This is a genomic window from Desulfovibrio sp. JY, from assembly GCA_021730285.1.
Classification (GTDB): Bacteria; Desulfobacterota; Desulfovibrionia; order Desulfovibrionales; family Desulfovibrionaceae; genus Solidesulfovibrio.
Map to the genome: position 1 here is coordinate 2,361,215 of CP082962.1, position 115,343 is coordinate 2,476,557.

Annotated in this window: 91 protein-coding genes and 4 pseudogenes (2 of these 95 running past the window's edge); 40 read left to right on the plus strand and 55 right to left on the minus strand. The window is 58.3% G+C overall.

The window, feature by feature from the left end:
- From K9F62_10625 to K9F62_10675, 11 genes and pseudogenes are all read right to left on the minus strand, one after another.
- A protein-coding gene (locus K9F62_10625) for a sigma-54-dependent Fis family transcriptional regulator (GenBank protein UJX39191.1) crosses the window boundary here: on the minus strand, positions 1-1,809 show its 5' portion. Its footprint begins 249 nt before the window's first position; only the first 1,809 of its 2,058 coding nucleotides appear in the window; its start codon is at positions 1,807-1,809; its stop codon lies beyond the left edge, outside the window.
- A 467-nt stretch (positions 1,810-2,276) separates the two neighbouring features.
- A pseudogene (locus K9F62_10630) lies at positions 2,277-2,471 on the minus strand (transporter).
- Between the two features lie 91 nt (positions 2,472-2,562).
- Positions 2,563-3,732, minus strand: coding sequence for an iron-containing alcohol dehydrogenase (locus tag K9F62_10635; GenBank protein UJX39192.1), 1,170 nt, complete (start codon positions 3,730-3,732; stop codon positions 2,563-2,565).
- A gap of 155 nt (positions 3,733-3,887) precedes the next feature.
- Entirely contained in the window at positions 3,888-6,632 is a 2,745-nt protein-coding gene (locus K9F62_10640) for a molybdopterin-dependent oxidoreductase (GenBank protein ID UJX39193.1), read from the minus strand.
- A gap of 400 nt (positions 6,633-7,032) precedes the next feature.
- Positions 7,033-7,833 (minus strand): DUF1980 domain-containing protein, encoded by an 801-nt coding sequence (locus tag K9F62_10645; GenBank protein ID UJX39194.1) that lies wholly within the window; start codon positions 7,831-7,833, stop codon positions 7,033-7,035.
- Entirely contained in the window at positions 7,830-8,843 is a 1,014-nt protein-coding gene (locus tag K9F62_10650; protein UJX39195.1) for a permease, read from the minus strand. The genes K9F62_10645 and K9F62_10650 overlap by 4 nt, the downstream gene beginning before the upstream one ends.
- Complete coding sequence (locus K9F62_10655) at positions 8,840-10,588, minus strand: ABC transporter ATP-binding protein/permease (protein ID UJX39196.1); 1,749 nt, start codon at positions 10,586-10,588, stop codon at positions 8,840-8,842. Before K9F62_10655 ends, K9F62_10650 begins: the two co-directional genes overlap by 4 nt.
- 326 nt (positions 10,589-10,914) lie before the next feature.
- Complete coding sequence (locus K9F62_10660; GenBank protein ID UJX39197.1) at positions 10,915-12,393, minus strand: outer membrane homotrimeric porin; 1,479 nt, start codon at positions 12,391-12,393, stop codon at positions 10,915-10,917.
- Between the two features lie 518 nt (positions 12,394-12,911).
- The gene (locus K9F62_10665; GenBank protein ID UJX39198.1) at positions 12,912-13,286 is read right to left on the minus strand and encodes an iron hydrogenase small subunit; all 375 of its coding nucleotides are present in this window, start codon (positions 13,284-13,286) and stop codon (positions 12,912-12,914) included.
- Between the two features lie 103 nt (positions 13,287-13,389).
- Positions 13,390-14,655, minus strand: a complete 1,266-nt coding sequence (locus tag K9F62_10670) for a [FeFe] hydrogenase, group A (protein UJX39199.1) — start codon at positions 14,653-14,655, stop codon at positions 13,390-13,392.
- 781 nt (positions 14,656-15,436) lie between these two features.
- Entirely contained in the window at positions 15,437-17,143 is a 1,707-nt protein-coding gene (locus K9F62_10675) for an FAD-dependent oxidoreductase (protein ID UJX39200.1), read from the minus strand.
- Positions 17,144-17,362: 219 nt separating this feature from the next.
- Between K9F62_10675 and rsmI the strand changes: the two genes are divergently transcribed.
- From rsmI to K9F62_10740, 13 genes are all read left to right on the plus strand, one after another.
- Complete coding sequence (gene rsmI, locus K9F62_10680) at positions 17,363-18,202, plus strand: 16S rRNA (cytidine(1402)-2'-O)-methyltransferase (GenBank protein ID UJX39201.1); 840 nt, start codon at positions 17,363-17,365, stop codon at positions 18,200-18,202.
- Between the two features lie 18 nt (positions 18,203-18,220).
- Positions 18,221-19,726, plus strand: a complete 1,506-nt coding sequence (locus K9F62_10685; protein ID UJX39202.1) for a PAS domain-containing protein — start codon at positions 18,221-18,223, stop codon at positions 19,724-19,726.
- 137 nt (positions 19,727-19,863) lie between these two features.
- Positions 19,864-20,220 (plus strand): Hpt domain-containing protein, encoded by a 357-nt coding sequence (locus tag K9F62_10690; protein ID UJX43188.1) that lies wholly within the window; start codon positions 19,864-19,866, stop codon positions 20,218-20,220.
- A gap of 174 nt (positions 20,221-20,394) precedes the next feature.
- Positions 20,395-21,645, plus strand: a complete 1,251-nt coding sequence (locus K9F62_10695; GenBank protein UJX39203.1) for a hypothetical protein — start codon at positions 20,395-20,397, stop codon at positions 21,643-21,645.
- A gap of 496 nt (positions 21,646-22,141) precedes the next feature.
- On the plus strand, positions 22,142-24,892 hold the full coding sequence (locus K9F62_10700) for a glycosyltransferase (GenBank protein ID UJX39204.1): 2,751 nt from the start codon (positions 22,142-22,144) through the stop codon (positions 24,890-24,892).
- Positions 24,893-25,077: 185 nt separating this feature from the next.
- Entirely contained in the window at positions 25,078-26,883 is a 1,806-nt protein-coding gene (locus K9F62_10705) for an ABC transporter ATP-binding protein/permease (GenBank protein ID UJX39205.1), read from the plus strand.
- A 247-nt stretch (positions 26,884-27,130) separates the two neighbouring features.
- Positions 27,131-28,792 (plus strand): SGNH/GDSL hydrolase family protein, encoded by a 1,662-nt coding sequence (locus K9F62_10710; protein UJX39206.1) that lies wholly within the window; start codon positions 27,131-27,133, stop codon positions 28,790-28,792.
- Positions 28,793-29,120: 328 nt separating this feature from the next.
- Positions 29,121-30,305, plus strand: a complete 1,185-nt coding sequence (locus K9F62_10715) for a glycosyltransferase family 1 protein (protein UJX39207.1) — start codon at positions 29,121-29,123, stop codon at positions 30,303-30,305.
- A gap of 75 nt (positions 30,306-30,380) precedes the next feature.
- Positions 30,381-30,653: a type II toxin-antitoxin system Phd/YefM family antitoxin gene (locus K9F62_10720; protein UJX39208.1), complete on the plus strand. Its 273-nt coding sequence runs from the start codon at positions 30,381-30,383 to the stop codon at positions 30,651-30,653.
- Between the two features lie 9 nt (positions 30,654-30,662).
- Positions 30,663-30,926, plus strand: a complete 264-nt coding sequence (locus K9F62_10725) for a type II toxin-antitoxin system RelE/ParE family toxin (GenBank protein ID UJX39209.1) — start codon at positions 30,663-30,665, stop codon at positions 30,924-30,926.
- A gap of 7 nt (positions 30,927-30,933) precedes the next feature.
- Positions 30,934-32,847, plus strand: a complete 1,914-nt coding sequence (locus tag K9F62_10730) for a hypothetical protein (GenBank protein ID UJX39210.1) — start codon at positions 30,934-30,936, stop codon at positions 32,845-32,847.
- A gap of 154 nt (positions 32,848-33,001) precedes the next feature.
- On the plus strand, positions 33,002-34,006 hold the full coding sequence (galE, locus tag K9F62_10735; GenBank protein ID UJX39211.1) for a UDP-glucose 4-epimerase GalE: 1,005 nt from the start codon (positions 33,002-33,004) through the stop codon (positions 34,004-34,006).
- A gap of 43 nt (positions 34,007-34,049) precedes the next feature.
- Positions 34,050-34,325, plus strand: coding sequence for a late competence development ComFB family protein (locus K9F62_10740; protein ID UJX39212.1), 276 nt, complete (start codon positions 34,050-34,052; stop codon positions 34,323-34,325).
- Between the two features lie 207 nt (positions 34,326-34,532).
- On the opposite strand, the gene K9F62_10745 is transcribed toward K9F62_10740, so the two are convergent.
- Genes K9F62_10745 through cbiE form a run of 3 tightly spaced genes read right to left on the minus strand, consistent with a single transcriptional unit; the run spans position 34,533 to position 36,950 of the window.
- Positions 34,533-34,928 (minus strand): secondary thiamine-phosphate synthase enzyme YjbQ, encoded by a 396-nt coding sequence (locus K9F62_10745; protein UJX39213.1) that lies wholly within the window; start codon positions 34,926-34,928, stop codon positions 34,533-34,535.
- A 14-nt stretch (positions 34,929-34,942) separates the two neighbouring features.
- Positions 34,943-35,728: a precorrin-4 C(11)-methyltransferase gene (gene cobM, locus K9F62_10750; GenBank protein ID UJX39214.1), complete on the minus strand. Its 786-nt coding sequence runs from the start codon at positions 35,726-35,728 to the stop codon at positions 34,943-34,945.
- Positions 35,721-36,950: a precorrin-6y C5,15-methyltransferase (decarboxylating) subunit CbiE gene (gene cbiE / locus K9F62_10755; GenBank protein UJX39215.1), complete on the minus strand. Its 1,230-nt coding sequence runs from the start codon at positions 36,948-36,950 to the stop codon at positions 35,721-35,723. Before cbiE ends, cobM begins: the two co-directional genes overlap by 8 nt.
- A gap of 121 nt (positions 36,951-37,071) precedes the next feature.
- On the opposite strand from cbiE, the gene K9F62_10760 reads away from it, so the two are divergent.
- Positions 37,072-37,776 (plus strand): hypothetical protein, encoded by a 705-nt coding sequence (locus tag K9F62_10760; protein UJX39216.1) that lies wholly within the window; start codon positions 37,072-37,074, stop codon positions 37,774-37,776.
- A gap of 7 nt (positions 37,777-37,783) precedes the next feature.
- Here the strand turns inward: K9F62_10760 and cbiD are convergent, their stop codons facing one another.
- From cbiD to K9F62_10775, 3 genes are all read right to left on the minus strand, one after another.
- On the minus strand, positions 37,784-38,884 hold the full coding sequence (gene cbiD / locus K9F62_10765; protein ID UJX39217.1) for a cobalt-precorrin-5B (C(1))-methyltransferase CbiD: 1,101 nt from the start codon (positions 38,882-38,884) through the stop codon (positions 37,784-37,786).
- A complete protein-coding gene (locus tag K9F62_10770) occupies positions 38,884-40,365 on the minus strand; it encodes a cobyrinate a,c-diamide synthase (protein UJX43189.1) in 1,482 nt (493 codons plus the stop codon). The genes cbiD and K9F62_10770 overlap by 1 nt, the downstream gene beginning before the upstream one ends.
- Before the next feature lie 290 nt (positions 40,366-40,655).
- Complete coding sequence (locus K9F62_10775; protein UJX39218.1) at positions 40,656-42,053, minus strand: succinylglutamate desuccinylase/aspartoacylase family protein; 1,398 nt, start codon at positions 42,051-42,053, stop codon at positions 40,656-40,658.
- A gap of 187 nt (positions 42,054-42,240) precedes the next feature.
- Here K9F62_10775 and K9F62_10780 point away from each other — a divergent pair, with 187 nt between their 5' ends.
- Both K9F62_10780 and K9F62_10785 read left to right on the plus strand, forming a co-directional pair.
- A complete protein-coding gene (locus tag K9F62_10780) occupies positions 42,241-42,519 on the plus strand; it encodes a hypothetical protein (protein UJX39219.1) in 279 nt (92 codons plus the stop codon).
- Positions 42,519-44,069: an AarF/ABC1/UbiB kinase family protein gene (locus K9F62_10785; protein ID UJX39220.1), complete on the plus strand. Its 1,551-nt coding sequence runs from the start codon at positions 42,519-42,521 to the stop codon at positions 44,067-44,069. The genes K9F62_10780 and K9F62_10785 overlap by 1 nt, the downstream gene beginning before the upstream one ends.
- A 12-nt stretch (positions 44,070-44,081) precedes the next feature.
- Here the strand turns inward: K9F62_10785 and K9F62_10790 are convergent, their stop codons facing one another.
- The 7 genes from K9F62_10790 to K9F62_10820 form a co-directional block, all read right to left on the minus strand.
- Positions 44,082-45,287, minus strand: a complete 1,206-nt coding sequence (locus K9F62_10790; GenBank protein ID UJX39221.1) for a hypothetical protein — start codon at positions 45,285-45,287, stop codon at positions 44,082-44,084.
- A 24-nt stretch (positions 45,288-45,311) separates the two neighbouring features.
- The gene (locus tag K9F62_10795) at positions 45,312-46,610 is read right to left on the minus strand and encodes a nitrogenase component 1 (protein UJX39222.1); all 1,299 of its coding nucleotides are present in this window, start codon (positions 46,608-46,610) and stop codon (positions 45,312-45,314) included.
- Between the two features lie 139 nt (positions 46,611-46,749).
- Entirely contained in the window at positions 46,750-47,496 is a 747-nt protein-coding gene (locus K9F62_10800) for an AAA family ATPase (GenBank protein ID UJX39223.1), read from the minus strand.
- On the minus strand, positions 47,489-48,502 hold the full coding sequence (gene hydE / locus K9F62_10805) for a [FeFe] hydrogenase H-cluster radical SAM maturase HydE (GenBank protein UJX39224.1): 1,014 nt from the start codon (positions 48,500-48,502) through the stop codon (positions 47,489-47,491). Before hydE ends, K9F62_10800 begins: the two co-directional genes overlap by 8 nt.
- Positions 48,503-48,524: 22 nt before the next feature.
- Positions 48,525-50,186, minus strand: coding sequence for a nickel-dependent hydrogenase large subunit (locus K9F62_10810; protein ID UJX39225.1), 1,662 nt, complete (start codon positions 50,184-50,186; stop codon positions 48,525-48,527).
- A 742-nt stretch (positions 50,187-50,928) separates the two neighbouring features.
- The gene (locus K9F62_10815) at positions 50,929-52,128 is read right to left on the minus strand and encodes an MFS transporter (protein ID UJX39226.1); all 1,200 of its coding nucleotides are present in this window, start codon (positions 52,126-52,128) and stop codon (positions 50,929-50,931) included.
- On the minus strand, positions 52,104-52,820 hold the full coding sequence (locus K9F62_10820; GenBank protein ID UJX39227.1) for a CerR family C-terminal domain-containing protein: 717 nt from the start codon (positions 52,818-52,820) through the stop codon (positions 52,104-52,106). The genes K9F62_10815 and K9F62_10820 overlap by 25 nt, the downstream gene beginning before the upstream one ends.
- A gap of 456 nt (positions 52,821-53,276) precedes the next feature.
- Between K9F62_10820 and K9F62_10825 the strand changes: the two genes are divergently transcribed.
- The 4 genes from K9F62_10825 to glpK are packed head-to-tail and all read left to right on the plus strand — an operon-like array spanning position 53,277 to position 58,270.
- Entirely contained in the window at positions 53,277-54,224 is a 948-nt protein-coding gene (locus K9F62_10825; GenBank protein UJX39228.1) for a sugar-binding transcriptional regulator, read from the plus strand.
- 15 nt (positions 54,225-54,239) lie between these two features.
- Positions 54,240-55,967 (plus strand): FAD-dependent oxidoreductase, encoded by a 1,728-nt coding sequence (locus tag K9F62_10830; GenBank protein ID UJX39229.1) that lies wholly within the window; start codon positions 54,240-54,242, stop codon positions 55,965-55,967.
- A 12-nt stretch (positions 55,968-55,979) separates the two neighbouring features.
- The gene (locus K9F62_10835) at positions 55,980-56,780 is read left to right on the plus strand and encodes an aquaporin family protein (GenBank protein ID UJX39230.1); all 801 of its coding nucleotides are present in this window, start codon (positions 55,980-55,982) and stop codon (positions 56,778-56,780) included.
- Positions 56,777-58,270 (plus strand): glycerol kinase GlpK, encoded by a 1,494-nt coding sequence (glpK, locus tag K9F62_10840; GenBank protein ID UJX39231.1) that lies wholly within the window; start codon positions 56,777-56,779, stop codon positions 58,268-58,270. Before K9F62_10835 ends, glpK begins: the two co-directional genes overlap by 4 nt.
- Positions 58,271-58,730: 460 nt before the next feature.
- Here glpK and K9F62_10845 read toward each other — a convergent pair whose 3' ends face one another.
- Positions 58,731-59,888 carry an iron-containing alcohol dehydrogenase gene (locus tag K9F62_10845; protein UJX39232.1) on the minus strand — a complete coding sequence of 386 codons (1,158 nt, stop codon included), beginning with the start codon at positions 59,886-59,888 and terminating at the stop codon, positions 58,731-58,733.
- 196 nt (positions 59,889-60,084) lie between these two features.
- Between K9F62_10845 and K9F62_10850 the strand changes: the two genes are divergently transcribed.
- Both K9F62_10850 and K9F62_10855 read left to right on the plus strand, forming a co-directional pair.
- A complete protein-coding gene (locus K9F62_10850; GenBank protein UJX39233.1) occupies positions 60,085-60,453 on the plus strand; it encodes a response regulator in 369 nt (122 codons plus the stop codon).
- A 183-nt stretch (positions 60,454-60,636) separates the two neighbouring features.
- The gene (locus K9F62_10855; protein UJX39234.1) at positions 60,637-61,626 is read left to right on the plus strand and encodes a response regulator; all 990 of its coding nucleotides are present in this window, start codon (positions 60,637-60,639) and stop codon (positions 61,624-61,626) included.
- 385 nt (positions 61,627-62,011) lie between these two features.
- On the opposite strand, the gene K9F62_10860 is transcribed toward K9F62_10855, so the two are convergent.
- The gene (locus tag K9F62_10860) at positions 62,012-62,902 is read right to left on the minus strand and encodes an AraC family transcriptional regulator (GenBank protein ID UJX43190.1); all 891 of its coding nucleotides are present in this window, start codon (positions 62,900-62,902) and stop codon (positions 62,012-62,014) included.
- Between the two features lie 287 nt (positions 62,903-63,189).
- Here K9F62_10860 and K9F62_10865 point away from each other — a divergent pair, with 287 nt between their 5' ends.
- Positions 63,190-64,095: an NAD(P)H-binding protein gene (locus K9F62_10865; protein ID UJX39235.1), complete on the plus strand. Its 906-nt coding sequence runs from the start codon at positions 63,190-63,192 to the stop codon at positions 64,093-64,095.
- 316 nt (positions 64,096-64,411) lie between these two features.
- Here K9F62_10865 and K9F62_10870 read toward each other — a convergent pair whose 3' ends face one another.
- The 8 genes from K9F62_10870 to K9F62_10905 all read right to left on the minus strand — a co-directional run bounded on the left by K9F62_10870 (position 64,412) and on the right by K9F62_10905 (position 70,972).
- Positions 64,412-65,806 (minus strand): radical SAM/SPASM family putative metalloenzyme maturase, encoded by a 1,395-nt coding sequence (locus K9F62_10870; GenBank protein ID UJX39236.1) that lies wholly within the window; start codon positions 65,804-65,806, stop codon positions 64,412-64,414.
- A gap of 414 nt (positions 65,807-66,220) precedes the next feature.
- The gene (gene arsB, locus K9F62_10875; protein UJX39237.1) at positions 66,221-67,333 is read right to left on the minus strand and encodes an ACR3 family arsenite efflux transporter; all 1,113 of its coding nucleotides are present in this window, start codon (positions 67,331-67,333) and stop codon (positions 66,221-66,223) included.
- Positions 67,334-67,409: 76 nt separating this feature from the next.
- Complete coding sequence (locus tag K9F62_10880) at positions 67,410-68,117, minus strand: sulfite exporter TauE/SafE family protein (GenBank protein ID UJX39238.1); 708 nt, start codon at positions 68,115-68,117, stop codon at positions 67,410-67,412.
- An 11-nt stretch (positions 68,118-68,128) separates the two neighbouring features.
- Positions 68,129-68,491 carry a thioredoxin family protein gene (locus K9F62_10885; protein UJX39239.1) on the minus strand — a complete coding sequence of 121 codons (363 nt, stop codon included), beginning with the start codon at positions 68,489-68,491 and terminating at the stop codon, positions 68,129-68,131.
- Positions 68,492-68,744: 253 nt separating this feature from the next.
- Positions 68,745-68,978 (minus strand): thioredoxin family protein, encoded by a 234-nt coding sequence (locus K9F62_10890; GenBank protein UJX39240.1) that lies wholly within the window; start codon positions 68,976-68,978, stop codon positions 68,745-68,747.
- 32 nt (positions 68,979-69,010) lie between these two features.
- Positions 69,011-70,099: a permease gene (locus K9F62_10895; GenBank protein ID UJX39241.1), complete on the minus strand. Its 1,089-nt coding sequence runs from the start codon at positions 70,097-70,099 to the stop codon at positions 69,011-69,013.
- 77 nt (positions 70,100-70,176) lie between these two features.
- The gene (locus K9F62_10900; protein UJX39242.1) at positions 70,177-70,563 is read right to left on the minus strand and encodes a putative zinc-binding protein; all 387 of its coding nucleotides are present in this window, start codon (positions 70,561-70,563) and stop codon (positions 70,177-70,179) included.
- Between the two features lie 97 nt (positions 70,564-70,660).
- Positions 70,661-70,972: a metalloregulator ArsR/SmtB family transcription factor gene (locus K9F62_10905; protein UJX39243.1), complete on the minus strand. Its 312-nt coding sequence runs from the start codon at positions 70,970-70,972 to the stop codon at positions 70,661-70,663.
- A gap of 106 nt (positions 70,973-71,078) precedes the next feature.
- On the opposite strand from K9F62_10905, the pseudogene K9F62_10910 reads away from it, so the two are divergent.
- The 4 genes and pseudogenes from K9F62_10910 to K9F62_10925 all read left to right on the plus strand — a co-directional run bounded on the left by K9F62_10910 (position 71,079) and on the right by K9F62_10925 (position 72,847).
- Positions 71,079-71,223 (plus strand): annotated as a pseudogene (locus tag K9F62_10910) (IS3 family transposase).
- A gap of 34 nt (positions 71,224-71,257) precedes the next feature.
- Positions 71,258-71,428: an integrase core domain-containing protein gene (locus tag K9F62_10915; protein UJX39244.1), complete on the plus strand. Its 171-nt coding sequence runs from the start codon at positions 71,258-71,260 to the stop codon at positions 71,426-71,428.
- A 445-nt stretch (positions 71,429-71,873) separates the two neighbouring features.
- The gene (locus K9F62_10920; GenBank protein UJX39245.1) at positions 71,874-72,191 is read left to right on the plus strand and encodes a helix-turn-helix domain-containing protein; all 318 of its coding nucleotides are present in this window, start codon (positions 71,874-71,876) and stop codon (positions 72,189-72,191) included.
- 101 nt (positions 72,192-72,292) lie between these two features.
- A complete protein-coding gene (locus K9F62_10925; protein UJX39246.1) occupies positions 72,293-72,847 on the plus strand; it encodes a DUF3795 domain-containing protein in 555 nt (184 codons plus the stop codon).
- A gap of 270 nt (positions 72,848-73,117) precedes the next feature.
- Here K9F62_10925 and K9F62_10930 read toward each other — a convergent pair.
- Both K9F62_10930 and K9F62_10935 read right to left on the minus strand, forming a co-directional pair.
- A pseudogene (locus tag K9F62_10930) lies at positions 73,118-73,333 on the minus strand (transposase).
- A 97-nt stretch (positions 73,334-73,430) separates the two neighbouring features.
- Positions 73,431-73,808: a helix-turn-helix domain-containing protein gene (locus K9F62_10935; protein UJX39247.1), complete on the minus strand. Its 378-nt coding sequence runs from the start codon at positions 73,806-73,808 to the stop codon at positions 73,431-73,433.
- A 300-nt stretch (positions 73,809-74,108) separates the two neighbouring features.
- Here K9F62_10935 and K9F62_10940 point away from each other — a divergent pair, with 300 nt between their 5' ends.
- The 3 genes from K9F62_10940 to K9F62_10950 all read left to right on the plus strand — a co-directional run bounded on the left by K9F62_10940 (position 74,109) and on the right by K9F62_10950 (position 78,702).
- Complete coding sequence (locus K9F62_10940; protein ID UJX39248.1) at positions 74,109-75,098, plus strand: MBL fold metallo-hydrolase; 990 nt, start codon at positions 74,109-74,111, stop codon at positions 75,096-75,098.
- Between the two features lie 414 nt (positions 75,099-75,512).
- Positions 75,513-76,169: an MEDS domain-containing protein gene (locus K9F62_10945; GenBank protein UJX39249.1), complete on the plus strand. Its 657-nt coding sequence runs from the start codon at positions 75,513-75,515 to the stop codon at positions 76,167-76,169.
- Positions 76,129-78,702: a response regulator gene (locus tag K9F62_10950; protein ID UJX39250.1), complete on the plus strand. Its 2,574-nt coding sequence runs from the start codon at positions 76,129-76,131 to the stop codon at positions 78,700-78,702. The genes K9F62_10945 and K9F62_10950 overlap by 41 nt, the downstream gene beginning before the upstream one ends.
- 216 nt (positions 78,703-78,918) lie before the next feature.
- Here the strand turns inward: K9F62_10950 and K9F62_10955 are convergent, their stop codons facing one another.
- From K9F62_10955 to K9F62_10975, 5 genes and pseudogenes are all read right to left on the minus strand, one after another.
- Positions 78,919-81,981: an efflux RND transporter permease subunit gene (locus tag K9F62_10955; GenBank protein ID UJX39251.1), complete on the minus strand. Its 3,063-nt coding sequence runs from the start codon at positions 81,979-81,981 to the stop codon at positions 78,919-78,921.
- Entirely contained in the window at positions 81,978-83,108 is a 1,131-nt protein-coding gene (locus K9F62_10960) for an efflux RND transporter periplasmic adaptor subunit (protein UJX39252.1), read from the minus strand. The genes K9F62_10955 and K9F62_10960 overlap by 4 nt, the downstream gene beginning before the upstream one ends.
- A gap of 38 nt (positions 83,109-83,146) precedes the next feature.
- Positions 83,147-83,779 carry a TetR/AcrR family transcriptional regulator gene (locus K9F62_10965; GenBank protein ID UJX39253.1) on the minus strand — a complete coding sequence of 211 codons (633 nt, stop codon included), beginning with the start codon at positions 83,777-83,779 and terminating at the stop codon, positions 83,147-83,149.
- 254 nt (positions 83,780-84,033) lie between these two features.
- A pseudogene (locus tag K9F62_10970) lies at positions 84,034-87,141 on the minus strand (multidrug efflux RND transporter permease subunit).
- A gap of 20 nt (positions 87,142-87,161) precedes the next feature.
- Positions 87,162-88,319, minus strand: coding sequence for an efflux RND transporter periplasmic adaptor subunit (locus tag K9F62_10975; GenBank protein ID UJX39254.1), 1,158 nt, complete (start codon positions 88,317-88,319; stop codon positions 87,162-87,164).
- A 118-nt stretch (positions 88,320-88,437) separates the two neighbouring features.
- On the opposite strand from K9F62_10975, the gene K9F62_10980 reads away from it, so the two are divergent.
- A complete protein-coding gene (locus K9F62_10980; protein UJX39255.1) occupies positions 88,438-89,175 on the plus strand; it encodes a response regulator in 738 nt (245 codons plus the stop codon).
- On the plus strand, positions 89,172-90,263 hold the full coding sequence (locus K9F62_10985; GenBank protein ID UJX39256.1) for a HAMP domain-containing protein: 1,092 nt from the start codon (positions 89,172-89,174) through the stop codon (positions 90,261-90,263). The genes K9F62_10980 and K9F62_10985 overlap by 4 nt, the downstream gene beginning before the upstream one ends.
- Positions 90,264-90,523: 260 nt before the next feature.
- Here K9F62_10985 and K9F62_10990 read toward each other — a convergent pair whose 3' ends face one another.
- Positions 90,524-90,706 carry a hypothetical protein gene (locus tag K9F62_10990; protein UJX39257.1) on the minus strand — a complete coding sequence of 61 codons (183 nt, stop codon included), beginning with the start codon at positions 90,704-90,706 and terminating at the stop codon, positions 90,524-90,526.
- A gap of 53 nt (positions 90,707-90,759) precedes the next feature.
- Here K9F62_10990 and K9F62_10995 point away from each other — a divergent pair, with 53 nt between their 5' ends.
- Positions 90,760-91,167, plus strand: a complete 408-nt coding sequence (locus tag K9F62_10995; protein UJX39258.1) for a flavodoxin family protein — start codon at positions 90,760-90,762, stop codon at positions 91,165-91,167.
- A gap of 383 nt (positions 91,168-91,550) precedes the next feature.
- On the opposite strand, the gene K9F62_11000 is transcribed toward K9F62_10995, so the two are convergent.
- Together K9F62_11000 and K9F62_11005 are read right to left on the minus strand one after the other, a co-directional pair.
- Positions 91,551-92,489 (minus strand): alpha/beta hydrolase, encoded by a 939-nt coding sequence (locus K9F62_11000; protein UJX39259.1) that lies wholly within the window; start codon positions 92,487-92,489, stop codon positions 91,551-91,553.
- A gap of 138 nt (positions 92,490-92,627) precedes the next feature.
- Positions 92,628-93,865, minus strand: a protein-coding gene (locus K9F62_11005) for an IS3 family transposase (GenBank protein UJX39260.1) whose coding sequence is annotated in 2 segments (ribosomal slippage) — positions 92,628-93,520 and positions 93,520-93,865 — 1,239 coding nt in all. Because the reading frame shifts where the segments join, the coding sequence is not laid out codon by codon here.
- Positions 93,866-93,945: 80 nt separating this feature from the next.
- Here K9F62_11005 and K9F62_11010 point away from each other — a divergent pair.
- From K9F62_11010 to K9F62_11030, 5 genes are all read left to right on the plus strand, one after another.
- Positions 93,946-94,338 carry a helix-turn-helix transcriptional regulator gene (locus tag K9F62_11010; GenBank protein UJX39261.1) on the plus strand — a complete coding sequence of 131 codons (393 nt, stop codon included), beginning with the start codon at positions 93,946-93,948 and terminating at the stop codon, positions 94,336-94,338.
- A 665-nt stretch (positions 94,339-95,003) separates the two neighbouring features.
- Positions 95,004-95,321: a helix-turn-helix domain-containing protein gene (locus K9F62_11015; protein UJX39262.1), complete on the plus strand. Its 318-nt coding sequence runs from the start codon at positions 95,004-95,006 to the stop codon at positions 95,319-95,321.
- Between the two features lie 214 nt (positions 95,322-95,535).
- Positions 95,536-96,012 carry a YkgJ family cysteine cluster protein gene (locus K9F62_11020; GenBank protein UJX39263.1) on the plus strand — a complete coding sequence of 159 codons (477 nt, stop codon included), beginning with the start codon at positions 95,536-95,538 and terminating at the stop codon, positions 96,010-96,012.
- 116 nt (positions 96,013-96,128) lie between these two features.
- The gene (locus K9F62_11025; protein ID UJX43277.1) at positions 96,129-97,058 is read left to right on the plus strand and encodes a hypothetical protein; all 930 of its coding nucleotides are present in this window, start codon (positions 96,129-96,131) and stop codon (positions 97,056-97,058) included.
- Positions 97,045-97,263: a hypothetical protein gene (locus tag K9F62_11030; protein UJX43278.1), complete on the plus strand. Its 219-nt coding sequence runs from the start codon at positions 97,045-97,047 to the stop codon at positions 97,261-97,263. The genes K9F62_11025 and K9F62_11030 overlap by 14 nt, the downstream gene beginning before the upstream one ends.
- A gap of 935 nt (positions 97,264-98,198) precedes the next feature.
- Here K9F62_11030 and K9F62_11035 read toward each other — a convergent pair.
- From K9F62_11035 to K9F62_11070, 8 genes are all read right to left on the minus strand, one after another.
- Entirely contained in the window at positions 98,199-99,338 is a 1,140-nt protein-coding gene (locus tag K9F62_11035) for a hypothetical protein (protein ID UJX39264.1), read from the minus strand.
- Between the two features lie 100 nt (positions 99,339-99,438).
- Positions 99,439-100,545 carry a hypothetical protein gene (locus tag K9F62_11040; protein UJX39265.1) on the minus strand — a complete coding sequence of 369 codons (1,107 nt, stop codon included), beginning with the start codon at positions 100,543-100,545 and terminating at the stop codon, positions 99,439-99,441.
- A 6-nt stretch (positions 100,546-100,551) separates the two neighbouring features.
- Positions 100,552-101,190, minus strand: coding sequence for a hypothetical protein (locus tag K9F62_11045; GenBank protein ID UJX39266.1), 639 nt, complete (start codon positions 101,188-101,190; stop codon positions 100,552-100,554).
- Positions 101,172-101,678: a hypothetical protein gene (locus tag K9F62_11050; GenBank protein ID UJX39267.1), complete on the minus strand. Its 507-nt coding sequence runs from the start codon at positions 101,676-101,678 to the stop codon at positions 101,172-101,174. Before K9F62_11050 ends, K9F62_11045 begins: the two co-directional genes overlap by 19 nt.
- A 1,436-nt stretch (positions 101,679-103,114) precedes the next feature.
- Positions 103,115-103,576, minus strand: a complete 462-nt coding sequence (locus tag K9F62_11055; GenBank protein ID UJX39268.1) for a hypothetical protein — start codon at positions 103,574-103,576, stop codon at positions 103,115-103,117.
- Between the two features lie 78 nt (positions 103,577-103,654).
- A complete protein-coding gene (locus tag K9F62_11060) occupies positions 103,655-104,779 on the minus strand; it encodes a site-specific integrase (protein ID UJX39269.1) in 1,125 nt (374 codons plus the stop codon).
- Positions 104,780-104,884: 105 nt separating this feature from the next.
- On the minus strand, positions 104,885-105,442 hold the full coding sequence (locus tag K9F62_11065) for a tyrosine-type recombinase/integrase (protein ID UJX39270.1): 558 nt from the start codon (positions 105,440-105,442) through the stop codon (positions 104,885-104,887).
- Between the two features lie 391 nt (positions 105,443-105,833).
- Complete coding sequence (locus K9F62_11070) at positions 105,834-106,211, minus strand: hypothetical protein (protein ID UJX39271.1); 378 nt, start codon at positions 106,209-106,211, stop codon at positions 105,834-105,836.
- A 1,284-nt stretch (positions 106,212-107,495) separates the two neighbouring features.
- On the opposite strand from K9F62_11070, the gene K9F62_11075 reads away from it, so the two are divergent.
- Positions 107,496-109,502 carry an AAA family ATPase gene (locus K9F62_11075; GenBank protein ID UJX39272.1) on the plus strand — a complete coding sequence of 669 codons (2,007 nt, stop codon included), beginning with the start codon at positions 107,496-107,498 and terminating at the stop codon, positions 109,500-109,502.
- Between the two features lie 1,131 nt (positions 109,503-110,633).
- On the opposite strand, the gene K9F62_11080 is transcribed toward K9F62_11075, so the two are convergent.
- Together K9F62_11080 and K9F62_11085 are read right to left on the minus strand one after the other, a co-directional pair.
- On the minus strand, positions 110,634-111,530 hold the full coding sequence (locus tag K9F62_11080; GenBank protein ID UJX39273.1) for a hypothetical protein: 897 nt from the start codon (positions 111,528-111,530) through the stop codon (positions 110,634-110,636).
- Between the two features lie 62 nt (positions 111,531-111,592).
- Positions 111,593-112,783: a hypothetical protein gene (locus K9F62_11085; GenBank protein UJX39274.1), complete on the minus strand. Its 1,191-nt coding sequence runs from the start codon at positions 112,781-112,783 to the stop codon at positions 111,593-111,595.
- 437 nt (positions 112,784-113,220) lie between these two features.
- Here K9F62_11085 and K9F62_11090 point away from each other — a divergent pair, with 437 nt between their 5' ends.
- Positions 113,221-114,975 (plus strand): sigma 54-interacting transcriptional regulator, encoded by a 1,755-nt coding sequence (locus K9F62_11090; protein ID UJX39275.1) that lies wholly within the window; start codon positions 113,221-113,223, stop codon positions 114,973-114,975.
- Positions 114,976-115,301: 326 nt separating this feature from the next.
- On the opposite strand, the gene K9F62_11095 is transcribed toward K9F62_11090, so the two are convergent.
- Positions 115,302-115,343: the 3' portion of a hypothetical protein gene (locus K9F62_11095; protein ID UJX39276.1), read on the minus strand. 282 nt of this gene lie beyond the right edge of the window; 42 of the gene's 324 nt are visible here — the last part of the coding sequence; its start codon lies beyond the right edge, outside the window; its stop codon occupies positions 115,302-115,304.

Below are 115,343 nucleotides of genomic sequence, written 5' to 3' on the forward strand. Positions count from 1 at the left end.
CTCGGCCACCACCGTCATGCGCTCCACCAGGTTTTCCAATTCCCGCACATTGCCGGGCCAGGAGTAGGACAGGAGCCATTCCATGGCCTCGGGGGCGAATTTGGTCACCTGCCTGTGCAGGCTCTTGGCGGTTTTTTGCAGGAAGAAGCGGGCCAGGGCGGCGATGTCTTCCTGGCGGCGACGCAGGGGCGGAACGGTGATGACCAGGATGTTGAGGCGGTAATAGAGATCCTGGCGGAAGGTGCCGTTCTTTACGGCGGCGGTCAGGTCGCGATGGGTGGCCGCCACGACCCGCACATCCACCCTTGTCGGGCGTTTCCCGCCGACACGGGTCACTTCGCCCTCCTGGAGCACCCGCAAGAGGCTCACCTGGGCGGACAGCGGCATGTCGCCGATCTCGTCGAGGAAGAGGGTGCCGCCGTCGGCCAGTTCGAACTTGCCCGGCGCGCCCTGCCGGTTGGCTCCCGTAAAGGCTCCGGCCTCGTAGCCGAACAGTTCGCTTTGCACCAGGTCGCGGGGGATGGCCCCGCAGTTGACCACGACAAAAGGCTGGTCGCGCCGGGAGCCGCCGTTGTGGATGGCCTGGGCGAAAAGCTCCTTGCCCACGCCGGATTCGCCGAGGATCAGGGTGGTCATGGCATTGCCGCTGGCCACCCGGGCCAGACGCAGGGCCTGCTCCATGGCCGGGGCGTCGCCTTTGATGTCCGAAAAATCGTAGACCGCCTTGCCGCCGGTGATGCGCCCGGCCAGTTTGTGCATGCGCCGGCTTTCGCGCAGGGTCACGCACAGGCCGCCCTCGGGCGTGGGCGAGGTGGAGAACAGGCAATGCTGCGGCGTGCCGTCGGCCAGGCGCAGGGAACATTCGCCGTCCTTGACGCTTTTGCCGAGGACCAGCATGGGGTCGCCCCCCGTGACCGTGGCGATGGCGGACATGTCCCGGCCCGTGACATCCTCCCGGACGTGGAACAGGCGCTTGGCATAGCGGTTTATCAGGCGGATCGCCCCGTTGGCGTCGACCATCACCACGGCCTCGCCCAAGAGCTCCATCAGGGTCTGGACTTCCTGGAGCAGGCGGCGCAGGCGCATCTGTTCGGTGATGGCCCTGGCCGCCGCGATGACCAGGCCGAAGGTGTGCTGGTGGAACGTGTCGCGTTCCAGGGTCAGGGACAGGCTGCCGACCAGATGGCCCTTGTTGTCGAAGATGGGTGCGGCCGCGCAGGACCAGCCGTCGAAATGGGAATTGTAATGCTCGCAGCCGAGCACGCACACAGGGGCCTTTTCTTCCAGGCAAAGGCCCATGGCCGTGGTGCCGTCCACGGTTTCCCGGCTGATCAGGCCGCGCAGGGGGCAGGTCGTGCCACGGCCGAAGCCTTCCCCGGCGCCGATGGTATGCAGGTACACGCCGTCGGCGTCCGTCAGGATGATGCAGCTTTTCGACGGCAGGATGTTTTCCAGAAGTTCGTCCATGATGCGCGCGGCGATGGTGACGAAAAACTCGTTTTTTTTGATGATTGTCTGAAATTCATGGTGATCGAGAAGCACCATCGGCACGCCGACCGACGGGACGCGGGCCGCGCGCGACCTTTGCCAGGAGCGCATGATGCTCGGGCGGATGGAGGGGGAGTGGGTGAGCTCGCCACGGTGAAATTGGGCGCGGGTGGTGCTTATCTTGTCCCAAAACAGGGAATTGAGCCCATTGAGGATGGAAAACGGGCCGCTGTAGTAATTGCTGATCGTCGGCTCTTCATATTCGGATAATATCCGTTCATCAATATAGCGGGATGACCCCAAGGACGCCAAGGCTTGCATCGGTCACCTCCTCCCATGCGTCAAACAAGAAATGCGTCTCTTTGCCGCTGCAACGCGCTCCCGGTTTTTTTCTAGGCAGCGCGTTCGATTTCCCGGCATGGAATACAACTCCAGGATACGCCTCTTGTGGCACGCCTGCAAGGCATTCCGTGATAGTTGCCGGTGTCTCGCGCTGCTGTCGCGGGTGGTTTGCACAATGTCTTTGCGGGGATAGCGCAAAAAAAGCTGTCTGGCCCGCATCTGGCCGGCATCGGCGGCAAAGCGGCGTGACCAGGCGGCAGTCATTGCCAGGGAGCGGTATTGGAACCAGCGGGGAAATGAGGGGGGACGCGCGCCACTGGGGGAGCGGGGCGCGTCGACGCAGCTAGCGACCGGGGAGATCCGGCGCGTCAAGGCCCTCCGCCGCGAGCCCAGGGGCTTTTGCAGGAGAGCCTTGCTTCGCGCCGGGCGGCCGGCCGCCCCGTCCAGGTCGTATCCGCGCCGGAGGTGAAGGAGTAGTCGCCGGACACGAAGCAATCCTTGGTCAGGTCGTTACTGGCGTGAAATTCCACGTTGGCGATGTGTTCCAGCTAGGCCTTGTCGGCCAGCCGCTTGCCCACGGCCAGCTCCTGCTTGAAGGACCAGCGGTTGGAGTCGGGATTGACGATGCTTTCCCGTTCATACGCCTTCCTCCTGTCCGAAGCGCCGCCTCCCTCCCTGCCGGAGAGGCGGGAGGCGGCTTTCATGGGGCCGTTCGCGCACGGCCCGGCACAGCTACCAGCACTGTTTGTAGAGCGCCTCGACATCGGCCAGGGTCGGCACCCTGGGAGTGGTGATGGTCGAGAGCTCGTTGAGCGCGTCCTTGGACATGGGGCCGATGTCCTTGGGGTCGATCCTGGCCCCGATACGGGCGGCGGCCTCGGTGACGCTGGCCGGGATGCGCACATCGGCGCTTAAGCGCCGGATGGCGTCCACGGCCGTGTCTTCGGGGTAGGGGCCCAGGTCGGTGAGCCCGGCCGCCCGGGCGATGTCGGCCATCTTTTCCCGACAGACGATTTTGTTGAATTCCAGGCAGGTAGGCAGGGCCAACGCGTTGGCGTCGCCGTGGGAGATGCCGTAAAAGGCGCTTAACGGGTGGGCCAGGGAATGGACAATGCCGAGGCCCGCGTTGGTGAAGGCCATGCCGGCCATGGTCTGGGCATAGGCCATCTTTTCCCGGGCCTCGAGATCGTTGCCGTTGCCCGTGGCCCGGCGCAGGTATTTGAAGATGAGCCTTATGGCGCCGATGGCCAGGGCATCGGTGTATTCCATGGCGCCGATGGAGATGTAGGCCTCGATGGCGTGGGTCATGGCGTCCATGCCCGTGGAGGCGGTGATGTGGGGCGGCAGGCCCATCATGAGCAGCGGATCGATGATGGCCGCCTTGGGCAGAAGCCGGCCGTCGAGGATGACCATCTTCCAGTGGTGGTCGCCCCGGGTGTTGGTGATGATGGAGGCCGAGGTCGACTCGGAGCCGGTGCCGGCCGTGGTGGGGATGGCCACGAAAAAGGGCAGCGGCGCTTTCAGCAGGCCCATGCCCCGGTACTGGTCGATGGGGCCGCCGCTGGTGGCCAGGATGCCGCAGCCCTTGGCCGTGTCCATGGAGCTGCCGCCGCCAAGGCCGATCAGGCCGTCGCAGCCTTCCTTGCCGTAGAGGGCGAAGGCTTCGTCGACGTTGTCGTCGGTGGGGTTGGCCACGGTGCCGTCATACACGGCATAGGCGATGCCGGCCGCCGTCAGCACGTCTTCCACCCGCTTGGCCAGACCGGCCTTCACGATGCCCTTGTCCGTCACGACCAGCGGTTTTTTCACCCCGGCCGCCTTGAGCGCGTCCGGCGTTTTTTCCAGGGCTCCGGCACCGGTAAAGAGCATGTCGGCCAGTTGAAAAGCGGTGACGTTGGACATGAAAAGCCTCCTTTGGCTTGGTTGTCGTCGGCGGCCGCTATTTGCGCGCGACCGCGAAGCGTCGTCTGGCGCGATCCCGCGCCGTACATTTCCCTTTCGCTCCCGCGCCGGGGGCCGGCGCATATCGCCCCCGACGCAGGGATGGGACCGCTGCGTCAGTTGGCGGCGGCCATGGCGGCCAGCACCGTTTCCGGCCTGGCCGGCAGCGTCGTCACGCGCGCGCCGCAGGCGTGGCGGATGGCGTTGATGATGGCCACGTGGGGACTGACCATGGGGCCTTCCCCGGAACCGGCCGCGCCGAAGGGACCCCACTGGCGCGGATGGTTCTCGAAGTAGACGATCTCCAGATCGTCCGGCACGCCCTGGATGTAGGGGAAGCCGGCCCCGGCCAGGGTGGAGTGCTTTTTCACGTCCTCGAAGTCCTCGGACAGGGCCAGCCCCACCCCGATCTCCATGCAGCCGTATATCTGGCCGTCGGTGGCCAGCCGGTTGTTGATCCTGCCGATGTCGGCCATGCAGCGCATGCGGTCCACGGTCACCTTGCCGGTGGCGGTTTCGACCGAGACCTCGGACATGTGGATGACGTACATGTAGACCAAGAAGGGGCTGCCAAGCCCGGTTTCGGGATCGCAGGGCACGCCGGGGATGGTGTAGACGCCGTCGAATCGCGTGGGCTTGTCGGCGGCGGTCATTTCGGCGTGGGTCCTGTACGTGCCGTCCTCCTTTTTGGCGGCGGCGAGCAGGGCCTCGCAGGCCACGCGGATGGCCCCGCCGACCACGACCTGGGAACGGGAGGCTCCGGCCGGGCCGGCCGGGGGCTGCTTGGCCGAATCGGGCCAGCTGAAACGGATTTTTTCCGGCGGGACGCCCATGGGGCGCAGGGCCTCGTGGGCCGTGCCCACGGCGCCGATGTCCGCGCCCTGGCCGTGATCCTCCCAGGAGGCGCCGACCGTGACGCCGTCGTCGGGATCGAGCCGCACGAAGACCTCGGCCCGCTCCACGCCGTCGCCGCCGGCCCCGTAGACGCCGACCGCGATGCCCACGCCCTTTTTCACGGCCGGGGTGGATTCCTTTTCGGCCCGCGCCTTGGCTTCCCGGTACAGCGGCCGCAGGGCCTCGAACATCTCCGGCAGGCAGTAGACGTCGGGCTCCTGGCCGGTGGGGGTGGTGGAACCGGGCCGGTAGCAGTTGGCCAGCCTGAATTCCAGCGGGTCCTGGCCGAGTTTGAGCGCCAGTTCGTCCATCAGGGATTCGCCGGCGAAAAAGGACTGGGGACCGCCGAAGCCGCGAAAGGCCGCGCCCCAGCAGTGGTTGGTGGCCACGGTGCGGCCCATGCCCCGGATGTTCGGGATATCGTAACCCGCGCCGATGAATTCGATGCCGCGAAAGGTCAGCACGTCGCCCATCTCGCAGTAGGGGCCGTGGTCCACGGAGTAATCGTGCTCCAGGGCCACGATCTTGCCGGTTGCCTTGTCCGCCGCCATCTTGGCCTTGATGTGAAACGGCGAGCGCTTGCCGGTGTAGGTCATCTGCTGGAAGTAGTCGTAGCGCAGATAGGCCGGGCGTCCGGTGGCCAGGACCGCCACGGCGAGCAGGGCCTCGGTGGTGGGGCTCAGCTTGTAGCCGAAGGTGCCGCCCATGGGGTTGGAGGCCAGGGCGATCTTGTCCGGGGTGAGCCCGATGCCTTCGGCGATCATGAGGGCGTGCAGGTGCACGGCGATGGACTTGCTGTGGATGTGGAGCAGGCCGTCCTCGCCCATGTAGGCGAAGCCGACGTCGGGTTCGATGGGCATGTGGGGCTGGCGGCTGGTGTGGAATTCGCCCTCGGCCACGGCCACGTCGTCGCGCGCGAAGAGGGGAGCCGTCTCCTCGCCTTTGACCAGCGGCTGGGTGAAATAGACGTTGGGGGTGCCGGGGTGGATCTCGATGGCGTCCGGGGCCATGGCCTCGGGCAGGGTCAGGTAGGCCGACAGCTCCTCCAGGTCGAGGCGCACCTTGGCCGCGGCCGCCTTGGCCTGGGCGGCGGTGTCGGCGCAGACGATGGCCACGGCGTCGCCGAACTGGAAGATCTTGGCGTCGCACAAGATGGGCCGTTCCCAGCCGTCGCCCTTGTGGCGCGGGTGGTTGACCAGGCCGAAAATGCGGTTTTTGCCCTTGACGTCCTTGGCCGTGAGCACCCGGTACACGCCGGGCATCTTCTCCGCTTCGGTCGTGTCGATGCCCCGGATCATGGCATGGTGGACCGTGGCCTGGACCAGGGCCAGGTGCAGGGTGCCGTCCGGCATCTTGATGCCGAGGTCCGCGCCGTAATCGAGGGTGCCCGTGACCTTGGCCTCGGCCGTGGGACGCGGGTAGGACGAGCCCCAGATGCGCCGGTCGGCGGGCATGACGAAATCGAGGCTCGTCTCCGGGGCCTCGCCGCGCATGACGCCCGCCGCTTCCATGACCGCGTCCACGATGGGCTTGTAGCCGGTGCAGCGGCAGGCGTTGCGGTGCTTTTGAAACCAGTCGCGCACGTCTTCGCGGCTGGGGCTCGGGTTTTCGTCCAGGAGCCCCTTAGCCGAGACGATAAATCCCGGGGAGCAAAAGCCGCACTGGGCCGCCCCGTGTTTGACCCAGGAGCGTTGCAGGGGATGGAGCTCCCCGGGCTGGCCGATGCCCTCGATGGTGGTGACCAGGGCTTTTTCGGGAACGCGGCTCATTTTGGTGATGCAGGAGCGCACGACCTTTCCGTTGATGATGACCGAGCAGGCGCCGCATTGTCCCTGTGCGCAGCCGATCTTGGTGCCTGTCAGATGCAATTGCTCGCGAAGAATGTCGGCCAGAAAGGCATTGGGGTCGGCTATTATGTTTTTCTCAACACCATTGACGATGAGTATCTTTTGCTCGAGTTGTTCCATGCTTTTCACTCCAGTGTTTTTATCCACTTAGCAATAGGCATGCCACGTTTTGTGGAGAGCAATCTTCCGATTTTAGAGGGAGTTGCTTGGAAGCAACAGACGAAAAAGACCTGTGCCATGTAAAGGTGCGCCTTACATGTTAAGACGACATGTAAAGGAGCAACATGTCTGATGAAATCGTCTGTTTCAGCCGGGAAGCGGCCGTAGGGCGGACAGCGGACGCGGCGGCAAGGCCGTGAGGGGAAGAGCGGGGCGAACGTCGGACAGGCGGCGCGGCGCGTGGCCGCCCCTGGCGAGAGGCGGTTGAGGCAGGCCGGTTACCGTGTCGCGGCAGCGCGGCCAGGGGGAATCGCCAAACAGCCGGGTCGTGGGTCGCGCGCTGCGGCCGGGCAGCGCCGCCTCAATAGTTATAGGGCTCGGCCGGTCGCCATTCGAACACGCAGACCTCCTCGGGCACGACGGCGGCTGGCGCGACGCGGTCGGCGACGAACAGCGCATCCGGGGAGATGGACGTGAAGCTCATGCCGGGCGGCGCGTACGCGCCGCGCTGGTCCTCGGGCATGGCGGCCAGATGGCCGTAGGCCACCTGCCAGCTCTTGTCGGGCGGCAGCGGCGTGCCGGGGGGCAGCTTGACCTTGAAGCCGGTGGCCGTGCTGTCCGCGAAGCAGCACCAGATGGCCAGCCGCCACAACACGAATTCCCCCTTGGCGTCGAGGACAGGATCGCGTTTGACGAAGCCGCGCATGGCGTAGGCCAGCGTCCATTTCCCTGCCGGCTTGTTGTGGGCGAGGTCCAGGAGTTCCACGGTGTTGATGGGGATGTAGGCCTTGCCGTCGACCGTCATGCGGGTCAGCGCGGGGGCGGGCTTTGGCGGCGCGGGCAGCCTTGGCGGCAGGGCGAAGACGTCGACGTCGGGGGAGGCGGCGGAAAACGGCAGCCAGTTTTGGCTGATGACGACCATGGCGGCCAGGGCCAGATAGGCCAGAGCCCGGGCAAAGCTCGGCTTGGCCACGGGGCGCAGCAGGGCCCAGACGGCCAGGGCGGCCAGCACCACGGCGGCGCTTAGGGTCAGGGGCTTGAACTTGGGGTTGAGGTAGTGCCAGTAGTCGCCGGCCAGGGCGAGGTAGGCCATGAAGGCGGCCATGGCCAGCCAGGCCAGTCCGTCCAGGCGGGCGAGCAGGGCGCGCGGGCGGATGGTCACGACGCGCCTCCGGTGGCCAGGCCGAAGGCGACGCAGGCGGCGAAGACCACCGCCGCCGGCAGGATGGCCAGCCGGCGCACCAGCCGTGGCGTGAATACCTGCCGCCACATGAGCACGAGCTTCACGTCGAGCATGGGGCCAAGGGCCAGAAAGGCCAGCCGCGCGGCCATGGGGAAGGTGGAAAACGAGGCGGCCACGAAGGCATCGGCCTGGGAGCAAAGTGAGAGCCCCACGGCCAGGGCCATCATACCCGGGATGGCCAGGGCCATGTCGTTTTCCATGGCCATGACCACAGGGGCCGGAATATAGGCCTTGAAGGCCGCCGCGGCCATGGCTCCGAAAACGAGCACCATGGCCATGTTGAGGAAATCGGCCATGGCGTGGGTGAAGGCGCTGGCCGCCTTGTCGCGCCGGGCATGCTGGGCCATGGCGGCGACGGGCAGCGCGTCGGCCAGGGAGCCGAAGGGCGTGCCCGGGACCGTGGCGGGCGCATGGTCGTGGTGGTGCCCTGGGCCGTTATCGCCGTGGTCATGGCCGCAGCCGCAGGCGGGCGCGCCCCCGGCCAGGGGTTTTACAAGCGCTTCGGCCTTTTCCCCGCCGGCCAGAAACCCGACGCCGAGCGCGGCCGTGGCGACGATCAGGCAGCGCCATATTGCCATGGTCGGGTCGCCCCGAAAGGCCACCAGCGTGGCCAGGATGGAGACCGGATTGATGACCGGCGCGGCCAGCATGAAGGTGACGGCCGCCCCGGCCGGCACGCCCTTGCCCATGAGGCGTCGGGCCAGGTAGACCACGCCGCACTCGCAGCAAGGCGTGGCCGCGCCAAGGGCCAGGCCGAAGAGCGTGGCGGCGATGCGCCCCTTGGGCACAAGCCGCTCCACGCGTTCGCGCGGCACGTAGGCCTCGACCAGTCCCGAGGCCACCGATCCCAAAAGTAGGAAAGGCAGCGCCTCCATGACGATGGAGAGTGTCGCCTGGGCGAAAAGGCCTATCGCGCCGGTTGGGTTCATGCCGGAGCCGATTGTGGCGCGGCCAGCGCGGTTTCGTCCAGCCTCCAGGTCGCTCCCTCTCCGGCCGGCACGAACCGGGCCACCCGGTGATGGAAGGCGGCCAGGGCCGGGCGGTGGGCGATGCTCAAAATGGCCGTGTCCGGCAACCGGTCGACAAGCAGGCCGTACAGGGTCTTTTCGGAAGCCTCGTCCAGGGCCGAGGTAGCCTCGTCACAAAAAAGCCAGCGTGGCTTCAAGAGGATGGCCCGGGCAAAGCCCAGGCGCTGCTGCTCGCCCACGGACAGCTCCTGGGACCAGTGGCGCTCCTCGCCGATCCGGTCGACCAGATGGGGCAGGCCGCATTCCGCCAGGGTCGTGGCGATCATGTCCGTGCCGTAGCGTTCGGGCGGGTCCGGGTAGGCCACCGCCCCGGCCAGAGTGGCGATGGGCAGGTAGGGGCGTTGGGGCAGAAAGAGCGTCCGTTCGTGCTCGGGCATGGCCAGTTCCCCGGCGGCATAGGGCCAAAGGCCGCCGATGGCCCGAAACAGCGTGGACTTGCCGCAGCCGGACGGCCCGGCCAGCATGACGCGTTCCCCCGGCGGCAGGGTCAGCGAGGCTCCGGCCAAAAGCGTGTCGCCGTCCGGCAGGCGCAGGCTCACGTCGCGAAGGGCCATGCCCGCCCCGGCCGGCGCGGTCTGCCGGGTCAGCCCCGCCTCGGCATGGGTGGCAAGGTCTTCCAGGGCCGCCTCGAAGCCGGTCAACCGGTCCACGGTGGCTTTCCATGCGGCCAGACGCGTGTACGCGTCGATGAACCAGGACAGGGCCGACTGGACGTGGCCGAAGGCCGAGACGGTCTGCATGAGCCCGCCCAGGTGGATGGCCCCGGAAAAATAGCGCGGCGCGGCCACCAGGAAAGGAAAGATGATGGCCGCCTGGGAATAGCCGGCGGAAAACCAGGTCAGGCGCTTTTGCCGGCGCATGATGCCCCACCAGTTGGCCACCACGTGGCTGAAGCGTTCGCCGAGTCCCCGGCCTTCCTGCCCCTCGCCGCCGTAGAGCCCGATGGCCTCGGCGTTTTCCCGCACCCGCACCAGGTTGAAACGGAAATCGGCCTCGTAGCGCTGCTGGAAGAAGTTCAGGCGAATGAGCGGACGGCCGATGTAATGGGTCAGCAGCGAGCCCACGCCGGCGTAGACCAGGGCGGCCCAGAGCATGGAGCCCGGGATGGGCAGGTTCAGGATATGGATGTCGCCGGAGAGATTCCAGAGAATGACGGAAAAGGAGACGAGCGACACCACGGATTCGAGAAACCCGAGCGTCAGCGACAGGGTCTGCTCCACGAAGCCGTTGATGTCCTCGCTGATGCGCTGGTCGGGGTTGTCGGTCAGCCCCCCCTCGAAGCGCAGTCGGTAGGCGTTATGCGGCGTGAGCCAGCGTTCGGTATAGCGCTGGGTCAGCCAGCGCCGCCAGCGGATTTGCAGCATCTGACGCAGGTAGATCTGGTAGACGGCCACGATGATGAACATGGTGGCCAGGATGGCGAACCGGCCGAAGAGCCGGAAAAAGGCCTGGATGTTTTTTTCCTGGAGGGAATTGTAAAAGAGGTTGTTCCATTCGTTGAAAAGCACGTTGAGGTAGACGATGCCGAGGCTCATGGCGACGATGACGGCCAGGAGCAGACCGGACTTGAGCCGTTCCTCGCTTTTCCAATAGGGTTTGGTGAGCTTCCACAAATCGGACAGAAAGCGCCGCTTGGCTGCGGGCATGGGGAGACTCCTTTTGGGGTTGCGCGCGGTCCGCAGGGCGGACCGTACCCCTCTAGTCACTTGGCCTTGCCGACGCAACGCCCGACTCCCCGGAAGTTCATGAAAAATGGTTCATATGGGGGGAGAGAGAGGAGAAGAAGGGAGAAGATGCGAGAGGGGAACCCTTTTTGAAAAAAGGGTTCCCCTCTCGCGCTCTCCCCTCCCCAAAACTTTTAAAGGGTTACAAATGGTGTAACGCCAACATGCTGTAACTGTTAAAAGTCTTTGGAAAGGGGGTCCGGGGGGAGAACCTTTCTACAGAAAGGTTTCCCCCCGGTTCTTCATTTCTAATAGCGATAGGTGAAGCCCAAGGAGAACTTCCAGGTGTCGTTGCCGTTGCCCTGGCTGGCCAGGCGGTGGCCCCAGACGCTTTCCTGGAAGTGGCCGTGGGCCCAGCCGGTTTCCATGCGCAGGGCCAGGTTTTCGTAGAGCATGTACTGGCTGTCGAAGTTGACGCCCAAGGCGGACTCGTTCCAGGTGAGGTCGCGGCCCATCTCGAAGTAGGGATTGGAGCCGAGCGCCGCATTGAGGGACCGAATGGCCCGGGGCGAGTTGTTGCCGCGCAGGTAGGTGAAGGTCACGCGCTGGGACAGCTTTTCCATGAAGGTGATGTTGTTGAGCGACACGCCAAGGCCCATGGCCCCGACCGGGTCCATGCCCATGTTGGAGTTGCGGGCGAAGACGGCGCTGTCGTCGAAGAGGAACGAGCCGCCCGGGCCCCAGTTGGGACGCGTGTGGGGCATGCGCTCGGAACCGTTGGCCGTGGAGCCGTCCTCGCCGGTGGACCACCAACCCCAGACCTGCGGCGTGAGCAGGTCGAAGCCGGTGTATTCCGCGCCCGCGTCGAGGAACCAGCCCTGGCGACGGCTTTTCTTGCGGTCGGACAGGGCGCCGCCGCCGTTGATGACGTCGGCGTAGAACTTGACCGGATCGAGGGCGTCGACCTCGAACGCGCCACCGACCCAGTAATAGGGATTCTGGTTGTTCTTCCAGCCCGTCGCGCCGACCAGCGTTCCGGCCGAAAGCAGGTCCTCGGCGTAGGAGGCTTCGGCGAAGGACGAGGCATAGCTGGTGAAATAGCCGGCCTTGGACCCGGCCATGGAGAAAACGCCCCAGGGCGTGACCTTGAAGCCCGGCGTGGTGACGGGCAGGGTCAGGATGTAGAAGTCCAGCTCGTCGCCGACCTGGGTGGTGGTGGTGTCATAGGTCCGGTTGGTGTCGATGAGGCGGGCGAAACCGGCCGTGACGCGCAGGGTGTCGGGAATGAGCGGTGCATTGACGAGCAGTGCGGCGGCCCAGTCGGTAAAGACGATGCTGTCGTTGAAAAGCGCGCTTTGGGGCAGGGCCGTGGGCTGGAGCCCGGCCGTGACCTCGATGTCGGTGCCCGGATATTTGAACTGGAGGAAGGCCTGGTAGACCTGGATGGCCGCGGACGGGTTGGCGGCGGTGTAGGTGCCGTTGCCCCAGGTGTTGTCCACCTTGGTGCCCAGGCGGAACTTCAGGTTCTCGCCCGCAATGAAATCGGTGCGCACCCGGATGCGCTCCCATACTTCGAAGGTGTCTTCCGTTTTCGTGCCGGCTGCGGTCCAGGTCGGGGCGTTGGAGGTCCAGGCCGCATCGTTCCAGCCGGTGAAGTTGTGTCCGCTGAAAAAGACGCCGTAGATGCGGGAGTCACCGGTGATCCGTACCTCCGTCGTGGCCCGGGCCAAGCCGGCCGTTCCCGCCAGAAGCGTCGCCAGCAGGGCCAGCACGGTAAAACGTTTCATAACAAATCCTTCCTCGTGTTGCGGGTTGATGAGCACTTTCCATGGGGCGGCACCGTGGCGCGGGCACGGCGAACGACCCCTGACGCGTTGGCGAAACGTGTCGTTTCCATAGGAGGGCATCCATCACCGGGCCCTTATTTCAATCGGTTAGCCGGCTGCGGGAGACGGCCTGGCATCCGGGAGGGACGCGCATGACGGCTGTTACGCCGTCCGGCCGGGGCAATGCGTTTTGGGGAGGAATGTGACTGCAACGTGACAGATACTTTCCCGTCAACATTGTTTATATTCCAACCTATTTCGCGCCCATTGCAATGGCTGGGGAGGAATACTCAAGAAAACGGCCCGAGTAAAGCATCGGGCACAAGCGTGCGGCGCTGCGCAGCCAAAGAGGCCGCAATCGGGCGTGGCGCGATCGTCGCACGGCCGTCACGGTGGACGGGACGTTCGTTGGAGAGGACGCAACCCTAGGGTCAGGCAAAACCCCTTGCCGCGGGTCCGTCCGGAGCGCAAGGCGGGGGTTACTGGAAGGGATAGGGCTCTTTTTCGAATTCCTTGGCCCGGGGCGTGGGGTAGAGTCCCTTGGCCTTGAGCGCCGCCAGGTCCTTGGAGCGGTCCACCCACTTGGTGTGGAGCAGGTGCTCGGACTCGTGGGACAGGGGCTCATGCAGGAACTTCTTGTAGAGCGTGATGACCTGGGCGTTGTCCTGGGAGGCCCGGACCTTGAATTTGGCGTCCGCGCCATAGACGGCGTTTACACGGTCCATCATGTACTCTTTGAGTTGCTTGGCCGCGGCAACGGCCTTGCTGGTCAGGCGCAGGCCGATCAAGGCGCCGCCGGTCAGCACGCAGGCGGTTTTCATGAAGCCGCGCCGGGTGGTGGCAAGTATCGACATAGATCCTCCTGGGGCGCGTTTCCTCGAAACCGCTTGTGCGGGTTTCGAAGTGCACACGCCTGGGTCGTTATTTCTGCAAAAATACTACCGTATTTTTTATGCGTTACGCCTTTTGCGCGTCGTAGAGGGCCAGACGCTTTTTGAGCGAAGCGTAGAACTTCGTGGTGGTCCGGTTCATGGATTCGAGCACGGTCGGCATGATGGGCTGGCCGCCGCCCATGACGCAGCCGCCGGGGCAGGCCATGAACTCGATGAAGTGGTAGGGCGATTTGCCGGCCTTCACATCGTCGCAGACCTTGGCGAAGTTCTTGCCGCCGTTGACTACGGCCACTTTGACGTCGGTGCCGCCGATGTTGATCGTGGCTTCCTTGATGCCGTTTAAGCCGCGCACGGCCTTGAAGTCCCAGCTCTGGGGCGGTTTTTTGGTCAGGGCCTGGTAGGCGAAGCGCAGGGCTGCTTCCATGACGCCGCCGGAGACGCCGAAGATGGTCGCGCCGCCGGTGGATTCGCCCATGACCGCGTCGCGCTTGCCGTTGGCGATCTTGGGCAGGTCGATGCCGGCTTTTTGCAGCATGTAGGCCAGCTCGCGGGTGTTGATGGTGGCGTCGATGTCGCGGAATCCGCTGGCGTCCATTTCCGGCCGCATGCCTTCGAACTTCTTGGCCGTGCAGGGCATGATGGACACGGTGTAGATCTGCTTGGGCTCGTAACCGAGTTCCTTGGCCCCGTAAGTTTTGGCCAGGGGACCCATCATGCCGATGGGCGACTTGCACGAGGAGAAGTGCAGCAGCAGCTCGGGATAGAAGGTCTCGGCGTACTTCTGCCAGCCGGGGCAGCAAGAGGTGAACTGGGGCAGGGGCTTGTCGAGCTTTTTGGTGATGCGGGCGAGAAGCTCGGAGCCCTCTTCCCAGATGGTGACGTCGGCCGTGAACTCGTTGTCCCAGACATTGGAGAAGCCAAGCTTATTGAGCGCCGTGAGCATGTGCTCGGTGGTGACCGCGCCGAGCGGCAGGCCGAAGGGATCGCCCAGGGCGTAGCGCACGGCCGGGGCCGGCATGGCGATGACCTTGACGTTCTTGTCCTTGAGCTTGGCCTCGATCTCCGGGACGAAGGACACGGTCTCGTAGATGGCCGCAACCGGACAGTGGGTGAGGCACTGGCCGCAGTTGATGCAGGCGGCCGGGTCGACCACCTTGTGTGGCTCGCCGGATTCGCCGGTGATGGCCCCGGTCGGGCAGTAGCCCATGCAGGTGTCGCAGCCGATGCATTTGGTCTCGTCGACCTGGACGATATAGGCCTTGTCCAGGTTCGTGCCCGGAGGCGGCACGCTTTGTTCGTAGAAGATTTTTTCCATCTCGATGCGGCTCATACGCAACCTCCAACGGTTAGATGGGTTACCCTTGCGGGCGGGTTTTCAGGAAAGCGGGGGGACGGCGCGTTCCGAAGGGTTCGCGTTTTCCCCCGGCGGTGGTGCCCAGCTTGCAGGAAAGGATTGCTGCACATATGTTAAAAAATAGTTTACTTAAAATAGTATGAAATAATATTTCATAACACGAAATCGTGATACTTCATATTTCCGTATGGAGCAAGCCCCTTTGCGGCAAAGTGGGGTTGTCCGCGCAATTTTTCACGAGGGGAGGAAAGGCGCGAGGGATGCGAGGGGGCGCTTTAGGGGAAGGGTCGGGTTTGTCGCCCAAGGCGAGGTGAGGGAAGGCGAGTAGGTCGGTCGGCGGGTTGGTCGGTCGGCGAGTCGGTCAGCCGGCGGGTTGGTCGGTCGGCGGGGCAGTGGCGCGGCCGCGTGCGGCGCATATTTGAAGAATACGCCTTCGCGTCCGCGCCACTGCCCCGCCGACCCTGGTCATACGTCTCTTGGCCGGAAATACGTTGGAGAGGGATTCTCTCCCATCATGGCAGGAAGGTGGTCAGGCGTTTTGGGGCGAACACGGTTTGGGGAAAGGTTTTTCCCGCCGGAAGGGGGCCTGCGTTCGCGACTGGCGACGCTCCATAAAAGGATTCGTTGTCCTTGAGGGCCACGCCGATCAGAAAAGAACCCTCACCATGCCCCTTGAAAAGTTTTTGAAGAGGGGTCCAGGGGGGAAACTTTTTTCAAAAAGTTTCCCCCCTGGCCGCCGGAGGCATTCTTCCCCTCTTTACACCTCAATGCCGGCGGCGTTCACGGCGGCCATGCCGCCCTCGACGCTGACGACCTGTTTGAAGCCCATGTGGGCGAGGGTGATCAGGGCTTCGTAGGAGCGCGCCCCGGTATTGCACATGAGCACGATATTTTTGTCGCGGGGCACTTCGGCCAGGCGTTCGCGCAGCTGGCCCTGGGGAATGTTGTGCCAGCGGCCGGGGTATTTCTCCACCAGCGGCTCGCCCTGGAGCGTTTCGCGGCAGTCGAGGATATAGGCGTCGCCGAGGTCGGACTGCTTCCAGAGCTCGCCGAATTCGTTGACAGTGATGCCGCTGTTGCGGCCGGAAAGGATATTGTCGGCCACGTTGCCGACGGTGTTCAAGATGTCCATGGCCGCGGCGAAAGGCGGGGAGTAGGCCACTTCCACGTTGGAGATGGCGGACACCTGGGGTTTGTCCGGCAGCATGGCGGCCACGGTGTTGACCTTGCCGACCACGGCGTCGCCGTTGACGCCGAGGGCCTGCAAGCCCAGCACCCGCTTGGTGCCGCGCTCGGCGATGAGCTCCAGGGACATGAGGCCGTGCTCGGGGTAGAAATGGGCCCGGTCCACGGCCGTGATGTGGGTGGATACGGCGTCGATGCCGGCCCGTTTGGCCGCGGCCAGGGTGAGGCCGGTACCGGCCGCGCCGAGGTCGAAGAGCTTGACGCACCAGGAGCCGACCACACCGGCGAAGCTGGAGTCGCCACCGGCCAGGTTGTCGCCGATGACCCGGCCCTGCCGGTTGGCCATGGACCCGAGCGGCAGGAACATGGGCTGGTCGGTGACCAGGTTTTTGACCACCACGCAGTCGCCGCCGGCGTAGATGTCCGGGTCGGAGGTGCGCATGCGCTCGTCCACGATGATGCCGCCGCGCGGGGACACGTCGAGGCCGGCCGCCTTGGCCAGGGCGTCGTTGGGGGTGACGCCCACGGACACGATGACCATGTCCGCCTCGACCACGCCCTTGTCCGTGACCACTCGCTGGGCCTTGCCGTCGCCCTCGATGGCCTTGACCTGTTCGGCCAGGCGGAAGACGACGCCCTTTTCCTCCATGTGCCGCTGGGCCATGCCGGCCAGGGTCGGGCTGGTCACGCCCGGCAGGATCTGGTCAAACAACTCGATGACGGTGACGTCGAGGCCCCACATGTCGGCGAAGGCCACGGCCATTTCCAGGCCGATGAATCCCGAGCCGATGATCGCCACCGACCCGACCGAACCGGCGGTCACGGCGTTCTTGATGGCTTCGGCCGCGTCCAGGTTGTTGACCGCGTGCACGCCCGGCAGGTCGAGGCCGGGAATGGGGAGCTTGCGCGTGGAGCTGCCCGTGGCGATGACGAGCTTGTCGTAGGGGATGGCCTCTTCCTTGCCGGTCGGCAGGTGCCGGGCGGTCACGGTCTTGGCCTTGCGGTCGATGGCGGTGACCTCGGTTTCGGGGCGGGCCTCCACGTCCTTGACTTCGCTAAAGAATTCGGGCGTGCGCACCATGTGGAAGGCCGTGGCCTGCAGGGCCGAGACTTCGCTGACCTCGCCGGAAACGTAATAGGGAATGCCGCAGCCCCCGTAGGAGATGCGTTTGCCCCGGTCGAGCATGATGACCTTGCTGTCCGGGGAAAGACGCTTGAAGCGGCAGGCGGCCTTGGGGCCCAGGGCCACGGCTCCGATGATGACGACCTGTTGTGGCATGGCGTGTCCTTGCGTTTCGAGTTGTTGTCCGAACGTTATACGGGATCGCTCCTTGGAACGATGTCGACTATGCCATACGGGCAGGGTCGGAAAACAGCCTGTTGCAGCCGTTTTCCCCCGGCGGCGACGGTATTGAAATGCAAGTAAGGTAGTCCAAAGCCGGACCTTGTCAATGCCCCGGCCCAGGCTGTACCAGAACGGGGAGGCAAGGAGGCCGGTTTGACGGATACGCGCGCGGCAACGCTTTTCGTGGTGGCGACGCCCCTGGGCAATGTCGCGGATGTCTCGCCCCGGGCGGCTTCGGTTTTGGCCGGGGCCGAGGCCGTGTTGTGCGAGGACACGCGGCGCACGGGGCTGTTGCTCAAATCGCTCGGCATAACGGCCCGGCGGCTCGTGAGCTTTCACGAGCACAACGAGGAGGCGAGGCTGCCCCAGGTGCTGGCCTGGCTGGACGCGGGCCAGGATCTGGCCCTGGTTTCCGACGCCGGCACGCCGCTTCTAGCCGATCCGGGCTACCGGCTGGTGCGGGCCGCCCGGGAAGCGGGCCACGCCGTTTCGCCCGTGCCCGGTCCGTCGGCCATCCTGGCGGCCCTTTCGGCGGCCGGCATCGCGCCGTACCCGTTTTCCTTTCTCGGCTTTCCGCCCCGCACCGTGTCCGAGGCCAGGGAGCTTTTCGCCCGCTTCGGCGCGACGGGCGCGACGCTGGTTTTTTTCGAGCGCAAAACGCGACTGCGGGCCACCCTCGCCGTCGCGCTGGAAGCCCTGGGCGATCGGGAATGCGTGCTGTGCCGGGAGCTGACCAAGACCTTCGAGGAATTTCTGCCCGGCACGCTGGCCGGATTCGCCGGGCAGGAACTGGAACTCCTCGGCGAAGTGACGGTGGTGGTCGGCCCGGGCCGGACGATGCGCTCGTCCGAGGAAGAGGCGGCGCGCGTGGCCCAGGAGGAGGCGGCGGCGGGAGGCAAGCCCCGCGAGGCGGCGAGACGCGCCGCGGCGCGGCTTTCGGGATGGACCGTCAAAGAGGTTTATGCGATGCTCGAAAACCGGAAACACGATTGACCCGGAGGGTATGGCCGCATGGTGGACGGTCCGCGCGCCGCACGGGAAGGGTATTGCGTTCTCGACGCCGAGGAACGGGAGTATCTCGTCGGCGTGGTGGGCTGCGGCCCCGGATTCGACACCATTCTTGAAATCGTGGCCGGAGAGGAATTCCGCGAGTTTCTGCCGCCCATGCGGTTGGCCGGCGTGTGCGGGCTGGCCCCGGACGACCCCAACCGCCAGGCCCCGCTTCTGGCCGGCGTGCCGCTCTATCCCACACCCAGCGAACTCTTTGCAGCCAACCCCGGCATCAACCTCGTGGTGGAGCTGCAAAGCGGCTGCGACTGCCGGGCCCTGGCCGCGTCCATGCCGCCCGGCGCCTCGCTGATCGACAGCACGGCCTCCTTTTTTCTGTGCGCCCTGTCCAACGCCGTGTCCGTGGGCGCCCATTGCCGCCGCCGTCTCGACCACCAGAAGCTTTTGCTCGAAGCCATCGTGGACGAGGTCCAGGAGGACATCGCCCTGGTCTCGGCCGCCGGCAAGGTGGTGGATTTAAACCGCAACATCGTGGCGCGCCTGGGCAAACCCAAGGACTCGCTCCTTGGCCGACCCTGCCAGGAACTGCAAAGCGGCCCCGACGACCCGCCCTTTTGCGATCCCGACGATTCGCAGTCCCCCTTCCGCACGGCCCTCGAAACCGGCGTCAAGGCCGAACGGCTGCAGACGGCCATGGCCGCCGACGGCCGGCTGCGCTACTTCCGCACCTACGCCTATCCCATCAGCAACGCCGCCGGCAGGGTCGGGCACGTGGTGGTCTTTCGCCGCGACATCACCGACCGCACCCAGGGAGAGATCAGCGCCCGGCAGGCCGAACGCATCGAGACCGTGGGCCGGTTGTCGTCGTATCTGGCCCACGAGATCAGAAATCCGCTCTTTGCGGCCAGCGGCTTCGCCAGACGGCTTTCGGCCATGACCGACCTGCCCGAGTCGGCCCGGGAAAAGGCGTCCATCGTGGTGGAGGAGCTGGCTCGCATGGAAGCGCTGCTCACCCAGTTCCTGGAATTCGCCCGGCCGGTCGGCGGGGTGGAGGGAAAGGCGGATGTGGGGCTCGCCGTCCGGGAGGCGGTGGAGGCGGTGCGCAACGAGGCCGATGCGCGCCGGGTGGGCTTGGTGGTGGACATCGCCTCGGAACTGCCGGCCGTCGCCCTCGATCCGGCACTGCTCAAGCAGTGCCTGGTCAACCTGCTGCGAAACGCCGTGGAATCCCTGCCCCATGGCGGTCTGGTCGCGCTGGCCGCCGACCGGGACGAGGCGCAGGTGCGGCTTCGGGTCACGGACAGCGGGCGCGGCGTGACCAGGGAAAACCTGGAAAACATGTTCAGCCCCTTTTACAAGGGAGACCAGTGCGAATACGGCCTGGGGCTGGCCATGGTCAAAAAGGTGGTGGACGATTTCGGCGGTTCGGTGGATGCGGCCGGACAGCCGGACGGCGGTTGCGCCATAACGGTTCTCCTGCCGCCGGTGCTGGCCGGCGCGGCGCATTGATGCCGCATTCCCGGAACCCGGCTCGCCGCATTCCGGGGGAACGCTGTGCGACGATTTGTTTTTTCTGCTAATATCTCAATATTTCAGGGGATGTCACACTGACGCCCGCGCCCAGGAGGATGCCCTCTATGTCCGATATGCCCGATGCCGACGACGCGACGCAGGAGCTGGTGGATCTGGCCCGTTTGCGACAGCGGTTCGATGATGACGAGGAACTGCTGGCCGAGATTTTCCGGGTGTTTCAAAGCGAGACCCCCGGGCGTCGGAGCGGATTGGAGCGGGCCCTGGCCGCCGGAGACATGAACGCCGTCACCCATCTGGCCCATTCCCTCAAGGGCGTGGCCGCGACAATGTTCGCCGAGCCCCTGCGCCAGGCGGCCTGTGACCTGGAAATGGCCGGACGGGCCGGGGATGCGGCCGCCGCGTCCCGGCTGGCCGTGGTCATGTTGCGACTGCTCGAGGCCACGAGCCGTCACGTGGCGGGGGTGATCTGAGTCGGACGGCCAGGCGAATGCGCAGGGGGAATCTTTGAGAAAGTTTTTTTCCTTCGCGCTTCGCAGTCGATCATGCGCAGGGTAAACTGAAAAAGTATTGCTGCTGCACGCTCATCCCAGGCGTTTGTTGCACCTTTGTATCTCCCCATTTTCCATAAAAGGCCTGATAGTATTATGCGGAAGCGTATCCGATTTCTGGTGTATTTCTGTATGTTGTGTATAATAGCTGTCCCTGTTGCATTTGAAGTATATATTCGCCTGACGTCGAAGTATGAAACTCCAATAAACTATGCTTTTCATGAAAAGATTGGTTTTTTATACGATCATAAAACATGTCCAGAGAAAGTGAATGAATTCGGATTTGTCGATAAACACCGAGACATCGCGGGCGGCGCAAAAAAAAGAATTTTGCTTGTTGGCGACTCGTTTGTAAGTGGCACAAGTTTGGCTCGAGATATAGAAGATGCTCTTCAAGAAAAAGTTCACGGAGCGCAATTTGAGGTCATTCCGATGGGATTCCCAGGGATTGGTCTCGGTAACATGTATGCATTCGTGAAATATATAGGCTTGCAATTCCACCCTATTGCGGTGATCGCTGTTTTTAATTCGTCGACATTTGCCAATGACTCCCGTGTGCTGGAGTCCATGAAGTTGAGAGGAGATCCTGATCACCCCATGCGGTTATTTTTTGAGGAGCAGAATGGAGAATGTGTCCAGGTGCCGGCTGATAGTGATTTCAAAAAGTATTTGCTGAAAGAATTGCCTGATGAGCATAGGCATACGTTAAATACTATTTTTGAGTCTTGGCTGGAAAAACTTTTTAGTCGTTTCTATGTCTATAATTGGCTAAAAAATATTGTTGCCCAAGGTGGAGAGAAACAATTTTTGAGGGGGGACAGAGAATCCGCCTATCGATATTATCAAGTGAAAGCGAAGCCTGCATACACCAGTTTGCTTTCTGGGTGGTTATTTCCCGATGACCTCGATATGAACAGTATGTTTTGGGTGCCAACGGATACACTGCCACCTGTTTTCCAAAGCGCATTATCCGCTACAAAATGTGCGCTGTTTGCATTTAATATGCTTGCAGCGGAGTATGATTTCAAATTTTTTTTAGTGATTTCCGATGACTGCTCTGTGCAAAACGATATGTTGCAACAGGAATTCAAGTTCAGATCGAAAGCAACCGGACGAATTTTCTCCGATAAATCATATAAAAATAAAATTGTATTACTTGCAAAAGAAACGAACACAAGATTTATTGATCTCTATGGCGGCTTTGGAGACCATCCCCTCTCACTGCACCACCTGAATGATATTCATTGGAATGAAAATGGATTTCGCCAAGCCGCTGCATCAATAAGCGACTTCTTGCTGAAACAACCAAACTTTCTACAGGAAAATCCTTCGAGGAATACGCAGTAGAAGAGTATTCCATCGTCCTCCCATGGGGATCGGGTGCCTTCTTTGGGGCGCTGACGTCATGCGCCCAAAGAGGGAGGCTGAATGCTGGCGGAACTAATTCACCGGCGATGGGGCGCAATGCCCTGGTTTTTCCAGCTTTTCCTCTTGTACACGCATTTTTTTGTTTTATCACACTGGAATAAATCACTTTTATTTTGATTTGTGGGCTTGATTACGATTACGTAATCGAGTGGGCAATTTTCGTAACCAGCCGCGTCTTTCTCCCTTCCCCGGTCCGCCAATTCCCTGTCTTCCCGGCCTTTGCGGCTATGGCACGCGTGTTGCTTAATGGTTCCCGCGATCCGTTCGGCCATACGGGGTTCTTGGATGTTTCAACAAGAATTTCGGAATGTTGCCGGATGAACACGAAATTTGATCCGTATCGCCGCCGCTTACGGGTGCCGGGTGGCGGGTTCGAAAAAGGGCGAAACAACGCCCATACCAGGAGAAGGGAACCATGTTCCAGATCGAAGAAGGGCTGGCTGGCGTAAAAACGCTGCCGCGCGTGCGCGCCAAGGGCCGTTATCTGTTCGCCGGCGAGGACAAATTCTTCATCAAGGGCGTCACCTACGGGCCGTTCCCGGAGAACTCCCGGGGCGAACAGCTGCCCGAGGACGAGACCGTCAACCACGATTTCGAACTCATGCGCCGGGCCGGCGTCAACGCCATCCGCGTGTACTACGTGCCGCCGCGCCGCTTCCTGGATATCGCCGCCCGCCATGGCATCCGCGTCATGATCGGCATTCCCTGGCCCGAGCACCTGTGCTTCCTCGACCAGTGGGAAGTGAAGGAAGACATCAAGAAGACCGTGCGCGAGGCCGTCGCCTCCCTGGCCGGCCATCCGGCCGTCCTGGCCTGGCTGATCGGCAACGAGATCCCGAGCCACATCGTGCGCTGGCACGGCGCGGGCAAGGTGGAGAAGTTCCTGGCCAAGCTCGCCGCCATCGTGCGCGAGGAAGACCCCGAGGGCATGGTCACCTACGCCAACTATCCCTCGACCGAATATCTGCGCCTGCCGTTTTTGGATTTCCTGTCGATCAACGTCTACCTGCATGACAAGAAGGCGTTTCGTTCCTACGTCAAGCGGCTCCAGAACGTGGCCGGCGAACTGCCGCTGGTGCTGTCCGAGTTCGGCATGGATTCCATCCGCAACGACGAGGAGCACGTGGCCGAGACCCTGTCCTGGCAGCTTCATTCCGCTTTCGAGCTCGGCGTTTCCGGGACCATGGTCTTCGCCTGGACCGACGAATGGTACACCGGCGGCCATCTGATCGAGGATTGGAAATTCGGCATCGTGACCGAAACGCGCAAGCCCAAGCCCGCCTACCAGGCCGTGGCCGACGTCTACCGCCAGCGCCTGCCCATGCTGCCGGAAAATCCGCCGTTTATTTCCGTTGTCGTGTGCGCCTACAACGCCGCCTCCACCATGGACGGCTGTCTGGCCTCCTTTGCCCATGTGGACTACCCCGGCTTCGAGGTCATCGTGGTTGATGACGGCTCCACCGACGACACGGGCGCGATTTGCGACCGCCACGCCGCCGCCGCGCCCTACATCCACGTTATCCACCAGCCGAACCTGGGCCTTTCCGCCGCCCGCAACGTGGGCATGAACGCCGCCCAGGGCGAGATCGTGGCCTACACCGACTCCGATTGCTACGTGGACCCGCACTGGCTCCACTACATGGCCTGGGCCTTCACCGACGAACGCTTCGTGGCCGTCGGCGGCCCCAACCTGACCCCGGTCGAGGATAACCGCACCGCCGCCTGCGTGGCCGTGTCCCCTGGCGCGCCGACCCATGTGCTTTTGACCGACGAGATCGCCGAGCACATCCCCGGTTGCAACATGGCCTACCGCAAGGAGCATCTGGCCGGCATCGGCGGTTTCGACGCCACCTATCGCGCGGCCGGCGACGACGTGGACGTGTGCTGGCGGCTCCAGGACCAGGGGCACCTCATCGGTTTTTCCGCGGCCATGACCGTGTGGCATCACCGCCGCAACACCGTCTCGGCCTACCTCAAGCAGCAGAAGGGCTACGGCCGGGCCGAAGCGCTGCTTCTTCCCAAGCACAAGAACCGCTTCAACATGCTCGGGAATTCCCGCTGGGCCGGCCGCATCTACGGCGACATCTCCGGCGCGCTTCTGGCCGCCCGCCCCATCGTCTACCACGGTGCCTTCGGCATGGGGCTGTTCCAGACTCTTTACGAGCCCAAGGGAAGCCTTACCGCCTACCTGCCGCTGTCCATGGAATGGATGATCCTGGCCGTGGCCTGCATGATCGCCACGCCGTTTAGCCTCATCGCCGGAGGTCTGGGGCTGGCCATGGCCGCCATGACCATCGCCTTCGTGGCCTACCGGGTGAGCAAGGCCCGGCTGCCCGAGCAGTACGACAACATCACCGCGCGGCTCATCATCGCCGGGCTGACCGTGGCCCAGCCGGTGCTGCGCGGCTGGACCCGCTACAAGACGGTCTGGACGCTTAAGCGCGGGGCCGGCGTCAACGCCTGTCCGCTGCCCCTGGCCGACACCACGGCCTGCGACGAGTCGAGCCTGCCGCGCGTGGGTCTGTTTCGCCGCCTGGCCGCAACCGGCAGCATTCTGGCCCATCGCCTGTCCTTCCACCGTTTCTTCTGGAACAACAAGAGCCTGGAGCGCGACGAGCTGCTCGCTTCCATCATTGGCCTGCTCCGTACGCTCGGCGTCTCTTACGCCCTCGACAGCGGGTTTGCCGCCTCGTCGTCCACCCCGCCCTGGGACCTGGCCGCCAAGGCGGGTAAGCTGACCACCGCGCGTCTGCGCGTGACCGTGGAGAACCACGGCGGCGAGAAGCGGTTCGTGCGTCTGGCCGGTTCGGTCCTGCCTTCCGGCGCGTCGTTTGTGGCTTTGGTCGCCTGCCTGGGTGCGGCCGCCGGCTGCTTCCTGCTCCATCCGGTCCTGGCCCTGGCCTTCGGCGCCGCCGCGGTCGGCCTGGCCGGCTGGATGACCGTGGGGCTTTTCCGCGCCGCCTCGCTTGTGGCCACCATCATCCAGTATGTCATGGTCACCCGCCCCGGCTGCTCCATGAACGAGCCGGTGGAAGAACGCGTGACCCGCGTGGTCAAGCCGCGCACGGCCGAGACCGTGGCCGAGGCCATGCCTGAGGAAACGGTTGCAGCCGTATCGCCGGTCGTCGAGTCCGAGCCGGTGGTCGTCGAGACCGAAGCCGCGTAACCGGGGTATTCGCCATGCCGCCCCGGGGCGCTTCGGCCTCGGGGCAGCGTGATTGGTTATACGTTTTATTTCTCCCCGGTATGGGGGGATCGGGGGGCCCTCGGCCCCCCGACGGGGTGCAGGGGCGGAGCCCCTGCCGGTGAGGTCCAGGAGAGGCGCCGCCTCTCCTGGCAAGGAAAATCGCCATGAGCATGTTCCGCATACTGTTGGGGTACCTCAAGCCCTACAAGTACCTGTTTATCCTGGGGCTTGGGCTGGTCGGTCTGGCCAGCGCCATGGAGCTCCTCAAACCCTGGCCGCTGACCTTGGCCGTGGACCAGATCATCGGCCACAAGTCCCTGGAAGTCATGGGCTGGAAGCCCGATCTGGCCGCCATTTCCGTCAGCGTCCAGTTGCTCGTCGTGGTCGGCATGCTGGTCGGCGTGCATTTCCTGGTGGGCTTCGTGCAGCTCCTCAACAACTACCTGACCATCCGCATGGGCCAGGACATGGTCCAGGACCTGCGCTGCGACCTGTTCGACCATCTCCAGCGCCAGTCGTTGCGCTTTCACCAGAACTGGCCCACGGGCGACCTCATCTACCGCATCATGGGCGATACCTACGCCGTGCAGGCACTGCTCATGAACGGCGTCTTCACCACGGTCACAAGCACCGCGCTGCTGTGCGGCATGCTGGTGGTGTGCGTCCAGATGGACGCGGAACTCACGTTTTACGCCCTGTGTGTCATTCCCTTCCTTTTTATCGCCATCTCGCGGGTGTCGCGCAAGATCGGCGACCTGACCACGGAGACGCATCTCAAGGAATCCCAGGTCTACACCACGGTGGAGCGCATCTTTTCCTCCATCACCCTGGTCCAGGCCTTTGGCCGCGAGGACGAGGAACGCCGCAAATTCGTGTCCGAGTCCCAGCATTCCTTCGACCGGAAACTGTCGCTCTATGCCTTGCAGACGGTCTACGGCTGGCTGGTTTCCGGCATCACCGCCGCCGGCACGGCGCTGGTCCTTTACATCGGCGTGCGCCACGTCATCGACGGCCTGCTCTCCACCGGCGAGCTGCTGGTTTTTATCGCCTACCTGGGATCGCTCTACACGCCGCTCAATAACCTGAGCGTCACCGTGGGCGGCATCCGTGGCTCCCTGGCCCAGGCCAAGCGCGTCATGGACGTCCTGGCCGTGGACGAGGCCGTGCCCGAGGTGCCCGATGCCCCGGCTTTGGTCGTGAAAAAGGCCGAGGTGCGCTTCGATGCGGTGTCCTTCGGCTATACCCCGGAAAAGATGGTCCTAAATGACCTCGATTTCACCTGCCGGGGCGGTTCCACCGTGGCCGTGGTCGGCCAGACCGGAGCCGGCAAGACCTCGCTTATAAGCCTGCTGCTGCGCTTCTATGATCCCCAGAAAGGGGCCATCACCATCGACGGCCAGGATCTGCGTGCGGTGGGCCTCAAAAGCCTGCGCGACCAGATCGCCATCGTGCTCCAGGAAACCCAACTCTTCCCCATGTCCGTGCACGACAACATCGCCTACGGCAAAAAGCAGGCGACCCGGGAAGAAGTGGAACGCGTGGCCCAGCTGGCCAATGCCCACGAGTTCATCATGGGCCTGCCCAAGGGCTACGACACCATCCTCGGCGAAAAGGGTTCCAACCTGTCCGGCGGCCAGCGACAGCGTTTGGCCATCGCCCGGGCCCTGCTCAAGGACGCGCCGCTTCTCATCCTCGACGAGCCCACTTCGGCCCTCGACGCCGAGACCGAAGCCCTCATCATGGAAGGCCTGGAGCGGCTCATGGAAAACCGCACCACCTTCGTCATCGCCCACCGCCTGTCCATGATGCGCCGGGCCGACGTCATCCTGGTCATCAAGAACCAGCGCATCCACGAAATGGGCTCCTACGACGAGCTGATGGCCAGAAACGGCGAATTCGCCCGACTCCACGCCATCCAGATGGGCAAGGGACGCCCCGAAAAGTTGCCGCCGCACCCCTTGGTAGCTTAAGAGACCTTTAGGAATGGTGCTGGGGGGAAACCTTTCTGGAGAAAGGTTCTCCCCCCAGGCCCCCTTTCCAAAGACTTTTAGCTATAATAGGATGTTATATCTGTAAGTTCTTTTGGGAAAAGTGAAAATTTCTGTCTATCTCCCGTTAAAGTTTTTCGGGAGGGTGGGGGCTCGGGGGAGGGAACCCCTTTTTGAAAAAAGGGGTTCCCTCCCCCGATTCCTCTAACACACGCTTCAAGGAGTTCGGATGGCGGTTCGTGGCGGGCGCAGGTGGCTGTTCGTCTTGTGTGTGGTGCTGGTCAACGTGGCGCTTTTCGCCTTGCTCGAGTGGGGCGCGGGGCTGATCCTGGCCCACCTGGAAGGCGGCGAGCGGCAGACCCGGATTTTCAACGCCGAGAATGGCCGCGACGCCGGCTTTGTCGTGCAGTACGACGAGCGCCTGGGCTACCGCCTCGTGCGTCATGACGCCGACCCCAGCCGTTTCGAGGACTCCGCCGGCAAGACCGTGCCCGTGGCCAAGGCTCCGGGCGTCTATCGCATCCTGTGCCTGGGCGGCTCCACCACCTACGGCGTGGGCGCGGACAAGACCAATTCCTTCCCGGCCCAGCTCGAGGACCTGCTGACGCGCGTCTACGGCGGCTGCAAGGTCCGCTTCGAGGTCTTGAACCTCGGCGTCATGGGCTACCACAGCTGGCATTCCCGCATCCGCTTCCGGACTGAGCTGGCCAAGCTCAAGCCCGATCTCGTCATCGCCATGGACGCGGTCAACGATCTGGCCGCCAGCACCCTGGCCGACGACTCGGCCGCCTTCGCCAAGGAAAAGAACAAACTTTTGAGCCTGGCCAATGCCGGACGGCAGGGCGGTTTTCTCGAGCGGACGGATCGGTCTCTGGACACCCACGTCAGCCTCTACGCCCTGGTCAAGCGTTTTGCCGCCAAGATCGGCAGCGCGGCCGGGCAGGGGAAAAAGACCGATGATCCGGCCATATTTCGCAAGAAAATCGAGCTGTTCGGCTACCGCGACAACATGAAGGCCCTGGCCGGCTTGGTGCGCAAGGACGGCGGGGAATTCGTGCTCGTGGACTATCCCTGGCTGGCCATGGACCCGTTGCCGGGGAATGCGCCCAAGGTGGTTCGCGACGCCTCCACGCCGCTGTACCGGTTCGGCAAGACCTACTTTCCCGAGGCCAACGCCGCGGTCGCCCGGCAGGATGGTGCATTCGTGGTCAATCCCCAGCCCGATTTCGACGCGGCCGTGGCCGCCGACGTGGCCCGGGCCGGGCAGTATTATTTCGACGAGATCCACCTGACCAAGCTCGGCAACCAACTGCTCGCCCGGGATATCGCCGCCGGGTTGCCGAACGTGCCGTCCTTTGCCCGGGCTGTTGCCGGCTGTTCTCCGGCCGATCCGGAAGCGGCGCTGGCCAATGCCGTGAAGCTCGACGACCCGCGCGTGGATTTTAGAAACGGCTGGCCGCGTCCGGGCGAAACCGCCATCCCCCTGGCCGTGGCCGCCACGGACAACGTGGTCATCGGCCAAAGCGACGAGTACCCCGGCCATGCCGTGGCCCACTGCCTCGATCCCGCCCGGCCCGGCTCCATCACCTTGCGCGCCGGGGCCGCCTTTGCGCCGCATCCCATGGCCCATACGCGCTACCCGGCCTTCTGGTATCCGCGTCTGGCCTGCGCCGCCGACAGGGTGGAAGCGGAAGCGGCCGGCCGCACGATTTTCACGCTGGCCGGCGTAACGCCCTGCCGCTTCACCGACGCTTCCGCCCGGTTCGGCCTCGACCTGCCGGCCCTGACCGCCGGCGATACGGTGACGGTGCGCCTTTTCGGCCATGCCCAGCTCTGGTTGACCGGCGGCAATATGGTTTTTACCGGCGACGTCACGCCGCCTGGCTTTTAGAAAAGAGGAGAGGGGAGGGGGGATGCCTCCGGCGGCCAGGGGAACCTTTTTGAAAAAAGGTTCCCCTGGACCCCTCCCAAAACTTTTGGCGGCCTTGGCGGGCGGAGGTGACATAGGTTGCGGGTGAGGTCGGTCCGATTGGCGGACTGGCGGGCTTGCGCCCGCATGTGTGGGGACATCATCGTCCCTTTGGGACGAAGCGGACAGACAATATAGTATTATCCCGTCCCCCCGTGAAAAGTTTTGGGGGAGGGTGGGGGCCCGGGGGAGGGAACCCCTTTTTTCAAAAAGGGGTTCCCTCCCCCGGTTCCTCAAAGGACGCCGTATCATGCAAAAGCGCACCATTATCGTGTCGGGGCTGGCCGCAACCTATCCGCTTGGCGGCGTGGCCTGGGACTATATTCAATATCTGCACGGGTTTTATCGTCTCGGCCATGACGTGTATTATCTGGAAGACACCGGCGGCTGGGCCTATGATCCGTTCAACGTCACGTTCGTGGATGATTTGACGTATCATACGAAATACCTGGGCGATTTTCTGGCCAGGCTCGATCCCGGTCTGGCCAAGCGGTTTTGCGTCATCGGCCCGGACGACCGGCATTGGGGCATGTCCGCCGAGGACTTGGCCGCGGTGGTTGGGCGCGCCGACGTCTTTTTTAATATCTCCACCACCTGCCAGTTGCGCGACGCCTACGCGAAAATCCCGGTCAAGGTGCTCATCGACTCCGACCCGCTCTACACCCAGTCGAGTTTCCCGGATTATCTGGCCGGCACGGCCTCGGACGAGGAGAAGAAGAACATCGAGAACATGTGCCGCCATGACGTGTTCTTCTCGTTCGGGGAGAACGTGAACGAGGATTTCTGCACCGTGCCCAAGGGCATTTTCGACTGGATTCCCACCCGTCAGCCCATTGTGCTCGACTCGTGGGCCGGCGCGCCGGCAAAGCCCGCTCGCGACGTGTTCACCACGGTGCTGTCCTGGCAGCCGACCCAGAAGGGGCCGCTGGTCGGCGGCGTGCAGTACGGCGGCAAGAACATGGAATTCGAGAAGATGCTCGACCTGCCCCAGAAGACCCCGGCCACTCTCGAGCTGGCCCTTGGCGGCGGCAAGCCGCCGCGCGAGCTTCTGGAGGAAAAGGGCTGGAAGCTGCGCGACGGGTTTTCCATGTCCCAGACGCCCTGGGTCTACCGGGACTACATCTGGGACAGCCTGGCCGAATTTTCCACCGCTAAAAACGCCTACGTGGCCACGCGTTCGGGCTGGTTTTCCTGCCGCACGGCCTGCTACCTGGCTTCCGGCCGACCGGCCGTGGTCCAGGACACGGGCTACTCGCGCTTCATGGACGTAGGCGAGGGTGTTTTGGCCTTTGACGACGAGGCCGGAGCCCTGGCCGGCATCGAGGCCGTGCGGTCCGACTGGGTGCGCCACTCCAAGGCGGCCAAGGCCTTTGCCGCCCGCTACTTCGATTCCGACACGGTGTTGGCCAAGCTGCTGGCCGATGCGTTGCGCTGAGGCGTCAAGCGCTCAATTGTACGAATTGACTTTTTCGTACGGAGTGACCATCTTTCGGGAAACAAGGAGCCAGCCATGCCAGCGACGGATAACGAGAGCCGGATGAGCGCGGCCGATGCCCGGGAGCGCTTCGCCGAGGTGGTCAACCGGGCCGCCTACGGCAAGGAGCGCATCATCGTGTCCAGGCGCGGCAAGCCAGTGGCGGCCGTGGTCCCGATGGACGACCTGCTGTTGCTTTTGGGACTTGAGGAGCGGGGCGATATCGAAGCCGTGCGGGAAGCCGAGGCCGAAGCGGTGCGCGATGGCACCGTTGCGTGGGAAACGGTCAAGCGGGAATGCGGGCTGTAGCGCTGCGATATGGCCTATCGCATCGAACTGACGCCGGCGGCCGGGCGGGATTTCAAGAAGCTGCCCGGTGCCGCCGCCAAACGCCTTGCGCCCCGCATCGATGCCCTGGCGCAAGAACCGAGGCCGGCGGGGGCCCTGCCCATGACCGGCATGCACGGGTATTATCGGCTGCGCGTCGGCGATTATCGAATCATCTACAAAATCGAGGATGAGCGCCTGGTTGTGCTGGTCATTCGCGTGGCCAACCGCCGCGAAGCCTACCGCGAGCGCTGATGCGTCCATGAAAATGATTTCCCGACTCTTGTGCTGGGTTCTGCTTTGGCTTGTGATCCCGGTTGCGACGTGTCCGGCCGCCGGCTTCGGCGTCGCGCGCGACAACGGCGTTTCCTGGCTGACGCTGCCCGGCGGGCCGCGCTTTTTCTCCATCGGCGCGGATACGGTCAACGGCGGCGACGTCAATTACAAGGACCACGGCTACTATTATAAAAACGCCTACCCCGATGCGGCGGCCTGGGCGGCGGATACCCAGAAGCGCCTCTACGCCTGGCGCTTCAATACGCGCGGCGGCTGGTCCGATCCGACGACGGCCATGACCCTGCCGCTGGTCGCGGAAATCGACCTTGGTCGCAACGCGCGCCTGCACTGGTTCGATCCCTTCGCCCCGGACGCCCTGGAAAAGACCATCGCCACGGCGCGCCGGCTCGTCGCGCCCTACAAGGACAATCCCGCCGTCATCGGCTACTTCACGGACAACGAGGTGGGCTGGTGGAACGCGCCGCTTTTCCGCTGGTACCTCGGCAACGAGTGGGCCGTGTATACCAAGCGCGTTCTCTGGCGCATGATCCATGACCACTACCAGGGCAAGTGGGACCGGCTGCTGGCCGATTTCGTTCCCGGCGAAGGCGTCGCCTCCTTCGAGGACCTCAAGAAGGGCGGGGCGGTGCTGCACCTGCGTCCGGGCGGCCAGGGCATCCATCTCATCCAGCAATTCACCGCCACCTGCGCCGGCCGGTATTACGAGCTGGTCTACAAGGCCCTCAAGACCGTGGACCCGGACCGGCTGGTCATGGGCGACCGGCTGCCGCTCTACTACAACCAGGACGCGGTGCTGGCCTCGCGCGGCTATCTGGACGTCCTTTCCACCAACTACAACGTGGACACTCCGGACGGCTGGGTCGCGCCGTATTATTTCGACGGCCTGGCCAAGCTGACGCCCGCGCCGGTGCTTATTTCGGAGTTTTTCTTCGCGGCCAACGAGAACCGGTCCGGCAACGTCAACAACGGCCACCTGATGCACGTGCAGACCCAGGCCGAGCGCGCGGCCGGCGCGGCGGCGGCGGTGCGCCATTTCGCGGCCTTCAAGAATATCGCCGGCATCCACTGGTTCCAGTATTACGACGAACCCTCGGGCGGACGCGGCGACGGAGAGAATTTCAACATGGGGCTGGTGGACATCCACAACAAGCCCTACGAACGCCTCACCGCCGCCCTGGCCAAGGCCAACGCCGCGGTCCCGGCCATCCATGCCGCAAGTGCCGCGACCCGCACCCCGTCCCAGCCGGCGGTGATCCCCATCCATCCGGCCAAGGCGGCCGTGAACGTGACCGACGATTCCCTGGCCGACTGGTCGGACAAGGCCGAAACGCGCCTGCCCTGGTTTCACGTGCCCGCGCCGCATGTGCCCTTTGGCGACGTGCATCTTTCCTGGAGCTCGGGCAGCCTCAACCTGTTCAATCTGGCCCAGAACTACGCCGACCTGTTTTTACTGGCCCACAACGGCGACTTTCCGATGTCCGAGACCTACCAGATCCACCTGGAGGTCGACGCCGGAGCCGGTCTGAAACATTTCGCCGCCTGCCTCGAGCCGCGCCCCCATTCCAAGTACAAAGGCCGCTTCGAGCTCGTGCCCCGGCTTTTCGCGGTGGACGACCAGGGGAGGCTCACGGAGATCCCGGCCAAGGGCATCGTCCAGGTCCTGGACAAACCCCTGCCGCACATTGCCGTGGAGATGCGGCTGCCGGCCAGACTGCTCGGCGTGGACAAGCTTGCGCCCGGCATGCCGCTTAAGATGACGATTTACGCAACGACGTTTTACAGGGAAATGACCATGACCCTGGGCGCCGCGCCCACAGGCCACGGCAAGCGCGGCGCGGCCCGGATTCTGCCCGCGGCTGCCGTCCTTTCGGGGAACTAGGTTGCAGGGATGGGGAAAAACGTGCGGGAGTGGCAAACCCTTTCAAAAGTGTTCTCTCCTCTCGCGCTCTCCCCTTCCTCAATTTTTCAGGGTGTTAGTGACAACTTCTCTTCCATGGGACAACGTCAGATCTTAACGTGAAGGAACACCGAACATGGCCACGAACATTCTCGTTACCGGGGGCGCCGGCTACATCGGCTCCCATACCTGCAAGGCGCTCAAAGCGGCCGGGTTCACCCCCGTCACCTTCGACAACATGGTTTACGGCCACGACTGGGCCGTCAATTGGGGCCCGCTGGTGCGCGGGGATATCCTCAACAAGGGTGAACTCGACGAGGTCTTCGCCGAATACAAGCCCGTTGCCGTGCTCCATTTCGCCGCTTTTGCCTATGTCGGCGAATCCGTGACCGATCCCGAGAAGTATTACCGCAACAATGTGGCCGGATCGCTGTCGCTATTATCGGCCATGCGCCGGGCCGGCTGCAAGCATATCGTCTTCTCCAGCACCTGCGCCACCTACGGCGCGCCCGAGCGGGTGCCCCTGACCGAGGATCATCCCCTGCGCCCCTTGAGCCCCTACGGCACGAGCAAGCTCATGATCGAGCAGATGCTGCGGGACTTCGACGCGGCCTACGGCATGACCTACACGGCGCTTCGCTACTTCAACGCGGCCGGGGCCGACCCGGACGGCGAGATCGGCGAGGACCACAATCCCGAGACCCACCTCATTCCCCTGGTCATTGCCGCGGCGCTCGGCCGCATCCCCCGGGTGGAGGTCTTCGGCACCGATTACCCCACGCCCGACGGCACGGCCGTGCGCGACTACATCCACATCGCCGACCTGGCCGAGGCCCATATCCTGGCCGTCAAAAAGCTGCTCGATGGCGGCAAAAGCGCTATCTACAACCTGGGCACCGGCACGGGCAATTCCGTGCGCGAGGTGATCCGGGCCGTGGAGAAGGTGTCGGGCAAGCCCGTGCCCATGGTGGAAGGGCCGCGCCGGGCCGGAGACTCGCCGGGGCTGTATGCCGATTCCGGGGCGATCATCCGCGAGCTCGGCTGGCAGCCCAAGTATATGAATCTGGAAGCCATCGTGGAGACGGCCTGGCGCTGGCATGTTGCCCACGTGCCCGGCAAAATCAGTTGCAATATCCGCTAGGGCAGGTACAGAAAAAGAAAACTGTACTTGAAGGGGGGGCGGCATGGACTACGTTGCGCTGGGCATCGATTTTCATTCCATCCGCAACAAGAACGAGGAACGGGTCATCGACCTCCTGCCCGAGGTGTTGGCAGAATTCCCCGATTGCCGCCCCACCCGGACCAATGTCGAGGACATCTACGCCCTGACGCTGAACCTGCTCCCGGCCCGCTATACCCAGTCCGTGACCCTGGTCATTGACGAGCCCGTTACCGACGACGCCATCCGCCTGCGGCTGCGCGAAGCCATCCGCACCGTCCGCGCTCGACCGAATTTGTGAGAGAAGAGTTTTTAAAAAGCTGCCGGGGGGAAACCTTTCTAAAGAAAGGTTCTCCCCCCGGACCCCCTTTCCAAAGACTTATAACGGTTACAGAGTGTTATCGCTGTCACACCTGTAACCATTGAAAGTTTTGGGGAGGGGAGAGCGCGAGAGGGGGACACTTTTTTCAAAAAGGGTCCCCCTCTCGCATTCTCTTTTCCTCTCCACCTATTGACCGAGCCACTGGGCCCAGACCTTGCGGTTCCTGGGGCCGTCCCATTCGCACAGAAAGATTCCCTGCCAGGTGCCGAGCATGATGCGGCCGGCTGCCACGATGAGCGTGAGCGACGGGCCGACCAAGGTCGCCTTGACGTGGGCATCGCTGTTGCCCTCGACGTGTCGGTAGCCGGCGTCCCGGGGCAGCAGCCGTCCCATGGCCGCGACCATGTCGGCGGCCACGTCCGGGTCGGCGTCCTCGTTGACGGTGAGCCCGGCGGTGGTGTGGGGACAGAAGACGACCAGCGCGCCGTCGCGCCAGCCCCTGGCGTCCACGAGTTCCTGCAGGGCGCTTGTCAGGCGGATGAGTTCTTCGCGGCGAGTGGTGTGCACCTCGAAGGTTTCCATATGGTGAACCTCCTTTAGCCGTCGTCGCGGACCGGACGGAATCCGTGACCGAAGGACGGGTCGTAGAGTTTGGAGCATGTCCCCTGGCCGAGCCCGGGCAGCACCAAGAAAAGGGTTTGCCGGTCGACGCCGGCCTGACGCACCGTTTCGGCCAGGGTGGCGACGGTGGCCCACAGGCGTTTTTCCCCGGGCCAGCCCAGGCGGTGGGCGATGGCGACCGGCGTGGCCTCGGGCAGTCCCGCCTCGCGCAGGGCGGCGGCCACGCCCTCGGGATCGCCGGCCGAGAGGTAGATGGCCAGGGAGGTTTTGTGCGCGGCCAGCGCGGCCAGGGATTCGCCCGGCGGCATGGGCGTGCGCCCGGCGAGCCGGGTCAGGATCAGGCTCTGGGTCGTCTCCGGTTCGGTTACGGAGACGCCGAAGGCGGCTGCCGCGGCCGAGGCCGAGGTGACGCCGGGAATGACCTGATAGGGGATGCCCGCGGCGGCCAGGAGCCGGGTTTGTTCGGACAGCGCGCCGTACAGGGCCGGGTCGCCGGTATGCACCCGGGCGGCGATGCCCCCGGCGCGCACGGCGTCTACGAGCAGGGCATGGGTCTCGGCCAGGGTCAGCGGCGCGGAATCGACCACCCGCGCCTCTTTTTTGGCCAAGGCCACCACGGCCGGCGACACCAGCGAGCCGGCGTAAAGGACCAGATCGGCCCGGCCGATGATCCGGGCGGCCTTGACCGTGAGCAGGTCCGGGTCGCCGGGGCCGGCTCCGATGAAATAGACGCCGCAAGGGACGTCGGGCGCGTCAGTCATGGCAGGATTCCTTGACGGCGGTCAGGACGAAAACGGGGTTGTCGGCGCAAAGGCGCAGGTCCCCGGCCAGGGGCACGGCTGTTTCCGCCCGCATCTGCGTGAGCGTTACGGGCCAGCCCAGGGCGCGAAGCGTTTCCAGGGCGCTGTGCAGGCTGCCGAGCAGCACGCAGTTGGCGACCAGCCTGCCGCCGGGGCGCAGCCGCCGGCACAGTCCGGGCAGCAGATCCGGCGCGCCGGTCAGGCCGCCGCCGATGAAAATGCGGTCCGGGTCCGGCAGCCCGGCCAGGACGTCCGGGGCTTCGCCGGCAACCGGTGTCACGGTCAGCGCGCCGGTGCGGCGGATGTTGTCCATAAGCAGCGCATGCCGGGCCGGATCGCGCTCCACGGCGAAGACCGGGCCGCCGACGTTTAAAAGAGACGCTTCCAGGGCCATGGCCCCGGTTCCGGCTCCCACGTCCCAGACGACGTCCCACGGGCGCGGTGCGAGCCCGGCCAGGGACACGGCCCGCACCGGGATTTTGGTGAAGACGCGGTCGTGGCGCAAAAGGGCCTCGTCGGCGAGGCCCAGGCTGAGCGCGATTTCGGGCGGGCGCGTACGTTCGACAATCACGAGGTTGAGCGGGGAACATTCGAGTCTGGCGGCGTCGGCGAGAGGCAGGCTGTGGCGGCGCTCTCCGGGCAGGCCCATCTCCTCCAGCACGTGCAGCGTAAAGGCGTCGCCGCCGCGCGCAAGGAGCTCGCCGGCGATGACGGCCGGGGTGTTGACGGCGTCGGTGTAGACCGCTGCCGCGCCGTGGCGGACGAGGGCGGCGAAAAGGGGCGTCAGGTCGTTGCGGCCATGGAGCGAGACGGCCGGGAGATCCTGCCAGGGCCGGCCCAGGCGGGCGGCGGCGGCTCCGACGGCGGTGACGCCCGGGTAAAAGGTCAGGCGCTCGGACCCGAACCGCTCGACCAGCAGGCGGCCGATGCCGAAAAAAAGCGGGTCCCCGTCGGCCAGCACGCAGACCGCCTCGCCGCTGTCGGCTGCGGCCATAATGGCGTCGCATACGGCGGCAAGGGAACCGGTAATGGGGATGCGGCGTGCGGGATGGTCCGGGAAAAGGGCAAGCTGGCGGGCGCCGCCGACCAGCACGTCGGCCCCGGTCAGGGTGTTGGCCGGTTCCGGGGCCAGCCATGGCCGGCCGATGCCGCAGCCGATGACGGCGATGCGCTTCGGGGTCATGCCGGGTCCTCTCCAAACGTCATGCCCCCCTGTACGCGTGCGGGGGGCCGGGGTCAAAAGGGTGTTGCCCTTTTTGTGGCGCTGGGTCAGAAAAGTGCCATTGCGAAAAAAAGGAGGTGGTATGCTCGATCAACGCGTTGGCGTCAGGTTCACGGGCGGGGCGATGGCGTCGCTTGGCTATACGCTGCTGTGCGCCGTGCTGGCGCTTTTCGTCATTCCGGCGGCCTGGGGCGTGGTGGCCTTTGCGGCCTGGTGGTGCGGCAGCCTTGTCTTTTCCGACGGCACCCGGGCGGAATTCACCGGCCGGGGCGGCAGCATCTGGCCGCTTTTTGCCGTGACGGTGTTCCTGGCCATTTTGCCCAGCTTCGTGACGGCGGGCATGGAACATAACATCAGGACAACTTCCGTTCAGTTGCTGCTCGTGTTGGCGCTGGTGCCGTTCGACGCGGCGGTCAAGTTGCCCATTTACCGCTGGCTGTTCGCGAACATCCGACTCGAACCCGGCGGCGCGCCCCGGTTCCACGGAAAATACCTGCCCTATCTCGGCTGGGTGCTGCTTTTATACGTCACGGCCCTGACCGTGGTGTTGTGGCCCTGGGTGGCCACGGGGCTCGTGCGCTGGTTTTGCGACAATCTCGAGGGCGACGGCTACGATGTCATGTTTGTGGGCACGGGCTGGGGGCTTCTCTGGCGCTCCGTCGTCTGGTTCGTCGGTTCCCTTTTCCTGATCCCCATTCCCTGGGTGCTGCGCTCCATGTACCGCTGGTGGACGGACAACCTCGAGCTTGTCCGCCATCCTGCCGACGTAACCTCCTTTCCCGCCTAATCTTCCGTTAAAGGGGGCCAGGGGAGGCAGCGCCTCCCCTGGTCAGCATGACGCCGTCGAAGTCGAACACGACCAGCGTGATGGCCGGGGCGTCGCCGGCGAAGCGGCGCATGTGGGCCAGCGCCTCGCCGGCAAGCAGTTCGGCCAGGGCGCGCTTGGCCTGGGGCGAGGGGGCGATCTCGAAGGCATGGCGGGCGGTATTGGCCGTGGCCGCCTGCCGCGCCAGATCCTCTGGCCAGCCGGCCAAGGCGCACCAGTCAGCCAGGGCGGAAAAATCGGTTTCCCCTTTATGGGCGTGGGTGTTGGCCAGCCCCTGGGCCATCTTGACCAGCTTGCCGGGGAAGGCGGCCCAGACGATGGCCGCGAAATCCCGTCTGGCCGCTTCCTCAAGGGCGAAGGCGAAGAAATCCGCCGCCTGGACGCAGGCCGTTTCCGGCAGATCGGGGTAAAGGCCCCGCAGATAGGCCTCGCTGCGCCGGCCGGTGGAAAAGCCGACCGTGCCATGGCCAAGCGCTTTGGCCACGTCGAGGGCTTCGGCGATGGAGGCCTTCCAGGCCTCATGGCTGAAGGGCCGCACGATGCCGGAGACGCCGAGGATGGAGATGCCGCCGACGATGCCCAGGCGCGGATTGAGCGTCCGCTTGGCGATGGCCTCGCCGCCTTCCACCGTGACCACGGCCGCCAGCCCGCCAGTATAACGGCATTCGTGCGCCGCCTCGGCCAGGGCGTCGAGGATCTGCCGGCGCGGCGCGGGATTGATGCCCGCCTGCCCGACCGGCACCGGCAGTCCCGGCAACGTTACCCGGCCAACGCCCTCGCCGCCGTCGAGGCTGATCCCCGCTTCGGCCCGGCGCGTCACCCGGCAGCCGATGCGCGCGCCATGGGTCGCGTCCGGGTCGTCGCCGCCGTCCTTGATGACGTAGGCTGCGGCCCCATCCCCTTCGCGCCGCGCTTCGGCCACGGCCAGGGTCAGGCGGGAACCGTTCGGCAACGGCACGTCGATAGTCTCGGGCGTCCTGCCGCCCAGGAGCGTGAGCGCCGCCGCCTTGGCCGCGCCGGCCGCCGCCGTGCCGGTGGTGAAACCCTCGCGCAGTTTTTCCCCGGCCATCAGTCCCTCCCTTTGGCGCAGCTGGCCACGAAATGGGCCGCCGCCCGGGGGGTGCCGCCGAAATGCAGATGCACGTAGCTGCCGAGCGTGTTGCCGCGCAGAAACCCTTCCGGCGCGTCGATGGGCCCCTTGCGTCCGGTCAGGGCATAGACCGCCGGGACCTGGCCCGTATCGCCTTCCAGGCGCGAATAATGGAACTCGTGCCCCCGCAGCCGGGTTCCGGCCGGGCCGAGCGGCGTGTCCGCCCGGGTGGTCGCCTCCCGGTAGCCCAGGGCCGAAAACCGCTCGCCCATGGTCGCCCGAAACGGAAACACCCCGGCCATGGCCTGCTCCCGGCCTTCCTTGTCCACCAGCGACTCCATCAGATACATGAACCCGCCGCACTCGGCCAAGACCGGCCGCCCGGCGGCGCAAAATGCCCGCACTGCCTCGCGCATGGCCGCGTTTGCCGCAAGCTCTTGCGCGAAAAGCTCGGGATAGCCACCGCCCAGGTACAGCCCCCCCATACCCTCGGGCAAGGCCGTGTCCGTCAGCGGCGAAAAATACGCCAGCGTCGCTCCGGCCGCTTCGAGCAGCCGCAGGTTTTCCGCATAATAAAAACAGAACGCCGCGTCCCGGGCGACGCCGATGATGGGCGAGGTGGAGGAGGTGGAGGATGTGGAGGATGTGGTGGAGGGGGATGTGCCTCCGGCGGCCAGGAGGGGCTCTGCCCCTCCTGGACCACCCCGCCGGGGGACCACGGCTCCCCCGGACCCCCATAATGGGGGGAGAGATTGTATGCGCGCCGGAAGGTCGAAAGAGTTCTCCACCCAGTCGGCCAGGGCGTCGAGGCGGGACAGCGCGTCGCTATCGGTCTCGGCCGTGACGAGCCCCAGGTGGCGCGACGGCATGGCAATTGCCGGCCGGCGTGGCAACACGCCCCAAAGCGACGTCTCTGGGAGCGAGGTGGCCATGACCTCGGCCAAAAGTTCACGGTGGCTGTCGCTGCCGGCATTGTTGAGCGCCACGCCGCAAAAATGAAGCTCCGGATCGAATTGCGTAAACCCGGAGACCATGGCCGCGGCCGACCTTGCCATGGACGCGGCGTCCACCACCAGCAGCACCGGCAATCCAAGCGTCTTGGCCAGTCGGGCCGTGCTGCCGGCGTCGTCCCTGGCCGAAAAGCCGTCGAAAAGCCCCATCACACCCTCGACCACCACCACGTCCGCATCGGCCGCGTACCGGGCGAAGATCTCCCGCACGACGTCCGAACCGCACATCCAGTTATCGAGATTGTGGCTCACCCGCCCCGTGGCCAGCCCATGATGTCCCGGGTCGATGAAATCCGGCCCGACCTTGAACGCCTGCACCCGCAGCCCGCGCCGCGAAAGCGCCCGCATCAGCCCCAGCGCCACCGACGTCTTGCCGCAGCCGCTACGCGTGCCGGCCACGACGAGGCCGCGCCCGGCGGGGCGCTGCCCCGGCCCCCGGCGGGGCTCCACCCCTGCACCCCGCCGGGAGGCCATGGGCCCCCCGGACCCCCCGTCCGGCTTTGGCTGGGCGGAGGATGGGTTGGTTGGCGGAAGGTCGGTGGGGGGAGGAAGATGGAGTCGGCATTTGCCGGGACGTTGCCGCCGCTTCGCGGCAGGCTCGTCCCGGGCAAATTCCGACTCCACCGCGCCGTCGCCCCTGCGGGGCGACAATGATGAAGCAGGTTTTTGCATCGCCTTCCGCTTTGCGGCCCCTTTAAAGTTTTTGGGGAGGGTGGGGTTCCCTCCCCCGGCGCTTCAAGCTACCGGCCCAGTTCGAGAGCGCCGCTTTTTTTGAGGCGCGTTAGCAGCGTGTCGTTTGGGGCTTTGGCCATGCGGGGGGATTCGGCCTGTTGGAAGGCGGCCAGGATCATGCCGCAGAACTTGTCGCCCCTGTAGACTTCCACGCGGAAGATGGAGCCGTCCTTATCCACGGAGTAGCCGGATTGGAGGTCGGCGCGGGCGAGGGTGATGCCGGCTTCGTCGTCGTGGCCGGGCTTGGCGTAACCGATGACGTTGACGCGGTAGTCGTGGGTTGGTTCGACGGCAAAGGAGTTGGCCACATTGACCACGCTGCCGAAGGGCACGGTGCGCTTCGTGCCGTCGATGGTCATGGGCACGGCGTCGAGGCTGGTGTCGTAGTCGAAGTATTGGGGGTCGAGTTCGGTCACGTTCTTGTTGCCGAAGTAGACCTTGAGGCTTTTGTCGGCCGAGACCAGGGCCATGATCGGGCTGCCGGGGCGGTATTCCACGGCGCTGCCCTTTTTGAGCGGGATGTAGCGCAGGCGGGCGCGGGCGTTTCGCAGGTCCAGATAGACCTTGTTGTCGAAAAACGAGACGTCCACGTTGCTTTGCAGGGCTTCGGCCACCTGTTTGGTGTCCAGGGGAAAGGTGCGCTCGAATTCGATGCCGAAGGATTTGAGGAAGCTCTCGACCACGGCCAGGTGGTAGTAGGCGGACATGAAGGGGGTGATGTTCTTGCTGCCTTCGATGCCGAAGGCCGGCTTGCCGTGGTTGATGGCGAAGTAGGTGAGCGTCTTCGACATTTCCTTGGCGGTTTCGTCGCTCAAGTCGTGGGTGTGGGTGTTTTTGACGTGGTAGGCGTGCAGTTCCTCGTAGAGGTGCTGGTTGGCGTCGTCCACGGCCTTTTGGGCCAGCGCCTGGAGATCGCCGAAGCGCGCGCCGGGAACGCTGGTCTGGTCGATGATGACGGACTGGCCCCAGCGCGCCGGGCACTGCCAGTCGGAGACGTAGGTGGGGCTGTAGTAGCCCCAGCCGTCGTGCAGGTGGAGCACGACGTCCACGCGCTTGTCGGTGATGATGGCCTTTATTTTCTGGATGGCCTCGTATTCCGGGTCCTTGGGGTCGAGGTCGGCGAACTTGCGGTTCATGTCGCCGTGCATGCCGCGCGAGTTGTGGATGATGGACAGGAAGTTGAGGTTGGGCACGACCCAGACCGCGCCGGTTTTGATCTTGTAGTGCGACACGAGCAGGGCGGCGGTGTAGAAGCCGCCGGGCTCGTCGCCCTGGATGCCGCCGATGACGAGTATGGTCGGGCCGGGGCGGCCGGATTCGAGCTTGTGGAGCGTAAAGTCGAGATTGCCGCCGAAGGCGGTCGATGCGAAAGCCGAGAGGAGAAGCGCGATCAGGATGGAACGCATGGGACCTCGACGTGGCGTTGTTTTCGCCTTGCTTACGGCAAGGCGGGACGCCGTATTCTTTAACCGAATCGGCCTTGAAAGTCATCCCGGCGCCTGCCGCCGCCTCGCTGCCGTGTAGCTGGCCGCTTGACGCGGCATGCGTGAAAGACGATATTATAAAGATGAACAACCCCAAGGAGCGTGTCGCATGAAACCGGTCGATCTGCTGTATATGGGACTTGGCGCGGCCTTTTTGGCCAAGGACAAGTTCGAGGAATTCGTGGATGAAATGGAAAAGCGCGGCGAGATGTCGCGCACCGAGGCCAAAAACTTCCTGGAAGACGCCAAGGCCCGGGCGCAACAGGAAGAAGAGGCCGTCAATGCCCGCATTCACAAGGAGCTGCAGAAAGTCCTGGAAGGCATGGGCCTTGCCACCAAGGAGGACATTGCCGAGCTCAAGGCGCTTATCGAGAAAAAGTCGTCCTGATGCCGTCCGGATTCGCGCCGCGCCGCGTCTGGCTGGCTTTCCGGTTTCTCCATACGGTCTTCGTGCTGGTGCGGCGCAAGGAGCGGTTTCTCTTTTTGCGCCCTTTGCCGCCGCGCCAGCTCAAGGAAGCCATTTTGACGCTCGGCGTCAGCTTCATCAAGCTGGCCCAGGTGCTGGCCACCCGGGCCGATTTTTTTACCGAGGACTACCTGGTCGAACTGCGGGGCATCCACGACGAGGTCGCCCCCATGCCCGAGGCCGATTTCCGGACGGCCTTCGCCCGGGCCTTCGGCGACGCACCGCCGTTTGCCTCCTTTGAGACGCTGCCGCTGGCCAGCGCGTCCATCGGTCAGGTGCATGAGGCGTACCTTGCCGACGGGAGCAAGGTGGCGGTCAAGCTGCGCCGGCTGGGGGTGCAGCGGCTGGTGCGGGCGGATTTGCGGCTGGTGCGGAGCATGCTGGCCGTTTTCACGCCGTTTTTCTCCCGGGCCACGAAAAATTCCGTGGAAGCCGTGCTGGCGGAATTTTCCGCCATGATCGTCAAGGAAGCCGATTTGTCCGTGGAGCTGGCCAACCTGCGCAAGTTCACCGACGCCTACGGCGATGGCGCGGTGCGTTTTCCGGTGCCGGTGCCGGAGCTTTCCAACGCCGACGCCCTGGTCATGAGCTTCGAGACCGGGTTTCGCATCGACGACAAGGCCTCACTGGCTGCTGCCGGCATCCCTTTCCGCAAGGTGCTCGACGACCTGATCGCCTTTTATATCGAACAGATGCTGGTGCGGGGCTATTTCCACGCCGACCCGCATCCCGGCAACATCCTGGTGCGGCCGGACGGGGGCATCACCCTGCTCGATTTCGGCATGGTCAAGCGGCTGCCCGCCGACACCCGGGTGGCCATGATCGAGGTGGCCAAGACCGCCCACGACCGGGACTACGAGGGTTTCATCGTGGCCTGCAAGCGTCTGGGCATCGTGGCCGCCGGGGCCGAGCCCACCGAGATGATGGAATTTTCCGAACGCATGTTCGACATATTCGGCAACGCCAGCCTGTCCGCCGCCTCCATGCAGGCGCTGGCCTTCTCGGTGCTCGATTCCATGAAGGACCTGCCGTTCAAGGTGCCCCAGGACGTGGTCTACGTCATGCGGGCGAGCACGCTGATCGAGGGCCTTGGCACCACCTACATCGAGAATTTCAACGGCGTGAAGGACATCCTGCCGCTGCTGCGTCGCAATCTGGCCCGGGCCATGGGCGCGGAAGCTGGGCTTTTTCCCACCTTGCGCTCGGAGCTGACCAGCCTGCCGCTGACCTTGCGCCGGGCCAAGACGGTGCTGACGGATCTAAGCGAATCCAACCTGCGGGTGAAGCTCTCGCCCGAAACACTGGAATACGCCGGTGAATGCCTGCGTCCCTATCTGCGCCGCGTGGCGTTGGGCATTTTGCTGCTTGTCGCCGCCTTTCTCGTGGCCCTGACGCGGCCGCCCCATGCCGGGCCCATTGCCTGGGCGCTTTTCGTGGCCGGGGCGGTACGCATCTGGCTAGCCTTACGCTAGCAAAATCACGCGTTACGCGCCGAAAAGCGCCTGCTCGAAATAGGCGTAACCCTTTTCCACGGCGTACTCGTAGGGCATGTCCCAGTTGAACCGGGCGCTTAGGGCGATATGCGGCACCGGGACGAAGCGCGCCTTGCGGGTGAGCAGGGCTTCGTAGCACGGGTCGGCGACAATGAAATCCACGGCCGGATCGTTTACGCGCTCGGCAATGGCCTGCTCGGCGTCGGTGTCCAGGTCGCGGGGACCACGGGCGGCGAGAACGCCCCGGCAACCGGGCGCGTCGGCAAAAAGCGCTTCGGACGGCGTCACGGACACCACGTCCACCTCGGGCAGGCCGAAATCATGGCGCATGCAGTGTTTGATGCCGTAGCTGACGACCGGCTCGCCGACGACCAGGGCGCGACGAAACGGCGCGGGACGCGCCGGGGGCGTCGCCGGGGTTGGGGAACGTCCTTCCAGCAGGGCCAGGACGTCGGCCAGTCCCTGCCGGCCGACCGGCAGGCCGACCACATAGGGCGTGCCGTAGGCGGCCTGCATGCGCGCGGCCAGGGCCAGGCCGCTGGCCGAGACCACCAGGTTGACGGCCGCTTCCGGGGCCTCGCGTACGGCCTGGAGCGGATCATCTTGGCCTGGGCGGGCCACGGAAAAGACGCTGACCAGGGCATAGCCGGCTTGTTCAAGGGCCGTGAAAAGCGGCTGGATATGTTCCGGCTTGCCCGTGGACAGGTGGATGGCCCCGAGCACGTTCAGGCTTTTTTCCCGCTTCCTTGTCGGCGGGACCATGAATTTGTCGGCCAGAGCCAGAAACGCCTTGGACGCGCCCTCGGGGTAGGGTTCCGAACCGGCCGTCGGCACCATGAAGACCGGCAGCCCGGTGCGGGCTTCCAGGGTGCGGGCGAACCCCTTGAGGTCCGTGCCGATGATCTCCGAGATGGGCGTGCCGGCCAGGGCGATGAATCGGCGGTCGAGCTCGGTCGCCACCTTGGCGATGTTGTCGATGAACTTGTCCTCGTTGCCGAGGATGACGTCCATCTCCAGCAGTCCGGCCCCGACCACGGTGGCCGGTCCGCGGTACCAGCGCGGCTCGTCCTCGATATTGATGTGCCAGGCCCCGCCGGCCGGGCCGTAGATCACCACCAGCCCATCGAAATCGTACAGGGCCGAACTGACGCCGAAATAGCCTGTGGCCAGGGGCAGAAGCTTGTGGAAGATTTTCATGTCTCCATCCTTGCGCTGTCGGGCTTAAATGAGGAACTGGCGCCGGTAGATCCAATCGTGATTGCTGACCGGATGGGCCATCGCCTGCCGGGTCTCCTCGAGCATCCACACGGCGTTTTCGTAGCCGTAGTGCTGCTCCTGGTAGCGCGACAGGGGCACGTTGACCGCCTTGGCGCAAAACATGCCGGCGTCCACGCCGTAGGCCACGTCCACATGGTCGAAGGCGGCCGTCTCGCCGCACAGGTTCGGGTGGGAGACGTTGTAGACCCGGATGTGCGGCGCGACCTCGCGCAGGCGTTCGATGAGCTTCCATTCGTAGGGCTTGAAGGTGCCGCGCCCGAAGATGGTGTCCACCGTGAGCCCCGCGTCCACGAAAGCCAGGGCCAGCTCATAGGGGCTGCCGTTGATCGCGCCGCCGATGGCGATGGTCTTGCCGCGAAGGGCGTCGAGGAGCGGTCCGGCAGCTTCCCGGGCGGCCTTCTCGGCGGCGGTCGTGTCCAGGTCGCGGCCGAGGGCCTCGCCGATTTTGGCGTACTGGGCGGCGATGGCCCCGAAGCCGTAGGCCGTGGGCACGAAGAGCGACGGGATGCCCAGCTCCTTTTCCATGCGTCCGGCCATGCCGTTGGCCAGCGGATGCAGCACCAACGAATGCCCGGCCGAAGCCATGCGGGAGAACTCCGCAAGGTCGGCGCAAAGGGGAATCTGGGTGAGGCGCGACACGCCGGCCGCCCGCAGCACGTCGTAAAATTCGCCGTCCGGGGAAAGCGGCATGAAGGTGCCGAGCAGATTCACGGCGTCGGGATCGGGATGACGCGGCGCGTCCTTTAAGAACTCGTAAAACGAGGTGTAGGCCGAGGTGAAGGGCGATTCCTTGAGTCCGATGGTGATGGGGGCCATGGCCCCGAGGATGACGCGGCGACCGGTCGCGGCCGTGAGCCGTTCGAGCACGCCGGTGAAATCCGTGCCCAGGATGTAGTCCGGACAGCCGACGATGAGGAAAATGGCCTTTTCCGGCCGGGTGGCCGCGATGTCCCGCACGGCCTTCTCTATCTTTTCCAGGTGCCTGCCCATGGTCATGTCCACTTCCTCGAGGCACAGCATATAGAAGCGGTCGCCGAATCCTCGGGCATGGGCCATGAAGGCCGAGTGGCGCAGACAGGCCGAGGGCCCGGCCATGATGGAAAGCGACTCGGGCAAAAGGAGCGAGGTCTCGATGACGCCCCAGCCGGCCAGGTTGGGGCCCACGCCCTCCAGCGGCGCGAAGGGGAAATCCTCCCGTCGCGTGAGCCGCGCCATCTCGATCGAGGCTTGTGTTGCGCGCATGGCGTTCTCCTGCGGATGTGGAAAGGTCGGTTGCATGATTGTTGCGAGGAAATAGTCGGTTAAAAAGTTTAGGAAGGGGAGAGCGCGAGAGGGGAGAACCCTTTGCAAAAGGGTTTCCCCTCTCGCATCGCTCCTTTCCCTATAATCCCATCATGGTCCGGGCGAGGTTGCGGAATTCGAGGGACGTCGGCAGTCCGGGGTCGCCTTCCACGATAGTCTTGCCTTCTTCCTCGAAGGTATGGATGGCCCGGTCGCGGGGGATGACGCCGAGGATGGTGGTGTCCATTTTCGCGGCGAAATCCTCCACCCGGGCCTTCTCGTCGGCCATGTCGCGGCAGTTGAGGATCAGGCCGCCGAGCTCGGCGTAGTGGCGGTCGGCGAAATGGCGCAGGGCCAGGATGATGTTGCGGGCGGCGAGCAGGGCCATTTTCTCGCCCGAGGTGACGATGGCCACCTTGTCGGCAAAGCCTTCGCGCATGGGCACGGCGATGCCGCCGCAGACGATGTCGGCCAGGATGTCGTAGAGCACCACGTCCGGGGCGTAGGTCGCGTAGGCGTTCATTTCTTCCAGCAGCTCGAAGGCGGTGAGCATGCCCCGGCCGAAGCAGCCGACGCCGGGCGTGGGGCCGCCGACCTCCAGGCAGGTGGCGCCGCCGAAACCGGTGCGGGCGATCTCGTCGAGGCTGGCCGGCCGGCCGTGTTCCTGGAGGTATTGCAGGATGGGCGGCGGGGTCAGGCCGCGCAGCAGATTGATGGTGGAGTCGGTTTTGGGGTCGCAGCCGATCTGCATGACCTTGCGGCCCTCGAGGCTCAGGGCGGCCGAGAGGCTCGAGGTCACGGTGGATTTGCCGATGCCGCCCTTGCCGTAGATGGCGATCTTAATCATGCGCCGCTCCTTGCATCTTGAGGGAATCGCCGCGACTGGAGCCGATCGTGCGCCCGGCGCGGGCCAGCACGCTTTTCGCCTCGTCGACGGAGACGTACCGTTTCTTGGTGGTGATCTGGAATTCGTATTCGATCTTGTCTTGCCTGCTTTGCACGAAGGGGTTGCAGTTGGGCATGATGACGTTGGCCCCGCCCTGGACGAGCGCCCGGTACTGCCCCTGGTCGGGGTCCAGGGTGGCGACGGTATTGGCCGCCGCCAGATGGGTGTTTCGGGTCACGATACGGGTCAGGGCGAAGACGCGCAGCATCAGCTCGATGTCGCCGGCCGGCTCGTCCCCGAGCGGCGTGCTCCCGTCCGGAATGAACGGCCCGATATTGACCATGTCCGGCTGGAATTCCTGGAAAAAGAGGATGTCGTCGGCCAGATCGTCCAGGGTCTGGCCGGGCAGGCCCACGATGTTGCCGACGCCGGTCTGATAGCCCAGGGCGCGGATTTCCTTCAGGGCGCGAAGCCGCGCGTCGAGGCTGCGGCCGGGGCGCATCCGGGCGTAAAGCTCCGGGTTCATGGTCTCGTGCTTCATGAGGTAGCGGCCGGCCCCGGCGTCCCGGAAGGCGCGCAAATCGTCCGTCGAACGCTCGCCGAGGCTCAGGGTGACGGCCACGTCGGCCTTATCGAGAATCCGGCCCAGGATGGAGCAGACCCGCTCCCGGGTGTAGTAGCCGTCCTCGCCGGATTGGAGGACCACGGTGCGCAGCCCGGCGGCGGCGATGGCCAGCGCGGTCTCCACGACCTGGTCCTCGGACATGCGAAAGCGCTTGATGGTGCGGTTGCTTTTGCGCAGGCCGCAATAGAGGTCGTCGCACGAGCAGTGGTTGGAAAAATGCACCACCCCGCGCAGTTGGGCCTCGTCGCCGCAATACTCCCGGCGCACGCGGTCGGCTTCGGCAAAAAGCGTTTCCCCGGCCGCCGGGTCGCGAAGGGCGTCGAGAATATCCCGTTTGTTCATGGCCGCATCCTTTGTCCCCCGCTTATTTCACGTTGCTGCTTACCACGCGTCCGGTGTCGCCGTCCTCGATGCGCAGCACGCAGGCGTTGCAGGGGTCGAATGTGTGAATGACGCGCGTGAGTTCCAGGGGATTGGCCGGGTCGGCCAGCGAAATGCCCCGCAGGGCCAGTTCCAGGGGGCCGAGGGTCCCGTCGCCGCTTCGGGGGGAGAAGTTCCAAAGCGAGGGCACCAGCGCGTCGTGGGCCACGATCCGCCTGTCCCGCAGGCGGATGCGGTGCACGAGCGCCCCCCGGGTGAGTTCCGCCAGGCCGATGCCCTCCCCGGCGTCCGGCAGCGTAAAGGCGGCCTGCAAGGCCGCGTTCCCCTGATCCAGGCAGCGGTCGAGGTCGCCAAGCCAGGTCGTGGCGGAGCGGATGCAGGCCACGGCCTCGAGCCCCCGGGCCAGCACGCGGCCGATGGTGGAATTAAGCGCCGCAAGCGGCAGACCGAGCGTCGCCAGGGCCGCGTCCGCAAGCTCCCGGACCATGGCGTTGCCGCGTCCGTAGGCTCCGACAATGCGGGCCACGGGGCCGACCTCGCAGGCCCGTCCGGCATGGCGGGGCGCGCTGAACCAGCAAAAATCCTCGTTTCGCCAGTGGTAGGTCGTTTCCCCCGGGCCGAAGCGCAGCCGGTAGCGGTCCTTGTCCGGTTCGGCCCAGCCCGGGTCCGTCTCGTCGGAGACCGCTTCCGGGCTGGCCGGCCCGGCCTGGACGGTGTCTTTAACCGTGAAGACGCCGCCCGGGAAAAGGGCGTCGCCGCCCTCCGGGCCGGGGAACTCCCCCCAGGACAGAAAGGCGTCGGAGCGGCCCACGGCGGCCCAGTCCTTATAGATGCCGCCCACGAGCAGGACATCGGGCAGCAAGGTGTCTTCGATAAATTGCCGGCACTCGTGCAAAAGCGCCGCGCACTCGGCCCGCGCCGCCGGGGACAGGTCGGGATTGCCGCCGCCAGTCAGGCTGGCGCTTTGGGGAAGCCCTCCGACATGCCAGGTGGCGCTGGCCGCCAGGGTGCCTTGCAGGATCGCCTGGGCCCGGCCCAGCTTCGTCCGGATTTCCATGGCCGGCTGGACATGGCTCAAAACGAGCAGACAAGCTTCGGGGGAGGCGGCATAGGCCGGGTGGTCGCCGCCCGCTGTGGAAAAAGGCGCGCCTTTCTCCGCCGAAGCCAGGGCGGCGAGACGCTTTTGCGCCTCGTCGAAAAACCGGGCCTCGGCCGTGAGGCTGGGGTTGCTTTCGCGGGCAAGCGCGGCAGTCTTTTCGGGCGTCGCCCGCAAGGCGGCGGCCAGGCTCAGCCAGTCGCCCGCATAAAACAGGTAGAAGAAGGTGAGGTGGTCGAGGAGAAACTGCAACGCGTGGGCGATGTTGCGAACCAGGAGGGCGGATTCGGGCAGGCGTATGTCGATAAGCTGTTCCAGGGCCCGGGTGGCGGCCAGGGCATGGCCGGCATTGCACAGGCAATGGGGGCGCTGGGCAAAGAAGGATTCCTCCCCGGACAGCGTCGCTCCCAGCAGATAATTCATATTCTGGATCATCTTCCCCGTGCTCCAGGCCTCCACCACCCGTCCCTGGCTCAAAAGGACGCTGATGATGAAAAGATTCCCGTCACACTGGGCGATGTCGGCGTTTTTTTCGGAGGGTAGCGACATACGGATGTCCCATGAAGCGCCAGGCTGCACGGCATGTTTCACGGCCTTCGCTTGCGCCCCGGGCGGGCGTGTTGCCTTGGCCGTATGGATAAAAAAACAAAAAATGTGTTACCGTTCTGAACAAGCCCTTGTCACGTGAAAAATAAGCGTTTTCCTAGATGGTATGCATTACCCGTGTGGCAGCGGGCAAGAAAGGCCGGAATTGCTTGTGGCGAACCGGCCGATGGCGGCGATGCGGATCAGGCGGTAAGGCAATCGTCGCGAAATCCGTGCAGGCTGCGTGGCGAGGGTGCGGGCAAATGGGCATCACCAGCTTTACGCAAGGAAGCGCGATACGCGTTATTGGTTTCTCTTATCGTTGCAGACGTAACCACTTGTTTTTTAGACCTCTCCCAGATCCCTGTCAAAAGGAAAAGGGGGAGGGATGCCTCCGGCGGCCAGGGGAAACTTTTTGAAAAAAGTTTCCCCTGGACCCCTTCAAAAACTTTCAAAGGGGTGGAGGGGGAACTGCTTGACCGTTGCAAGGGGATTGGATTGAAGCGCGAAGGCATCCATACCGAGCGGGTGCGCTGCCAGGAAATCCCAGACCATTTCACGCGTGAGGCCAAGGCGCTTCCCCATATGGGCTGCCTGGCCTGGGCCGGGGGAACGGGTGGCGTCCGCGAAGGCGTATTCTTCAAATATGCGCCGCGCGCGGACGCCACCCGTCCCCCCGGCCAACCAGTCAAGGGAAACGCAACGCCTAGGCGTTGGCGATGCTGTGGCCGGCATCCACCTTGCGGCTGGTCAGCAGAAAGCACAGTCCGATGCCGACAAGACAGCAACCGGCGTTGCACAAAAACAAATCCGCGTAGCCGACGCGCTGCATGACCCAGGCGCCGTAGACCGGACCCACGAAGTTGCCGATCTGCAGGGACAGCATCATCAGGTTGGAATTGACCGCCTTGAAGCGCGGCGACGAGATGGTGAACATGAGTCCGTAAAGCGCCGGCGAGCTGACCCCCATGCCGATGCCCATGAGCAGCGACGAGGCGTACAGCCCGACAAGGCTGTAGGACACGGCCATGAGCGCGAAACTGGCCGACGAGATAAGGAAGCTGAACATGATCAGCCGCACTTTATGGACTTTGTCGAAAAGCCGGTTGCCGAGCAGGCGGATGATGATCATGCAAAACATCTGGATGGTGAAGTACGAACCAACGGTGCTGTAGCCGCGCGAGTGGAACAGTCCCTGGGCCATGAAAAAAAGCGAGGCAAAGGTGATGATATAGAGGACGTTGAGGATCAGCACCAACGCGATACGGGGCGACAGGGCGTTTCGGTACATGTCGCCCAGCGACATGGCCGACTGGGGCGTTTCGCCGCCCGCGCCCCGTCGCCGCCGCCGGCTGATGACGTAGATCATGGCCAGTCCGGGCACGAGCAACAGCGACATGTCGCGGTAGGTGTAGGCCACCGACGGGAGGTGGGGAGTGATGACGTCGCACACGGACGGGACCAGGGAGTAGGGCAGGAGCAGGGCGATGGAATAGAGGCTGAAGGCCTGCCCGCTGTGCTCCGGCGCGATGCGCGAGACCATGAGCGTCATGCAGGCGGCGGACAGCAGGTACACCGCCGCCCCGTTGGCCAGACGCACCACGAGGAGCGCGGCGACGCTTTGGGCGTACAGGTAGCTTATGCCGCAGCCGATGAGGATGAGCGCGCCGGCCAGGGCGCAGGGGATGGCGTTCCTGACGGTCAGATAGGGGCTGGCGAACAGGAAGAAGGCGATGGTGGACAGCGAGGAGCAGCCGATGAGAAAGCCGCGCCAGTTGGCCCCAATGTGTATTTCCTGGAGATAGAGATACAGATTGTAGAAGACCGTGATATTGCAGTAGGCCAGGAAGATGAGCAGACAGATGAAGATGAAATCGATGGTCAGAAGTTTTGTTTGCTGGGACATGGCGGCAAGGCTTCGTTTGTTTCTTGGGGTTGGAGCAGGCCGTTTTTCACGAACCGGGCCACGACACGACTGATGGTCTCGATATCCTCAGGCGAATAGGCATCCTTTTCGATGAACCGCAAAAAGGTGTTCCTGTTGCGCTGAAAGGCGCTGGTCATGATGAAAAGCGAAAAGGCCAGTACCTTGTTGCCCATGGACGATTGCGGTTGCCCGTTCATTTCGTGCACCAGCGCCGCAAGGGCCGTGAGCGTCGGCTCGATGGTGCTTTCGTAGATGATGTTGAAAAAGGGCGTCGGGGTGATGAATTCGCGTTGCAGCAAAAGCGTCATCCAGCGTGAGCGGTTGGACGTCAAAAGCCGGGTGATGAGGTCGGTGACGATGCGCTGGGCGCGTTTCCCGGCATCCTCGCCGGCGGCCGCGCTTTGGGCCGTGGCCGTGGTGATGGCGGCCTGGTGCAGGCGGGCCAATTCTCCGGCCACCTGCTCGATGACCGCCCGGTAGAGCCCTTCCTTGCTGGAGAAGTGAAAGGCGATGGAGGCGATGTTGGTTTCCGCCGCCGCCGCCACCTCCCGGATGCCGACACCGGCATAGCCGCTTTTCGCGAAAAGCCGCAGCGCCTCGGCCAGGAGCTTCTCCCGGGTCAGCCGGCCTTTGGTCAGGCGTTTATCTGTCTTTGCGGGAAGTTGGGGCATGGTGTGTTCCTTGGCCTTGCGCTTGGCGCGAGGTGCGGGGAGGTATGCGCCTGTCCGGCAAAGTTGTCAATCGATCGATTGATAATATTGATGGTGGCGGAAACGCCGGGCCATGGCTTTGGCCGGAGGCGGGATTTTACCCGGGGAATCGACGGTACATCGGGGCGGCGACCGGAACCAATTGTTTCGGTAGAAAACAATTGGTTTAATTATTCTGGTTCATTTTCGATGGGATGTATGTTGTGGGCTGATTCAAAAATACTTGAAATTATTCTCTATTATTTCAAAATGGATGGACATTTTTGTGAAAAAGGCTCTTTGCGCCCCGGACGGCGCATGAAGGGTTGGTCACGAATTTGCGCCGGACTGTTGACACATTCGTTTTACAATTGTATTTGAGCCGACACAAAGATCACAGCACCAGGCGTCCCGAACGCCAACAGGCCGGAGGCTCCCATGACCGGGTTCGACGAAGAGGAAAACCAGCTCATCTCACGCGTCGCCTGGCTCTATTTTCACGAGGAGCTTACCCAGGGGGATATCGGCGAACGCCTCGGGCTCACGCGCCTCAAGGTCAACCGCCTGCTCCAGGCCGGACGCGAGGCCGGGCTCATCCGGGTCGTCATCAACACCGCCTTTCGCGACTGCGTCGCCCTGGAAGCCGACCTCGTCCGCGAATTCGGCCTGACCCGGGCCATCGTCGTGCCGACCCCCGAGCGCGCCGGACAGCATTACTACGAAACCATCGGCCGCCCGGCCGGCGAATACGCCTCCCGCGAACTGACGGACGGCCAGCGTCTCGGCGTCGGCTGGGGCAACACCATGCGCGCGGCCATAAACGGCCTGGTCATCCGCACCGTGCGCGGCCTTTCCGTCACCTCCCTCTACGGCGGCGTGCCCAGAAGCCCGGTCAATCCCTTCGATTCCACGGCCATGTTCGCCAGAAAGCTTTCGGCCGAGGTCTGCAACCACCTGCCCGCGCCCATGTTCGTTTCCACCCCGGACGTGCGCGAGACCATCGCCGCCCAGCCCTTTTTCCAGACCTTCTACAAGGAGGCCCTGGACGTGGACATGATCCTCACCGCCGTTGGCGACATGACCGCCCAGGCCACCAACATCGCGCTGGGGGCCATAAGCCTGGACCAGCGCCGCGATCTGGCCCGGGCTGGCGCGGTGGGGGAGTTTTTCGGCCGCTTTCTCGACGCCGACGGCAACGTGCTGGACCACGGCATCAACCAGTGCAGCATGTCCCCGGATTTCGCGGGACTGTGCAAGGTCCCCCATATCATTCTGGTCTCCGGCGGCATGGCCAAGGTGCCCATCCTGCAAGCCGTGTTGCGCCGCGGCTATGTGCATGCCTTTGTCACGGACGCGAGCACGGCCCGCAGTCTGCTCAACCCTTAAAGCCAAGGCGGAGCCATGGACAGACAGGAACAGCTCGCCCGTCTGCAGGACGGGGAAACTTTCGACCTACTCGTGATCGGCGGCGGGGCCACCGGCTGCGGCATCGCCCTGGACGCGGCCACCCGTGGCCTTCGCGTCGCCCTGGTGGAACGCGACGACTTCGCCCAGGGCACCAGCAGCAAAAGCACCAAGCTGGTGCACGGCGGCGTGCGCTACCTGGAAAAGGCCATCCTCAAATGCGACAGGGAGCAGTTCAACCTCGTGCGCGAGGGGCTGCGCGAGCGCGGCTGGCTGCTGAAAAACGCCCCCCATCTGGCCCATTCCATCCGCCTCATGACCCCGGTCAAAACCTGGTTCCAGGCCGCCTACATCTTTGCCGGCCTGGTGCTCTACGATCTCCTGGCCGGCCGGCTCTCCCTGGGACACAGCCGCATCGTCACCCGGGCCAAGGCGAAAAAGCTTTTTCCCCAGCTCAACCTCGACGGCTACAAGGCCGCGGTCATCTATGCCGACGGCCAGTTCAACGACGCGCGCATGGCCGTGACCCTGGCCCGGACCGCCGCAGCCTACGGCGCCGTGTGCGTCAACCACGTGGAAGTGACCGGGCTCGTCAAGGAAGGCGGCCGCGTCCGGGGCGCGCACCTGCGCGACCGGCAAAGCGGCCGGACCTGGACCGTGGCCGCCAAGGGCGTGGTCAACGCCACCGGCCCCTTTGCCGACGCCATCCGGCGCATGGACGACCCCGAAGCGCCGGGCATGCTCAAGGTCAGCTCCGGCATCCATATCCTGCTTGAGGCCGGCACCGTCCCCGACGACCTGTCGCTCATGATTCCGCGCACCGAGGACGGCCGCGTGCTCTTCATGATCCCCTGGCAGGGCCACGTCCTTTTCGGCACCACCGACGAGCCGGCGGACATCGCCGTCGATCCGGCCCCGGATTGCAAGGACGTGGACTACCTGCTGCGCTATGCCAGCGCCTATCTGCGCAAGCCCGTGACCGGCCGGGACGTCCTGGCCGTGTGGAACGGCCTGCGGCCGCTGGTCTTCGACCCCAAGAAGGGGAGCACCCAGGAATTGGCCCGCACCCACGTCCTGACCAAGAGCCCGTCCGGGCTTTTGACCATGGCCGGCGGCAAGTGGACGAGCTACCGCGCCATGGCCGAGGACGCCGTGGACGCGGCCTGCGCCGCCTTCGGCCTTTGCGGGGATCGCTCCTGCGTCACCCGCGATCTGCGCCTGATCGGTTCCCGGGCGTTCTATCCCGGTGCCTGGCGGGATCTGGCCGCCCGGGAAAACATCGCCCCGGAGCTGGCCCGCTCGCTTTATTCCCTCTACGGCGACGAGGCCGGCGCGGTGCTGGCCCTTGGCCGGGAACTTGATCTCTTGACGCCCATTCATCCGGATCATCCCTATATCGGCGCGGAAGTGGCCTTTGCCGTGCGCCGGGAAATGGCGGTTTGCCTTGGCGACGTGTTGCTTAGGCGACTGCCGCTTGGACTTGTGGACATGCGCCATGCCGAGGAAGCGGCCCCGGTCGTGGCGACGATCATGGGACGGGAACTCGGCTGGGACGAGGACCGTCGCGTTCGTGAAGTGGAGAGCGCCCGCCGGCTGCTTGCGACCTGGTTTTCCGGGCAGGAAGCGTCGAACGCCGGGCGGGCGGACACATTGGTGGAGGAAGGCCTGGGCAAACAGCCCTGTTCCCGCCCGGAAGGGAAAGGGCCAACGGTCGAAGCGCTGTAAGAGGGGTGTTCCATGAACGAGTCGTCACTGGGCAAGGAGATGTTCTCCGAATTTCTGGGGACCATGATCCTCATCATATTCGGAGCCGGATGTGTGGCCATGAAGGTCTTTTTCGGCGAGGCGTTGAACATATCATGGGACACGATCACCTTCGGTTGGGGCTTGGGCGTCTTTTTCGGCGTACTGGCCAGCCTGCGCTCCGGCGCGCACATCAACCCCGCCGTGACCCTGTCCCTGGCCGTCACCGGCCGGTTTCCCTGGGGCAAGGTGCTGCCCTACACCCTGGCCCAGACCGCCGGCGGCTTTCTCGGCGCGGCCATCGTGTTCCTTGATTTCAAGGCCAAATGGCTCATGGCCGACCCGACGCTGGTCAAAACGGCCGGCATCTTCTGCACCTTCCCGGCCGTGCCCGGGTTCTGGCCGGGCTTTATCGACCAGGTCATCGGCACCGCCGTGCTCATGTTCGGCATCCTCTCCATCGGCGACTTCGGGGCCAAGAACAAGGTGCCCTGGATCGGCCCCGTGGCCGTGGCCATGCTGGTCATGGGCATCGGCATGAGCCTTGGGGCCATGAACGGATACGCCATCAATCCGGCCCGCGACTTCGGCCCTCGCTTTTTCGCCCTGCTGGCCGGGTTCACCCAACCGAACCTGATGGATATGAGCATCGTGCTCGTGCCCATCCTCGGACCCTTCGTCGGCGGCTCGCTCGGTGCGCTTATCTACGACAGGACCACCGGAGCGCTTAACAGGGACCCCAATGCCGATTTTTGCGAAGACGGCGCGCAGGAATGTGAGGAGTGTAAGTCATGAGCAAGTACATTCTGGCCCTTGACCAGGGCACGACCAGTTCCCGGGCCATCCTTTTCACCCGCGAAGGCGACATCAAGCAGATCGCGCAAAAGGAGTTCACCCAGATTTATCCCCAGCCGGGTTGGGTGGAGCACAACGCCAACGAAATCTTCGACACCCAGTCCTTCGTCATGGGGGAATGCCTGAGCCAGGCCGATGCCGACGCCTCGGATGTGGCGGCCATCGGCATCACCAACCAGCGCGAGACCACCGTGGTTTGGGAAAAGGCCACCGGGTCCCCCATTTGCAACGCCATCGTCTGGCAGGACCGCCGCACGGCCGGCTTTTGCGACGAGCTCAAAAAACGCGGCCTGGAAGATACCTTCCGCTCCAAAACCGGCCTGGTCATCGACGCCTATTTCGCCGGCACCAAGATCCGCTGGATGCTCGACAACGTCCCCGGAGCCCGGGCCAAGGCCGAAAAGGGCGAACTGCTCTTCGGCACCATCGATTCCTGGCTCATCTGGAACCTGACCAAGGGCGCGGTCCACGTCACCGACACGTCCAATGCCAGCCGGACCCTGCTCTACAACATCCACACCGGCCAGTGGGACGACGAGCTGCTCGATATCATGGGCGTGCCCCGTTCCATGTTGCCCCGCGTGAGCCAGTCCTCGGAAGTGGTCGGCGAGGTGCATCCCGAATTCCTGGGCCGGGCCCTGCCCATCGCCGGCATCGCCGGCGACCAGCAGGCCGCCACCTACGGCAACGCCTGCCTGCACGAGGGCATGGCCAAAAACACCTACGGCACCGGCTGTTTCATGCTCATGAACACCGGCACGACCCCCCGCCCCAGCACCAACAACCTCCTGACCACCGTGGCCTGGGGCACGCCGTCGGGGCGCTATTACGCCCTGGAAGGCAGCGTGTTCATCGCTGGCGCGGTGGTGCAGTGGCTGCGCGACGGCCTCGGCATCATCAAAAGCGCCCCCGAGGTGGAACAGCTCGCCCTGTCCGTGCCGGACAATGGCGGCGTCTTCCTGGTGCCGGCCTTTGTCGGCCTTGGCGCGCCCCATTGGGACCAGTACGCCCGCGGCACCATGGTCGGCATCACCCGCGGCACGACCAAGGCCCATATCGCCCGGGCGGCCATCGAATCCATCGCCCTGCAGACCTACGACATCATGGGCTGCATGCAAAAGGACGCCGGCATCAAGCTGGAAACCCTGCGCGCCGACGGTGGGGCCACCCGCAACAACCTGCTCATGCAGTGCCAGGCGAACGTGCTGGGCGTGCCTGTCGAGCGGCCCAGGGTGACCGAGACCACGGCCCTTGGCGCGGCCTATCTGGCCGGCCTGGCCGTCGGCTTCTGGCAAAGCGAGGAGGAGATCGCCGCCATGTGGCAGCTTGACCGCCGCTTCGAGCCGAACAAGTCCCCTGAAGAGCGGGAAAAGCTGATCTACGGCTGGCAGCGGGCCGTGGAACGCTGCCGCAACTGGATCGAATCCTAGGAGAGAGGCCTTCCGCCGTATTGCCCTCGAAATCCCTGCCCACGCATTTCGAGGCTGCGGCGCGGAGTGAACATATTGCCCGGTCCCTGCGGTTTGCCCGAAGACGAACCGGACCGTAGGGAAAACATGCGCGCGGCGGCATGGCTTCGGCCATGCCGCCTTATTTTATGGGGAAGAGGGGAGAAATGGGGAAAGAGGATGCGAGAGGGGAAACCCTTTAAAAAGGGTTCTCCCCTCTCGCGCTCTCCCCTTCCTAAATTTTATAATGGGGACATTGTCTGAGCAGGCCACTTTAAAGGCATTTCGTTTGAAAGGCATGGGCAAGCGGCCTTTGGTGGTTGCTGTGCCGGCGGCTAGTGTGGCGTTCTCTAAAAAATATGACAATATTTTTTAGAGAAAAAATAATTATTTAAATATATTATTCTCAAAATTCGTATGCACGAATTTCGAGAACGCGACACTAGCCGATGGCGGCGGTAAGGATGGCCGCCAGTTCCTCGGACGACAGTTCCACGGGGTTGCCCCGCATGCTGCTGGCCTTGGCCGCCTTTTCCACGACGAGTGGGATGTCGGCCGGGGTCAGGCCGAGCGTCCCCAGGGAGGGGGCCTGGAGGGCGCGGCAAGTTTCGGCCAGCCAATTGGATCCGTCTTCCGGCGTGGCCTCCGGCGAACCGGTGAGCAGGCGGGCGGCTTCGGCGTAGGCGGCAAGCGCGGGAGCCTTTGGGGCGCGGTCGCGAAGGGCCTTGATGTTGGCCGCCGTCACGAAGGGCAAAAGGCTCGCGCAGACAAAGCCGTGCGGCGCGCCGAAAATCCCGCCGATGGGCGCGGCGAATCCGTGCACGGCCCCGAGTTTGGCATTGGCCAGGGCCATGCCGCCCAAAAGGCTGGCCAGGGCCATGTCCTCGCGGGCGTCGAGGTCGCTGCCATCCGCGAAGGCCCGAGCGAGCCCCCGGGCGGCCCGGGGCAACCCCTCCCGGCACAGGGCGTCGGTCATGGGATTGGCCTTGCCCGAGACGAAGGACTCCAGGAGCTGGGTCAGGGCGTCGAGGCCCGTTGCCGCCGTGACGGCCGGCGGCATGGTCGCCGAAAGAAGCGGGTCCACCAGGGCGACGTCCGGGAGCATCATGGCCGAGCGCAGGCTGACCTTGACCCGGGCCTCGGGGACGGTGAGCACGGCGTTGGCCGTGGCCTCGGCTCCGGTGCCGGCTGTGGTCGGCACGGCGATGATCGGCAATGGCCGCTCGGTCAGGGGGCGGCCCTGGCCGACCACCTCCAGATAGGTGAGGATCTCGGCGGTGTTGGTCGCCAGCTCGGCCACGGCCTTGGCCGTATCGAGGGCGCCGCCGCCGCCGATGCCGACCACCACGTCGCAGCCGGCCTCGCGGGCCAGACGCGCGCCGGCCACGGCCGTTTCCACGGCGGGTTCCCCGGCCACGGGAAAGACGGTCACGGTCAGGCCGGCCTGGCGCAGGGCCGCAAGCAGTGCCTGGTGCCGGTCCGGGGTCGCGCCCGTGACGACGAGCGGGGCGTGGCCGCTTGCCGCGACGAGCGTGGGGAGTTGTCCGGCCGTGTCGCGGCCGAAGACGACCTTGCCCGGGGTTTGGAATGTAAAGTTCATAAGCCACTATGGCTCGGCCCGGGCCATGGCGCAAGAGAGCAGGGACCGGTTTCGGCAAGGCGGTGCAGCGGGGAAAAAGGCCGCTCTGCTTGCCGCGCCGGGAAAAGCGTCGTAAGAATGGCATAACCCTGAAAACGGGCTGTCCAAAAAATCGTATGATAATTTTTAAAATTGCAGCAGGTTAAAGGAGCGGGAAATGTCGAAGACACTGCTTGTCGCCAAAAACGTTGCGCAGGGAAACATTCTGGCGGACACGATAAAGGGGCAGACCTATGAGGTCGATGTCGTGCATTCCGTCGAAGAGGCGGTGGCGATTTTCAAAAGAGAGCCCTTCGACGCGATCGTGCTGGATGTTTCCTTCGAAGCGGATGCCGAAGCCGCGGTCAAGCGCGTCAGGGAAAGCGCCGCCGCCGCGTCGGAGAAGAGAACCCCTCTGATCGTCGTGACCAAGAGCTTTAGCGAAAGCTCCTTTCTGCTCGATTCGGGCGAAGTGGACGTCTTGCTGGAATACCCGGCCCATGTGGAGCAGTTGCGGCAGGTGGTCGAACAATTCGTCGGCTGTTGAGACGACATCCCGCAAGGCCTTGACACGCGACTTTCCTTGATGTGATCGTCAAAGCGGCCGTAGAGGAGGCGTCCTCCCCGCAGCTGCGCCCACGGCACGTTTTCATGCGTTCACGCCTATCCGGTTCGTCAGGCGGACCCGGCATCATAACTGTGTTTCCTTTCACCTTGCGAAGGACGGTCAATGAGCAGCGAGCAGCACTTGGCGCTTACCGAAGTGGGCACGAACGAAGTCGAAATCATGTGTTTTTATATCGACATCCATTCCGGAGAATCCGTCTACAGAGCCTATTACGGCATCAACGTGGCCAAGGTGCTCAAGATCACCAGGCTTCCCGAGCAGGTCATGCGTCCGCCGCTCGCCAGCCACGCCTCGGTGTACGGCGCCTTTCACTTCAAGGACCGGGACAAGGTGGTGCCGGTGGTGGCCCTGGCCCGTTATCTGGAGCAACCTCAGGTCGAAAGCGACACGCAAAAGTTGATCATCACCGAATTCAATCAGGTGATGACCGCCTTTCTGGTCTCCGGCATCACCCGTATCTACCGCTTGAGCTGGGCCGATGTGGAAAAACCGGACAAATACATCAATGAATACTCCCACAATGCCTTTACGGGGCTGGTGAACCTGGAAGGGCATATCGTCTTCATCCTTGACCTGGAAAAGGTCGTCATCGAATTGAACCCGGATTCCGGCAAGGATTTTTTCGGCGTCGCCAACGCCATCAAGGCCGACCACAGCATCCATGTGCTGCACGTGGACGATCAGGCCATCGTGCGGCGCATGGTCAAGCGCGCCCTGGAGCAGGACGAATCGTTCACCGTGGAGTCGGCCGACAGCGGCCAGGAAGCCCTGGCCATGCTCCAGGACAAGCTGACCGAGGCCAAGGAAAAGGGCTGCGCCGTGACGGATCTGGTCAATGTGGTGGTTTCCGACGTGGAGATGCCGGTCATGGATGGCTATACCCTGTGCCGCTCCATCAAGGACAACCCGGAACTGGCCCGCCTGCCGGTGTACCTGTTTTCCTCGCTTATTACCGAGGAAACCCTGCACAAGGGCCAGTCCGTGAAGGCCGACGGCCAGTTTCCCAAGCCCCAGACCGAGGTGATGGCCCGGGAAATCCTGGCTGACCTGGCCCGCAAGTGCATCGAGGGCCCGGTTGCCGGCGCGGCCTGAGGCCGCCAACTCCTCGGACAGGTTTGGCCTTGAACTCCGCTGGGAACTTCCGTCGCGTGGACATCGAAAACCGTCCTCATCGCTTGAGGACTATAGCGTAACGGACTGTCCAAATCCCAGGAGACTCCCGGCAACTCTTTTGGGGAAGATTACAGAGCCTCAGGAGCGGAGGTTCATCTTTTTGCGTTTATCGTTCGGACAAGCATCCGGGCTTCGCTCCAGGACAGTGGCCTGAGCGCTCGTCTCCAAACCAACCCTCTCATGCTCCAGGCTCGCTTGCCCTCCCCTCAACCGCGCTCCAGTCCGGGCGGTTTTCCCCGAGCCTTCGCAGGATCCGGCCCCCGATCGCAACAACCCATATAGTGGCAGCCCAACCGATCTTCCTTCAAAATATGACCGCGTTGCTTGCACGCCATCTGGCAGCGTCCGCAGCAGGGGATGTCTTGAAAAAGCGTTTGTATTCCCGGCTGAACTGCGACGGGCTTACATAGCCTACACGAGAGGCCGCCAGCGCTACGCCAATACCGTCGGCTACCAGCAACATACGGGCCTTATGCAGCCGAAGGGCTTTCATGTACTGCATCGGTGATGTGGCTGTTACAGCTTTGAAATGGCGATGCAGGGTTGCCGGGCTCATGCCCGCCTGGCTGGCCAGCTCGTCGATTTCCAAGGGCGTGGTGTAATTCGCGTGCATGTGACGGAGAAGATCGGCGATGCGCGCGAAATCGCCATGACGGGAGGCCAGGGCTCGCAACAGCCCGCCCTGCGCGTCAAGAAGGACGCGATATAACAACTCCCTGGCCAAGGCCGGGGCAAGAACGCGGCTGTCCATGGGCGAAGCCAGGGCCCGCACGAAGCGGGTTGCAGCTTCGCGAACCTCCGCGGTCAGGGGTGTCGGCGCGATGCCGCCCTTGGGCAAGGGAAACGCGCGAGGTTCGTTGTCGCCCATGGCCAACAGCAGCTCGGCGACCATGGCGGCGTCAACATCCAGGCGCATGGAAATCATCGGCTCCCGCGGGCTGGCGATGACCTCGCATTCGGCGGGAAGCGGCACGGCCAAAACCAGATAGTTGTCGGCATCGTATCCGTAGACTTCAGGCCCGAGATACCCACGCTTGCGCCCCTGCCCCAAAATGACCACGCCGGGCTGGTAGATGGCCGGGGCGCGGGGCTGCGACCGGCTATGACGCAAAAAGGTGACCCCTGGCAACGCGCTCGGGGACTCGCCTTCCCGAACGGCCAGGCTCGCCATGATATTCTTCAATTCTTCTGGCATATTCTGTTGTTGTCTGGTCCGCTCATAGCATGGTGGCTTTGCCATACAATCCGATAGCAGTTTGTCGACCTGAGAGGAATAGGCATGAGATTGCCGTAATCCGGCATCGTCAACCACCCCAGGCGCCATTATCTGCTCGGACATGAAAACACGATCCGAAAATGGCTTCCTGTCGACGGCAGATCTTCTCCGTCCCGGCGGGGAGTGGGAAGCGCGGGAGGCGCTGGCAAACGTCCGAGCCGGCGCCATGAACCGCACGAACATCGGGCACACCCGGAGCGATCCTCATGGCGAAGCGTAATTATGTTGTTACAGGGGCGACCAGCCGGACGGGCAGCATTGTGTCGAGGGCCTTGCTGGAGGGGGGAGCCCAGGTGCGCGTGCTCGGCCGCAGCGCCGAACGCCTGGAGCCGCTTGCGCGGTTGGGAGCCGAAGTCCGTATCGTCGAACCCTTGGACGCCGAGGCCCTCACCGCGGCCTTTGTCGGGGCCGATGCGGCCTATGTCATGTTGCAACCCAATTATATCCCTGACCATCCGGACTTTCGGGGATACCAGGATACACTCGTGGACAACCTCGGCATGGCCCTGGAGCGATCCGGCGTATCCCATGCGGTGGGGCTCAGCAGCTGGGGCGCGGAGATGCCCGCAGGAAACGGTCCCGTGGCTGGGTTGCACCGACTGGAAGAGCGCCTTGGGCAAATTGCGGGACTCAATTTCCTGGCCCTGCGCGCTGGTTATTTCATGGAAAACCTCTTTTCCCTCCATCTCGAAGGCGGCGCGCTGGCAGGCCCGTTTCGGCCCGAAATCAAGCTTCCGTTCGTGGCCACGCGCGATGTGGGCGAGGCGGCGGCCAATGTCTTGCAGTCCTTGGATTTTACAGGAAAAACATATCGGGAGATTAAAGGACCGCACCCACGCAGCATGCTTGAAACAGCGGCCATGCTTGGAAAAGCGCTTGGAGGTCCCCTGGTGCCCTACGTCATGGAGTCGCTGGAAACGTTTCGGCAACAGTTGGTCCAGGCCGGCTGTTCCGAAAGTATTACCACGTTGATGCTCGAGGTGGTTGAAGGCATCAATTCCGGCCGGCTGCACGCGCTGTGGCCCCATTCGCCCGAAGACGCCAAGCGGATGGACCTGGAAACATTCATCCGGGAACAATGGGTCGCGCGGCTCAAGCCCGAGATGCAATAACGCTTGTTTGATGCCCCCCGGGGGTGGTCGGCCCACCCCCGGGAGTGCAAGGGAAACGCATCGTCCCGATGGAGATGGCCCTGGCCAAGGCGTCGTATCAGGCGATTGCAGCGGCCGCGATGCGGCGCACGACGCCACCGAGGAACGGGCCGGAGAGCATGCCCCGGCGTTCGATCTTTTTAGGACAGGCTGCAAGGCGCTTGCTGCGGAACCATCAACCGGGGGCGCTTACGCAGTTTTCGGGATATTTTCCCAGAAAGCTGTGTTGATCGAAACACTAATGGACCGAGGGAACATTTCTGATCACGATGAGCCTTTATCCACAACTTTTAAATTGCGCCTGGACCTTCGTTATCTCCATTGCGCATTGCTTTTTGAAATCCCCTTCCGCGTCATCCTGCCCCATGCATTGGAGCAACCCCATACTCCACAAACAATCACCGCAAGGTACCGTCTCGCCGTAGCAATCATTTTCGAAATCGATGGAATCGATATCCTCACACGGATAGACGTTGCAGCCTGGGCAATGGGGATATCTTCCCCGCAAAACATCGGATCGAAACTGTTTGTATTCCTGGCTATTCCACACATCCAGTATGGATTCGCGCGACAAATCTCCAAAAACGCGTTGCGCAACCTGCTTTCTTCGTCCATACAGATTACAGCTAAAGCTTCTCCACAGAAAATGGCACGGGGAAACCTTTCCGTCCCAGGCAATAAACATCCCGCCCTGCTTGACGCCGACACATGCATGCGCGGTCAAGGGGCGCAGGGCAGGAAGGACAAGACGAAGACCGACGCTGGCGGCAATCTCCTCTGCCTCTTGAAATACTTCCTCCGCTTGATGCAGTTCCTCCCCCTCAATAAGATTTCCTATATGAAAAGGAATATCATTTTGGCATGCCTGGGTGGATATGGACTGGACCAATTCTATCAATTTTATTTCATCAGGCGTCTTCTTGTATTTCCAGAGCACCTTGAAATACTGACTGAGATCGATTCCCTGTTGCCGCGCTCTTGCAAGCCAATTCCTATAAAATATCTCCCCGGATTCCGTATTCATCCCAAATATTGGTTGATCCGCCATGGCGCTGCCAAACGGCAAAATATGGGAGACGATGAGGTGCGTTACGCCTCGTGAGGCGAGCCACCGCACCAACGAAGGCAGTTCATGCAGGTTCTCGCGCATGACGACGAATTCCGCGCCGACTTCCAGCGCGCTTCCAATGCGCTCCTTGCGCACGTTGGCCAGGACATCAAGAGCGCGTTCCACACGTCCCAGACTCCCACCGCTTCGCACAGCGCGGAACAATTTCGGAGAAGTCGCATCCACGGAGAGAAATATTTTGTCCAACCCGACCCGGGCGAGCGAACGTGCCCTCGTCGCGTCGAGCAGATGCCCGTTGGATTGAAATCCAACCCAGCTTGCGGCGGGCATGGATTGTTTGGCGACCCGGATAAAGTCCTCAAGGTTGGGATGCAGGAGCGGTTCGCCAATACCGTTCAAGATGAGGGCATCGAGAAAGGGGAAGGCCGGCCCAAGCGATTCGAAAACCGCTGGAGTCATGTCCCCCTCAGGACTTTTCGTCGGACCGGAATACTTCACGCACATCGGACAATGCAAATTGCATCTGGAAGTTACTTCCACAAAGAGACGTGATGGCTGCGGCAGAAGGGCGCATTCCATGTCGGACGGCGAAATACCAATCATGTTCCATCCTCGAGTGAAGCCTTGCGGTCGAAAGCAAGGGACTACCGGACCCAAGAACCATGCAATGCGGCAGCGATCGTCAAGCAGGACGAAGAAGCCCTTGAAGGGCTTGGGCAAAACCAATGCTCCCGTCCGGCGCAAGTGAGGCATCCTCCCCTTTTATGCGCGCTATAGCATACCGAGAGACAGCTTGAAAAGCGGGATCACCTCGCCACAATCCATTGGAAATAAAGACAATTGCATGGCAAACGCACGGCGCTACGTCAATCGAACGGAGGCGCTTTCCGTGGCTTTTCGGGGGGCAACACGCGCAAGGTCCTGCAACATCCATGGCGCTGCGGGAGTGCCGCGTCCGCCTGTTCCTTGCCGTACGATGCAAAGAGTCACGCCGGATGCCGCACCCATGATGCGGTATCAATCTCTGGATATCCCGCCGGAGGGATTGCTGGTCACATGACAAACCCCCGCCGGGGTTTGGACCGCGCAGGGAAAATACTTCTTCTTGAACCAGAGCGACACGTTCACAAGACCGATAAGGACAGGCACTTCGACCAAAGGTCCGATGACCGCCGCGAAGGCTTGTCCCGAGTTCAGACCGAAAACGGCCACGGCCACGGCAATGGCCAGCTCGAAGTTGTTGGAGGCCGCGGTGAAGGAGAGCGTCGCCGCCTGCTCGTAGGTCGCACGCGCCCGGATCGACAGAAAGAAAGAGACCAGGAACATGACCAGAAAATAGATGAGGAGCGGCACCGCCACCCGGATGACATCCATGGGCAGCGCCACGATGACTTCGCCCTTGAGGGAAAACATCACCAGAATGGTAAAAAGAAGTGCGATCAGGGTGATCGGGCTGATTTTGGGAATGAAGACGGTTTCGTACCACTCTTTTCCCCTGGTCATGATGCCGACGATCCTGGAAATGACTCCGGCCAGAAAAGGAATGCCGAGGTAGATGAAGACACTCTCGGCAATCTGCCCCATGGAAATGTCCACTTGCGCGCCCGTAAGCCCAAGCCAGGAGGGCAGGACCGTGATAAAGACATATGCGTAGACCGAGAAAAAGAGGACCTGGAAGATGGAATTGAAGGCGACCAGGCCGGCGCAGTACTCGCTGTCCCCGGAGGCCAAGTCGTTCCAGACAATCACCATGGCGATGCAGCGGGCGAGGCCAATCATGATGAGGCCAACCATGTATTCCGGATAACCATGCAGGAAGAGGATCGCCAACAGAAACATGAGAACGGGACCGATGATCCAGTTCTGGACGAGCGACAGTCCAAGCACCCGCCAGTTGCGAAAAACCCGTCCCAGGAGTTCGTAACGCACCTTGGCCAGCGGCGGGTACATCATCAGGATGAGCCCCAGGGCGATGGGGATGTTCGTGGTTCCGACCTGGAAAAAGCCAACGACATTCCTGATCCAGGGCATAAGATAGCCAACAGAGACGCCGACAAACATGGCAAGGAAAATCCACAAGGTGAGGAATCGGTCAAGGAAGGCGAGACGCCTAGTGATGGATTCGGTCATGGGATGCCTCCGGTCCGTTTCAAGGTGACATCGCGTGGAAGCCATTTCCCTTCAGGGTACATCGCTCCAGTGACAATCAGACCCCGAAAAAGGGCTTCGAAATAAAATACAACCCCAGGAGTGCGATCAACACCCCGGCGCTTTTGCGAAACCAGACACCGCCGTGCCGCATGGCTCCATTTTCCAACCACCGCTGCACCAGTGCCGTGGAACTTCCGGCAACCACAATGGGAAGACAGTGCCCCACGGCAAACAGCACGATGAGGATCACCCCGGTCAGAATCTTTTCCTGGATGGTGATGATTGCCAAAATAGGCGCTATAAAGCCGAATGTACACGAACCCGATAGTACTCCATAGGCCAGACCGAGAAGCAGCGCGCCGGCAAGCCCCTTGACCTTGAGCCGTCCCAGCATACCACTGGAGATGGAGCATTTGGCCACCCCCAGCATATCGAGGGCTACCCAAAGAAGAATCGCGCCGACGAGAATCGTCCAGTACGACCCGACATCGCCAAGCATGCGTCCGAGCAGGGTACAAATCACCCCAATGGCCGCAATGGTCACGAACAGCCCGAAAGAGAACGCCACGGCATACTTGGCGGCTTCCCGCCCCTGTATGATTTTACCCTGCCCCGCGACATAGCCGACAATGAGGGGGATGGACGCCAGATGGCACGGACTGAAAAGGACGCTGACGACGCCCCAGAGAAAGCAACCAACAGCAGCAATGGCCAGGCTGCCTGTCATCCAGCCATTAATGGCAAGAAACAACTGGTCAAGCATGGCATGCCATCCTAGTTGGCCAACAACTTGTCCAGCATTTCGGCGAACGGCTTTTCGTCCAGAAAGCCTTCGTGCCGATAGACTTCCTTTCCCGCCTTATCAAAAAACAGCTGCGTGGGAATTGCCCGGATTCCAAATTTTGCAGCCTGCTCCGGCGCTTCCCGGACATCGATGAAAACGATAGCCGCTTTTCCCTGGTACTTTTTTTCCATGGCATCCAGGACCGGGACCATCATCTTGCAGGGGATGCATGTCTTGGCCCCGAGATCGACGACGGTCACCATGTCCTTGACGGGGACATCCTGCGTTGATGCGGCAGAGACAATTGAAGCACAGGATACCATAACGATAAACAAGAAAGTCATGATTTTCATGATGTCCTCCACTCTTTTGTGTTCATGTACCTATGCACTAAACATACCATTTTATACTGGCCATAAAACCAGCACAAAGATACCTTAACGCTACTCATGCGTTTAATAATTAAACGCACACCAGTTACACTACGGAAATAAAATATACATATCGGGGGACATGCATGTTTTACATAAAGCTTTGGCCACCAATCCTCTTGACCGGTGGCCAAACATCACACAGCAAGGCCAATCGAGGGAGCGAGAACCATGCCTAGGGCTTGAGCCACGAGAGCAGCTCGCTTCTTGAGGGAACCTTGCCCACCACCTTGACTTCCCCGTCAATGACGACCGCCGGCGTGGAGAAAACGCCATACCCGGCGATTTGTTGAAAATCGGAAACCTTTTCCACTGTCGCGGTCACGCCAGTCTCACTGACGACTTCGCGGACCAGCTTCTCCGCTTCCTTGCACTTCGCGCAGCCAGGACCAAGCACCTTTATTTCCATGATTTCCTCCAAAGGACAGCTTCATTTCGCTTTTATATGACCGCATTGAAAAGATACCCCACGAGGAGGATGCCGAGTCCCACAACACCGGCAAAAACAAGGATCAGGCGGGGCTTGAGCACCTTGCGCAGGATCACCATCTCGGGCAGCGACAAGGCGATGACCGACATCATGAAGGCCAGGACGGTTCCAAGCGCGGCCCCCTTCCCGAGCAGCGCTTCGACCACGGGCACGATCCCGGCCGCATTGGAATACATGGGCACGCCGACGAGGACGGCGGCCGGCACCGACCACCACGCGCCCTTCCCCATGATCGAGGCCATGAATCCTTCGGGCACGTAGCCGTGGATTCCGGCGCCAACCGCAATACCGGCCACGACATAGATCCAGACCTTGCCGACGATATCCTTGACCGCGTGCAGGCCGGCCTCGATGCGATCCGTCCAGGTCTGTTCGTCCGCTGGGACGACGGAAGGATCGGTCCGGATTTTCATGACCCAGTCTTCGACATAGGGCTCCAGGTTGAGCTTTCCGAGCACCCACCCCGCGAGTACGGCCACGAACAATCCCGTGCCGAGGTACAGGGCCGCCACCTTCCAACCCAGAAGGCCGTAGAGCAGGACCAGGGCGATTTCATTGACCATGGGCGCGGAAATCAGAAAGGAGAACGTCACCCCCATCGGCACGCCCGCCGTGACGAAACCGATGAAAAGCGGCACGGCGGAACAGGAGCAAAAGGGCGTGACGATGCCGAGCAGCGCCGCCATGACGTTGCCGACGGACTCCCGTTTCCCGGCAAGGATTTTTCGCGTCCGCTCGGGCGTAAAGAAGGTCCGGATGATGCCTACCCCAAAAACCACGAGGGTGAGCAACATAAGCACCTTGGGCGTGTCGTAAAAGAAGAACTCCAGAGAATCGCCAAGATGGCTTCCCTGGACCACACCGAGCACCTTGTAGGTGATCAGGCGGGAAAACCCGGGCAGCAGGCCATAGACCAGCCACCAGGCGACCAGGACCGGCATGAGCAGCAAAAGATAGCGGACAAGCTTCCCGTTGCCCGTCCCGGTCCCCTCGGACACGGCTTCCTTCACGCAGCAGGTCTTGCATTCAATTGGTTCCATTCCAAATCTCCCGGTTCACTGGGCAGCGCCTTGGCCGCCGAAACGGCCTCCCGCGTCATGCCCCCTGTCGCATCCGACTATTCGCACGGATTGGCAAAATGGGGGGCGACAGCCATGGCCACCGACAGCACCCGCTCTTCGGTCACAGGGCTTTCGCCTTTGGCAAATCCCAGATCGGCAAGCTGGACGTGGGCAAATTCCGTGAAACCCGCCTGCTCCAGGGTCTTGCGGGCGCAATTCAAGGGACAGCCGTCAATGGCGACCACCTTGGCGGCGACTTCGGTGGTCTTCATGATCCCGCTGACGCGCCCGCCGATCCCAGCCAGGCAAAACATCTTCGCCACACCGTCCGCCGTGAGCTTGCGCGCGGCCTGATCGGCCAGGGCGCCGACATCGGCCCCGCCGGAGCAGGCGAAAACGAGTTTGGGGGCGGCGGAGCAGCAGCAACTCTTGTTCTCGGACATGATGGTCTCCAGGTTTTGGTCGGCATCGGCATACGAGGCGCAATCCCGACGGTATTTGTATGTTTTGCCAATCAGCAAAATATAATGACAAAAAAATTTAGGCGCTCTCGCCCTGACGGGTACAAGACGCCTGCGCCGCGACATGTTGCATGCAGCTGAAGAGCTTCAAGACGCAGGGGGTCAGCAGCCGATAGTACACCTGCGTGCCCCGTTTTTCGGAATCGACAATCCCTGCTTCACGCAGCACGCTTAAATGCTTCGACATCGTCGACATATCGACTCCCGCCAGCTCGGTCAGTTCGCAAACGCACCGCTGCCCGTGCGACAGCGCATCGACGACAAGCATGCGCGTTTCATGGGCTAATGCCTTGAAAATTTTAACTTGCTGTGAAAAGCGGCGCGATTTCATTGCGAACTCCAAGCATTGACTAATTGGCAAAATAGCCAAGTACCGAGGAATGTCAAGCCCAATTGATAAATACAAAATGTGCTCAACCGCATACTTGCCCCAGAAAAGGTTCAAACGACTCCTGGCCGAGCGAGACATCGAGATCGAGGTTCATGAGAAGGGAGTCGCCGCAAAAAAAGGGAGGCGCGCCCGCCAGACGCCAGCAGGTGGCGCTTGCGCAGCGACGCGGACTGTCGCAGCGCAGGGCGTGTGGACAACGTCTTTATCGAGCGGCTGTGGCGCTCAGTGAAATGGGAGTGCGGCTACCTGCGGGAACTCGAAACCGGCAGCCAGGCCCGTCAGGCGCTTGGCGATTGGTTCCACTTCTACAATGAGCAGCGACCGCATACGGCTTTTGACGGTCGCCGGCCCATGGACGTATGCCGGGATGGCCACTCGGCCTCAAAGGCGGCATGAGCACTCACCGGACTAGAGCTGAACTGCGCCGCCAACCTGTCCAACCGACTCGGACCACCTCAGCCAGGGGAAAACGCCCAGGAGGGGGCAGGAGGGAGAGAATCCGAGGGGTATCCGGGAAGATGGGGAACGCAGGCCCGGGACCGGGGGGCTAGGAAAAGTTCAAAGAGAAAATACTGTCATTTTAGCATGTTGAAAATTCAGGTGGCTGCATTTATTTGTTTTCAGCACCAGAACCATCATCAACGATGCTTTTAAAGAACATTTGATGACTTCTGGCAGCCCTCTCGGTAAGGAACTTGAATCAAAAACTGGCAATTTTTTCGCTCAATCTTCAAAAATGAACTCCCTTTAACGAACCAAGCTCCATGCCAAGTTGACAGCAAAGGGATTTAAGTTATCTTCCACAAGAAAATCCGAAGAACAAAAACAAGGAGACTCATCCATGCCTATCGCATCGAAATTTGACGCGATGAAACTTCGCACCATGATCACCGAAGGTAAAACTGCTCAGCAAATTATGGATGCCTTCGATATTCCCAAAACCACCCTGAAAAACCATCTCACGAAGCTTATGACGCTGGATGAGAAGTTCTATAAGATCGCAGGGATGGATGCTCGTGTGGCATCTGGCAGTGTGAAGCTCTCGAAGAATGGTCTCCGTCTGTCCCCGACGCTCCTGGCCAACTACGGCTTCAGCCAGGGCGACGAGTTCAAGGTCTCCTGCCTGGAAGAGGGGAAGATTGTCCTGGAGAAGAAGTAGCTGGTTTTTTTGGAATAGTTGTGAAATGGCCCACGTCGTCCAGGGAAATTGGTTGGCGTGGGCGTTCTGTATGTTGCGTGTGGTTTGATGATGGAGGCCAAATGGACAAAAAACTTGTATGCCCATGTGGTTTAACTTGCTGTGACTGCATGTTCTACAAAGACGAAATTTATGACGCTGCTTTAAAGCTGAAGAATCTTATCGTTGATTCTAGACTAGATTTTTTTCTTAAAGCTTGTAGCGATGAAAAGACCCTTGCTGCTATGGGGGAACACTTAGACCTCGGTAGAGGGTCAACACAAATTGAATTATCAGAAAAGTATGGTATTTTTAAAGAAATTCCAACGTTTATGAACGTCCTCGAAGGAATTATAAAAATACAATGTAAAACGCCATGTCGTGAATCAAGAGGCTGTTCAGCTGGTGGGGACACAATAAAATGTACGGCATTGAAGTGCTTGGAATCAAAAAAATATGATGGATGCTGGCAGTGTGGCGAGTATGAGGACTGTGAAAAGCTCAAATTTCTTAAGATGAGTTATGGTTTTGTCATTAACGAGAATTTAACAACCATCAAGGAAGAGGGTGAGGAAAAAGTTAGATCACATGGTTCTCAATATTATGCATGGCAAAGAAAACTTTCCAGTACAAGGTAGATGTGGGCGTTTTTGTAGGGAGTTGAAGGCAGGATCGTATGTATTTTGTCATCATGAACCCGATAGCACGACAGATAATGAATCCATGTAGCCAGGCCAATGGGTAATTTTTCTATCCTTCACCGTGGTAATTGAACAAAATCTATTATTATAGTCTTTCCCAGAGAGTGTCCCGAAAATTGGGTAACGCCCCTGGTTGATGGTTCACCCGAGATAGTCTTTGAGCCTTTCCTGGAAGAAGATCGACAGCTGGGCCATGATCTCTTGTCAGTTCCTCGTTCGCATCGTCCAGCGCTTCTCGGCTTCGGCCACCGCCAGATAGAGTGCCTTGATCAGGGCAATCTCGGTCGGGAAGACGCGTTTCCCCTGCACGGGTTTTCTGACTCGGCTGTTGAGACTCTCAATGGGATTGGTGGTGTAAATCAGCCGTCGTACCGCTTCGGGATAATTGAAAAACGTCGCCAGTTCTGGCCAGTGCCGTTTCCAGTCCTTCCACCCAGAGTCGATTCGGACCTTGCGCTTTGAACTCCCGTTTGACCACGCCTGAGGCGTATCAGCGCGGATGTTTCGCGGTCGGGACATGTCACTGGTCACATGGCGGCGAGGCGGACGCATCCCCGTCTTTGCCGCTTTTTTTAAATTCCTCGGTGTAGGCGGTCAGGATGGCGCGTATCATGGTGCCGAACCTGGGTTTGAGTTCCTCACACCGCGTGGAGTTGTGCATTTCTATGCCCTTTCTTTCACTTCGGATAAGCCCCGCCTCGCGCAGGACCCGGAAATGCTGGGAGAGCGTGGACTTGGGCACAACGCGATTTGGCAGCCGGAGAAAATCGGAGCAGGTCTTTGGGGCGGTGGATTGCATGATTTCCTTGAGTATTTGAACGCGGATCGGGTCGGATAATGCATGGAGGATGCCCTCGACGGTCACGTCTTCGATGGCGGGATGATAGAGCGGCTTCATTGCTTCCTTTCCTTAAGCAGCCAGGTGTTCGCCCCGGTGCTCATCCTTGTGGGACGCCGCCACTTGGTGCTTGATGCAGCTTCGGGGTTGACATAGCCCTTGGTAGTTCACAAGATCTGAACTATTGAACATCTGGCGGCCGCAATCGAGATCTCCGGCGAGTTGTCCAGCCGAAAGGATACGCCTCCGCATTTGATCCGATCTGGACAATGACGTGTGAACGCGAGCGGATGCAAGCAACCGCCTGGCAGGTGAAAGCTATCTGACCCAGGCAATAAGCGCAAATGCGAGGAGGGGACCATGAACAGGCGCCATTTCATCGGACAATCGGTCGTGCTGGCGACGGCCCTGGCCCATGGGGACAGCTTGGTCGCCAAGGCCCAGACGCAAGGCCCCCAATTGGGGATCGCTCACAAACAGGCGGGGTATTATTGGCATAAGGTCGGCGGCGTGGATGTCATCGCACTGTCCGACGGCACCCTTCGCAGTACGGCCAAGCTTCTCAGCGCCACCCCCGATCAGGTGGAGGCGCTGCTTAAGGCGTCGTATGTCCCGTCGCCACGCGTCACCTCGGTGAATGCCTTTCTCATCATCCAAGGGGAGCGCCGCATTCTTGTCGACGCCGGGACAGGGACGCTGCTTGGGCCAACCCTCAACAAACTGCCGGGAAGCCTTGGGGCCGCGGGGTTTAAGCCCGAGCAGATTACGGACATCCTGCTCACCCACATCCATGCCGACCATTCGGGCGGGTTGACCGTCGATGGCAAGAAGGTCTTTCCCTCAGCCACCGTGCATGTGAATCGGGTGGAGGTCGATTTCTGGCTGGACCCTGCCAACATGGACAAGGTCGGAGCGTATTTCAGGCCCATGTTCGCGTGCGCCAAGGCGTCGTTGGCCCCGTATGCTGCCGCCGGGAAAGTCGCGCCTTTCGAGGCCGGGGCAACGGTTTTCCCTGGGATTTCCACCCAGGCTGCGCCGGGTCACACGCCGGGGCACAGCTTTTACACCCTGGAGAGCCAGGGCGAGCGGCTGGTTTTTATTGGCGACATTGTCCATGCGGCCGAGGTCCAGTTTCCTCGTCCCGACGTGGCCATCGAGTACGACCTCGATCCCGATGCTGCGGTCAAACAACGGGAGCAGGCTTTTTTCGAGGCGGCACGCCAAGGGCACCTTGTGGCCGGAGCGCACATTTCCTTCCCTGGCATCGGGCATGTGGGCAAGGCCAATCCAGGATACCGCTGGCTGGCTGTGCCGTACGTCAACGATGCTCAGGGGCTGCAACAGACATGATTATTGTAGTGGATACGAGTTTGGAACCTCGCCTTTTAATGGACGAACCGCCCACGAATCCCCAGACCGCTGCAACGAGAACTTGAGCATGGCGGGGGCTGGCTCCCGGTGGGGCAATTGATGCGACAACCGACTTCGTCGGATTGTTTTGTCCTATTTTTAAGTCTGTTAAGTTGTCGGCAACCATCCGTTGCGCAGGATCCCGCAAATGGCCAGTGTCCAATGACGTGTCGCACGCTTTCCGCGTCAAACCAGCTGATATTGGCGCCAATATATTGATTCCAAGGCGGATCTGGCACATAAAAAACTACAGGACTAGAAGAATTGCCCACTCGTCCTCACTCTGCTAGGATCGGCAATGCACACCACAGGCTCCAGATAGGCCCCGGTTGTTTTGGAACCAGGAGGATGACAATGCACATCACGACCACAAACCAGCCTGCATTAGCTCTTGGTTTTGGAAATTATACTTGTAATTGGGGAACCCATTTCTGTGGTCTCTATGAGACGGAAGCTGAACGCGACGAAATCATCATGGGGTTTCTCGCTCAGGGGGCACAAGCCGAAGATCTCCAGTTCTATGCTCCGGCAGAGCGAACAATTGAAGATTTTAAAAGTGCATTTTCAAAACATTGTCCGCTGTGCGGGCAATATCTGGCCGACTCAAATACGATGCTGATTCAATCTGCCAAGGATCTCTACTATCCAGGCGGGACATTCTCGCCATGGACCATGGAAGATGCTTTGAATGATATTTTTGAAGAAAGCCAAATGCACGGGAAACGTAATGTTCGAGCCACGGCTGAGATGGCCTGGGCACTTGAAGCTATCCCAGGAGTCGACCATCTTATGGCGTATGAGTCGAGGCTCAACTACTTTATTACAGGCAAGCCCTGGATCAGCATCTGCTTGTATAATGTAACGAAATTCGACGGCAAGACGATTATGCAGGTTTTACAGACACATCCCTTTACCATAAGCCAAGGGGTGATCACCGCGAATCCTTTCTTCCAGGATCCGGACCTCTGGCTTGCCAAAAATGCCCCCGAGTTTCTCCGCCGTGACGAATAACCGGGACGTCGCGCACGATCTGTTCTTGCTCCTGCTCAACCTGTCACAATTCTCAGACAGGGAGCTGGTCATCAGGGTTTTTACCGAAGCCGTGGGAGCCCTTTGGCCAGCGCTTTCCTTTTCTTATGCTGCGGCCCTGTCGCCCGGCCTGCCCACCGCCCTGAACCTGGATACCGTGAAAAACAACTATGGCGCCTTCATGATCGAAGGGGAGATCGATGTCCTGCCTCCCCAGGAACGGAAGCTTCTGGGCAACGCCGTGAGCTTGCTCGCGCTGCTGTTGGAGCGTTTGGAGCAGCAGCGGCAACTTCAGGACAGCAAGCAAACGCTGCAAAATGAGGTTGCTGTCCGTACGAAGGAACTGTCAGCACGTAACCGTGAGCTGGAAAATGAAGTTGTCCATCGCATTCTGGTTGAGGAAACTCTCCACAAGAGTGAGGAACAACTTTCCTTCGTCCTCGAGGGCAGTCAGCTTGGTTTTTGGGATTGGAATCTGAAAACAGACGAAGTCCGTCGCAACGAGCGGTGGGCCGTGATGCTCGGGTTTACGTTGGAAGACATAGAATTTACGACCAAACAGTGGAGTGATTTCGTTCACCCGGACGATATCGACCATGCCTGGCGCTCCATCCGGGACAACCTTGAAGGCCGGAGCGCTTTGCACCGGGCTGAATACAGGATGCGCACCAAGGACGGCAGCTACCGCTGGATACTCGATCAGGCAAAAGTGGTGGAGCGGGATGCGGCTGGGCGCCCACTACGCATGAGCGGAACCCACACGGACATAACCGAGCGCAAGCTGGCCGAGGCGCGCCTGCGTCGCAACTCCGCTATTAACAAGGCCCAGGCGGATATCGCAAGCGCGCTCACCCGACCGGAGCCCTCGATCATGAGCATCGCCGAGGTGGTCCATCGGTGCGCCTTGGAGATTACCGAAAGCACCCACGGATTCGTCTCGTCCATTGACCCGAGTACGCAAGAAAGCGTGGCTACTCCAGGTGCCGGCCTGCGACAAACCGAAGTGTGTCTTGTTGGACAAGATTCGCGAATATGCTTCCCCAAATATCCGGAAGGCTTTGCTGGATTCCGGGGAGGGACTCTGAATCGTACGCAGCCTTTTTACACCAACGCCCCAGACAGCCACCCGGCCAGTTCCGGCCTGCCACCCGGGCATATCCCCATCAAGCGGCTCATGGTTGTGCCCGCCGTTTATCAAGGAGAACTTCTCGGCGAAATCGCTTTGGCAAATTCGAAACGAGACTACATTGAGGAAGACTTGGCTGCCATTCAAGTCTTTGCCAACCTTTTCGCTGTGGCAGTATACAGGATGCGGGCCCTTGAAGAACTCATCAAGGCGAAAGACTCCGCCGAAGCAGCCAGTAAGGCCAAGTCTGAATTCCTGGCCAACATGAGCCATGAAATACGCACGCCGCTCAACGGCATCCTCGGCATGCTCCACCTTATGGGAACCACCCCGCTCGATGGCGAACAGAAGGAATATCTCCTCGCAGCGATAAGGTCCTCCAATCGCCTCACACGCCTCTTGTCCGACATCCTCGATTTGTCCAGGATCGAGGCAGGGAAAATGGTCCTCCATGAAGAAGAGTTCGAAGTCGCAGGCCAGCGGGAAACCATTATCGACCTTTTTGCCATGGAGGCAAAAGAAAAAGGGATTGTACTGGATTTTTCAATTGATGAACGTATCCCGTCACGACTTGTCGGGGACAAATCCCGTCTGCAACAAATCCTCTTCAACTTGATCGGAAACGCCATAAAATTCACTGACGCCGGCAAAGTACAGATCGAGATGATGTCTCTTGGTTTGCAACATGGCGCACTACGCGTCCTTTTCATTGTCCAGGATACAGGAATTGGTATTGCGGACGATCTGCTCGAGGCTATTTTCGAGCCCTTCACCCAGGCGGAAAATTCCTACACACGTCGTTTCCAAGGGGCGGGGTTGGGGCTTTCCATTGTCCGAAAACTGATCGGTATGATGCATGGAGCACTGACTATCGACAGCACAGAGGGCCTGGGCACGACTGTTTATTGTTCCCTGCCCTTCAAACTCCCCGCTTCACTGCGGAGGAAGCATGATGAGCATGCGGAGAAAGCGTATAGCCTCCAGCAGGATCAGCCCTTGCGCATCCTTTTCGCCGAAGACGATGCGGTGAACTTGATGGCCGGCAAGTGGTTGCTCGAGAAGTCCGGTTACACCGTAGGCACAGCCGTGGATGGCCAGGAAGCCCTCACAAAGCTTTCAGACCAAGAATTCGACTTGGTCCTCATGGACATCCAGATGCCTGGCATGGACGGTGTGGCGGCCACCAGAGCGATACGCGAAGGGAGGGCAGGCCAGGATAAGGCAAGCATCCCGATCATTGCCATGACTGCCTACTCCATGCTTGGTGATAGGGAAAAATTCTTGGTTGCCGGGATGGACGACTACATCTCAAAGCCAGTCAGCATGGTCGAGTTACATACTGTCCTCAGCAAGGTGATTGGCGGGAAGAAAGGGTTTGCACCCGCATAAATTCAAACACGAGAGTGTATTATATCTTCAGAAAAAGTGCGGGAGGTGCCGCGATAGTCGCGGTGCCGATAGTCGCGGCATTCCCAAGGGGCAACCTCCTGACCAAAAAACTCTAGACCGCCACACTCCCGCACTTTCCGCGACTGCAACCGCTTTCTTGAGCGCATTCAGCCAGGCGGTCCTGCCTGGACTGCTATGCCCGCACCACTTCTCAACCTACTGATTCCCCGATTTATTGATGCGAAAAACCATCGTATACAGGGCTGGGGTAAAAAGCAGGGTCAGGATCGTTGCGACAAATAATCCGCCCATGATGGCCACGGCCATGGGCCCCCAGAAGACGTTGCGCGACAGGGGAATCATGGCCAGGATCGCGGCCAGGGCCGTCAGCACCACGGGACGCGTCCGCCTGATGGTCGCGTCGATCACGGCTTCAAAAGCCCCCATGCCTTCCTGAATGTCCTTTCCGATCTGGTCCACCAAAATGACGGTGTTGCGCATGATCATGCCGGCCAAGGCGAGAACGCCGAGCATGGCCACGAATCCAAAGGGTTGGCGGAAGAGCAGCAAGGCACCCACGGCACCGATCAGCCCCAGGGGGGCCGTGGTCAGCACCAGGAAGAGACTCGGGAAGCTTTGCACCTGAAACATCAGCAAAAGGAGCATGACCCCGCCGGCCACGGGCAACAGGTCGACAATGGACTGGTTGGCCTTGCCGCTTTCCTCGTAAGCGCCGCCGATTTCGATCCGGTAGTCCGGTGGGAGCGCTTTCTCGATGGGCTTGAGCTTGGGCGCAATCTGCATGGTGACATCCGGCGCCTGCACGCCCTTTTTGACTTCCGACCTGACCGTGATGGTCAAATCGCGGTCTTGCCGCCAGAGGATGGGTTCCTCGTACACATATTCCAGCCTGGCCACCTGGGAGAGGGGAATGATTTTCCCGTTGCGGATGCTGATGGTCAAATCCGCCAGGGCTTCCGGCCGCAGTCGCTCCTCTGGAACGGCCCGGGCCACGACATTGACCAGCTCGATGCCGTCTCGGACCTGGGTGATGGTGACGCCGGACAGGAGCGCCTGGAGGGCCTCGGCGATGTCCTGGGGCGTGAGCCCCAAAATCCTGGCCCGATCCTGGTCCACCACCAGCCGGATCGCCCTGGCCTGCTCGTTCCAATCCAGGTTGACGTCCATGGTGTTGGGATTGGCGCGCATGATGCCACGGACCTGATACGCTATTTCCCGCACACGATTCGGGTCGGGACCGATGACGCGAAATTGCACGGGATAACCGACAGGCGGCCCCAGAAACAACGTCGTCACGCGCACCCTGGCCTCGGGGAGTCCGCCCCGGGCGGCAAAGGCTTCGACGCGGGCCTTGACGCGGTCACGGGCGGCCGCGTCCGCCGTATTGAGAACGGTCACGCCATAGCTTATGTCGGGGAGCTCCGGAGCCATGGGCAAAAACCAGCGGGGCGCGCCCGAACCGATGTAGCTGGTGTAGGTCTTGACTTCCTGATCCGCCTTGCAAAAGGCTTCCATTTTTTCCACGGCCCTGGCCGTCGCATTGAAAGCGGACCCGGCGGGCAGCCGCACTTCGACCAGAAGCTCCGGACGGGTGGAGGACGGGAAGAACTGGCGCGATACGAAGGAAAAACCGACAATGGAGGCGAGAAAGAGAAGCGAGGTCAGGCAGACAACCGTCTTGCGATGCGCAACGCACCAGCCAACGAGACGACGCAACCAGAGGTAGACCGGCGTCCGATAGATGGCGTGCGGATCTCCATGGCCGACGCCATGGAAATCCGGCAGCAATTTAAGACCAAGGTACGGCGTGAAAATAACAGCCACCAGCCAGGACGTCACCAGAGCGATGGCCACCACCCAGAAGATGCCGCCCGCGTATTCGCCGGAGGAGGATTTCGCGAACCCGACGGGTAAAAACCCCGCCGCCGTGACCAGCGTGCCGGTGAGCATGGGAAAGGCCGTGGCGGTCCAGGCGAACGTGGCGGCCTTGACCCGGTCGAACCCCTGCTCCATTTTGACCACCATCATTTCCACCGAAATGATGGCGTCGTCGACCAAAAGCCCCAGGGCGATAATGAGCGCGCCCAGGGAGATGCGTTCCAGACTTATGCCGAGCACGCTCATGATGGTCATGACCATGGCCAGCACCAGCGGCACGGCGAGCGCCACGACAATGCCCGTGCGCCAGCCCAGCGACAGGAAACTCACGGCCAGCACGATGACCAGCGCTTCGGCGAAGGACCGGATGAACTCGAACACGGATTCGTCCACGACTTGCGGCTGGTCGGCCACCCGGCTGATCTCGAAGCCCAGCGGCAGATCCTTCTTGATGCGGTCCATGGCGGCGTCCAGGTTGCGCCCCAGTTCCAGGATGTTGCCGCCCTTGGCCATGACCACGCCCAGGGCGATGCCGGGCTTGCCTTCATGGCGGGTGACGAACGTCGGGGGGTCCTGCGGGCCCCGGTGAAAGGTCGCGATGTCTCCTAAACGAAACACCTTGCCGCCGCTTTCGACAGGCACCTCGGCCAGGGCGTCGACGCCTTTGAGCGCGCCGTCCACGCGGATATAGACGGCGTCGGTGGCAGTCTCCAGATCGCCGGCCGGCGTCACCTCGTTTTGCTTGGCAATGGAGTCGAAGACGGTTTGGGGCGCGATCCCCAACGTGGCCAGCTTGGCGTTGTCGATCTCCACGAAAATGCATTCGGTTTGATCGCCGTAAAACCGCACCTTGGTCACGGAGGGAACCCGAAGCAGGGCCTGGCGGATGCTTTCGGCCTCATCCTTGAGTTGCCGCATGGTGAAGTCCGGGCCGGTCAAGACATACAACACCGAATCCACGTCACCGAACTCGTCGTTGAAAAAAGGGCCGAGGACGCCGGAGGGAAGATTGGACCGGATATCCCCCACCCGTTTTCGGACCTGGTACCAACATTCCCGCACCTCGGATGTCGGCGTCGATTCCAGGATCTCAAGCTTCATGACCACGCTGCCGGGCCTGGAATAGGTTTGTACCTTGTCGAAGTAGGGGACTTCCTGAAGTTTTTTCTCAATAGGATCGGCCACCAGACGCTGCATCTCGTCCGCCGTGGCTCCTGGCCAAGCCGCGCTGATGATCATCTGTTTCACGGTGAAATCGGGATCTTCGGCTCTCCCGAGATGGATATACGACCAGGCCCCGGACAGGGAGACAAGGATGATGAGGAACAGGGTGAGCGGCCGGTGGGTGACGGCCCACTCGGACAGGTTGATCCCTTTCACCGGATGTCCTCCTTCTCCCCGTCGGCCAAACGGACGGTCAGCCCCTTGTCGAGTTTATGGACGCCGGCCGTGACGATGGTGTCGCCGGCCGCGAGCTGGTCGCTTCGCACATAGGCGTCGCCCTCGGTGTAGTGGTCCACTGTGACCGGGACGAAGGTCAGCTGTCCGGTCTGGGCGTTGACGCGCCAGACGCCCGGGCCGCTGCCCTGGTTGAGCAGGGCGCTGGCCGGGATGCGGGCGGTCGGAGTGTCGGAGGTTTCGGAGAGGTGGAGGGTGGCCGTCATTCCCAAGTGCACGGAGGCATCGGCGTCAGACAGCGAATACCGCACGGCATAGGTTCTGGTGGCCGGGTCGGCCGACGGGGCGGTTTCGCGCAACACGGCCCGGTAACGGGCGTCATGGCTTGACCAAAGGGAAATTTCCGCCTTCGTCCCCTTGATGTCCTGGAGGCGTCGTTCAGGGATGTCGACCAGGACTTCCAACGCTCCCTTCTGGGCCACGGTGACGACACTCTGGCCGAGAGCCACGACTTGGCCGGCCTCGGCGCTCGTCTTGGTGACCACGCCGTCCGTGCTGGAAAGCAGTTTGGCATAACCAAGTTGACTTATGGCCAGCTTGAGGGCGCTGTCGGCTCTCTCCACACGCGACCGGGCTTCATCGGCCGACAGGTGTTTGAGGTCGTATTCGGACTTGCTGACCACCTGCTTGGACAGCAATGTGGCATAGCGCTTTTCATCACTCGAGGTCTGATCCCTGTTGGAGATGGCGGCCTTCAGTTCCGCCTGGGCGCTCTCCACGGAGAGGCGGAGATCTTTTTCGTCCAAGGTCGCCAGCACCTGGCCTTCCCTGACATGGTCCCCAACATCCACCAGACGTTTCTCGATGCGTCCGCCTACCCGAAAGGATTCCTGCACTTCGTGGCGCGCCACAATGACGCCGGAGTACGTTCGTCTTTCCGTCCCTCTGTCCAAGGCGATCCGCATGGTGTTGACCACAGGTCGGAAGGGAGTGCTGGACTCGGCCTCGTGACAACCGGCGAGACAAAGGCTCAGTGCCGCAATGAAAAGCAGTGCACCGCAATGAAGCACTTTGTATTTTGCCAGCGAAAATTCACCCTGTAAGAACATAAAACAACCTTCCTCGTTCTTGAGTCGCGAGCGATTTATTATTTGCTGACTGAGCTAAGTCCATGTAAGATCAGGTCAAGTAATTGATTAAGCGATTCATCGACATGGCCTTTTTCATTAATGCTCTCTTCGTCATTAATTTCGTGCTCAAGAAGTAATGGATAAATAAACACAGCCAAAGAGTTATGGACGGCTTCTGCCATTTTTACGCTATCTACTTTTCGAAATTCTCCAGAAGAGATGCCTTGTTCAATTATAATTCGCAGCAAATCTCTTATGCGATTGCTGTGACTTTGAATGACTTCCCAGTGCTCATTCATCGCAACAGCGACCATGTCATACAAGCATTTTTCATGAATGATATTATTTTTAACTGTTTTGTGATATTCTAGAATGATACGTTTCAAGCGTTCTGTTGAAGAACCATCCTTGACTAATGACTCCCAGCATTGAGATTCGATACTATGGACGAGTCGATTGCATATTGCTTCATTAATGCTCGCCTTAGAGGGAAAATATCTGTAGATGTTTGCCTGGCTCATTCCAAGCGCTTTGGCGATATCGGTAACTGTTGTTTTGGCGTATCCCACTTGACGAAATAAACTTTCGGCAGTCTCGATGATGTGGAGTTTTGTTGTCTCCACATCAGATATGGTTGCTTTTCGCCTCATGTGTCGGCCCCCGTTTGTTTGAGAGAGATTCTGGGCGCTTCCAAGCTCTGCTCAAAAATAATGATAAATTTTATTTTTTATAATTTTTCATGTCAAGCACAAAAAAAGGTGGCCCTCCTGAGAAGTAGAGCCACCTTTTCATGGGATTTTAGCCCATTAGCGGAGGGTTACACAAATTTCGTTACAGACCCTTATTTTAGGGAAGGCCGGCTGGTCCCGCTCTGGTCCCGCTTTTGAACCGGACAGGGGGAGGACCGGCGCGAGAACCGCCACGCCGCGAAGCGCTCTTGCAGGGCCATCACGAAGACGAAGAACACGGGCACGAAGAAAATGGCGAGCACAGTCGCGGTGACCATGCCGCCGAATACGCCGGTACCGATAGCGTGCTGGGTTTCGGCGCTGGCCCCGCTGGCGAGCATCAGCGGCACCACGCCCAGGCCGAAGGCCAGCGACGTCATCAGAATCGGGCGCAGTCGCAGCCGGGCCGCGGTTACCGCCGCTTCCGCCAGTCTCTTGCCTTGCTGGCGCAACTGCTTGGCGAGCTCGATGATGAGAATGGCGTTTTTCGCCGACAGGCCGATAACGGTGATCATGCCGACCTTGAAGAACACGTCGTTGGGCATGCCGCGCAGCGCCACCGCCCCCACGGCACCCAGCAGCCCCAACGGCACCACCATCATGACCGATAGCGGGATCGACCAGCTCTCGTACAGAGCGGCCAGCACCAGAAACACCACCAGGATCGACAGCGCCATCAGCAGCGGCGCTTGCGTGGCGGACTGGCGCTCCTGCAGGGATTGTCCTGTCCAGGCCACCGCGAAGCCAGGCGGCAACTGTTTTGCCAGTCGCTCCATCTCGGCCATCGCCTCGCCGCTGGAGACACCGGGAGCTGCATTGCCGGAGATGCGCGCCGCCGGGAAGCCCTGGTAGCGCACCAGTTGCAGCGGTGTCTCGCTCCATACCGGGGTCACCACCTCGGACAGCGGCATCATGCCGCCGTTGGCGTTACGCACATAGAGCTTGAGCACGTCGTCGATCTGCATGCGTGCCGACGCTTCGGCTTGAATGATGACCTGCTGCATGCGTCCGGCATTGGGGAAGTCGTTGACGTAGTATGACCCCATCGCGATGGACAGCGTGTCGCTGATGCTGGTGAACGACACGCCCAACGCCTCGGCCTTGTCCCGGTCGATGTCCAGGCGGATGCTGGAGCCGGCCGGAAGGCTGTCGGCATAGACGCCGCTGACGAGTCGGCTCTTCTTCGCCAGTTCAAGCAGCTTGGTCTCTGCCGCCTGGAGCGCGGCATGGCCCTGGTTGGCCCGGTCCTGCAGGCGCATGGTGAAGCCGGAGCTGTTGCCAAGCTCGTCGATGGCCGGCGGCAGCAGGGTAATCACTGTCCCTTCCCTGGTGCCGGACAGGGCAGCCTGGGCCAGGGCTACTTCGCCTTGGGCCGTGGCGCCGTTGCGCTCGCCCCAGTCCTTGAGCATGGTGAAGGCCATGGCCGCGTTTGGGCCGGAGCCGGAGAAGCCAAAGCCGACGACGGTCATATTGGATCGGATCGATGGACGCGAGGCCGCGTGCCGCTCGTAGGCCTTGACCACTTCCAGCGTGCGCTCGACGGTGGCATCGGCGGGCAACTGGATGGAAGCCAAGAAATAGCCCTGGTCTTCCTCCGGCAGGAAGGACGATGGCAGATGGCGGAAAGAAACCATGAGGGCTGCACAGAGTGCGGCGAACACCAGCATCATCCGTCCTGATCGTGTCACCAGCTTGCCCAAGCGTGTTTCATAGCCCAAGGTCATGCGCTCGAAGCGGCGGTTGAACCAGCCGAGAAACCCGCGCTTCTCGTGGTGCCCCGCAACGTGGGGCCTGAGCAACGTCGCGCAGAGAGCGGGCGTTAAGGTCAGCGCGAGGAAGGCCGAAAACAGGATCGACACCGCCATGGACAGCGTGAACTGTTTGTAGATCGCGCCGACCGTGCCGCTGGCCAGGGCCATGGGGATGAACACGGCAGTCAAAACCAGGGTGATGCCGATCACCGCGCCGGTGATCTCCCGCATCGCCTGGATCGTCGCGTCTCGTGGCGACAAACCCTTCTCGGCCATGATGCGTTCGACATTCTCGACGACGACGATGGCATCGTCGACGATGATGCCGATTGCGAGCACCATGCCGAACATGGTCAGTACGTTGATTGAGAAGCCCGATGCAAGCATCACCGCGAAGGTTCCCAGCAGTGCGATTGGCGCAACGATCGCCGGGATCAACGTATAGCGAATGTTTTGCAGGAAAAGGAACATGACCAGAAACACCAGCACCATCGCCTCGATCAGCGTGTGGATGACCTTCACAATGGAGATCTTGACGAACGGCGCGGTATTAAACGGGATCGAATAGCTCATGCCAGCCGGCATGGTGCCACTCAGCTCGGCCATCCGCGCCTCGACTTCCTCGGCGGTCCTGACCGCATTGGCTCCAGGTGCGAGCTGTATGGCCGCGGCGGTGGCGGTTTTGCCGTCTTCGCGGTTGATGAAACCGTAGGACTGTGAGCCGAGTTCGACCCGGGCCACGTCGCCAAGCACCACCTTGGATCCGTCGGGGTTGGCGCGCAGCACGATGGCGGCGAACTGTTCGGGTGTGGACAGCTGGCCCTGCACCGTGAGCGATACCGTCACGCGCTGCCCTGGAAGCGCCGGCATGGCCCCGACGCTGCCGGGCGCGATCTGAACATTCTGCTGGCTGACGGCCGCGGACAGATCGTTCATCGACAGGCCAAAGGCAATCAGCTTGGCCGGATCGACCCAAATCCGCATCGCCTGCTCCGCGCCGAACAGCTGCACACGGCCTACGCCTTCGATGCGGCGCAGTTCGTCGACGATGTTGCGCGCCATGTAGTCGTTCAGCACCGCCTCATCGAAGCGCCCGTCGTCGGATCTGAGGCCGACGAGCATCAGGAAGCCGGACGCGGAGGTCTCCACGGTCAGACCGTTTTGGCGCACTATCTGCGGCAAACGTGGCTCGATGGCCTTGAGCTTGTTTTGCACGTCGATCTGCGCCATGTCCGGGTCGGTGCCCGGTTTGAAGGTGGCGCTGATGGACGCCGCACCCGAGGAATCGGACGATGATTCGAAGTACAACAGATTCTTGACACTGGAGAGCTCGCGCTCAATGAGGCTGATCACCCCGTCGTTCATGGTCTGCGGCGTGGCTCCGGGGTAGGTCGCGGAAATGGTGACGGTGGACGGCGCCACCGAAGGAAACCGGGCAATGGGTAGATTGGGAATAGCGATCACGCCCAGCAGGATGATAAACAGGGCGACGACCCAGGCGAACACCGGGCGATGGATGAAGAACTGAGGCATGACGACCTGCTCCCGAGCGTTCAGTGCGAAAGTGCCGCAGTTGTAGGTTCAGGTGTCTGCCACTCGTGCGCTTGCACCTTGATGCCGTTGGACAGGCGCGCCATCCCCTCGACCACGATGGTTTGCCCGGCGGCGAGGCCGGACTGGACGCGATAGTGCCGATTGAGCAGCTCGCCCAGTTTGACCGGGGTGAGTTTCGCCCGGTTCTGCGCATCGAGGATCCAGATTTGCGGCGCACCGTCGTTTCGTATCACCGCTTGCTGCGGCACCATCAGCGCTGCGGCATAGCTGGTACGCGGCACGCGTGCGCGCACGAACATGCCCGGCAGGAGCAGGCGTTGCGGGTTGTCCACCAGCACGCGCAGCAGTACGTCGCCGGTGCCGGCATCGACGTTTATGCCCGAGAACAGGATGCGCCCGGTGACATCATACGCCTCGCCATCGCTTCGCAAGATGGCCACGGGCAGCCCCTCCTCGGCGTTTGCTTGTCGCGTTGCCAGCGCTTGGCGCAGCGATTCGAGCGAGGACGCCGGGCGGCGTACATCGACGTAGACCTGGTCGATCTGATGGATACGTGCCATGGGACTGCTGTCGCCGCGACCGACCAGCGCGCCCTCGCTCACCAGCGCCTGCTCGATGCGCCCGGAAATAGGCGCTTCCACCGTGGCGAACTTCAGATCAAGCTGGCGTCGCTTCAGCGTGGCGCGGGCCTGCGCCACGTCGGCGGCCGCCTGGTCGCGCAGGGAGACCGCGTCGTCGTAGACCTGGTGGCTGACCGCGCCAACCTCGACTAAAGTCCGCAGCCGTCTGGTTTGCAGCTGAGCTCGCGCCAACGCGACCTCGGCTCGTTGCAGGGCTGCTCTCGTGGCGTCGACATCGGCCTTGAATGGTGCCGGGTTGATCTGGAACAGTGGCTGGCCGGCCCGCACCTCGGTGCCCTGTTCGAACAGGCGGCGCTGGACGATGCCGCTGACCTGCGGCCGGATCTCGGCGATGCGTACCGCGGCGACGCGCCCTGGCAGAACCTCACTCAGTTCCAACCGCGACGGCGTGACGGTCATAACGGATACCAGTGGTGGGGGGAGCGTCTCCTCCGGTTCGGCCTGACTGCAGCCGGCCAATAGCAAAACCGCTAGGGCAAACAAGCCGCCATGGCGGCACAGTCGTTTGATCTTCATGGTGGATTCCTTCAGGAGCAGGCAGCCCTGTGCCCGCAAAGATGGCGTCTCCTTGCCTTGACTCGATGGATTTTCGATGGATATGAGATGTAAATTCGATGGAGTAGAAAAAATTGCCATGCTTGAACGGAAATCCCACTCCGAGTGGCCCGAAGGTACCGAATCCCTGGTGCTGATCGCCGAGGACGAGTCCGAGATCGCCGAAATCCTCGCCGCCTATCTGGCGCGCGGCGGCATGCGCACTGTGCATGCCGCAGACGGCCTCCGGGCGCTCGAGCTGCACCAGGCCCTTAAGCCCGACCTCGTACTGCTCGACGTGCAGATGCCGGGCAGGGACGGGTGGCAGGTGCTTTCCGAGATCCGCCATCGGGGTGACACGCCCGTCATCATGCTGACGGCGCACGACCAGGACATCGACAAACTGATGGGGCTGCGCATCGGCGCCGACGACTATATCGTCAAGCCGTTCAATCCGGCTGAAGTCGTGGCCAGGACGCAGGCGGTGCTGCGCCGCTCCATGACGCGCGGCAATTGCCAAAATCGGCGCATCCTGCGCGTAGCGCCTTTTCTAATCGACCTGGAGAACCACGAAGCCAGCGTACGGGTCTTGGGCCAGCGCCAGATCCTGACGCTGACGTTGACGGAGTTTAAGCTGCTGGCCCATCTGGCGGGTGCGCCCAAGCGGGTGTTCAGCCGCACCGAACTGCTGGTCGCCTGCCTGCCGGAGGGGGATGCCCTGGAGCGCACGGTGGACAGCCACATCAGCAAGCTTCGCAAGAAGCTGGAGGATCTCGGCGTCCAGGGAATCCCGGTTGGCGTGCGCGGGGTCGGCTACAAGTTGCGGGGCAACGAATGAAATTGGTCGGGCTGAGTCGCCAGATCATGCTGGCGATGATGGCGATCGCGCTGGGCGTCGCGTTGCTCGTCATCCTGACGTCGTACGCGTTCTACTATCTGTGGCAAATCTATTGGCCTGATAATTCCTTGGACTACAGCTGGATACCTGCGGGGCCGGAGTGGATATGGATCATCGGCGCGACGCTGGCCGGTCTGGCGTTGTCTATTCTCGTGGCAGTCAACCTGTCGCGCCGCATTCTGGTTCCGCTGAACTCGGTGGCGGCCAGCATCCGCCGCGTGGCTCAGGGGGATCTCGACGCGCGTGCCGTGCCGGGCGATCGCTCTCTGGGCGAAGCCGCCCAATTGGCGGACGACTTCAATGCGCTGGCGAATCAGTTGCAGCGCATGACCGAGGAACAGGCGTTCTGGAACGCCGCGATCGCTCACGAACTGCGCACCCCTGTGACAATCCTGCGCGGCCGCCTGCAAGGCCTGGCCGAAGGCGTTTTCACGCCCAGCACATCCCAGTTCCTCAGCTTGCTGACGCAGGTTGAGGGCTTGACGCGATTGATCGAGGATCTGCGCGTGGTGAGTCTGGTGGAAAGCGGCCATCTGGATTTGCAGTTGCGAGAGGCGCAGCTTGACGCTGAAATCAACGCCGTGGTGGACATGGTTGGTGACGCGCTGCAGTCGGCGGGCCAGCGTGCGATCCTGGACCTGGACGCACGGTCCGTATGCTGCGATCCGGTGCGTATCCGGCAGGCGCTGCTGGCGCTCCTGAATAACGTGTGCCGGTATGCCGTGGCGGGGCACGTGCGAATCCAGTCTCACGTGAAGGATGGCTGGTGTGAACTCAGCGTCGAGGATGACGGGCCAGGCATGCCAGAAGACTTAATTCCTTATTTGTTTACGGCGTTCAGACGCGCGCAAGGCGCGCGCTCGGGCGGCAGCGGCCTGGGGTTGGCCGTGGTGGCCGCCATCGCGCGTGCGCATGGGGGACGCGCTACATGCAGCACGGCCGCCAGCGGCGGCTCGGTTTTCACGCTGACCTGGCCCATCGACCCAGTCCATGGCCTGCCAGGGCCAGATCGTGGCGAACACGAATGATCCTGTTGGCGAAATGCCAACGGGATCTTCTTCTTTTTATCGGCCTGAGATTCGGACTTTGGCGCAGCTTTGGTCAGCCGTTGGCGGTGGTGGCCAACTGAAGCTGGCGATTCTACTTTTCCTGCTGATTTTGCAAAGATTTTGCTTCGGATGGGGTTTGGATGGCCCCATCTTGGCGCAAGTATGCGGCCTTACGCGGCAGGAGTGTATCTCCTGGGCCGGATGATCACGAACCAGACAATGATTGGGTAAGTTCCTTGTCATTGAAGACTTTGAAAATGCTCGACAACATGATCCACAAATAGACGGATGCGCTTCGGCATCCGGTCATTAGGCAGCGTCAGGTTGATATCAACCTTGGCCAAAGGCCAGTCGGGAAGAAGTTGAACAAAATCACCATTTTTATCAAATAGTTTGGCGAGTTGGGGAATGACTGTGGTCACACCCTGGCCGGCAAGGACCCTGTCAAGGTTGCTTTGGCTGCAAACAAGGCGATATGCGTTGCATTATAAATGATGATATGCAAAAAATTTATGACGCACTTGCGCATGCAGATGTCCTTGTTTTAGGATCGCCCATTTACATGGGACAGATGAGCTCCCAGACGAAGATATTCACCGACAGGTTGTTCGCGCAGTACAATCCGCGATTTTCTCCCCATTTTAGGGGGCAAAATGTTGCGAAAAAGATAGTCCTTGTATTTAGTCAGGGAAATCCTGACCCATGTAAATTTCAAGCGTATTATGATTACACAAGAAACATATTTAAGATGCTGGAATTTGAGGTGGAGGGTGTGCATGTCGTCGCCGGTACGCGGAATGAACAGGCACAAGAAAGAAAAAATTTGTGCACTGCCATGAAAGGCGTTGGTTCATCATTAGTGCTAGAACAATTTTTGGAATAATGCAAAGTTGACCCTCAGATCTTTTTCCAGATCAGACGGCAAAAACAACGTCCCAGTGTTACTCAGGAAGCTGCCGTTTCAATCCGAACACGACAGCCGCCCATCCAGCGCCACGGATAATCCCGATGACGCCGATGCGCACTCGGTCGAATAGGGCTGTCACCAATCCCAAACTCCGTATCGTCACCGGACATACGATGTTTCGTATCCGGCGATCCCGAAATGATGTCCGGAGCCCGGCCCTTGAACAGAATGGGGGCGGATGTCTGAACCCTATCGCACGCGCCAGAAGCAAGAAAAGGGGGGGCCATCGCTGACCACCCCTTTGTCGGTGAACCATGTTCTCAAGTTCCAGATGATATGAAAAGGCCCGCGCAGGTCACTCAAAGCATATCGACCCAGGTGATGATCGACGCATTCACATCGTCCTTCCGATCCTGCATGATCCAATGGCCAGCGGCTTCCCACAGATCGACCTTTGATTTCGGGTGAGAAAACCATGTACGCATCCGATCGGCTTGTCCTTTACCTCTACAAAGATGATAGAATGGGATGCTGATGGTTTTGCAGAATACCTCGCTTTGCTTTCCAAGTCCGACTTGATTGGGGCCAAAAAACAAAGGGCCAAAGGATTCACGTACAGGATAGACCGGTGTGCCCTGAAGACGTCTGGCATGCCACCGTTTTAAAGCAGGGTCTGTGGCTTTGTCGTAGAATCCAGCAAACAAGGCGGACCCTACATCGGCTGGATTATCGCGTTGTAGATCATCAACTGCCTTTTGAAATGTGGGAGCGAGTTTGTCGGAAAATCCGAGCGAACCATCAACCGAGACGACCCCCTCAATCAGGTCCGGTCGTTTGTTCGCTAGGCGGGCAGCGATTTGCCCTCCCATCGAGTGTCCCACCAGCACAAATGTCTCGCTTGAAAACTTGGTTTCGATGAGAGTTTCGATGTCTGCGACATAGTCATCCGGCATGTAAGTTCCAGACTGCATTACCTCAGATCTACCGTGTCCGCGTAGATCTATCGCAACAACGCGATAACGGCTTTCAAATGCTGGGAGTTGCCAACTCCAATCGTGAGAATCACAACTCCAACCGTGAAGAAGCATCATATTTCTGCCTTTTCCGGTGTCGGTATAAAAGAGTTTAGCAATTCGTTTGCTTGCGGCGAAGGCCTGTATTGGAGTAGTTGTAGCGGTGGCTAACCCCATCAGCGTCATAATGTCGCGTAGGGGCTTGGCCATAATTGACGAGGCTGCGGTCAGGCCTAGCAGTTTCATTAGGCCGCGCCGGGACATGGTCGTGTTTTGTGTTTTCAATGCGGACATCCTTTGAAAGTTTCTCGCCGGCATCAACGTCGGCAACCGTTAATGAAGTGGGCTGATGCGCATTAAATATGTTATACTCATAGCGTCAATTACGCACCTTAAGGTTAGTAGATATTGGAGTTGCCCCCGTTAAACCGGACACCCCGCAGTTGCTGACAAGCGGATAAACTCCCTGGGTGAGAGCATCCGCAGCCCTTTGTGGGGGTGCATTTCATTGTAGTCCTCGAACCATGCCGCAAGCTGGCTCAGGACGGTCTGGGCGTCCGGGCGATCGTTGACGTACACGTAATCGCGTTTGAAGGTCTTTACGAAGGCCTCGGCCATGCCGTTGCTCTCCGGGCTTCTGACCGGGGTGAACCTGCTCACTAGGCCCAGCCAGGACGCGAATTGCACAGTCTCCTTGGCCGCGAAGCAGGAGCCATTGTCGGTTAGCCATTCCACCCGATGCGGCGCATGGCTCATGCCGAATCGTTTCTCCACGCATTCCAGCATCAGGTCGCGCACCATCGAACCTGAGATGCCGCACGTCGAGGCAGCAAACCCCATGATCTCGCGGTCGCAGCAGTCCAGAGCAAAGACCACACGCACTTTCTCGCCGTTCCAACAGCCGACCTCGAACGCGTCCGAACTCCAACGCAGGTTGCGTCGCAGGGTGATGACCTTGCCTTCATGCGACCGCTCGGGCCTGTTGCCCGTGTGCCTGGCCAAAAGCAGGCCGTGAAGCCGCATGATCCGGTACACGCGTTTGTGGTTTACCCGGGCTTCCCCCAGTTGCACGAGACGCCGGTTCAGTAGCGCGCACACCCGCCGGTAGCCGTAGGTCAGCCGCCCGTCGACGATCTCACGGATCAAAGGTAGCAGGACTTCGTCCTGGGCCTTGGAATAACGGGGAGAGCGGTTCCTTGGTCCGGGCACCAGTCGTTCGGACAACTGCGAACGGGCCACGTCGAACGCCTCTGCCACCCGCTTCACAGGGAATCCTCCTCGAAGGGCAACGGCGTGCGCGAGATCAGTTTTTTTTCGCGCGCGATTTTGATGCCTTCCTTGAGGATTTCCACTTCCATCGTCTTCTTGCCCAGGAGTCGTTCCAACTCCCGGACCCGCTTCTTGAGCGCGCGATTCTCAGAGGCGCTGACCACCTCTTCGTCTGCCTGAACCGCGACCTTGCCGCCCTCGCTCATGAGTTTCCTCCAGCGGAAGAGGAGACTTGGCGCAACGCCATATTGGCGGGCCACGTAGGAAACGCTCATCCCTGGCCGGGACGACTCCTCCACGATCCGCAGTTTTTCCGCCAACGGCCAACGACGGCGCTCGACCATGTTGACCACCTCGACCGTGGGAATCTCGTTAGCACTCTGTCTGGACATACCTCTAGACCTATCTCCTAGGTTCAAGAGGGTGTCCGGTCCAAATGGGGGCTACTCCAGATATACAGGAGGATATTGCCATGCCAGAAAAAGTGAACCCTGTTTTTTTCGCGGACTGCGCGGCGCGGTCATTCTTCGACCAAGTTGCAAACAAATGGTCTGTGATGATTTTGACTATCCTAGAAGAGAAGCCGGCTCGATTTAACGAGTTCATGCGCAGGCTTGAGGGCATTACGCATAAGGCGTTGACGCAGGCATTGAGGCGACTGGAAAGAAATGGGTTGATTATGCGCAGGGTGATTGCAACTTCTCCTGTCGCCGTCGAGTATTCAATCACCGAGCTTGGCATAACGCTGCAGATACCTTTAGAAGCTGTCTACACTTGGGCGATAAAGCACCTTGCCCAAATTGAAGAAGCACGTAAGCACTATGACATTAAAGTGGAACATCACGCAGTGTCTGGCGGCCGGTGAAATCTTACGTTGGGAGTATACTGCGATTTCCTGAGCTTTTGGCCCAGGGGGAGTCCAATAGGGGAGCTTTAAGAAAACGTCCCAGGAGGAGCCCGGTAGAGAGCAGGAGAGGAGTGCCCGAGGGAAAAGCCCAAGCCCAAATTCCCCCGGGGGAGGAGCTTCAGCTGCTTACTTGGGTAACGTATTGAGATTCTAGCTAGTTCTGGAGTGCAGGAAGCTGCATCTCCTGATTTTCAGCAGATGGGGCAGTGAAATTGGTCTGCTCAGAGCAGAATCAGCTATACAAGGGCTAGTTTGCTTTTTCCCTTGAATCTCGCTGAAGTAGCTCGATTTTGGTGGAATCATCGAGAAAAAGTCGCATCCGGTCGCAGAGTCCTGCGAATTTTCAGTTCCAATCAGTGCCAATACGCCGGAAACAGCCCCATCACCGGTCCTGGGAGAGGGTAGGGCAGACATAGTGACGTATCTAGCTGTAATTCCGACTATTTCAAATACGCGTTTTTTCGCGTTTTTGACTCAGCAGTATTTTCCCCTTTTCGAAGGAATTGCATCTTTTGCCGTTAAAAATGATTAATCAGCTTTCACACGGCTTCTGTTGACATCCTTTGTTTTTGCTATACGCTCAAATCTGAAACTACGACATAAAAAACGAAGGAGACTCACCCATGCCTATCGCATCTAAATTCGACGCGATGAAACTTCGCACGATGATCACCGAAGGAAAGACCGCTCAACAAATTATGGATGTCTTCGATATTCCCAAAACCACCCTGAAAAATCATCTCACGAAACTTATGACGCTTGATGAGAAGTTCTACAAGATCGAAGGGATGGATGCTCGTGTGGCATCTGGAAGCGTGAAGTTCTCTGGTACTGGTCTCCGTCTGTCCCCGACGCTCCTGGCCAACTACGGCTTCAAGCAGGGCGACGAGTTCAAGGTCTCCTGCATGGAAGAGGGGAGAATTGTTCTGGAGAAGAAGTAGCTAGAATTTCAGATAGTTCTGTGAAATGGCCTACGTCGTCCAGAAAAATTGGTTGGCGTGGGTCTTTATTTGTTTGCGGGAAGAGTATATGATAGCAAATATTACAAATATGTAAAGATTGATTGCCCTGTAGGTTGGCGTGCTCTTGACGTGAGGATGCTATTCTAATTCTGTAACCATGACAAGAGCAAACACTTTCGGGTTCGGTCTATAAATGAGTTACGAATCATCAGCGTTGGTTAGTTCAGTGGAATGTTTAAAGTGCGGGAAATGTTGTTCCTGCTTAACGTTTTGGTATAGCTCTGCCGAAGGTATGGATAAGCGGATTGAGTTTCTTGATAGCGAAATCGTAACGTATTATAAAACAAATATTTTCATAAAAGAGGTCGAACAGCTTATAGTTAAGATTAATATTCCGTGTAAATATTACCATGATAATGATGCCGGTGCTAAGCATTGTATTATATGGGAATCGCCAAAGCGTCCACTAATGTGTCGAGTTTACCCTTCGAATCAATTTATAGATTATATTAACAAGCAACTTTTTGTTAATAAATCCTACATCGAAAAGGCAAAGATTGTTTTGTCACAAATTTGTCCAGCAGTAGAATGCTTGACTACTGACGATATACTAGCTGAGCAACGTCGCGTTAAAGAAAAGTGGGATTTGAATAGCTTTAAGAGGGATTGATAATGTTAAGCTCTGTCGTCGTTTTTGTCAAGGGATTCCGATATGCCATAAAGGTTTATCGGTCAATATTTTACTCGTATTTAATTTTAGTCTTCGGCTTTATTTTATGCAATACTTTGTTAAAAGATAAATTTGAACAATTATGCACTGCATTGTTTACTCATGAATTCATTCCGTCTGTCAATGCGTCTTTTATCGAAGAATTTATTTTTTTTGGAACAATTGGGCTTGTTACGATCTACGTCACGACAAAAAAACCTGAGGATGAAGAGCTCCGTAATCGTATTCGATCTGTGACAAATGCTAACTCTATTAGCGATAATGCTAAATCTTATTTCGAGAATAAATCCAGAGAGATCCTTGCCTATAATAAACAGACGATAGTAACTGTTAGACTCAAAGAGTTTCGAGAAGATGAAAAGGCTATCCGTGTGTCTATAGATTTTGACAATACTATTTCGAATATGTGTAAAGATGTGCCTTATACAAACTTTTCCTCAACAGCTATAGTAAAACCAGCGTTAAAAGTTGATAATTCATGGGGACATGTCACACTCCTCACGATTGAAGATAAGAAAAACAGTTCACAGAAACAAGTTGTCGTTGAAGGGGATGTTGTCCTTTTGGAAGAGGAAGGTTATTATTGGTCCAATAATTTTCAGATAGCAGCAGATAGTGAAGCTAGGTTTAGACTCTGCTACGAGTTTTGGACTGAAATACAAGAGGATGAAAGCGCCATAGCCGTTGATAAGAATTGGATATTTACTGTGGTCTCTCGGTATACTGACAATTTTACATATAATATTGTAAATAAGATTGATAAATTTGAAAATATTGCGTGCGTAATAAGTTATCCTACCCATAAAAATGATGAATCTCCTAAATTTGCAAAACGTGATGTTGCAATTTCATTTAATGAAACACAGAATATCGTAAATGAGATATCTCTCTATCCTCAAGATAGATTCAAAATATTTATTAAATTTCCGTTGAAAACATCTCAACCTTTGAACGTACTCCAAGGAGAAGAAGATGAGCAAGCCTAAATTTTCTTTCTTTGCTGCTGATTGTAGTCGCATCGGTGGTGGCGGCGGTGGCGGTGGCGGTGGCGGCGGTGGCGGTGGCGGCGAGGATGGAAGTGGCAAGGGGGATAAAAAGCAACATAACTTTCTGAACCATGCAGCTATATATAAATTGGGCGGCGGTGGTGGCGGTGGTGGCGGTGGTGGCGGTGGTGGCCGCACTATTTAAGGCAAAAAAACTGTTAGTTATTTTGTATGTTTTAAATTTTGGCTATGTACCATGAATGGATGCCCACGCCTCCGGAGAAAAGGGTGGCGTGGGCTGTTGATTGGATGGAACTACCCGAAAAACTAATTTTCTAATAGGTCAAATTTGAAGCTATAGTGCATCAATTATAATCAAATGTGACATAGGCTTGCAATAATGGATTAAATCTTATGATTATTTTAGTGCAGCTTCCTGAATCGCCATGTGCTCCCTCTTAAGATTTCATGATAATATATTGAAATAATTAATTATAAATCAAATGCTCTTCCCCCCAACGCCCGTTTCTCCTCCCCCCGTGAAAAAAAACCAACAAACCCCTTGACCTCCCCAGCCCAAATCCGTACTTACCCCGAGCCAACGACGCGCCAACGAAGCCAACGGTTTTGGCCCCCAACTTTTTCTTGGGAACGAAAGATTTGGGGTTGACTTCGGGACGAGTTTGGGGTATTTAGCCTGTTCCCTGATTCTGTTTATAGGACCGTAGCTCAGGGGGAGAGCGCTTGCTTGACACACCACAAGCGTGATTTAACCCCCTAAAATCCTTCCAAAAGCCCCTGTGAAAAAGTGATCTCGTTGGCGGAGAGCCAACGGGATCTTCTTCTTTTATTCAGCCTGGAATTCGTACTTTGGTCAGTCGTTGGCGTGAGATGCCAACTGGGGCTGGTTGCCAAAATCGCTTTCATATCTGCATAGACCCACTGATTTTGCGTAGTTTTTTATTTAAAAAGGATTGGTAACCATTGCGACGGAGTCGTTTATTTGCATTTATGCCAAACTTTCTTCGGTAAATCTGTAGGAACACTCGCTTTGCTCCTCCCCTCCCCACTCAAATAAGGGCAAAACAAAACCAATTATATCAAACTATTCTGAAAGGCTAGATATTATAATTTCGAAAGCTAGTTTGAACATTTATTGTTTGATTTTAAAATGGTGTTTCGCGGAGCCAATAAATACATTCCATATGTGAAACAACCTGCTGGTGATAGTATTATGAATTTTTTTGAATTAATTGTATTACCGTAGACGGTTGAATAAAACAACGGTAAAATAACGACTGAAGAACGTGAAGCCATGCCGGCTATCGATGAATAGAAATATAATTCCTCACCAGAGTTTTCATAATAGGGTCGTTCCCAGTTTGGGTAGGGGAATTCACGTATGTCTTTCCACTCCTTTCCAACTATAGAGAACCAATTGTGCGCTAAATGCAGTTCTTTTTCATAATCATAGATCATTTTAAGTAATGCTTTATTTGTTTGTCGTTTAAATTTTCCGTCAATCTTTGAGCAATAATATCCTTTATTGATAAGTAGTGCCTGGATGTCTTTAATAGTTAGTCCTTTCAATTTAGCCATAAAATTATAGATGGCCTCAAGGAATTTTTTTGAGTACATTGGTGCTTGTTTGTTTAATGATTTAATTGATATTAAATTATTGTATATTCCTCTTAGTATAGCGTCGCTGTTTTTGTTTGCTGCTATATAGATGATTCCAATCTGGGCCATAGTGAAGAAATCATCAGTCGGATAATATTGTTTTTTAATTAGATTGTCATATCGGTAGTTGAAAGTGTTAAAGTATGGGGTAAAGTATTGGATAAAATGATCAAGAGAAATTTTGGTGTCAAGTCGCCATATCCCGTCGGTTTTAGTTTTGTATCCAAATTTTTTCAATAAAATCTGTATCCTTTTTATAGAATCAAGTGGACGACCAAGCAAAAAAGATAGTGTTATATCATCAAACACCCCAGTTTGATATACAGGTGCCGAACATTGGAACTTTCTTAATAGATTGATATCTTCCCCTTGGGTCTTGCATTCATCGCTATGGTTGTGAAGATATTCGGTCATTTGTTTATCTACAATAGAAATAATGTTACGAGGGAGATTGGTACACTGGTTGGTCTCACTGTGCAGCTCAGTATCGCTACGCATACAAAGAGTGTCGTCGGCAAAAGGTATATATCCACTATCACAGTAAGCCTTGTTGTTAAATAAAAATATAAATGCCGTTATAAATATGCAATATCGAAACATTATGCCCTCCTGATGTATAGAAAATATTTCGACAAAAACTTAGTATTGTAACTTCGTGTTTTTATTTATATTTATCAGAGTTATAAATAAATATTATGCGTTATTCTGACTCGCAGAGCCCGGAAAATAAGTTAAGACCGGCTGTGTTTTGTTTGTAAAGTTTATAGTATTTATTGTTGCAAAAAAAATTTATTGACTGATGTAGATTTTGAGGTCCACTAAATGTTGCAAAAGCTACATACTCGTATGCTTTCTGTGAAAATGGATTTGCTTCAATTGCGAGGTTTGTTTCGTTTTCGGTGTTTTTTTTATTTAAACGTGATTTCGCTGCTATCAAATAAAGCATTGCATCTTGTCGCATGGAATTGCCATCAGTTTGCTCATCTATAAACTTGCTCATGTATTTAGTGCATTGTTCGAAATCGCCTCTAAAGTAGCTGATTAAACCGGAAATAAAATAAATAACTTTGTCGTCAAATCGAGATATATCTTCAATATTTATGAATCCAATAACACTTTTTGTCTTCACCTTCATCCAATTTCCACTTCGACTTATAAAACGATATGGTGGTTCAAGTTTGCCAACCATGACAGTTTTTGTTTCTGAATAAATTGGCGTTTCCCATAATTTTTCGTAGTGTTTAAGCATATCGTTCGATATAAAAATCAATGGTAATGAGTAGTATCTATTCGGAAGGCCGATGCATATTTTTTCTAAAGCAGTTTTTTTATAAATTTTGATGCACCAATCTTCACGGTGTTGATTTCTGTAGTCGCTGAAATTGCCATCTTTCAGTTTCGCAAAAAACGGTATGGCTAAATAAGATTGCAGTATAACTCCATCTTTAAATTTGTAGAATGAACCATAGAGGACAAATTGGTAAAGATTTCTAGGATTTTGAGCCACCTCTATGGCGCCTGCTAAGTCATTTATACATGGCTCTTCGTAGTTTGGTTTGATCCTGCCGTGACCAAATTCGTTTACTTTTTCCGTCTTTTGTTTTTGAAAACTAGAAAGTATCTTGAGTTGTAATATGGTGGCGATTTTATTTGAAAGTATCTTTGCCGTCTCTTTTGGCAAGTCGTTTTTAGGAGAAAATCTATCGATAAATAAAGTTATTTCATCGTTGTAGCACCAGGCATGATTTACTGATTGGTGTAATGCCAAAAGGAACAATGATAAAAACAATATTATTTTACATAGCATCTTTGCTCATCTCGCTTTTTTCAAGGCGTCATTTATCTTGTTGACAAGATTAACTAGGTGTTTGTTTTTGCTTTTTAAACGCAATTTGGCATTACATAGATAGTCATAGGAACGTTTGAGAAGATTTTGTTTTATCTCTTGATCGTCGGCATCGAGAGATAGCAAATAAGTGGTTAGCGATAGATATGTATATATTGCCCCTGGCGCTGTTTCCCCATTGGAGGGGAAAGTAAACTCCAATTTGTGAAAGTTTTCGTAGTTATCTTTGTCTAAATATGTATAGATTTCAGCAATTAAATCGTTTTTAGAAACATTTTTATTTACTATCAATTCTAAGATTGCTAGTTCTTTAAATTTTTGATTGATATCATTTTGTGATAAGAATAAAGTTGGACTTGTTTCTACGGTTATTTTTAGCGATGTCAGGTATTTGTAAGTTTCTTTTTGTTCTGTTGTTAAACTTTCTGAAAGATTTATTATCTCATTGCTTATTAATGATAAAACATTCTGTACACTAAGATTGCTTTCATTGCCAATTAGGTTTAAATAAAATTGAATAGCTGTTTTTTTTGAGCCGCTGTGTGCTTTGACTGGGTAAAGAGCTAGAAATATTAAAAATATAATTATTAATCTATGAATGCGCATTCTTGTGTCTCTACTTTTTGTAGTTTAGTGTTTTTGAATGTAATGATATCAATTTTTGCAGTTGGAGTTGTCATGTTGTTGTATGGAGTATTGTTTTTTTCAGTCTTGCAATTGAAGATTTTTGTAGCTTCTTTTGGAAGCTCGATGGCTGTATCTGTGCAATAAATTTTATTATTGTCTCCAGCAAGAAAAACGTCGGTAATGATAACATTGTCTGTGCCATCGTTTTTGACAAGGAAAGCTATAGTGCTGTCTTGTTTTTTTTGTGAATAGCATTTAATATTGATGCTTTTTTTGTAAAAAAAGTTCAAAACAAGTGGAGATGTTGAGACAAATATTGTTATGTATAAAGCTAGGACTGTCGGTATTCCTTGTGTGAAGAACCATAAGCGAAACCGCCACCCTTGCCAACTCCCACATTCACTACATTTTTTTGCGTTTGTGGAAATTGGTTTCCCGCAAATATTGCATGTCCTGTTGGTGGACATAACACCTCTTTGGGCTTGTTGAATTTTCGAAAAACAATATTGAAATAGAGAGCAATTCCCTTGGCTCTGTATAACGACTTCTTGCGGAGTATGGATAATACTAGCCGGAAGTAAATAGTTTACTATTCTGGTTGGTTAGCCGTAAAAAATAGAATCCAAGACCATCGAAAGCTCTCAGACTGGCACTATCGCATTGATTTGGCATATCATGAGGCGGTTCAATCATGCCACCGGCCCTGTCGCTATTTAGCTATTTATATCTGACAATACTCTTGTCGCAAGAGGTAGTCAATATTTATAATTAGCTAGGGCTCTGCTTTAAAATTTTTGATACCAGTTGGCTACGTGGTTCATTGGTTTAGCTTCAGCGTCCTTGATGGTGTAGCGGTCCCCGATTTTGTGAACAACTACCTATTGGAGAGGAAAGATTCACAGTGGTTTTTTGTAAATGTCCCGACGACGCTTCTGCACCCAACGCTCACCTTCGGCTTCTCCGCTAACTTCTTCTTGAAGTTATCCCGAAGCATTTTAATATCATCGAGAAGAATGGCGAGAATGCGATGAGTTGCAACGCATTCCTGTGTAAGGGGCTTACCATCTGCATTGGTAAAAGCTGTCCTGATCAAAAACGTGGGAAACCGCGTTTTTGGTCCTTCCCCATGGTCAAAATCGCAGAATCCTGCCATCGGGACCAGTCAAATTGACTGAAAATCAGCTTTTTCTATGAAATTCCCTGTGATTTCACTCCTGGATAGCTGACATGGACGTGAAAAACACAGGGTCCTGTGACTTTTGACCTCCGAAAAAACGTGTAAAAAGCATTTTTTCAGTCTGTGCAGCTTCCTGCATTTTTTATCACTCTGTTTTTATAAGATTTTATTCGATAACGGCAGCTCCACCGTTGTTCCCGTTCCATCCCCAATGGGACAGCTTCCGCCCCAACGGCCAGCAGCGACACTGGCACCGATCCCGGGCGCTGACGGAGAACCCGCACACTTCTGTTAAAAAGTGGTGGACCTCCGGGGCAGGGACGTCCACCTGAATCGACGGGGTAAACCAAGATTTTACACGAGATTGTTGTCAAATAAAGCAATCTTTACAAGCATATCCAACCCGAAGATCTTGACAATCCTTGCTTCACCTACAGTCCAATCTCGTTCCATGGCGAGCTTTCTTTGCTTCTTGATCATGTCAATATTTTCTTTGAACTGTTCTGGGCTGTATAAGACACGATAATGCGCGTAGATTTCTTTGTTGCATTTTTCACATAAGAAGTTGCAATGGCATCTATAATTCGGATAAAACAAATGGGTTTCATCCCATAGGCATTTCTTCTGCATGGTACTATCCTTATTTTGTCTTTGAAAAATGAAAGACGAGGAGTCTGTGCTAGAGCCCACTCGTCTTTCCTTGTTGCTTGTTTTGACTTAGTTCTTTTATTTTACCTTTTGTATTGCTTTTTCTAAATCAGCGACCATGTCGCCACCTTCTTTCTTTATATTAGTAAGAATTGCTTCAATTTCTTTTACGCTATAATATTCTTTCAACGGCAAATAGAATTTCTTGTAGCAATCGCTGCAAAGATATCTAAAGTCTTCATCTTTTCCTGTGTGGAAAATATCTCCGCACATGAGGCACGTTTTCTCCACACCCTGAATCTGTTTGGATATTAAATCGTACTGGTTTTTGAACTCCGAGTTGTCGTCAATCATGCCGTTCAGCTGGTGCAGCATTTTAAACAGCTTAATGTTCTTCACGAAGTCATACCAGGAGTAGGTTTTGCTGTATGATTTTGTAAAAATGTCGTAGTAGCATTTTGGACAAAGAACTTTGTACTCTTCATTTTCTTTCACTTCAAATTCGTGGGATTCATCCCACAAGCATTTCTTAGTAGACATAGAATACCTCTTCTTTTGTTTGGGTTAGACAAATAAGAAAGACGAGGAATCTCCGACAAGGTTCCTCGTCCTTCACGTTTAAGCCACTTCCAATGCGGGTAACAGTTTGACTGCTCGTTCCTTTTCGCCCTCCATGTAGTGGTAATAGGTGTCTGCCGTCATCTTCACCGTGGCATGCCCCATCATCTTGGATACAGCAGCCAGGTCAGCACCTTTGCTGAGCAGGGTGGTCGCAAACAGGTGCCGAAGATCATACATCCGAGTAGGGTAGGTGATTCCGGCGCGCTGACAGGCATGCTTGAACGCTTTTCGGATCGTCGTCAGCTTCCGTCCCATGTACTCGATGACATATTCGGACTGGCTCGATGCCTTCTCCTCCTCCAGACGCTTCAGGAAGGCGGGATTGATCGGGACCGTCCGATAGGTCTTGGTTTTGGTGGCGTAGATACGCACAGTGCCAGCGGTGAAATCGATGTTCTCCCAACGTAGTGACAGGAGCTCCGATTCCCCTGGTCGAGTGCCCAGGTTGAAGCACACCTCCATCGCCCATCTCAGGTGTGGTTCGGCACAGGCCATGATCTTCTTGGCGTCGTCCAGGGTCAGCTTCAAGTCCCAGGGCTGGACCTTGGGCTTTCTCCAGTTTTTCAGCGGGTTGACTTTGGTCAAACCATTTTCGATGCCGAAGTTGAAGATGAAACTCAAATAATCACAGTACTTATTCACCGTGTACTGCGATCTGGTCTTCTTGGTGGTGCCGCTGACGCCTTTGAAGTGCAGGATGAACGGAACCATGTCGCCCTGGTAGGTCAGGGAGTCGACTGGTTTGTCACCGATCACAGGTACGAACTGGTTCTCCAGCAATCGTTCGATGTTGCGGATGTGCTTATCCGTCCGTCCTGATGCACGCATGTGATCCAGGTAACGGTGGCCAAGCTCGAGCAGGGTGATCCCGACAGGTTTCTGTCCGAGGACTTCTCCCGTGGGCGCATCCGTCATGCTGACGGTCTTGACCACCTGGACGGATGCCGTAGCTGTCGCAGGATCTGGAATTTCCAGACCATGCTCGATAGCATCTTGAACCGCTTTGTCGAAGACCTGTGCTTTGGCTTGAGCAAGATCACCACGACCAAAGGATTTGTCGTGTCTTTTGCCGTTGACATGCCAATAGACCATCCAACGGCTATCACGTTGATAGACACCCATAAATAACCTCTTCTGTTTCAGGTTGATGTTCGAATTGAATGCGTAAGAGAAATCCAGGAGAGAAAGGGATTCAAATAAAGGGGAGGTAAATCCCCTTGTTAAAGCTTAGATCGATTTTAGCAAAATTTCTTCGACTTCTTCCTCCTTCACGCCTAGGTATCTTCGTGTGATGCTCGGGCTGCTATGATTGAGCCTTTTTGCTATAACTTCCCACGAAGTGCCGTGAGTCTTTCTTTGATGGTAACAGAAGGTCTTCCTCAAGGTGTGAGCCCCGGCATTGATATGTAAATTGATCGCATCGCACCATTGCTGCACATACATTGTTACTGCGTATGTGGTTAAAGGACTGTTCTTACCCTTTCGACTCTTGAACAGAAACAGTTCATCCTTGGGCTCGATGGTCTTCAAGTACTCATCAAGTGCCTCCTTGATTTCCTTGTTGATCATGAAAACGTTCTCTTTGCCCGTCTTTTTTTCACGAATGACAATGCGATCACCGACATTGACGTGTTTTACATCCGATATTCTGAGTACAAGGATGTCCTGTACCCGGAGTCCAGTGTTGATCCCCATGATGAACAACAATTTGTTGCGAGGTTGATCCGACAAGAGCTTTTTTATGCTCCTGATGTCACGTGCGCTAGTTATTGGCTCGACCTTCATAAAATCCTCCAATTGGGTTTTTCAATTTTAGGAGGCCGGAAAGAAACATTGAAAATTGCCCCCTTCACACTGGGCCTTGAAAAGTGCAAGATAACCGCTTATAGTTCTTGCAGTTCTTGATTTTGCTCGGGCCAATTTACGTTATTGGGTAAAACCGTTCTTTGCCCTAGTTCATTAAAACGTATTTCTGAATTATTATATCTGTAGTTTTGTGGCTAAAATCGCAAATAACTTGCGAAGAATCGTGCGCTGTCTATCTGACAGATTTTGTCTAAGATTACGTCAGTATAGGCGAAGTCTTTTCATTCCCAAAAAAGTACAGTGGCATTATTCGCGTTAAAAAAGAAGAAATGCCACGCAGACGAATCCGCATGACATTTCAGTTGGAGTGTTATGGGAGAATCTTGGTCAAGATGATTTTCCCGTCGCTGACCTCGAGCGAAAACTCGTCGTTTTCGTTGACTTCGAGATCACCGAGATCGTGGGCCTTGAGGTTAATCTTCAGGATGCCCTGTTTCACCTTCGGCCGCTTCGAGTCCTTCAGGTACAATCCCTTCACGTCGTAGAGCACGCGATCCGTGCTGATGAGTTTCAGAAGGTACTGCTTGAGCGTCTGCTTGTGCTTGATGTTCATGCGCTCCATTATCGTAGGAGCATCCAGACCTTCTTTGACAAGGCTACGAAGAGTCTTCGGATCGTACTTCGATTCGATCTTCTTCTTCGCCTTCCCGTCCGAAACGTCAGTTGAATTACCATTCTTGACTCCCATAACGGCTCCGTTTGCATAGAAATGTTATTTTACAGTATATATCTCTACGAATTGCTGAAAAACGCGGAAAAACGCGCATTTTCGGGGTTAAAATGCATCAAATTTCTCGTGTTTCTGGGGTGGAATTCGTAAATTGGCAGGAGGAGCCCGTTTCCGGGGTTTTTGCTGTCGGGGGACACAAACCATAGGACGAGCCCCGAACGCGCAGGAGAAGGGATTTTACAGGGGGTGTCCCAGGACCGGTTTCGTGGCTGGAGCAGGAGATGGGCAGATTGTCGCAAGGATTTTGCCGTTCGAACAAGAAAAAGGCCCTCACTGAGTGAAGGCCTGTGTAAAGAACCTACTTTGCATTTTACAGAGTCACGATCCATCCGAATTTCTTCAGATGGACACATGGCTCTAAGAGTCGAAAGGAACCGTTACCGGCCCTAGCACTCTGTTGCAACCGTACAAGTGGTTTTCCCACATACGGCTACGTCAATCGGTATTCGATGTATCAAGGTTGTCTAGAAAGTTTAAGCAGCTTTTAATGATGCTGAGCTACTCGGAAACAGCGGGGTTAAGTTTTTATAAGTGGCAATATTTCTATAGATCATTTCAAATTTTAATTTACCTGATACATCGAATACCAATCGATTGTCTCTTACAAACTTCAGTCGCCCTTGTGGAAATCAAGCTCTCCGTCTCCATAAGAATTTTCCCATAAGGGTTTCCTTTGGTCAATTTCAATCCGTTGAAGCCATCCCATGTCTAATCGCATCCATATTCCAAAGCATGATTCCACTTGATCTGTCATGCTGTGCGAAGATCAATATTTTGATCAACGAACTTCGGTTTGCCATGAACCTCGTCCGGCAATATGGGCCACCACGACTTCTGCATCTTTGATACATACGGGCTAGCTTCCGTCGCAACCTCTCCCTTGTCTGGATTGCTCCATAACAAGTAGGTCGTTCTTGGGGAGATATGATTCGAGGAGCATCGCTGCGATCAATCCCATAGTATCCCAAGAAACGTGTATTTTTTGACTTGCTGTCTCTTCAAGAGGGGACAGCTCCCAGCGAATTTGCTAGGACTGGATTTAAAATCTACAAAGCGCCCATGGCGTTGAGTAAATTGCAAAGTTACTTTTCTATAGTTTATTTGCCAGGTATTAATATCTCTACGAGTTGCAGCAATAGTGACGGAGTCGAAGAAGCGGATCGGTCTGCCTCTCGCTGACAAACGAACCGGGGAGTGGTTGAGGGCGGAAATTCGCTGTGCTAAAAACCTGCTGGAATCACTATGGACTCCACCTGGGACGAAATTTGCCGACTGGTCCAGCAGGCCGATCAACTTGACGCTGACGGTCGTCTCAGGATTTTTGCGTATCTGGCCCAGACACTTTCCCTCATCCCTCTCCGTGACCGATTTCCGACTCAGGCCGAGATCGAGGAGCACGGTTCGCTGGCCAAAGCGGCCAAGAAGTACAAAGCTCCGATCGAGAAAGGTTGGAATCGGTGGTGTCACGAGAAGCGCCCCTTTGACCGAACGGATTGCAGCACCGACCGTGCGGGCATCGCTTGTGGCCCAGCCAGTGGTGTCCTGGTGCTCGATGTCGATAATCCCCATCTGTTTGACGTATGGATGCAAGAGCATCATCCAGATGATTCGCTGCCCGTGACCTTGAAGGTGAGAACTGGCGGCCACGGTGAGCGATTTCATTACTATTTCCAGTATCCATCCGGGGATGAACAATATTTTTGCCGTTCAGTAAAGGGAATCTTCGACATCCGTGGCATCGGTGGCCAAGTTCTTTGTCCTGGTTCGTTGCATCCAGAGACACGAAAGCCCTATATCTTTGCTGAAATGGCTCCCATTGCGCCCGCGCCGTTATGGCTCTTGGAAATGAGCAAAAAGTCCAATGGCGGCAAGAAAGATGACGACGAACAAAGCCATCTCGACAGTATAAGCAAGAAACAGATTCTGGAGATTGCTCCTGTAGATAGTTTTTTGTCTAATTTGGATCTGTCAGATGACACTAAACAGAAAATCCTCACAACTTTTCCTCATGGGCAAAGGTCTGAACCATCTTGGTCCGTTCTTTTGGGGTTGCTCAATGCCAATGTTGATGAATCGACAATAAAAGCTATTTATCAAAGCTATCCCATTGGAGAAAAAGCAAGAGAAAATCCAAAGTGGTTTGAGCGTGAAATTGAACGAGCGAAACAAATTATTGCCCAAAATCCTATAGGGGTAAATATGCAACTCGGTTTCTCTTCTGGAGCGAGCAGTTCTTCTTCTGATTCTGAGTATGGAATTGTCAATGCGTTTGAAGTCTTAACGGCGCAAACAAGCTTTGAGTTTCTTATAGATAATTTTTGGCCAAAAGATGAACCGTTGCTGATCACTGGGTATGGTGGGGCTGGCAAGTCAGTCCTGACATTACAAATTGCCATGGATCTTGTTTTCCCTCCAGTCAATGGGTTCTTGGACAAATTTAAAGTGCTTCATGGCGGACATCGTGTTCTTTTTGTGCAATCTGAAAATTCTTTGGTTGGAATGCGACGGAGGCTTGAACTTATACGCAGCGCTTACGCTATCCCAGATGATGTTATTCAGCAGAAGCTTTTCTTTCTCGGTAGAAGAAATGACATTAGGGCTTCTGGCGATATTGATAGTAAACAATTTCAAGATATAATCAAAAAGCAGCATGGCGTGATAGGATTCGATATTCTCATCGTAGACCCGCTTATAAGTTTTCATGATAAAGATGAAAATTCAAATGACGAGATGCGTAGGCTTTTAGACAATTTTTCAGAATTTTGTGAAAGTCTCAAAATCTCGCCGTTGATCATACATCACCATGGGAAATTTAAGCAAGAAAGAGGCGTTGGTGGTGGGCGAGGTGCAAGTGCTATCGGTGATTGGTCTCCTAACACCTGGGAACTCGAATATAAAGAAAAAGACAAGAAATTCAAATTCATCCACAAAAAAGCAAGAAACTTTATGTTGAACGATGATGCTGTGCTTGAGATGCAAAATTTGAGATTTACCCCATCAACTTCTTCAGGTCAATCTAGTGGGAAAAATGATACTACTTACTATGTTATAAAAGCTTTACAAAATTTGAATGGAGTTGCTCAAACTCAAACGGTGCTGAAGAATGAAGTCGTTAATGTTTACAAAGCAGAAAATCCTGCTGGAAGTATTACCGCTGTGACGGCTGTTAAGTACATCACAGATGCCGTTAATAAAAGCGCTGTTAAGGCCATCCCTGGAACAAGAGGATCGATATCCTATCAGCTTTAACCCATTATACTGACAATCCACCTGCAAGATTTGTTGGGTTGCAACGGTTGCAACTTTCGACAAAATTTCAACTTGCAACAAAAAATCTAAAGATTTTAATTTGTTACTGCTGTTTTTCAGCTGCAACTGCAAGTTTGCGGTTTGCAACTGTAACCCATTAAAATCTTTCAGGTTCAACTGCAAAAATTTGGTTATATATTAGAGGGGGGTTGCTAAACGCACCCCCTCCTGTCTCACAATAGTTTAGCAATGTTGAAGAAGCAGAAACTTTTCCTGCTAAAGGAACGAAAGAAACTTTCAGCAACTTTTAAAACAAACTTTGCTTATCTTTCTCCAATTTGAAAAGAGTTTTTTTAAAGATATGGAATTTGCTAAGTTTAAAAAGTTTTGCAAAAATCTGTGTAAAAATGCTTTCGCTTGCAAATGAGACAGAGCAGACAATTGCCGTCAATGTCTGTGTAACTACTGAATCTATATCTAAACCATATAGCGTGCAGGAGCTTGTCCTTAAAAACTTTTCAACCTATGGAAATTAATCATTGGTTATAAAATTTGTAATTGATCTATTCGCTGTGGTTGGCGACGTGGGTTGATAGAGCTTTTGCTGTCGATGGAGATGTTATAGATATTATTTGCACACTGTTTTTTATGTCAAATGCGAGGGAAGAGGGGTAGCCGAGCCTTTTCTGTTTATTCTCTTTTTCTCTGCCTCAGGTAATGACGTATGCTGACCGGGGAGGACCAGGCCTGTCTCGTGGACGATCCAGGGGAAGCTGGGGAGTGGTCGCAGCTGGCCACGCAGATGGGGATGATGTCTGAGCCAGCCTATGGGGAGCCCATGCTGATGACTACTAGTGACGATGCCGCCGGGTAGAAAGTGGGGCGCTTCTGCCAATCTGCTTAAATCGCTCCGTTATCCTGAGACAATTTCTCGATCTGGGTGTCGACTGCCCCTGGTCCTGGTCACAGTGATTTGGTCTGAATTTCCATCAAATTTTCTCGGTTTTTAGCGTCACTGCGAAAAGTGCAGGAACCTGCATTTTATAAAATACTAATTTTACAAGTTTTTATTGAAACAAAAAGGGCAGCCGTTGCTGACTGCCCTTTCCCCACTGGGTATTTCATCCCAGCTTATTCATCGAAGAAGAAGCCGTGGACGTTCTCGTGACGCTCCGTGATGTAGCGTTCCATCTCCTTGAAGAATAAGATGTTTACCAACCCTCGATAATACTCTTTGTTACTGCCCAGGAGATGATCAACGGTGAGGCCGAGATTCTTTTCGATGTAATGGTCGAACTGCTCCTGATAAATGTAATCCCAATAGTTGCTTCCCCTGCTGGCGTCATGCTCCACCTGGCGTTTGGGGAAGTAGAGAACTTCCATGGGATTCCAGTCAACAAGCTCCGAGTTCCACCACATGACCTGCCCGTACTTAACATATTGTGCCCAGGAGCTTGAATCACAGCTCCAGATAGGCAACTTGTCCAACAGTTCTATTTCCGTGACACCGAACAGGTGGACCTTGATGTTATTTTCGTAGAACTTGTTGACAACGCGCTTCAGTTTCTTGAACGGCCGGCCACCTTCGCACTGGCCAATTGCGACCAAGTCATAGCCGAGGTCAATGAAGCGGTCCGGTTCATCATTGTCGAGGTTGTGGACAACGGGGACGGGATCAAGGTTCGCTTCTTCAAGTTCGATCTGGTTGAACATGTTGACGTCGTAACCGTGCAACGTGAAATCTTCATCCAGGTTGAAAATGAAATCGTAATACTTCGACGAGAATTCGCTGAAGTTGGCATACCCGCGAAGGATATCCTTAGGTCGCTTTGCCCAGGAACTTTTATTTAAGGTATAAGCACCAGAATCAAGTATAAGACTACAGATGTTTTTACGATACAGCTCCTGAAACTCTTGGAAATGCTGCTCGATAGCATAGGAGAGCAGAACATTCAGTGGCCAGTCGGGGTACAGTGCGTGAAACGCCAGGACTTGCTTGACCGTGGGGGAAGATATGTGGAGTAGCATAATATTCTCCTTGAGTCAGCGCCCCCCAACCTTTCGGTCAAGGGGCGCATTGTTGTTACCGGTTATTCAGCAGCGGAAGCTGTCTCAGGCGTATCCGTCGCGGTGGGCGGGATCATGGAAGACCCGGTTTCGGACGGCGTATCCATGGTGGTCGATTCAACCCTCTGATTGCTGGAGGACTTCAGTCGAGACTTCAGAGCTTCCAGATCCTGGATAAGGGCGTCGATACGGTCGACGTTGATGTCTCCCTTGATCGTGGGCTCCTTAAGGAGCTTGCTCACAGTGTCGCGGATTTCCTGAGCCTGCTCCATCAGGTTCTTGGGAGGAGTGGAAGCTCCGCCAGTGTGGGAAGCGTCGGGACGCTTGTTGAATTTAATGATATTTTCAAGGTACTTCGTGGGAGAGCCGCCGGATTCCTTAGCGACCTTCATCGCGTCGAAGTCCTTCTTGTTCAGTTCGAAGCCGCTTTCCATGAACTTGCGGACAAGCTCCTTGGGAAAGTTCGTGAACCCATGATGGCGCAGCTTAGCCATACCCATACCGACGCCGATTTCAAAACGCATCGCTTCGACGTCCTGGCAGTCATTCAGGTTCACTCCGAGCTTCTCGGTGAAATCACGGATGGGAGCAGTGGGGTTCAGCCCTTCCATCTGCTTCAGGATCGGGCTGAGAGCCGCCAACTTCTCGATCCCGAGCGGCAAGTAATCCAGAACATCTGCCATTCGAGCGATATCCATGTACTTCTGACAGGTACGCTTGCTCAACGTGCGCCGATCCAGGTTTTCCTTCATCCAAGTCGAAAAACCGCTTTTGAGGTTGGCGCTGTCGGTCAAGTACTGGACTCGCAGAAGTGCCCGACCGATCGTGTAAGCGCGGTTCCCGTTGTGAGCGTGGACCTTGTTCAAGGTGTCGACCAGTTCGCGGTTGTTTTCAACGATGAGGGTTTTGAGCTCATCGAGGTCCATCTTGTCGATCTTATCACGGGCGAGCTTGACCAACTGCTCTTCGACTTCCGGGGAGACAGAGGAAATCACCTCGCCCTGTTCGTTGTATTGGAGGTCACCCGGCAGGCCGACGCCGCCGGTCATGCCCATGAACATGTTAATGCGTTCATTACGGACCTCGTTGTTGAGGTCGTCAATCGAAAAGGGCGTGCTGTCGGTCGTTTTGAAGGGATTGACCGGACCACCGGGGAGACCAGGGCCACCGGTCCCTCCAGTATTACCTACAGATTGATGCGTGTTGGTTTCCATACAATGCTCCTGTGTATTTTGGACATCGGATTTGAGTCTAGAGGAGCCTAATTTTCTCGATGTCACGTTGCCGTTGTATCTGGCTTCCTCCGTTCGCATGCCAGACATATAGCGAGCATCATGCCAATGACTGGATGGAACGATAACATCCTAATATAGTTTATTTATTTTGTTAGAAAAGTCACCTTCTGCTTGGCAATTTTATAAATGCAGGAATAATATATTGCGATTTTCGGAATATACTGCGAAAATTAACTCGGGAGTTGGCTTGGTATGGAATTGGGTTCGACTTGGAGGTTGACAATCGGGTAATTCCCATCCCCGAAATTGGCAGTTGGCGATTTGTCAATCTTTGTTGCTTAATCTGCTTAAATTGAAGATTTTTTTGCAGAGTGTTTTTTCGTTATAATCTTTTTCATATTGACGGGGTTATCGTGATGAATAATAAAGAATGGTTCGTTCTCCCCGGTTTAATGGAAGTATTTACGTATTATCTTCAGATAGCAAAGGCATATTTAACAAATGATGACCCTGTAATGAACAGGCCGTTATTAATTATTGGTGATTCAGGAGTCGGGAAGGGGATGTTTATTGAAGCTGCAAAGCAAATTTTTTTGAATAAAAATCCATCGAAAGAAGTGATCAGATTAAATTGTGCTTCCTTTGAGAAGAACCTTATAGATTCTGAGCTGTTTGGGTATGTTAAGGGCGCGTTCACAGGGGCAGTAAATGATGAAAAAGGTATTGTTGAAGCAGCCAAGGGAGGTCTTCTAATACTAGATGGAATTGGAGAAATTCCGAAAGAGTTGCAGGCTAAGCTTTTGATTTTTATTGAAGAAAATGAGTATCGTAAAGTTGGTTCGAGCAAAATTAATCATTCTTTTGTTAAGATAATAGGTACAACAAATAGACAGAAAAAAGATTTTAGGAATGACTTTTGGTATAGATTTTTTCCAGTATTTATCCCTCCTTTGTATGAAAGAAGACTGGATTTGATTTATTATATATTGCTGAAATATAAATACATAGCTTCTAAGCTGACTCCGTTATTTGTAATGCGTTTACTTTCTCATAACTGGCCTGGGAATGTTAGGGAATTAGAAAGGGTGATTTCATTTATCAGGTTAAATTGCCTTCAGCATGAGGAGGCTGAACTCGGGGAATTCTCTTGGTGGTGCAGTCCAGAATTTCCTATGTCTGATGAAGATTCAGCTTTGGAGACTGAAAAGTTTATGTTTGATGAGGAAATAACCGTGGAACTTAATAATAGGATGATAACTTTCCCAGAAGATGAACGGCAAACAGCTTTTGCCAATTCAATTCTTAATAATTTTGCTGCGCAATTGGAAAAGAGTGATTTTGATCTCTTGGGCTTCAATAAAAAAATTAGAGAATACGGATTGCAGTTTCCGTATTATTTTGATTCGGAAAAAGAAGCTTTGAAGCATGATAAGTGCATAGCTGTAAGTACTTATGCCAAAAAGCATCCGACTTTTCAGGTTGATGATCAAGGAGAAAGAAAACAATTTAAAAGAACTATATTTTCGTGTAAGATGCCATTTTATAATCACAAAAAAGAAAAATTTGAAATGGGTTTTTGGGATAATTATTATGAAAAACTGGCAGATGTGATTGAACTTGAAACAGATAGCATAGAAGATTTGGATGGTTTCTACGAAGTCGTTGATAATAGCCGTATTGAAAATATCGGTAACATGTTAAAATGTCTGTGTTTATTTTTTTTGAAAAACGAGAAAAATTCTGAGAATATATTTGGAAGTAAAAAAGTATATATAAATTCAACGTATAGGAGAAATCGTTCTTTTGCCTCTCAGGCTGAAGTTGTTAAAAAATTTCTTTTTGACGCGCTTGATTTTGCGACGGAATCATCTGCTTATAGGCCATCAGTCGAGGGTGATGATTATGCTGCGAATTGGAGATCGTATGTCGATGTCTTGACAAATTATGACGATAAAATGTTCGATGTTGAGCTGTTGCCTTCTGACTTCAAGCGCGTTGATGAAATAAATGAGGACTTTGTCATCAAGACAGAGCGGCAGCTTTTGGGCGAGTATTATACTTTTTTGAAGGATCAATTTAAAACTGATAAAAAAGCAAGTGAAGCTGCTGGGCTTAATGAATCAACATTTAGATTTAGGATGAAAAAATATAGCCAAGTAAAAAATGACTGAAATTGTGATAAAAAATCAACATTGCCAGTATGTTAATGGGAATAGTATACTGTTTTTGTGGATTTATTGTGTTATTTGCTCTTGATTAAAACTGTACTCCATCTCGTTCTTTTGTGATTTCTTACTTCCCACTTCAGCCCCAGTTTTCGACTGCGGGTGCTCAAAGTCCTGGGGTAAGACTTTTCCGTTTACCACTAACTGGCAAAAAATAGCTATTTTCTGGAAATTTTCCACCACTTATCTCAAAGCGCATCGTGGCGATTCCATCTGAAAATCGTATAGAATTGCTGCGTGACATGTCGAACCCCTCTGGACGCAATTTGCCGTTATTCTTCGTCAAAATGGATTTTACTAAGTACCTCCTTCAG

Excerpts from the sequence above, each read along its gene's own strand:
- K9F62_10715 (UJX39207.1), top strand. The coding sequence starts at position 29,121 with ATGCAAAAGCGCACCATTATCGTGTCGGGGCTGGCCGCAACCTATCCG.
- K9F62_11030 (UJX43278.1), top strand. The coding sequence starts at position 97,045 with ATGAGCAAGCCTAAATTTTCTTTCTTTGCTGCTGATTGTAGTCGCATC.
- K9F62_10895 (UJX39241.1), bottom strand. The coding sequence starts at position 70,099 with ATGGAACCAATTGAATGCAAGACCTGCTGCGTGAAGGAAGCCGTGTCC.
- K9F62_10995 (UJX39258.1), top strand. The coding sequence starts at position 90,760 with ATGCGTTGCATTATAAATGATGATATGCAAAAAATTTATGACGCACTT.
- K9F62_10675 (UJX39200.1), bottom strand. The coding sequence starts at position 17,143 with ATGCCACAACAGGTCGTCATCATCGGAGCCGTGGCCCTGGGCCCCAAG.
- K9F62_10985 (UJX39256.1), top strand. The coding sequence starts at position 89,172 with ATGAAATTGGTCGGGCTGAGTCGCCAGATCATGCTGGCGATGATGGCG.
- K9F62_10720 (UJX39208.1), top strand. The coding sequence starts at position 30,381 with ATGCCAGCGACGGATAACGAGAGCCGGATGAGCGCGGCCGATGCCCGG.
- K9F62_10670 (UJX39199.1), bottom strand. The coding sequence starts at position 14,655 with ATGAGCCGCATCGAGATGGAAAAAATCTTCTACGAACAAAGCGTGCCG.
- K9F62_10660 (UJX39197.1), bottom strand. The coding sequence starts at position 12,393 with ATGAAACGTTTTACCGTGCTGGCCCTGCTGGCGACGCTTCTGGCGGGA.
- K9F62_10650 (UJX39195.1), bottom strand. The coding sequence starts at position 8,843 with ATGAACCCAACCGGCGCGATAGGCCTTTTCGCCCAGGCGACACTCTCC.
- K9F62_10760 (UJX39216.1), top strand. The coding sequence starts at position 37,072 with ATGCTCGATCAACGCGTTGGCGTCAGGTTCACGGGCGGGGCGATGGCG.
- K9F62_10980 (UJX39255.1), top strand. The coding sequence starts at position 88,438 with ATGCTTGAACGGAAATCCCACTCCGAGTGGCCCGAAGGTACCGAATCC.
- cobM (UJX39214.1), bottom strand. The coding sequence starts at position 35,728 with ATGACTGACGCGCCCGACGTCCCTTGCGGCGTCTATTTCATCGGAGCC.
- K9F62_10940 (UJX39248.1), top strand. The coding sequence starts at position 74,109 with ATGAACAGGCGCCATTTCATCGGACAATCGGTCGTGCTGGCGACGGCC.
- K9F62_10810 (UJX39225.1), bottom strand. The coding sequence starts at position 50,186 with ATGTCGCTACCCTCCGAAAAAAACGCCGACATCGCCCAGTGTGACGGG.
- K9F62_10785 (UJX39220.1), top strand. The coding sequence starts at position 42,519 with ATGCCGTCCGGATTCGCGCCGCGCCGCGTCTGGCTGGCTTTCCGGTTT.
- K9F62_10890 (UJX39240.1), bottom strand. The coding sequence starts at position 68,978 with ATGGAAATAAAGGTGCTTGGTCCTGGCTGCGCGAAGTGCAAGGAAGCG.
- K9F62_10900 (UJX39242.1), bottom strand. The coding sequence starts at position 70,563 with ATGTCCGAGAACAAGAGTTGCTGCTGCTCCGCCGCCCCCAAACTCGTT.
- K9F62_10920 (UJX39245.1), top strand. The coding sequence starts at position 71,874 with ATGCCTATCGCATCGAAATTTGACGCGATGAAACTTCGCACCATGATC.
- K9F62_10865 (UJX39235.1), top strand. The coding sequence starts at position 63,190 with ATGGCGAAGCGTAATTATGTTGTTACAGGGGCGACCAGCCGGACGGGC.
- K9F62_11010 (UJX39261.1), top strand. The coding sequence starts at position 93,946 with ATGCCAGAAAAAGTGAACCCTGTTTTTTTCGCGGACTGCGCGGCGCGG.
- K9F62_10860 (UJX43190.1), bottom strand. The coding sequence starts at position 62,902 with ATGCCAGAAGAATTGAAGAATATCATGGCGAGCCTGGCCGTTCGGGAA.
- K9F62_10935 (UJX39247.1), bottom strand. The coding sequence starts at position 73,808 with ATGAAGCCGCTCTATCATCCCGCCATCGAAGACGTGACCGTCGAGGGC.
- K9F62_10775 (UJX39218.1), bottom strand. The coding sequence starts at position 42,053 with ATGCGTTCCATCCTGATCGCGCTTCTCCTCTCGGCTTTCGCATCGACC.
- K9F62_11080 (UJX39273.1), bottom strand. The coding sequence starts at position 111,530 with ATGCTACTCCACATATCTTCCCCCACGGTCAAGCAAGTCCTGGCGTTT.
- glpK (UJX39231.1), top strand. The coding sequence starts at position 56,777 with ATGAGCAAGTACATTCTGGCCCTTGACCAGGGCACGACCAGTTCCCGG.
- K9F62_11075 (UJX39272.1), top strand. The coding sequence starts at position 107,496 with ATGGACTCCACCTGGGACGAAATTTGCCGACTGGTCCAGCAGGCCGAT.
- K9F62_11040 (UJX39265.1), bottom strand. The coding sequence starts at position 100,545 with ATGCTATGTAAAATAATATTGTTTTTATCATTGTTCCTTTTGGCATTA.
- K9F62_11055 (UJX39268.1), bottom strand. The coding sequence starts at position 103,576 with ATGTCTACTAAGAAATGCTTGTGGGATGAATCCCACGAATTTGAAGTG.
- K9F62_11045 (UJX39266.1), bottom strand. The coding sequence starts at position 101,190 with ATGCGCATTCATAGATTAATAATTATATTTTTAATATTTCTAGCTCTT.
- K9F62_10640 (UJX39193.1), bottom strand. The coding sequence starts at position 6,632 with ATGGAACAACTCGAGCAAAAGATACTCATCGTCAATGGTGTTGAGAAA.
- K9F62_11085 (UJX39274.1), bottom strand. The coding sequence starts at position 112,783 with ATGGAAACCAACACGCATCAATCTGTAGGTAATACTGGAGGGACCGGT.
- K9F62_11035 (UJX39264.1), bottom strand. The coding sequence starts at position 99,338 with ATGTTTCGATATTGCATATTTATAACGGCATTTATATTTTTATTTAAC.
- K9F62_10700 (UJX39204.1), top strand. The coding sequence starts at position 22,142 with ATGTTCCAGATCGAAGAAGGGCTGGCTGGCGTAAAAACGCTGCCGCGC.
- K9F62_11020 (UJX39263.1), top strand. The coding sequence starts at position 95,536 with ATGAGTTACGAATCATCAGCGTTGGTTAGTTCAGTGGAATGTTTAAAG.
- K9F62_10855 (UJX39234.1), top strand. The coding sequence starts at position 60,637 with ATGAGCAGCGAGCAGCACTTGGCGCTTACCGAAGTGGGCACGAACGAA.
- K9F62_10780 (UJX39219.1), top strand. The coding sequence starts at position 42,241 with ATGAAACCGGTCGATCTGCTGTATATGGGACTTGGCGCGGCCTTTTTG.
- K9F62_10730 (UJX39210.1), top strand. The coding sequence starts at position 30,934 with ATGAAAATGATTTCCCGACTCTTGTGCTGGGTTCTGCTTTGGCTTGTG.
- K9F62_10655 (UJX39196.1), bottom strand. The coding sequence starts at position 10,588 with ATGCCCGCAGCCAAGCGGCGCTTTCTGTCCGATTTGTGGAAGCTCACC.
- K9F62_11050 (UJX39267.1), bottom strand. The coding sequence starts at position 101,678 with ATGTCCACCAACAGGACATGCAATATTTGCGGGAAACCAATTTCCACA.
- K9F62_10830 (UJX39229.1), top strand. The coding sequence starts at position 54,240 with ATGGACAGACAGGAACAGCTCGCCCGTCTGCAGGACGGGGAAACTTTC.
- hydE (UJX39224.1), bottom strand. The coding sequence starts at position 48,502 with ATGAACAAACGGGATATTCTCGACGCCCTTCGCGACCCGGCGGCCGGG.
- K9F62_10685 (UJX39202.1), top strand. The coding sequence starts at position 18,221 with ATGGTGGACGGTCCGCGCGCCGCACGGGAAGGGTATTGCGTTCTCGAC.
- K9F62_10800 (UJX39223.1), bottom strand. The coding sequence starts at position 47,496 with ATGATTAAGATCGCCATCTACGGCAAGGGCGGCATCGGCAAATCCACC.
- K9F62_10965 (UJX39253.1), bottom strand. The coding sequence starts at position 83,779 with ATGAGGCGAAAAGCAACCATATCTGATGTGGAGACAACAAAACTCCAC.
- K9F62_10870 (UJX39236.1), bottom strand. The coding sequence starts at position 65,806 with ATGATTGGTATTTCGCCGTCCGACATGGAATGCGCCCTTCTGCCGCAG.
- K9F62_10835 (UJX39230.1), top strand. The coding sequence starts at position 55,980 with ATGAACGAGTCGTCACTGGGCAAGGAGATGTTCTCCGAATTTCTGGGG.
- K9F62_11060 (UJX39269.1), bottom strand. The coding sequence starts at position 104,779 with ATGGGTGTCTATCAACGTGATAGCCGTTGGATGGTCTATTGGCATGTC.
- K9F62_10885 (UJX39239.1), bottom strand. The coding sequence starts at position 68,491 with ATGAAAATCATGACTTTCTTGTTTATCGTTATGGTATCCTGTGCTTCA.
- K9F62_10825 (UJX39228.1), top strand. The coding sequence starts at position 53,277 with ATGACCGGGTTCGACGAAGAGGAAAACCAGCTCATCTCACGCGTCGCC.
- galE (UJX39211.1), top strand. The coding sequence starts at position 33,002 with ATGGCCACGAACATTCTCGTTACCGGGGGCGCCGGCTACATCGGCTCC.
- cbiD (UJX39217.1), bottom strand. The coding sequence starts at position 38,884 with ATGGCCGGGGAAAAACTGCGCGAGGGTTTCACCACCGGCACGGCGGCG.
- K9F62_10790 (UJX39221.1), bottom strand. The coding sequence starts at position 45,287 with ATGAAAATCTTCCACAAGCTTCTGCCCCTGGCCACAGGCTATTTCGGC.
- arsB (UJX39237.1), bottom strand. The coding sequence starts at position 67,333 with ATGACCGAATCCATCACTAGGCGTCTCGCCTTCCTTGACCGATTCCTC.
- K9F62_10850 (UJX39233.1), top strand. The coding sequence starts at position 60,085 with ATGTCGAAGACACTGCTTGTCGCCAAAAACGTTGCGCAGGGAAACATT.
- K9F62_10705 (UJX39205.1), top strand. The coding sequence starts at position 25,078 with ATGAGCATGTTCCGCATACTGTTGGGGTACCTCAAGCCCTACAAGTAC.
- K9F62_10845 (UJX39232.1), bottom strand. The coding sequence starts at position 59,888 with ATGAACTTTACATTCCAAACCCCGGGCAAGGTCGTCTTCGGCCGCGAC.
- K9F62_10905 (UJX39243.1), bottom strand. The coding sequence starts at position 70,972 with ATGAAATCGCGCCGCTTTTCACAGCAAGTTAAAATTTTCAAGGCATTA.
- K9F62_10690 (UJX43188.1), top strand. The coding sequence starts at position 19,864 with ATGCCCGATGCCGACGACGCGACGCAGGAGCTGGTGGATCTGGCCCGT.
- K9F62_10635 (UJX39192.1), bottom strand. The coding sequence starts at position 3,732 with ATGTCCAACGTCACCGCTTTTCAACTGGCCGACATGCTCTTTACCGGT.
- K9F62_10820 (UJX39227.1), bottom strand. The coding sequence starts at position 52,820 with ATGCCCCAACTTCCCGCAAAGACAGATAAACGCCTGACCAAAGGCCGG.
- K9F62_10925 (UJX39246.1), top strand. The coding sequence starts at position 72,293 with ATGGACAAAAAACTTGTATGCCCATGTGGTTTAACTTGCTGTGACTGC.
- K9F62_11065 (UJX39270.1), bottom strand. The coding sequence starts at position 105,442 with ATGAAGGTCGAGCCAATAACTAGCGCACGTGACATCAGGAGCATAAAA.
- K9F62_10960 (UJX39252.1), bottom strand. The coding sequence starts at position 83,108 with ATGTTCTTACAGGGTGAATTTTCGCTGGCAAAATACAAAGTGCTTCAT.
- K9F62_10795 (UJX39222.1), bottom strand. The coding sequence starts at position 46,610 with ATGCGCGCAACACAAGCCTCGATCGAGATGGCGCGGCTCACGCGACGG.
- K9F62_10695 (UJX39203.1), top strand. The coding sequence starts at position 20,395 with ATGCGGAAGCGTATCCGATTTCTGGTGTATTTCTGTATGTTGTGTATA.
- K9F62_10665 (UJX39198.1), bottom strand. The coding sequence starts at position 13,286 with ATGTCGATACTTGCCACCACCCGGCGCGGCTTCATGAAAACCGCCTGC.
- K9F62_11090 (UJX39275.1), top strand. The coding sequence starts at position 113,221 with ATGAATAATAAAGAATGGTTCGTTCTCCCCGGTTTAATGGAAGTATTT.
- K9F62_11070 (UJX39271.1), bottom strand. The coding sequence starts at position 106,211 with ATGGGAGTCAAGAATGGTAATTCAACTGACGTTTCGGACGGGAAGGCG.
- K9F62_10815 (UJX39226.1), bottom strand. The coding sequence starts at position 52,128 with ATGTCCCAGCAAACAAAACTTCTGACCATCGATTTCATCTTCATCTGT.
- K9F62_10725 (UJX39209.1), top strand. The coding sequence starts at position 30,663 with ATGGCCTATCGCATCGAACTGACGCCGGCGGCCGGGCGGGATTTCAAG.
- K9F62_10945 (UJX39249.1), top strand. The coding sequence starts at position 75,513 with ATGCACATCACGACCACAAACCAGCCTGCATTAGCTCTTGGTTTTGGA.
- cbiE (UJX39215.1), bottom strand. The coding sequence starts at position 36,950 with ATGACCCCGAAGCGCATCGCCGTCATCGGCTGCGGCATCGGCCGGCCA.
- K9F62_10975 (UJX39254.1), bottom strand. The coding sequence starts at position 88,319 with ATGAAGATCAAACGACTGTGCCGCCATGGCGGCTTGTTTGCCCTAGCG.
- K9F62_11015 (UJX39262.1), top strand. The coding sequence starts at position 95,004 with ATGCCTATCGCATCTAAATTCGACGCGATGAAACTTCGCACGATGATC.
- K9F62_10710 (UJX39206.1), top strand. The coding sequence starts at position 27,131 with ATGGCGGTTCGTGGCGGGCGCAGGTGGCTGTTCGTCTTGTGTGTGGTG.
- K9F62_10745 (UJX39213.1), bottom strand. The coding sequence starts at position 34,928 with ATGGAAACCTTCGAGGTGCACACCACTCGCCGCGAAGAACTCATCCGC.
- K9F62_10880 (UJX39238.1), bottom strand. The coding sequence starts at position 68,117 with ATGCTTGACCAGTTGTTTCTTGCCATTAATGGCTGGATGACAGGCAGC.
- K9F62_10740 (UJX39212.1), top strand. The coding sequence starts at position 34,050 with ATGGACTACGTTGCGCTGGGCATCGATTTTCATTCCATCCGCAACAAG.